General features: G+C 71.7%; 95 protein-coding genes, 3 tRNA genes and 1 pseudogene (1 of these 99 running past the window's edge). 48 read left to right on the top strand and 51 right to left on the bottom strand.

Annotated elements, in window-relative coordinates; genetic code table 11:
• From ABD437_RS22680 to ABD437_RS22670, 3 genes and pseudogenes are all read right to left on the bottom strand, one after another.
• Positions 1 to 251: pseudogene (locus ABD437_RS22680) on the bottom strand (hypothetical protein); the annotation flags it as partial.
• The gene (locus ABD437_RS22675) at positions 248 to 2221 is read right to left on the bottom strand and encodes a sensor histidine kinase (RefSeq protein ID WP_344650911.1); all 1974 of its coding nucleotides are present in this window, start codon (positions 2219 to 2221) and stop codon (positions 248 to 250) included. The gene ABD437_RS22675 and the pseudogene ABD437_RS22680, both read right to left, overlap by 4 nt.
• A gap of 44 nt (positions 2222 to 2265) precedes the next feature.
• Positions 2266 to 2952, bottom strand: coding sequence for a hypothetical protein (locus tag ABD437_RS22670; protein WP_344650910.1), 687 nt, complete (start codon positions 2950 to 2952; stop codon positions 2266 to 2268).
• Positions 2953 to 3061: 109 nt separating this feature from the next.
• Between ABD437_RS22670 and ABD437_RS22665 the strand changes: the two genes are divergently transcribed.
• Genes ABD437_RS22665 through ABD437_RS22655 form a run of 3 tightly spaced genes read left to right on the top strand, consistent with a single transcriptional unit; the run spans position 3062 to position 5621 of the window.
• Positions 3062 to 4030, top strand: a complete 969-nt coding sequence (locus ABD437_RS22665) for an alpha/beta hydrolase (protein WP_344650909.1) — start codon at positions 3062 to 3064, stop codon at positions 4028 to 4030.
• A 19-nt stretch (positions 4031 to 4049) separates the two neighbouring features.
• Positions 4050 to 4826 (top strand): SURF1 family cytochrome oxidase biogenesis protein, encoded by a 777-nt coding sequence (locus ABD437_RS22660; protein WP_344650908.1) that lies wholly within the window; start codon positions 4050 to 4052, stop codon positions 4824 to 4826.
• Between the two features lie 9 nt (positions 4827 to 4835).
• Entirely contained in the window at positions 4836 to 5621 is a 786-nt protein-coding gene (locus ABD437_RS22655) for a dienelactone hydrolase family protein (RefSeq protein WP_344650907.1), read from the top strand.
• Positions 5622 to 11631: 6010 nt separating this feature from the next.
• Here the strand turns inward: ABD437_RS22655 and ABD437_RS22650 are convergent.
• Positions 11632 to 13170: a cobyric acid synthase gene (locus tag ABD437_RS22650; protein ID WP_344650906.1), complete on the bottom strand. Its 1539-nt coding sequence runs from the start codon at positions 13168 to 13170 to the stop codon at positions 11632 to 11634.
• Entirely contained in the window at positions 13167 to 14156 is a 990-nt protein-coding gene (locus ABD437_RS22645; RefSeq protein ID WP_425558207.1) for a cobalamin biosynthesis protein, read from the bottom strand. Before ABD437_RS22645 ends, ABD437_RS22650 begins: the two co-directional genes overlap by 4 nt.
• Positions 14157 to 14339: 183 nt before the next feature.
• On the opposite strand from ABD437_RS22645, the gene ABD437_RS22640 reads away from it, so the two are divergent.
• Positions 14340 to 15104: a single-stranded DNA-binding protein gene (locus ABD437_RS22640; protein ID WP_344650905.1), complete on the top strand. Its 765-nt coding sequence runs from the start codon at positions 14340 to 14342 to the stop codon at positions 15102 to 15104.
• A 132-nt stretch (positions 15105 to 15236) separates the two neighbouring features.
• Here the strand turns inward: ABD437_RS22640 and ABD437_RS22635 are convergent, their stop codons facing one another.
• The 3 genes from ABD437_RS22635 to ABD437_RS22625 all read right to left on the bottom strand — a co-directional run bounded on the left by ABD437_RS22635 (position 15237) and on the right by ABD437_RS22625 (position 18385).
• A complete protein-coding gene (locus ABD437_RS22635; RefSeq protein WP_344650904.1) occupies positions 15237 to 15860 on the bottom strand; it encodes a GNAT family N-acetyltransferase in 624 nt (207 codons plus the stop codon).
• Between the two features lie 285 nt (positions 15861 to 16145).
• Positions 16146 to 17807 (bottom strand): acyl-CoA dehydrogenase family protein, encoded by a 1662-nt coding sequence (locus tag ABD437_RS22630; protein ID WP_344650903.1) that lies wholly within the window; start codon positions 17805 to 17807, stop codon positions 16146 to 16148.
• Positions 17792 to 18385, bottom strand: a complete 594-nt coding sequence (locus ABD437_RS22625; protein ID WP_344650902.1) for a TetR/AcrR family transcriptional regulator — start codon at positions 18383 to 18385, stop codon at positions 17792 to 17794. Before ABD437_RS22625 ends, ABD437_RS22630 begins: the two co-directional genes overlap by 16 nt.
• Before the next feature lie 254 nt (positions 18386 to 18639).
• Between ABD437_RS22625 and ABD437_RS22620 the strand changes: the two genes are divergently transcribed.
• The gene (locus ABD437_RS22620) at positions 18640 to 18813 is read left to right on the top strand and encodes a hypothetical protein (protein ID WP_344650901.1); all 174 of its coding nucleotides are present in this window, start codon (positions 18640 to 18642) and stop codon (positions 18811 to 18813) included.
• A gap of 1333 nt (positions 18814 to 20146) precedes the next feature.
• Here the strand turns inward: ABD437_RS22620 and ABD437_RS22615 are convergent.
• Positions 20147 to 20722 carry an ATP-dependent Clp protease proteolytic subunit gene (locus tag ABD437_RS22615; protein ID WP_344650900.1) on the bottom strand — a complete coding sequence of 192 codons (576 nt, stop codon included), beginning with the start codon at positions 20720 to 20722 and terminating at the stop codon, positions 20147 to 20149.
• Between the two features lie 442 nt (positions 20723 to 21164).
• Between ABD437_RS22615 and pta the strand changes: the two genes are divergently transcribed.
• Both pta and ABD437_RS22605 read left to right on the top strand, forming a co-directional pair.
• Positions 21165 to 23234 (top strand): phosphate acetyltransferase, encoded by a 2070-nt coding sequence (pta, locus tag ABD437_RS22610; RefSeq protein ID WP_344650899.1) that lies wholly within the window; start codon positions 21165 to 21167, stop codon positions 23232 to 23234.
• Complete coding sequence (locus tag ABD437_RS22605; RefSeq protein ID WP_344650898.1) at positions 23231 to 24346, top strand: acetate/propionate family kinase; 1116 nt, start codon at positions 23231 to 23233, stop codon at positions 24344 to 24346. Before pta ends, ABD437_RS22605 begins: the two co-directional genes overlap by 4 nt.
• A 3-nt stretch (positions 24347 to 24349) precedes the next feature.
• Here ABD437_RS22605 and ABD437_RS22600 read toward each other — a convergent pair whose 3' ends face one another.
• Positions 24350 to 25225, bottom strand: a complete 876-nt coding sequence (locus ABD437_RS22600; protein ID WP_344650897.1) for a hypothetical protein — start codon at positions 25223 to 25225, stop codon at positions 24350 to 24352.
• Between the two features lie 46 nt (positions 25226 to 25271).
• On the opposite strand from ABD437_RS22600, the gene ABD437_RS22595 reads away from it, so the two are divergent.
• The 3 genes from ABD437_RS22595 (at position 25272) to ABD437_RS22585 (ending at position 28260) form a co-directional block, all read left to right on the top strand.
• Entirely contained in the window at positions 25272 to 26702 is a 1431-nt protein-coding gene (locus tag ABD437_RS22595; RefSeq protein ID WP_344650896.1) for a GGDEF domain-containing protein, read from the top strand.
• Positions 26703 to 27348: 646 nt separating this feature from the next.
• Positions 27349 to 27421: transfer RNA gene (locus tag ABD437_RS22590), tRNA-Arg, on the top strand.
• Positions 27422 to 27519: 98 nt separating this feature from the next.
• Positions 27520 to 28260, top strand: a complete 741-nt coding sequence (locus ABD437_RS22585; protein WP_344650895.1) for a DUF429 domain-containing protein — start codon at positions 27520 to 27522, stop codon at positions 28258 to 28260.
• On the opposite strand, the gene ABD437_RS22580 is transcribed toward ABD437_RS22585, so the two are convergent.
• The 4 genes from ABD437_RS22580 to ABD437_RS22565 form a co-directional block, all read right to left on the bottom strand.
• Positions 28250 to 30283, bottom strand: a complete 2034-nt coding sequence (locus tag ABD437_RS22580; RefSeq protein WP_344650894.1) for a SpoIIE family protein phosphatase — start codon at positions 30281 to 30283, stop codon at positions 28250 to 28252. The genes ABD437_RS22585 and ABD437_RS22580 overlap by 11 nt on opposite strands.
• 112 nt (positions 30284 to 30395) lie before the next feature.
• Positions 30396 to 31421, bottom strand: a complete 1026-nt coding sequence (locus ABD437_RS22575; RefSeq protein ID WP_344650893.1) for a glycerophosphodiester phosphodiesterase — start codon at positions 31419 to 31421, stop codon at positions 30396 to 30398.
• Between the two features lie 105 nt (positions 31422 to 31526).
• Entirely contained in the window at positions 31527 to 31775 is a 249-nt protein-coding gene (locus tag ABD437_RS22570) for a DUF2630 family protein (RefSeq protein ID WP_344650892.1), read from the bottom strand.
• An 89-nt stretch (positions 31776 to 31864) separates the two neighbouring features.
• Positions 31865 to 32827 (bottom strand): sigma-70 family RNA polymerase sigma factor, encoded by a 963-nt coding sequence (locus tag ABD437_RS22565; protein WP_344650891.1) that lies wholly within the window; start codon positions 32825 to 32827, stop codon positions 31865 to 31867.
• A gap of 177 nt (positions 32828 to 33004) precedes the next feature.
• On the opposite strand from ABD437_RS22565, the gene ABD437_RS22560 reads away from it, so the two are divergent.
• Positions 33005 to 33580 carry a flavin reductase family protein gene (locus ABD437_RS22560; protein WP_344650890.1) on the top strand — a complete coding sequence of 192 codons (576 nt, stop codon included), beginning with the start codon at positions 33005 to 33007 and terminating at the stop codon, positions 33578 to 33580.
• A gap of 29 nt (positions 33581 to 33609) precedes the next feature.
• Positions 33610 to 34017 (top strand): DUF2795 domain-containing protein, encoded by a 408-nt coding sequence (locus tag ABD437_RS22555; RefSeq protein ID WP_344650889.1) that lies wholly within the window; start codon positions 33610 to 33612, stop codon positions 34015 to 34017.
• Here the strand turns inward: ABD437_RS22555 and ABD437_RS22550 are convergent.
• Positions 34014 to 35789, bottom strand: a complete 1776-nt coding sequence (locus tag ABD437_RS22550; RefSeq protein ID WP_425558206.1) for a glycoside hydrolase family 15 protein — start codon at positions 35787 to 35789, stop codon at positions 34014 to 34016. The genes ABD437_RS22555 and ABD437_RS22550 overlap by 4 nt on opposite strands.
• Before the next feature lie 40 nt (positions 35790 to 35829).
• Here ABD437_RS22550 and ABD437_RS22545 point away from each other — a divergent pair, with 40 nt between their 5' ends.
• The 3 genes from ABD437_RS22545 (at position 35830) to ABD437_RS22535 (ending at position 37263) form a co-directional block, all read left to right on the top strand.
• Entirely contained in the window at positions 35830 to 36456 is a 627-nt protein-coding gene (locus ABD437_RS22545) for a LysE family translocator (RefSeq protein ID WP_344650888.1), read from the top strand.
• A gap of 46 nt (positions 36457 to 36502) precedes the next feature.
• Positions 36503 to 37105, top strand: a complete 603-nt coding sequence (orn, locus tag ABD437_RS22540; RefSeq protein WP_425558205.1) for an oligoribonuclease — start codon at positions 36503 to 36505, stop codon at positions 37103 to 37105.
• A gap of 82 nt (positions 37106 to 37187) precedes the next feature.
• A tRNA-His gene (locus ABD437_RS22535) sits at positions 37188 to 37263 on the top strand.
• Between the two features lie 42 nt (positions 37264 to 37305).
• Here ABD437_RS22535 and ABD437_RS22530 read toward each other — a convergent pair.
• On the bottom strand, positions 37306 to 38535 hold the full coding sequence (locus ABD437_RS22530; RefSeq protein ID WP_344650887.1) for a L,D-transpeptidase: 1230 nt from the start codon (positions 38533 to 38535) through the stop codon (positions 37306 to 37308).
• 169 nt (positions 38536 to 38704) lie between these two features.
• On the opposite strand from ABD437_RS22530, the gene ABD437_RS22525 reads away from it, so the two are divergent.
• Positions 38705 to 38777: transfer RNA gene (locus ABD437_RS22525), tRNA-Lys, on the top strand.
• A 30-nt stretch (positions 38778 to 38807) separates the two neighbouring features.
• On the opposite strand, the gene ABD437_RS22520 is transcribed toward ABD437_RS22525, so the two are convergent.
• A complete protein-coding gene (locus tag ABD437_RS22520) occupies positions 38808 to 39578 on the bottom strand; it encodes a hypothetical protein (RefSeq protein ID WP_344650886.1) in 771 nt (256 codons plus the stop codon).
• Between the two features lie 107 nt (positions 39579 to 39685).
• Between ABD437_RS22520 and ABD437_RS22515 the strand changes: the two genes are divergently transcribed.
• Positions 39686 to 40066 (top strand): DMT family transporter, encoded by a 381-nt coding sequence (locus ABD437_RS22515; protein WP_344650885.1) that lies wholly within the window; start codon positions 39686 to 39688, stop codon positions 40064 to 40066.
• A 3-nt stretch (positions 40067 to 40069) separates the two neighbouring features.
• Positions 40070 to 40393 (top strand): DMT family transporter, encoded by a 324-nt coding sequence (locus ABD437_RS22510; RefSeq protein ID WP_344650884.1) that lies wholly within the window; start codon positions 40070 to 40072, stop codon positions 40391 to 40393.
• A gap of 766 nt (positions 40394 to 41159) precedes the next feature.
• Here the strand turns inward: ABD437_RS22510 and ABD437_RS22505 are convergent.
• Positions 41160 to 42392: a hypothetical protein gene (locus tag ABD437_RS22505; RefSeq protein ID WP_344650883.1), complete on the bottom strand. Its 1233-nt coding sequence runs from the start codon at positions 42390 to 42392 to the stop codon at positions 41160 to 41162.
• A gap of 354 nt (positions 42393 to 42746) precedes the next feature.
• On the bottom strand, positions 42747 to 43580 hold the full coding sequence (locus ABD437_RS22500) for a hypothetical protein (protein ID WP_344650882.1): 834 nt from the start codon (positions 43578 to 43580) through the stop codon (positions 42747 to 42749).
• Between the two features lie 140 nt (positions 43581 to 43720).
• On the opposite strand from ABD437_RS22500, the gene ABD437_RS22495 reads away from it, so the two are divergent.
• Together ABD437_RS22495 and ABD437_RS22490 are read left to right on the top strand one after the other, a co-directional pair.
• Positions 43721 to 44818, top strand: coding sequence for a hypothetical protein (locus tag ABD437_RS22495; RefSeq protein ID WP_344650881.1), 1098 nt, complete (start codon positions 43721 to 43723; stop codon positions 44816 to 44818).
• A 59-nt stretch (positions 44819 to 44877) separates the two neighbouring features.
• Positions 44878 to 46743: a diguanylate cyclase domain-containing protein gene (locus ABD437_RS22490; RefSeq protein ID WP_344650880.1), complete on the top strand. Its 1866-nt coding sequence runs from the start codon at positions 44878 to 44880 to the stop codon at positions 46741 to 46743.
• Here the strand turns inward: ABD437_RS22490 and ABD437_RS22485 are convergent.
• Both ABD437_RS22485 and ABD437_RS22480 read right to left on the bottom strand, forming a co-directional pair.
• Positions 46729 to 47760 (bottom strand): S-adenosylmethionine:tRNA ribosyltransferase-isomerase, encoded by a 1032-nt coding sequence (locus ABD437_RS22485; RefSeq protein ID WP_344650879.1) that lies wholly within the window; start codon positions 47758 to 47760, stop codon positions 46729 to 46731. The two genes, ABD437_RS22490 and ABD437_RS22485, sit on opposite strands and share 15 nt — an antisense overlap.
• Positions 47757 to 48446, bottom strand: coding sequence for an SDR family NAD(P)-dependent oxidoreductase (locus ABD437_RS22480; protein WP_344650878.1), 690 nt, complete (start codon positions 48444 to 48446; stop codon positions 47757 to 47759). The genes ABD437_RS22485 and ABD437_RS22480 overlap by 4 nt, the downstream gene beginning before the upstream one ends.
• 77 nt (positions 48447 to 48523) lie before the next feature.
• Here ABD437_RS22480 and soxR point away from each other — a divergent pair, with 77 nt between their 5' ends.
• Together soxR and ABD437_RS22470 are read left to right on the top strand one after the other, a co-directional pair.
• On the top strand, positions 48524 to 48988 hold the full coding sequence (gene soxR / locus ABD437_RS22475; RefSeq protein WP_344650877.1) for a redox-sensitive transcriptional activator SoxR: 465 nt from the start codon (positions 48524 to 48526) through the stop codon (positions 48986 to 48988).
• Between the two features lie 205 nt (positions 48989 to 49193).
• Positions 49194 to 49988, top strand: a complete 795-nt coding sequence (locus ABD437_RS22470; protein ID WP_344650876.1) for an SAM hydrolase/SAM-dependent halogenase family protein — start codon at positions 49194 to 49196, stop codon at positions 49986 to 49988.
• Here the strand turns inward: ABD437_RS22470 and ABD437_RS22465 are convergent.
• From ABD437_RS22465 to ABD437_RS22450, 4 genes are read right to left on the bottom strand one after another with little or no spacing between them, the layout of a single operon-like run.
• Positions 49954 to 52878, bottom strand: a complete 2925-nt coding sequence (locus ABD437_RS22465) for a PAS domain S-box protein (protein ID WP_344650875.1) — start codon at positions 52876 to 52878, stop codon at positions 49954 to 49956. The genes ABD437_RS22470 and ABD437_RS22465 overlap by 35 nt on opposite strands.
• 25 nt (positions 52879 to 52903) lie before the next feature.
• Complete coding sequence (locus tag ABD437_RS22460; protein WP_344650874.1) at positions 52904 to 53929, bottom strand: ABC transporter permease; 1026 nt, start codon at positions 53927 to 53929, stop codon at positions 52904 to 52906.
• Positions 53922 to 55685, bottom strand: a complete 1764-nt coding sequence (locus ABD437_RS22455; protein WP_344650873.1) for a sugar ABC transporter ATP-binding protein — start codon at positions 55683 to 55685, stop codon at positions 53922 to 53924. The genes ABD437_RS22460 and ABD437_RS22455 overlap by 8 nt, the downstream gene beginning before the upstream one ends.
• Positions 55682 to 56722 carry an ABC transporter substrate-binding protein gene (locus tag ABD437_RS22450; protein ID WP_344650872.1) on the bottom strand — a complete coding sequence of 347 codons (1041 nt, stop codon included), beginning with the start codon at positions 56720 to 56722 and terminating at the stop codon, positions 55682 to 55684. The genes ABD437_RS22455 and ABD437_RS22450 overlap by 4 nt, the downstream gene beginning before the upstream one ends.
• Before the next feature lie 176 nt (positions 56723 to 56898).
• Between ABD437_RS22450 and ABD437_RS22445 the strand changes: the two genes are divergently transcribed.
• Complete coding sequence (locus ABD437_RS22445; RefSeq protein WP_344650871.1) at positions 56899 to 57333, top strand: CBS domain-containing protein; 435 nt, start codon at positions 56899 to 56901, stop codon at positions 57331 to 57333.
• 46 nt (positions 57334 to 57379) lie between these two features.
• Here the strand turns inward: ABD437_RS22445 and ABD437_RS22440 are convergent, their stop codons facing one another.
• On the bottom strand, positions 57380 to 57892 hold the full coding sequence (locus ABD437_RS22440) for a YbhB/YbcL family Raf kinase inhibitor-like protein (protein WP_344650870.1): 513 nt from the start codon (positions 57890 to 57892) through the stop codon (positions 57380 to 57382).
• A gap of 57 nt (positions 57893 to 57949) precedes the next feature.
• Here ABD437_RS22440 and ABD437_RS22435 point away from each other — a divergent pair, with 57 nt between their 5' ends.
• The 5 genes from ABD437_RS22435 (at position 57950) to ABD437_RS22415 (ending at position 63779) form a co-directional block, all read left to right on the top strand.
• Positions 57950 to 58594, top strand: a complete 645-nt coding sequence (locus ABD437_RS22435) for a GntR family transcriptional regulator (protein WP_344650869.1) — start codon at positions 57950 to 57952, stop codon at positions 58592 to 58594.
• Positions 58595 to 58715: 121 nt separating this feature from the next.
• A complete protein-coding gene (locus tag ABD437_RS22430) occupies positions 58716 to 60317 on the top strand; it encodes an ABC transporter substrate-binding protein (protein ID WP_344650868.1) in 1602 nt (533 codons plus the stop codon).
• The gene (locus ABD437_RS22425) at positions 60314 to 61273 is read left to right on the top strand and encodes an ABC transporter permease (RefSeq protein ID WP_344650867.1); all 960 of its coding nucleotides are present in this window, start codon (positions 60314 to 60316) and stop codon (positions 61271 to 61273) included. The genes ABD437_RS22430 and ABD437_RS22425 overlap by 4 nt, the downstream gene beginning before the upstream one ends.
• Complete coding sequence (locus ABD437_RS22420; RefSeq protein WP_344650866.1) at positions 61270 to 62160, top strand: ABC transporter permease; 891 nt, start codon at positions 61270 to 61272, stop codon at positions 62158 to 62160. Before ABD437_RS22425 ends, ABD437_RS22420 begins: the two co-directional genes overlap by 4 nt.
• Complete coding sequence (locus ABD437_RS22415) at positions 62157 to 63779, top strand: dipeptide ABC transporter ATP-binding protein (protein ID WP_344650865.1); 1623 nt, start codon at positions 62157 to 62159, stop codon at positions 63777 to 63779. The genes ABD437_RS22420 and ABD437_RS22415 overlap by 4 nt, the downstream gene beginning before the upstream one ends.
• Before the next feature lie 55 nt (positions 63780 to 63834).
• Here the strand turns inward: ABD437_RS22415 and ABD437_RS22410 are convergent, their stop codons facing one another.
• Positions 63835 to 64470: a hypothetical protein gene (locus ABD437_RS22410; protein WP_344650864.1), complete on the bottom strand. Its 636-nt coding sequence runs from the start codon at positions 64468 to 64470 to the stop codon at positions 63835 to 63837.
• Between the two features lie 90 nt (positions 64471 to 64560).
• The gene (locus ABD437_RS22405; protein ID WP_344650863.1) at positions 64561 to 65304 is read right to left on the bottom strand and encodes a M50 family metallopeptidase; all 744 of its coding nucleotides are present in this window, start codon (positions 65302 to 65304) and stop codon (positions 64561 to 64563) included.
• Positions 65305 to 65505: 201 nt separating this feature from the next.
• Here ABD437_RS22405 and ABD437_RS22400 point away from each other — a divergent pair, with 201 nt between their 5' ends.
• Complete coding sequence (locus tag ABD437_RS22400) at positions 65506 to 65997, top strand: Rieske (2Fe-2S) protein (protein ID WP_344650862.1); 492 nt, start codon at positions 65506 to 65508, stop codon at positions 65995 to 65997.
• Between the two features lie 88 nt (positions 65998 to 66085).
• On the opposite strand, the gene ABD437_RS22395 is transcribed toward ABD437_RS22400, so the two are convergent.
• Complete coding sequence (locus ABD437_RS22395; RefSeq protein WP_344650861.1) at positions 66086 to 66844, bottom strand: SDR family oxidoreductase; 759 nt, start codon at positions 66842 to 66844, stop codon at positions 66086 to 66088.
• 242 nt (positions 66845 to 67086) lie between these two features.
• Here ABD437_RS22395 and ABD437_RS22390 point away from each other — a divergent pair, with 242 nt between their 5' ends.
• Positions 67087 to 68235 carry a xylose isomerase gene (locus ABD437_RS22390; protein WP_344650860.1) on the top strand — a complete coding sequence of 383 codons (1149 nt, stop codon included), beginning with the start codon at positions 67087 to 67089 and terminating at the stop codon, positions 68233 to 68235.
• Here the strand turns inward: ABD437_RS22390 and ABD437_RS22385 are convergent.
• Positions 68228 to 69760, bottom strand: coding sequence for a class I adenylate-forming enzyme family protein (locus ABD437_RS22385; protein ID WP_344650859.1), 1533 nt, complete (start codon positions 69758 to 69760; stop codon positions 68228 to 68230). The two genes, ABD437_RS22390 and ABD437_RS22385, sit on opposite strands and share 8 nt — an antisense overlap.
• Before the next feature lie 43 nt (positions 69761 to 69803).
• Positions 69804 to 70166: a DUF3224 domain-containing protein gene (locus ABD437_RS22380; protein ID WP_344650858.1), complete on the bottom strand. Its 363-nt coding sequence runs from the start codon at positions 70164 to 70166 to the stop codon at positions 69804 to 69806.
• A gap of 77 nt (positions 70167 to 70243) precedes the next feature.
• Here ABD437_RS22380 and ABD437_RS22375 point away from each other — a divergent pair, with 77 nt between their 5' ends.
• Positions 70244 to 70723, top strand: a complete 480-nt coding sequence (locus tag ABD437_RS22375; protein ID WP_344650857.1) for a nucleoside deaminase — start codon at positions 70244 to 70246, stop codon at positions 70721 to 70723.
• Here the strand turns inward: ABD437_RS22375 and ABD437_RS22370 are convergent.
• Positions 70720 to 71700: a helix-turn-helix transcriptional regulator gene (locus ABD437_RS22370; RefSeq protein ID WP_344650856.1), complete on the bottom strand. Its 981-nt coding sequence runs from the start codon at positions 71698 to 71700 to the stop codon at positions 70720 to 70722. The genes ABD437_RS22375 and ABD437_RS22370 overlap by 4 nt on opposite strands.
• A 61-nt stretch (positions 71701 to 71761) precedes the next feature.
• Between ABD437_RS22370 and ABD437_RS22365 the strand changes: the two genes are divergently transcribed.
• A complete protein-coding gene (locus ABD437_RS22365; RefSeq protein ID WP_344650855.1) occupies positions 71762 to 73171 on the top strand; it encodes an MFS transporter in 1410 nt (469 codons plus the stop codon).
• A gap of 162 nt (positions 73172 to 73333) precedes the next feature.
• Here ABD437_RS22365 and ABD437_RS22360 read toward each other — a convergent pair whose 3' ends face one another.
• Positions 73334 to 74812: a CocE/NonD family hydrolase gene (locus tag ABD437_RS22360; RefSeq protein WP_344650854.1), complete on the bottom strand. Its 1479-nt coding sequence runs from the start codon at positions 74810 to 74812 to the stop codon at positions 73334 to 73336.
• A gap of 167 nt (positions 74813 to 74979) precedes the next feature.
• Between ABD437_RS22360 and ABD437_RS22355 the strand changes: the two genes are divergently transcribed.
• On the top strand, positions 74980 to 75330 hold the full coding sequence (locus ABD437_RS22355) for a hypothetical protein (RefSeq protein ID WP_344650853.1): 351 nt from the start codon (positions 74980 to 74982) through the stop codon (positions 75328 to 75330).
• On the opposite strand, the gene ABD437_RS22350 is transcribed toward ABD437_RS22355, so the two are convergent.
• Both ABD437_RS22350 and ABD437_RS22345 read right to left on the bottom strand, forming a co-directional pair.
• A complete protein-coding gene (locus ABD437_RS22350) occupies positions 75327 to 76898 on the bottom strand; it encodes a hypothetical protein (protein ID WP_344650852.1) in 1572 nt (523 codons plus the stop codon). The genes ABD437_RS22355 and ABD437_RS22350 overlap by 4 nt on opposite strands.
• Positions 76899 to 76940: 42 nt before the next feature.
• On the bottom strand, positions 76941 to 77654 hold the full coding sequence (locus ABD437_RS22345; RefSeq protein WP_344650851.1) for a phospholipase A2: 714 nt from the start codon (positions 77652 to 77654) through the stop codon (positions 76941 to 76943).
• Between the two features lie 297 nt (positions 77655 to 77951).
• Between ABD437_RS22345 and ABD437_RS22340 the strand changes: the two genes are divergently transcribed.
• The 3 genes from ABD437_RS22340 to ABD437_RS22330 all read left to right on the top strand — a co-directional run bounded on the left by ABD437_RS22340 (position 77952) and on the right by ABD437_RS22330 (position 81490).
• Positions 77952 to 79106 (top strand): sensor histidine kinase, encoded by a 1155-nt coding sequence (locus ABD437_RS22340; RefSeq protein ID WP_344650850.1) that lies wholly within the window; start codon positions 77952 to 77954, stop codon positions 79104 to 79106.
• Positions 79103 to 79768 carry a response regulator gene (locus ABD437_RS22335; RefSeq protein WP_344650849.1) on the top strand — a complete coding sequence of 222 codons (666 nt, stop codon included), beginning with the start codon at positions 79103 to 79105 and terminating at the stop codon, positions 79766 to 79768. The genes ABD437_RS22340 and ABD437_RS22335 overlap by 4 nt, the downstream gene beginning before the upstream one ends.
• 84 nt (positions 79769 to 79852) lie before the next feature.
• Positions 79853 to 81490: a diguanylate cyclase domain-containing protein gene (locus tag ABD437_RS22330; RefSeq protein ID WP_344650848.1), complete on the top strand. Its 1638-nt coding sequence runs from the start codon at positions 79853 to 79855 to the stop codon at positions 81488 to 81490.
• On the opposite strand, the gene ABD437_RS22325 is transcribed toward ABD437_RS22330, so the two are convergent.
• From ABD437_RS22325 to ABD437_RS22290, 8 genes are all read right to left on the bottom strand, one after another.
• Positions 81385 to 81903, bottom strand: a complete 519-nt coding sequence (locus ABD437_RS22325) for a DM13 domain-containing protein (protein WP_344650847.1) — start codon at positions 81901 to 81903, stop codon at positions 81385 to 81387. The genes ABD437_RS22330 and ABD437_RS22325 overlap by 106 nt on opposite strands.
• A 100-nt stretch (positions 81904 to 82003) precedes the next feature.
• Complete coding sequence (locus ABD437_RS22320; protein ID WP_344650846.1) at positions 82004 to 82696, bottom strand: 4'-phosphopantetheinyl transferase family protein; 693 nt, start codon at positions 82694 to 82696, stop codon at positions 82004 to 82006.
• 11 nt (positions 82697 to 82707) lie between these two features.
• On the bottom strand, positions 82708 to 83604 hold the full coding sequence (locus ABD437_RS22315; protein WP_344650845.1) for an expansin EXLX1 family cellulose-binding protein: 897 nt from the start codon (positions 83602 to 83604) through the stop codon (positions 82708 to 82710).
• A 159-nt stretch (positions 83605 to 83763) separates the two neighbouring features.
• Positions 83764 to 84411, bottom strand: coding sequence for a histidine phosphatase family protein (locus ABD437_RS22310; RefSeq protein WP_344650844.1), 648 nt, complete (start codon positions 84409 to 84411; stop codon positions 83764 to 83766).
• A complete protein-coding gene (locus ABD437_RS22305) occupies positions 84411 to 85454 on the bottom strand; it encodes a phosphotransferase family protein (protein WP_344650843.1) in 1044 nt (347 codons plus the stop codon). The genes ABD437_RS22310 and ABD437_RS22305 overlap by 1 nt, the downstream gene beginning before the upstream one ends.
• Before the next feature lie 15 nt (positions 85455 to 85469).
• Positions 85470 to 86336: a carbohydrate ABC transporter permease gene (locus ABD437_RS22300; RefSeq protein ID WP_344650842.1), complete on the bottom strand. Its 867-nt coding sequence runs from the start codon at positions 86334 to 86336 to the stop codon at positions 85470 to 85472.
• The gene (locus tag ABD437_RS22295) at positions 86333 to 87244 is read right to left on the bottom strand and encodes a carbohydrate ABC transporter permease (RefSeq protein ID WP_344650841.1); all 912 of its coding nucleotides are present in this window, start codon (positions 87242 to 87244) and stop codon (positions 86333 to 86335) included. The genes ABD437_RS22300 and ABD437_RS22295 overlap by 4 nt, the downstream gene beginning before the upstream one ends.
• The gene (locus ABD437_RS22290; protein WP_344650840.1) at positions 87241 to 88629 is read right to left on the bottom strand and encodes an ABC transporter substrate-binding protein; all 1389 of its coding nucleotides are present in this window, start codon (positions 88627 to 88629) and stop codon (positions 87241 to 87243) included. The genes ABD437_RS22295 and ABD437_RS22290 overlap by 4 nt, the downstream gene beginning before the upstream one ends.
• Before the next feature lie 190 nt (positions 88630 to 88819).
• Here ABD437_RS22290 and ABD437_RS22285 point away from each other — a divergent pair, with 190 nt between their 5' ends.
• From ABD437_RS22285 to ABD437_RS22270, 4 genes are read left to right on the top strand one after another with little or no spacing between them, the layout of a single operon-like run.
• A complete protein-coding gene (locus ABD437_RS22285; RefSeq protein ID WP_344650839.1) occupies positions 88820 to 91885 on the top strand; it encodes a sensor histidine kinase in 3066 nt (1021 codons plus the stop codon).
• Positions 91882 to 92316 (top strand): roadblock/LC7 domain-containing protein, encoded by a 435-nt coding sequence (locus ABD437_RS22280; protein ID WP_344650838.1) that lies wholly within the window; start codon positions 91882 to 91884, stop codon positions 92314 to 92316. Before ABD437_RS22285 ends, ABD437_RS22280 begins: the two co-directional genes overlap by 4 nt.
• A 57-nt stretch (positions 92317 to 92373) precedes the next feature.
• Positions 92374 to 92739, top strand: a complete 366-nt coding sequence (locus ABD437_RS22275) for a DUF742 domain-containing protein (protein WP_344650837.1) — start codon at positions 92374 to 92376, stop codon at positions 92737 to 92739.
• Positions 92720 to 93325, top strand: coding sequence for a GTP-binding protein (locus ABD437_RS22270; protein WP_344650836.1), 606 nt, complete (start codon positions 92720 to 92722; stop codon positions 93323 to 93325). Before ABD437_RS22275 ends, ABD437_RS22270 begins: the two co-directional genes overlap by 20 nt.
• A 30-nt stretch (positions 93326 to 93355) precedes the next feature.
• Here the strand turns inward: ABD437_RS22270 and ABD437_RS22265 are convergent, their stop codons facing one another.
• Positions 93356 to 94174: a class I SAM-dependent methyltransferase gene (locus ABD437_RS22265; protein WP_344650835.1), complete on the bottom strand. Its 819-nt coding sequence runs from the start codon at positions 94172 to 94174 to the stop codon at positions 93356 to 93358.
• A 78-nt stretch (positions 94175 to 94252) separates the two neighbouring features.
• Between ABD437_RS22265 and ABD437_RS22260 the strand changes: the two genes are divergently transcribed.
• Positions 94253 to 94690 (top strand): helix-turn-helix domain-containing protein, encoded by a 438-nt coding sequence (locus ABD437_RS22260; protein ID WP_344650834.1) that lies wholly within the window; start codon positions 94253 to 94255, stop codon positions 94688 to 94690.
• 1 nt (position 94691) lies between these two features.
• Here ABD437_RS22260 and ABD437_RS22255 read toward each other — a convergent pair whose 3' ends face one another.
• The gene (locus tag ABD437_RS22255; protein ID WP_344650833.1) at positions 94692 to 95846 is read right to left on the bottom strand and encodes a geranylgeranyl reductase family protein; all 1155 of its coding nucleotides are present in this window, start codon (positions 95844 to 95846) and stop codon (positions 94692 to 94694) included.
• Between the two features lie 165 nt (positions 95847 to 96011).
• Between ABD437_RS22255 and ABD437_RS22250 the strand changes: the two genes are divergently transcribed.
• Both ABD437_RS22250 and ABD437_RS22245 read left to right on the top strand, forming a co-directional pair.
• A complete protein-coding gene (locus ABD437_RS22250) occupies positions 96012 to 96335 on the top strand; it encodes a DUF3040 domain-containing protein (protein WP_344650832.1) in 324 nt (107 codons plus the stop codon).
• A 343-nt stretch (positions 96336 to 96678) separates the two neighbouring features.
• On the top strand, positions 96679 to 97620 hold the full coding sequence (locus ABD437_RS22245; protein WP_344650831.1) for a coiled-coil domain-containing protein: 942 nt from the start codon (positions 96679 to 96681) through the stop codon (positions 97618 to 97620).
• Here the strand turns inward: ABD437_RS22245 and ABD437_RS22240 are convergent.
• The 5 genes from ABD437_RS22240 to ABD437_RS22220 form a co-directional block, all read right to left on the bottom strand.
• Positions 97609 to 99711 (bottom strand): putative bifunctional diguanylate cyclase/phosphodiesterase, encoded by a 2103-nt coding sequence (locus ABD437_RS22240; RefSeq protein WP_344650830.1) that lies wholly within the window; start codon positions 99709 to 99711, stop codon positions 97609 to 97611. The genes ABD437_RS22245 and ABD437_RS22240 overlap by 12 nt on opposite strands.
• Positions 99708 to 100505, bottom strand: a complete 798-nt coding sequence (locus ABD437_RS22235; RefSeq protein WP_344650829.1) for an SAM-dependent methyltransferase — start codon at positions 100503 to 100505, stop codon at positions 99708 to 99710. Before ABD437_RS22235 ends, ABD437_RS22240 begins: the two co-directional genes overlap by 4 nt.
• Positions 100506 to 100575: 70 nt before the next feature.
• Positions 100576 to 101754: a carboxylate-amine ligase gene (locus ABD437_RS22230; RefSeq protein ID WP_344650828.1), complete on the bottom strand. Its 1179-nt coding sequence runs from the start codon at positions 101752 to 101754 to the stop codon at positions 100576 to 100578.
• Positions 101751 to 103430 (bottom strand): alpha-amylase family protein, encoded by a 1680-nt coding sequence (locus ABD437_RS22225; protein ID WP_344650827.1) that lies wholly within the window; start codon positions 103428 to 103430, stop codon positions 101751 to 101753. Before ABD437_RS22225 ends, ABD437_RS22230 begins: the two co-directional genes overlap by 4 nt.
• Positions 103431 to 103467: 37 nt before the next feature.
• On the bottom strand, positions 103468 to 104727 hold the full coding sequence (locus ABD437_RS22220) for an acetyl-CoA C-acetyltransferase (RefSeq protein WP_344650826.1): 1260 nt from the start codon (positions 104725 to 104727) through the stop codon (positions 103468 to 103470).
• 85 nt (positions 104728 to 104812) lie between these two features.
• Here ABD437_RS22220 and ABD437_RS22215 point away from each other — a divergent pair, with 85 nt between their 5' ends.
• Positions 104813 to 106159, top strand: a complete 1347-nt coding sequence (locus tag ABD437_RS22215) for a 3-oxoacyl-ACP reductase (protein WP_344650825.1) — start codon at positions 104813 to 104815, stop codon at positions 106157 to 106159.
• On the top strand, positions 106156 to 107004 hold the full coding sequence (locus ABD437_RS22210; protein WP_344650824.1) for a MaoC family dehydratase: 849 nt from the start codon (positions 106156 to 106158) through the stop codon (positions 107002 to 107004). The genes ABD437_RS22215 and ABD437_RS22210 overlap by 4 nt, the downstream gene beginning before the upstream one ends.
• Here the strand turns inward: ABD437_RS22210 and ABD437_RS22205 are convergent.
• Positions 106946 to 107554 carry a TetR/AcrR family transcriptional regulator gene (locus ABD437_RS22205; protein ID WP_425558215.1) on the bottom strand — a complete coding sequence of 203 codons (609 nt, stop codon included), beginning with the start codon at positions 107552 to 107554 and terminating at the stop codon, positions 106946 to 106948. The genes ABD437_RS22210 and ABD437_RS22205 overlap by 59 nt on opposite strands.
• Before the next feature lie 133 nt (positions 107555 to 107687).
• Here ABD437_RS22205 and ABD437_RS22200 point away from each other — a divergent pair, with 133 nt between their 5' ends.
• The 3 genes from ABD437_RS22200 to aceB all read left to right on the top strand — a co-directional run.
• Entirely contained in the window at positions 107688 to 108896 is a 1209-nt protein-coding gene (locus tag ABD437_RS22200) for an acyl-CoA dehydrogenase family protein (protein ID WP_344650822.1), read from the top strand.
• A 17-nt stretch (positions 108897 to 108913) separates the two neighbouring features.
• Entirely contained in the window at positions 108914 to 109459 is a 546-nt protein-coding gene (locus ABD437_RS22195; protein WP_344650821.1) for a TetR/AcrR family transcriptional regulator, read from the top strand.
• Between the two features lie 127 nt (positions 109460 to 109586).
• On the top strand, positions 109587 to 109597 hold the 5' portion of the coding sequence (gene aceB / locus ABD437_RS22190; protein WP_425558214.1) for a malate synthase A. 1537 nt of this gene lie beyond the right edge of the window; only the first 11 of its 1548 coding nucleotides appear in the window; it begins with the start codon at positions 109587 to 109589; the stop codon falls past the right edge of the window.

Genomic DNA, 109597 nt, shown 5'->3' with positions numbered 1-109597 from the left:
GGCCGGATCGCCGCCGGTGACCCCATCGCCGCCGGTGGCCCCATCGCCGCCGGTGGCCCCATCGCCGCCGGTGGCCCCATCGCCGCCGGTGGCCCCATCGCCGCGGGTGCCTCGATCGCCGCCAGGGCCTCGGCCCGGGACGCTGCCTGGGCCACCACCTCGATGCCGTCCAGGCTGCTCAGCAGGGCCGCCATCCCGAGCCGGAACACCGGGTGGTCGTCGACCACCACCACCCGGATGGTCGCGCTCATGACGCGACCAGCGGCAGCACCGCGGCGACCCGGGTGCCGCCGGCCGCAGCGGGGCCGAGCTCGAACGTGCCGCCCTGTTCCTCGGCACGCTCACGCATCGAGCGGGTGCCGACACCCCCCACCGCGCCGGCACGCACGCCGGTGCCGTCGTCCTCGACCTCGATCCGGAGTTCGACCGCGTCGGCCACCACCTCGATCGAGCAGGCGGACGCGTCGGCGTGCCGCGCCACGTTCATCACCGCCTCCACGACGATGCCGTACGCGGCCCCGGCCAGCGGCGCGTCGAGCGCTTCGGTGCCCACGCACCGCACCCGCACGTCGAGCCCGCCCTCCGCGTGCCGGGAGGCGAGCTCGGCCAGCGCCGGTTGGAGCCCCAGCTCGTCGAGGATCGGGGGCAGCAGGTTGCGGGAGAGCGCGCGCACGTCGTCGACGCGGCCGTCGAGCTCGTCCTGGAGTGCGGCGAGCAGCGTGCCGGCCGCCGTCGGGTCGCTCCCGATCAGGTTGCGTGCTCCCTGCAGGCCGAGCCGGATGCCGGCCAGCGACGGCCCGAGACCGTCGTGCAGCTCGCGCCGGATCACCCGCCGCTCCTCCAGCCGCACGGACGTCAGCCGCTGCCTGGCGTCGGCCAGATCCTGGGACGCGCGGGCGAGCACGACGCCGGCCGCCACCACCGAGACGAGCTCGTCGAGCGAGCGCAGCGCGCGAGCATCGAGCGCCTCACCGGGTGGTGCGGTGAGGCGCAGCACGCCGACCTCGGAGCCGCGGTGGCGCAGCGGCACCACCATCGGCGACGCCGTCGGCGAACCCCAGGACGCCGCGGGCACGCCCTCGACCGCCAGCGCCACCGACTCCAGGCGCAGCGCGTGCCCGACGCTCTCGACCAACCCGTCGAGCAGCTCTTCGGGGCTCTGGGCGCCGCCGAGGTGCCGGCCGAGGCGGCGAACGGCCCGTTCGGGCTCGGCCGCGTCGCCGTAGACCAGGCGCCGGACCCGGCCCTGCAGCCAGAGCCGGGACGGCTGCACCGCGACCGCGACGGCCGCGGCCGCCACGACCTGCGCGATGCCCTCGCCCGGGAGCAGCCGGGTCAGCACCGCGGTGACCGCGACGTAGAGGATCACCAGACCGGCGGTGAGCAGCCCGCCGAGCACGGCCCGGCTGATCGCCAGATCGAGCCCCCACATCCGCTGACGCAGCACCGCGACCAGGATCGCCGCCGGGAACACCGCCTGGGCGGCGAGGTGCAGCACCGGGGTGAACCAGATCGGGACCGCGACGACGTCGAACAACGCCAGCGGTAGGAACGAGAGCGCCATGACCGCGGTGCCCGCGGCGAGCCACCCCAGGCCGATGCGCTCGTCGGCCGGGCCGACGAACCGGCGCCGGGTGACGTCGGCCGCGGCCAGCAGCCCGACGGCGACGGACGCGGCGGCCAGCACGACGGTCGGGGCCGGGTCTTCCGGCTGGGTCAGGTTCACGCCGAGGAACGCGAGGCTCACCGCGCTGCCCAGCGTGACGCCGACCAGGCCGACGCGATCGAGCGGATGATCACGCACGAGCCAGGGCACGACCAGGAAGATCGCCAGCGTGCCGGGCACCCAGCCGATGCTGATCAGGTTCGCGGCCAGCTCGGCGCCGGGCAGTGGCCGCCGCGCCCCGAGCGAGGACCAGGCCATCGCGAACGCCGAGACGCCGCAGCCGATCGCCATCAGCGCGACCAGCCACGGCACCGGGTGCCTCCGGCGGGAGAGCGTCAGCCCGGCGACCGTGCCGTAGACGGCGGCCACCGTGGCGTCGACAGTGAAGAACCAGAGCAACTCGGTGACCGGTGGCCGGGCCGCGAGCAGCAGCACCGCCGAGCCGACCGCCAACAGCCACGCCGACGCGGTGACCGTGGCCGCCGCCCGGGGCGTGCCGTCAGCGCCCCGGCCGGCGTTGCCGCTGGCCAGGGCGCTGAGAGTGGCAGTGGTCACGGTCGATGACCGTACAAGTGACGTACGACAATTCCAGTCGGGTATCAGACGCGACGTCGATCGGCGAACAAGAACCCCAGCGCGGTGACGAGCAGCCAGACCGGGCCGGTGAACCCGGCCATGTACTGCAGCGGCGAGATGCCGGCCACCAGGGTCAGGCCGCCGAGGACGACGCCCACCCAGCCGATCCAGCGCGGCGCGGCCGAGTGCTTCAGCGCGGCCGCCGCCACCGCGACCCCGGCGAGCCCGGCGCCCACCCACAGCCACGGGATCGTCGCGATCCAGTGCGCGTAGAAGTCGCCGGACTCGGGCACCAGCTCCCCCTCGGGCGCGTTGGCCCCGAACACGAACTCGGTGGTCAGGCCACTGCCGAGCAGGGCGGCCACCGACACGAGGCCGAGGCCGGACGCGGCGACCGACGGCAGCAGGCTGCCCACCGGGGCCTGCGCCTCGAGGCGGCGCTTGAGGCCGGCGGCGAACACCACCAGCAGCAGCGCGGTGAGGATCGTCAGCGTGTGGGTGACGAGGATCGTGACCGTCTGGTCGGCCAGCCGCTCGACGACCTTCTCCGGCTTGCCGATCGTGTCGGGCGCGTAGCCGGCGTCGATGGTCAGGCTGGTCTGGATGCTCGCGATGCCGGTGACGCCGGCGGCGACGCCGATCGCGGCCCAGGTGCGGGTGGCGGACTTGTTCTGCTCGCGGACGGGGGCGGAGGTATACGTGGTGGTCATCGGGGGTTCTCCTTCGGTCGGAGAACACAGTGCGGCGCCCGGCGTCCCGGTTTCGAGGGCGCCGAGCCCGACTTCCCGGGCTCCCCTACTGGCCGGTTAACCTTTGTTCATGGCGATCTCCACGGAGGCGCAAGCCTGGACCACCGACGTGCTCGGTGAGCCGTACGAGCAGCGCACGATCCCGCTCGGTCGCGACGATCAGGGCGAGGTCGTCGCGACGCTGATCCGCCGCCGCGCGGAGCAGCCCACCGGACGGGCGGTGCTGCACGTCCACGGGTTCGTCGACTACTTCTTCCAGACCCACCTCGCCGACCGCCTGGTCGAGAACGGCTTCGATTTTTACGCCATCGACCTGCGTAAATACGGCCGGAGCCTGCGTCCCCACCAGACGCCGTACTTCTGCCGCAGCCTCACCGAGTACTTCGCCGACCTCGACGCGGCGGTGGAGATCATCCGCGGTGAGGACGAGCACGGGACGGTACTGGTCCACGCCCACTCCACCGGCGGCCTGATCGCGCCGCTGTGGGCGCACCGGCACCGCACCGAGTCGCTCGTCGACGGCATCGCGTTGAACAGCCCGTTCTTCGACATGAACCAGCCGCGGATGCTGCGCAACGCGATCGACTACTTCGCCGCGCCCCTCGGCACGTTCCGCCCGTACCAGGTGATGCCGGCGCCCTCGTCGAACTTCTACGGCCGCAGCCTGCACCGCGACCACAACGGCGAGTGGGACTACGACCTCGCCTGGAAGCCGATGTCCGGCGTGCAGATCCACGCCGGATGGCTGCGCGCGATCCGCAACGGACACCGACGCATCGAGGCCGGCCTGGCGATCGAGGTGCCGGTCTTCGTGGCGTGCTCGACGGCCACGTTCCGCTCGTCACGCTGGGACGAATCCGTGCTGCGCACCGACGCCGTGCTCGACGTCGAACACATCGCGAGCCGCGCGCACCAACTGGGCCGCCAGGTCACGCTGGTACGCATCGAGAACGGTGTGCACGACCTCGCGCTCTCCGCCGCTCCGGTGCGCGAACGCTATCTCGAGGAACTTCTACGCTGGGTAGAGGCTTACGTTTGAGCGGGAGTAGCGTCGGGCCGTGTACCGCTTCCTGCTGAGCCCGAAGTGGGTGGCCTCGTTCCTGCTGTGCGTGCTGGCCGCACTGGTCTGCGTGCGGCTGGCGCACTGGCAGCTCGACCGGCTCGATCAGAAGCGCGCGATAAACGCCTCGATCACCGCGGCGCGCAACGCGTCACCGGCGCCGCCCGACCAGGTGCTCAGCACGTCGTCGGCGCCGGGGAAGCAGCAGGAGTACAGCCGGGTGCGGGTCTCCGGGCAGTACGACGCCGCTCGTGAGGTGCTGGTCCGCAACCGCACCCTGAGCGCCACCCTCGGCTACTACGTCCTGACGCCGCTGCGCACCACCGACGGCCCGGTGCTGTGGGTGGTGCGGGGCTGGGTCGAGGCCGGTTCCGGCGGCGCGACCCAGATCCCGACGATCGCCCCGGCGCCCGGCGGAACCGTGACGATCGTCGGGCGGGTCCGCAAGCCGGAGAGCGGGTCCACCGGTGCGGTGCAGGTCAGCGGCCGGAACCTGATCACCCGCATCACCCCGGACGCGTTGGCGGCCGACGGCGGCCCCGCGTACGACGCGTTCGTCGAGCTGGTGTCGCCCGCCGACCCGTCGTTGGAGGCGCTCCCGGCACCGGACGATCTCGACGAAGGCCCCCACCTGGCCTACGCCGTCCAGTGGTACCTGTTCGCGGCCATGTTCATCGTCGGGTACGGCATTTTCGCGCGGAACTACGCCCATCGCGACGACGCCCCGCGCGCCGCCGTGGCGGAGCCGGAGACCGTGGCGGCCGACGCCCCCTAGAGTGCCTGCATGGCGCCGACGCTCGAAGGCTTCGACCGTTTCGACTTCACGCACCACGGGGTGACGCACCCGGTGTACCGGGCCGGCAGCGGCCCAGCGGTCATCGTGATCGCGGAGATCCCCGGCATCACACCGCGCGTGATCGAGTTCGCCCAGCGGGTCGCCGCGCTCGGGCTCACCGTCTACCTGCCGTCCCTGTTCGGCGTCCCCGGCCGCGCACCGAGTGGCACGGCCATAGCGACAACGGCTATCCGCGCCATCTGCGTCTCCCGGGAGTTCACCCGGTTCGCGCTCCGCAAGGCCTCGCCGGTGACGGTGTGGCTGCGCGCGCTGGCCAAGCAGGCCCACGAGGAGTCCGGCGGCCCGGGCGTCGGCGCCGTCGGCATGTGCTTCACCGGCGGCTTCGCGCTGGCCATGGCGGTGGACCGGCGGATGCTCGCGCCGGTGCTCTCCCAGCCGTCGCTCCCGCTCCCGGTGGGCGCGGCCCGCAAGTCCGACGTCGGCCTGGACACCGCGTCACTGGCCCGGGTGAAGGAACGCTGCGCCGACGAGGGTCTGTGCGTGCTCGGGTTGCGTTTCACCGAGGACGGACTCTCGCCTCCTGAGCGGTTCGACCGGCTGCGGCGGGAACTGGGCGAGGGCTTCGTCAGCGTGGAGATCCCGTCGTCGACGGTGCCGGCCGGACCGAAGGCGCATTCGGTGCTGACTGAAGATCTGGTGGACGAGCCCGGCCACCCGACGCGCGAGGCCCTGGACCAGGTCCTCCAGTTGTTCCGCGACCGCTTGCTGTCGTAACGGTTGTTGTCGTCGCGCTGGTGGGTGGTGCCGTTCGTGCGCCGTGACGTTCGCACGGCGTGACGTTCGCACGGCGTGACGCTCGTGCAGCCTGACGTTCGCGGCGTGACTTCTGCGCGGCGTGACTTCTGCGCGGCGTGACTTCTGCGCGGCGTGACTTCTGCGCGGCGTGACTTCCGCGCGGCGTGACGTAGGTGCCTGATGGCGCTCGCGCGTCGTGGCGCTCATCGTTTGGCGCTCGCTGTTGCGGCGCTTGGTGTTGTGACGGCAAAGGGGCGCCCACCGTTGTCGCGGTGGGCGCCCCTTCGAGGCGGGGTATCAGCGGCCGCCGTTGCCGTTTTCGTGCATCATCTCGCCTTGGGTGCGGGCGTCCCAGACGAGCGTCGGACCGCTGCGAAGCGGCCTCGGCTGATCATCGCCGTCCCAGCGGTCACGCGGATTCTGGGGGCTTTGATCACGGGGCCCTTGGTCGCGGGGATCCCGGTCACGACCATTCTGATCACGGGGATCCCGGTCACGACCGTTTTGGTCGCGGGGGCCTTGATCACGAGGGCCTTGATCGCGGGGGTCGCGATCCCGGGGTGCGCGGGGGTCTCGCGGGTCACGGTCGCGGAAGTCGCGGCTGTCACCGTTGGGCGCAGCCGGCCATTCCGGAGTACCCGGCCACCCACCAGCCGACGGAGGCCCGAACGGTTCGCCGTACTGACCGGGCCCGTTACTCGACGGCCCACCGAACACCGGACCGTCTGCTCCCGGACCATTGCTCGGCGGTCCACCGAACACCGGACCATCCCCTCCGGGGCCACTGCCGGACGGGCCGCCGAACGCCGGACGGTCCGCTCCTGGCCCATTGTTCGGCGGTCCACCGAACACGGGACTGTCTGCTCCCGGTCCACCGACCGGAGAGCCGCCGAACACGGAACCTCCCGGAGGCGGCCCCCCGAAAGCGGGGTTACCAGGGGGCGGCCCACCGAACGCACTCTCGCCTCGGGGCGCTCCGGACACAGGTCGCCCAGGCTGCGGTCCCCCGAACGAACTCTCCGGCGGGCCGCCAAACGCAGGACTCCCCTGCGGGCCCCCAAACGCGGGGCCTCCTTGCGGACCACCGAACCGTCCGTCCGGCCCACCAGGGGGCCCACCGAACGGGCCATCGGGCCCACCAGCAGCCGAACCACCGGACACCGGCCGAGCCGGCGGCCCTCCAAAGGCACCTTCCGGCCCACCGAACGCACCGTCGGGCCGAGCCCCACCGAACACGGACCCGTCAGGGCCACCCGCCTGCGGCCCACCGAACACTGGCCCGCCGGCCTGCGGACCACCGAACGCGGGCCCGTCCGGCCCCGGACCAGCGGCGCGCGGACCACCGAACGCGACTCCGTCCGGCCCCGGACCGGCAGCCGGCGGACCGCCGAACACAGGCCCGTCGGGGCCAGGACCACCGGCCGGCGGACCACCGAACGCGGGCCCCTCGGGACCAGGGCCACCGAACGCGGGCCCCTCGGGACCGGGACCACCGAACGCCGGACCTCCGGACGTCGGCCCACCCGGTCGCCGATCATCGAACCCGCGGCGACGATCACCACGGTCCCAATCACTGGGCGGAGGCGGCGGAACCTCCCACTCGCTACCCCCGAAGCCATCCGGACGACGGAACGGCGCATCCCCCGGCTCCGGCGGACCACCCATCTCGCTCGGCCGAGGCGGCGGCGCTCCCATCCCGTTGGGCCCACCGAAGTCAGCCGGACGCGGAATCGGACCACTGGACCGGTTGGGACCACCGAACTCCGGCTGCCGCGGCAGAGGCCCACCCGAGTCGGGCACAACACCGAGAGGCCCAGCTCCAGGCGGCCCGAACCCGTTCGGGTCCTCCCCTGGCCCACCCCGCCCGAACGCGGGCTCCGGACCATCACCGCCGGGCCTCCGCCCGAACACCGAACCATCCGGCCCGTCACCACCCGGCCCGCGCCCGAAGAACGAGCCATCAGGTCCATCCGGGCCAGGCCTCCCGAACCCGTTCGAACCAGGTCCATCGGGTCCACCACGACCGAACGCGGGTCCATCCGGCCCCTCGGAACCGGGACGCCCAAACACGGAACCATTGGGCCCATCAGGACCCGGACGGCCAAACACCGGCCCATCCGGCCCGTCAGGACCCGGACGACCGAACGCTGGTCCCTCCGGACCCTCGGTGCCCGGACCAGACCGTCCGAACCCGGGACCCCCTGGCCCTTCCGGGCCGGGACCAGGACGACCGAAGCCAGGACCACCTGAACCGTCGGGACCGGGGCCGGGGCGCCCGAACCCCGGACCGTCCGCACCGGGACGACCGAACTGGTTCGGACCAGATCCGTCCGGACCAGGAGCACCCGGACCACCGAACGGCGCACCCGGCGGGAACGACGGCACCGGGTGCGTACCCGTCACGCTGACCCGCCCAGAACCGGCCGGACGCCCGGCCCGCGGCGGTCGGGCCACCGGAATCTCGCTCGTGTCGTCGTCGGCATCGTCGTACGGCGGCCGCGGGGAAGGCGGACCGGAGCGCGGGCTCACCGGCGGAGCACTGACCGGCCCACCCAATCCCGGCAATTCTCCGGTCGGACGCTCGAACGACAGCACGTCACGATCCCGACCGAACCGCGGATCCGGAACCGGCGGTTGATCGCCTCGCTCGCGGGGATCGCCCGGATCGCGGGGATCGCGCCGACCGGCCCGGCCACCGTCCGAGAACTCGTCCGGGAAGCCACGGAACTGATCGGGCCGAGCCCCGGGCTCAACGCCGCCCCCACGAGGCCCAGCGCCGTCCCGCCCGACCTCCCGAAGGCCCGGCTCCCGCGCCCCCGCATCACGACCACCCGCATCACGACCACCCGCATCGCGACCGACCGGCTCACGCCGCCCCTGGTCACGGCCGTCGCGGCCTACCTCACGCAGCCCAGGCTCACGCGCCCCACCGTCGCGCGGGAAACCTTCGAGCGGACCACGCTCGCGCGGACTCCCGTCACTCGGGAAGCCCTCCAACGGACGACGCTCACGCGGACCGCCGTCGCCAGGGAACCCCTCCAGCGGGCCACGCTGACGCGGACCACCCTCGCCGGGGAAACCCTCCAACGAGCCACGATCGCGAGGATCACCGTCATTCGGGAAGCCGTCCAGCGGACCACCCTCGCTGGGGAGACCCTCCAGCGGACCACGAGGATCCCTGTCACTCCGGAAACCTTCCAACGGGCCACGCTCACGCGGAGCGCCCTCGCCCGGGAGACCACCACGCGGACCCCCGTCACGGGGACCGGGCTCGCGGAGCCCAGGCGCACGATCGCCGGCTTCCCTAAGCCTGGGGTCGCGCGGACCAGGTCCCGACTCGCGGCCGATCGATTCGCGCAGCGCAGGCTCACGCCCCACGACCTCGCGACCATCCCGGCCGCCCACTTCGCGCAGCCCGGGCTCACGCGGCCCACCGTCACGGGGCCGACCAGCCTGCGGCCCGGCATCGCGAGGCCCACCCGGCGACGGGGCAGCATCCCGAAGCCCAGCCGCACGCGGACCACCGTCGCGCGGGCCACCAAGCGGCGGAGCACCATCACTGGGCCCGCCGATCGGCGAGCCACCCTCACGGAGCCCACCACCGCGGGGGCCACCCTCGCGCGGCCCACCAGCTGCCGGAGCACCTTCGCGCGGTCCACCAGTCGGCAAAGCACCATCGCGCGGCCCAACCGGCGGAGCACCATCACGCGAACCACCAATGGGCGGAACATCATCGCGCGGTCCAGCCGGCGGAGCGCCCTCGCGGAAACCACCCGCGCGCGGGCCACCGTCGCGAACACCACCGGCCTGCGGGCCGGGTTCGCGGGGGCCACCGTCACGCGGGTCGGGCACGCGAGCTCCCGGCGGCGGGCCGAACTCCGGGGGCGCACCGAGCACCGTGGTCGGGGGCGTACCACCCACCACAGGAGACTCACCGAGCCCCGGCCCGGCGTCACCGCTCAGACGTGCGGCGGCCGCATCCGGCTCGGATCGACCCGGCCCGGCGTTCGACGGTCCACTCGGCGGAATCGGACCACTCACCGGGTAAGGACCACGCCGCGGCCTCTCCGGAGCCGGACGTCCGCCCCGGTCACCCGACGGCATCGGGCGCCGCGGCTGATTGAGGCGCACGCCGGCCTCGCTGGGCGCATCCGGCGTCGGCGGCTGTCCGTGTCGACCCCCCGACGGCGCCGACGAGAACGGGTCCTCGTCCAGGCCACCGGTGAGCGTCGCGATCGGGTCGTTCAACGGGTCGATAGGACGGATCTCCGCCGTCCGGTCGGTCGGCTCGTCCACGGCCGCGTGTGAGGTCGGCGACCCGAGCCGTCGCACGGGCGGAGAGTCCGCGGCACCGTGCCGCCCGGATTCCGTCGCCGAACCGACCCCTTCCGGACGTCCGGCGTCGTCGAAACGCGCCACCGCACCCGGCTCCTCCGGTCGGGTGGCGCCACCTGCACGCCCCGGCTCCGGACGGCGATCGCCCCCACCGGGTACGACACTCAACCCGCCCGCAGGCGACACCGGCCGGTCAGCACGATCCGGCCCATCACTCCGGCCCACTCGATCATGGCCCTCTGGGCGAACCGAACCGTCACCAACCGCGTCACCACGACCCGGTCCGTCCGTGCGGTCCGCAGTGCTTTCTCCGGTCGGCGCCTCGGAACGGCTCGGCGCGCTACCGCTACCCACCACGGTCAGACCAGGCCCGCGAGCCGGGCTCACCGGCTCCGCACCGATCCGACGTGCCGCGCGACCTCCGCGCACCGGCGTGGACCGGTCCGGCTCGTCAGCGGAAGGTCCGTCATCAGGCGACGCAGCAGGTGGACGAGGTTCCGCCGGTCCACCGGTCGCAAAAGGCGATACCCCGGGCCCCGTCGGAGCGGTACCCGCGCCCAACCCACCGGCCTCGGAAGACGCCCCGGGCCCGTCAGACTTGCCCCGCGCGCTCAGCTCGGAAATGAGCTCCGAAAGCGGGCTAGGCTTTCCCGCCACGGACCGGTCAGGCGAGTCCGGCGCATCGGGCGAAGCCAGTCCAGCTCCACCGTCCGGCGAACCGGGAGCCGGCGCCGAGACGGACGTAGCCGCGGTCACCGGCGGCTTCGGCCCAGGTCGTGAGTCCACACCCGACCCGTTCAACCCACTCGGGAACGGCACCGAGGAGTACGGCCGGCTCTGAGCGGCTTCGCTCTGCTCGACGTCGGCATCAATTCGACCGAAACCGGACGGACGACCGAAACCGTGGCCTTGGTCGCCGATGTCCAACAGCAGCGTGCCCACCGACGAACGCCAGACGCCGAGCGTGGAAACGGTCAGCGGAAGACCGTTCTCCACCAGCAGCTGGAACGTGGCGGTGGTGCGATCGGCCAGTTCTCCGGCGACCAGCACCAGCTTGGGGTTGCCCGCGAGCTTGCTGATTCCTTCTTCGTCGGAGAACCGCTTCCAGTCATTCCAGAAAATGTCCTCGCCGCGCCAGTACAGCGACGCGAGCTCCTCCAGGCTGGCCGCGCGCGCCCAACCGAAATACTCGAGACACTCCGCTAACTCGTTGCGGTCGATGCGCTGCCGTGCGTGTATAACAACGAGGCGGCCCTCGCTGTCCACAGCGACCAGCGTCGGGTTGCCGCCCGCACTGAGCGTCGGGCGCTGCTGGATGCGAAGTAATCGGCTGCCGTAGACGGGATCAGGGTCACGCCATAACGCGTCCTCGATCTGCCGGTCGAAGTCTCCGACCGCTTGGTCCAGTCGCTGAAGCGGGACCAGGCCGTCAGGCCCGACCTCGAAGAGCGGCATGAAGTCCTAACCTCCTACATCGGTTCGACACCGACGATCCGCCCGGTTCAGTCGTCGCGCCGCACCGCGTCCGGGTCGTGAGTCTCCCGACGAGGTACGCCGGAAGACCGCTGGTAGCCCCGGACATCTGTGTTCGGGTCGTTACCCGACGACCTGCTCCGCTAAAGGCCGCTTTCGCAGCCTGCCACACTCGCGATGCTCATGGTGCTCCCGGCAAAATGAATGGCTGCCCGGCTGGGGCGCCCTCGGCAATCAGTCTGATCAGTGCGTTCGTGTTCAGGTGTCGCTCGACGAGGTTAGCCAGAGCGTCCAAAGCCTCGGCTCTGACCTGCTGATATGCAGTATCGGGCGGAACCACGAATCCGACCAACGACCGTTGGTCGGCTACCTCGGCCAGCAGGTTCCGACGGAAGCCGTCGGACTCCAGCGCTCCGTGCCAGTGCGTGCCGTACACCACCCCGGGACCCTCGGAGTACCGGACCCCCTCGGCACCTCCCGAATCGGTCGTGATCCAGGGCGGCACGTCCGGCGCGCGCCCGGTCACCTGACCGTGGTGGATCTCATACCCGGTCACGGCCTCACCCGAGCTGTTTCCGGTCGGCCGACCGAGCGTTTTCTCCTCTGCAAAGGTTATTTCGACCGGTGCGAGCGCCAGCCCGTCGACTGTCCCTTTTTTACTTTCGACGCGATCCGCGATCGTCCGGGCGAGCATCTGAAATCCACCGCAGATACCGACGATCGGGCGGCCGGCGCCGTGGTGAGCGACGATCGCGTCGGCGAGCCCGGTGCGGCGCAGCCAGGCCAGGTCGTCAACGGTCTCGCGGGTGCCGGGGATGACCACCAGGTCGGCGTCGGCCAGTGCGGCCGGATGCCGCACGAGGCGCACCTGAACGCCCGGCTCAGCCGCGAGCGCGTCGAGGTCCGTGACGTTGGACATCCGGGGCAGGCGGGGCACGGCAATACGCAGCCAGGTGTCACCGATCGGTGGCGCTCCGCGCCCGATGATCCCGTCGGGGCTGTACGACAACGAGTCCTCGGCGTCGAGCCAGAGCCCGTCCATCCACGGAAGCGTGCCGAGAACCGGGCGTCCGGTGAGCGCGGTGAGCTGGTCGATCCCCGGTTCGAGCAGGCGCGCGTCCCCCCGGAACTTGTTGATGACGAAGCCGCTGACGAGCGCCTGGTCCTCTTCACTCAGCAGAGCCAGCGTGCCGAACAAAGCAGCGAAAACCCCACCGCGGTCGATGTCGCCCACGACGATCGTCGGCAGCTTCGCCGGGCGGGCCAGGCCCATGTTGGCGATGTCGGTCGCGCGAAGGTTGATCTCGGTCGGGCTGCCCGCTCCTTCGCAGATGACGACGTCGAAGTCACGCCGAAGGTCGTCGAGGGCACCGAGCACGAGCTCGAGGAGCCGCGGCTTGACGTCGCGATAGGACATTGCGCTGACCTCGCCGGCGGCGCGTCCCTGCACGACCAGGTGCGACTTGCGGTCACTGCCCGGTTTGAGGAGCACCGGGTTGAACCGGACGCTCGGAGCGAGCCCGCACGCCTCGGCTTGCAGGGCTTGCGCCCGACCGATTTCGCCGCCGTCGGGCGTCACGACTGCGTTGTTGCTCATGTTCTGCGCTTTGAACGGCGCTACGCGGACGCCCTGGCGAGCGAGCCATCGGCAGATGCCGGCGGTGAGCAAGCTCTTACCCGCATCGGAGGTGGCCCCGGCCACCAGCAGCGCGCCCTTCACGCCGTGCTCCGCACGCGGCGCGTTGTCATCACGGCACGGAGGGACAGTGCGGTCGCACCGAGAGCAGCGGCGACGGCACCGACGAGGAAGGAGAGGCGGGCCGCCGGGGTGATGTCGGACGGTTCCGCGGCCCGGCCGTCACCGAGCACCGGACGCTCGTCCACAGTTCCGCCGTAGGTATTGCGCCCGCCGAGCCGGATGCCCAAGGCGCCCGCGGTGGCGGCCTCGCACTGGCCGGCGTTGGGGCTGGGGTGCGCGTTGCCGTCCCGGCGCCAGGTGCGCCAGGCGTCGGCAGCGGATCCGCGCCGGACGGCCGGGGCCGCTCCGATCGTGAGCAGGGCGGTCAGCCGGGACGGCGCGAGGTTGAGCAGGTCGTCGAGCCGGGCGGACGCCCAGCCGAACTCGGCGTAACGCGGCGAACGATGCCCGACCATCGCATCGAGCGTGTTGGCTGCCCGATACCCCACCAAGCCGGGCAGACCTGCCACCGCACCCCAGAGATACGGAGCCACGACCGCGTCCGCGGTGTTCTCCGCCACCGATTCGACGACGGCGCGGGCCAGCGCCGGTGGCTCGAGACCGGACGGATCGCGCCCGCACAGGTGGGAGAGGCGCGCGCGGGCGCCGGGCAGGTCGTCGTCCGCGAGGAGGCGATCCATCGCGGCCGCCTCGCGCCGGAGCGACGTGCCGCCGACCACCGCCCAGGTGGTGACCGCCGTCGCCGCGACACGGAGAACGGGGCGTCGGCGGGTGAGCCGGTCGACCGCGACGCCCGCGATCACCGGAACCCCGACGGCCAGCGCCGCAAAGAGGGCGCCCCGCGGTCGGGTGGGCGCGTAGACGCGCTGTTCGAGCGCACCGGCGAGGCGGCCGTAGGCGGCGACCGGATGGCCACGACGCGGGTCGGGAACGACGTGGTCGAGCAGGGCTCCCAGGGCTAGGCCGGTGGCCGTGGCGAGCAGATTGGAGGGGGTCGGGGCAGGCACCGTTCGAGCTTACGTTCGCTGGTGGCGGCCATATCACGGCAGATTTTTTTGAACCGGTTTCCACAGGCGGGCCGGTTTTCCACAGGACGCGGGGACGGCACTGACGAAGGGCGGGTGACACCTGGACCGTGGGATCGCGCCCGGGTGTCCGGGCAGACCATTCGCGGAAGCAGGGAACTTCAGATGAACGAGACGATCACCACCATCGTGGGGAACGTCGTCGACGCTCCGAACAAACGGACCCTCGAATCCGGCGTCAGCGTCACGTCGTTCCGGGTGGCCTCCACCGCTCGGCGCTTCGACCGGGTGACCAACCAATGGACCGACGGCGACTCGCTCTTTCTCAAGGTGACGTGCTGGCGCACGCTCTCCGAGAACACCTCAGCCTGCGTGGTCAAGGGCGATCCGGTCATCGTCACCGGGCGGCTGTTCAGCCGCACGTACGAGGTGGTCGACGGGAAGCGGGCCTCCTACGAACTCGAAGCCACCGCGATCGGCTTCGACCTCAACCGCGGCCGGGGCGACTTCAAGCGGGTGTCCGCCGGGCGTGCGGTCACCGTCGACGACGTGGGCCCCGACCGTATGCCGACCGGCAGTTCGATCGACGCGCACATCCAGAGCGGTGGGGCTCCGGCGGATACGCCCGACGACGCCTTCGACGAAACGAACGTCGACGCCGGTGAGGCATTCGAGAACGCCTCGCCCGTTCGCCCCGCCGGTGACGAGGCCACGAACGGCGAGGACACCGGGGAACCGGCCGGCTCCTCCGCCGCGAGGGCGGCGGAGGCCGACTCGGGTGACGGGGCGGGCGGTGGCGGTGCGGGCGCCGCTGGGGCGCCGGCGTCGGAAGTGGGGGAGGCGCGGAACAACGAGTCGGCGTCGAGCCGGCCGGTGCCGACTCCGCGGCCCCCGGCGCGTCGTCGGGGAGCCTCTCCGGTTCCGGCCTGAGAGCGGTCGGCCCGGCTCGAAGCTGGCCCCGGAGGGGCCGGGCCGACCGGCCCGGCCGACGCGCGTTGCCGTCGGCCGGGCTCCGGCCCGTCGGCGTCACCGCCCGGCGTGTGACTGCGGCGGTGTCAGTCGTCAGGCGGTCGCGATCGGGCGGCGGTTGATCACCGGATAGGGCATACGGACGGCCGGCTCCGTGCGATCGGGGGCCTCGGGGCCCAGCGGTGACGGTTCAGGTTCGTACGGCAGAGAAATTCGGGTAACGAGGAGGTCCCCGGTGTACCGCGTCCGTCCCTCGAGGCCGAGTCGGTGCAGCATCGCTCGGAGCGCACGGTTCTCCGGGCCACCGAACGACACCGCCTCACGGTGTCCCAACTCGTATGCGACGTGCAGCGCGTGCTTGGCGAGAATGGCGCCGAGCCCACGGCGTCGGTGGTCTTCGCGCACGAGAACGCCGAAGTCGGCGACCGGAACGTGCCCGGTGATCTGGGCGATCCCGACGAGCCGGAACCCGTTGAACGCCACCAGCGTGCAGCTGCCCGGCACCGCCGCGAGGCACTGGTCCGGATCCGTCAGTGCCGGGGGTGGCGTGCCCGGGTACCGGTCGCGCAAGGACGATGGCGCCGAACGTCGATGCAGCTCGGCAATCGCCACGGCGTCACGCGGACGAGCCGGGCGGATCGCGACCACGGTTCCGCCGACCAACGCGGCGTGCACCACCGCGGGCGTCAGGAGCTGGATCGCCGACGGTTCGGCCACCGACGCCTGCGCGGGCGAGGTGAGTGGCCCGACCACTTCTGACCCGAGCCCCGTCGATGCGGTGACAGGCGTGGGCGGAAGCCCGTGCGCTGTCGCGGGCGTGGCGCCGTGCGTTGCCACGAGCCTGCCTCCCGGCGGCCGTTCGGCCCCGCTGTTCCCCACCCGCTCCACCTCCGCGCTGCTTGCGGTTGCGACAAGCCTGCGGGGCCACTGTTTCCGGGGCGTCACATGAGGGTGATAAGTCTGATTCGGCGCATCCGTCCGCACCGCCAACCAGTCGGCCGGCTACTGCGGCGGCGCCGCGCGCTCCAGCAGGGCATCGATCGCGGTGCCGCGGGGCAGGGTCCCGAACGCGTAGCCGCTCTCGCCCCCGAGCCGCGAACCGCAGAACGCGCTCGCCACCTCCTCCGGTGCGTGCCGCACCAGCAACGCGCCCTGCAGCACGAGAGCGAACCGCTCGATCAGCCGGCGTGCCCGGTACTCCCACTCGTGGGTGTCGGCCAGCTCCCGCTGGAGCGCCACCCACGCCGCGTCGAGTCGGCTGTCGGCTCCGAGCGACTGCTCGACCTCCGCCGAGTACGCCGCGAACGCCTCGGGCGAACGGCCCAGCGCCCGCAGCACGTCGAGCGCGTTGACGTTGCCCGAGCCTTCCCAGATGCCGTTGAGCGGCGCCTCTCGGTAGAGCCGGGGCATTCCGCTCTCCTCGACGTACCCGTTACCCCCCAGGCACTCCAGCGCCTCCGCCACGAACGCCGGCTGACGCTTGCACACCCAGTACTTGCCGATCGCGGTGGCCAGCCGCCCGAATGCTTTCTCCTGGTCGTTCCCGAGCTGGGCGCGATCCACCGCTCCAGCCAGACGCAGCGCCAGCGTGGTCGCGGCCTCCGACTCCAGCGCGAGGTCGGCGAGCACGTTGCCCATCAGCGGCTGGTCGATCAGCAGCCGCCCGAACGCCGCCCGGTGCCGTGTGTGGTGCACGGCCTGCACGAGCGCCGCACGCATCCCGGCCGCCGAGCCGATGACGTTGTCCAACCGCGTCAACGACACCATCTCGATGATCGTCCGGACGCCGCGCCCCTCCGGCCCGACCAGCCAGGCGACCGTGTCGTCGAACTCCGGCTCGGAGCTGGCGTTGCTGCGGTTACCGAGCTTGTCCTTCAGCCGTTGGATGCGGAAGGTGTTGCGCGTCCCGTCCGGCAACACCCGTGGCACGAGGAAGCACGACAATCCGCCCGGAGCCTGCGCCAGTACCAGGAAGACGTCGTTCATCGGGGCGCTGGTGAACCACTTGTGTCCGCGCAGGCGCCACGTCCCGTCGCCGGCGTCCCGGGCCACCGTCGCGTTCGATCGGACGTCGGAACCGCCCTGTTTCTCGGTCATGCCCATGCCGGCCAACAACCCGCGCTTGGTCGTCGGCACGCGCAGCCCGAAGTCGTAGACCCGGCTCGCCAGCAGCGGCTCGTACACGTCGGCCAGGTCCGGCGCGGCTCGCAGCGCCGGCACAGCCGCGTACGTCATCACCAGCGGACAGAGGTGCCCCGCCTCCACCTGGCCGGCGACGAACACTCCCGCGGCGCGTGCGACGTGTGCGCCGACCCGATCGTCGACCCACGGTGCCGCGCCGAGCCCGGCGCCGACCGACACCTCCATCAGCCGGTGCCAGGACGGGTGGAACTCCACCTCGTCGACGCGGTGGCCGTACCGGTCGTGGGTGTGCAGCACCGGCTCGTACCGGTTGGCCTCGTCCGCCCAGGTCTGGGCTTCCGCGCTACCCGCCCAGGCCCCGAGCTGGTGCAGTTCCGGGAGGAACCAGGACGCACCTTCGCGCACCACGCCGGCGAGCAACGCCGCGTCGTCCGCGACGTCGTGACCGACCAGCGGCGGCGGCTGGTTCGTGACGTCGTGCGTGGCGGTGGAGACCGAAGAATCCGTCACAGCCTCGGACATGTCGCCTCCCGGACGTGCACGCCGGCGCAGCGGAGCGCCAACGCGGTGAGCTCCGACACCAGCGAACGGGCATCCGGCCCGTCCACCGGCTCGGAGAGCTGGCCGATCAGTACTTCCGCGACGCCACCGGTGAGCGCTGCCGCCGTGACCGTGGCGTCCTGCGGCACCATCTCGCCCTTGCCGACGCCCTCGGCGATGAGCGCCGCGAACACGTCGTTGTACCGGCGCCGGTACGTCAGCCGCTCGATGAGCACCGGCGGATCGGCGGGTTCGGCGATGAGCGCGTACGCCAGCTGCCGACCGAGGATGGCCCGCTGCGCGAACAGCCCGACGCCCTGCGCGAGCCGCTCGGCCGTGGGCACCGGCTCCGACGCGGTGAGCACGGTGGCGAGCACTTCGAGCTCCCGCCGGGTGGCCCGCCGGAACACCTCGGCGGCCAGCGCGCCCTTGTTCGGAAAATGCTGGTACACGGCGCCGGTCGAGATACCGGTCGCGGTGGCCACCGCGGCCACTGTGGCGCCGGACCATCCCTGCGACGCGATGATGGTCGTCGCCTCGGCCACGAGCCGTTCTCGCACCGCCGCTCGACGATGCGCGACCCGCGGAGGTTGGCGGTACGGCACGGAAGCAGTGAACCAGAGTTCACTGCTTCCGTATAGACCTGCGCGATGTCCGGAAATACGACCGGGTGGGAACGTTCACACGATTCACTTTGCGAGAAAACTGCCTCGTGTCATTGCTACTGACGCATGGAGTAACGAGACTTCTCAGGAAGCACTGGCCCCCCAGCCAGTGCGTGGATTTTATCGTCTACAGGACGTAGAATTTGCCCATGATTCCGCCCCTGTCCGGCGAGACCGGCGACGCGGTCGGCCGCGCGCTCGATCTGCTCCGGATCCGCCTGCTGGCCGACGCCGCGTCTCACCAGCAGGCCGCGAATCACCCACCCGTTGCGCCGCGCTGCCACACCGCCGGCACCTCCCCCCGCCGAGGCACCGCCGCGTAGGTCCCGCCGGGAAGGCCCCGCCGCGTAGGCCCCGCCGCGTAGGCCCCGCCGCGTAGGCCCCGCCGGAAACGCGCGGTCGCGTGGTCCCGCCGGGAACGCGTGGTCGCGTACGGCCCGTCAGTACGGCGCGCTGCCAAAGCGCCGCTGGAAAGATCTCGCCGGGTGGCCCTGTCACATAGATCTCTCGCCTGGGCCCCGCACGTGAATCCCTGCACAGGTCCTGCCACACCACTACCAGCTAGGTGGTACCGCTGCGCCTCGCGTGGAGCGGCCAAGGCGGCAAGCAGCACCGCAACCCGAGTGGCGCCTCACGCCACCGTGCCGCACTGCCACCGAGTTCACCATCGCCGAGATGCACTCTCCGTGCCACCGCTGTTGCCAGGCCGCACCGAGGCCGGGCGCACCCATGTCGGACCACCCCGAGACCAGACCGCCCTGAGACCGAGCTGCGCTATTGCCAGGCTGCGCCCTGCCCCTCTGCCGGGCCGCGTCGTTGCCGGGCCACGCCGTTGCCGGGCTGCCCCTCTGCCGGGCCGCACCGTTGCCAGATCGCACCGTTGCTGGGCCGCACCGCTGCCGGGCCGCACCGCTGCCGGGCCGCACCGCTGCCAAGCCGCACCGCTGCCAGGCCGCACCGCTGCCGAGGTGATGTGCGGCCGAGTTGCACCACTACTGAGAAGCCGTGCGGCCGAGCGACACCGCTACCTAGAGGCCGTGCGGCACCGCCGCCGGCCGCACCGCCGCGGTGCCTCGCCGCCGAGCAGGATGACCGCCGCGCGGCCGTACTGCGGAGTTGCACCATCGCCCAGAAGCGCCCGCCGTTGAGATACGCCGGCACACTGCCGCATTGCGCTCGCCGCACCGCCACCATGCGGCGCTGTGGAGATACGCCGCTGAACTGTCGCGCTGCGAAATACCGTGCCGTCGTGCAGTAGGGGCCCCTGAGCCACCGCACAGTCGGGCAGTACTGCCTCCGAGCTGCCGCGCCGCCGGGTAGAGGCACGGCACCGCATGGAGCAGAGGTGCGGCACGGCGCTGGGCACTGCAGGGCACAACGCGATGCGGCGTGACGCCGTGCGGTACCCAGCGCCGTTCGGTGTCCAGCGCCGTTCGGTGTCCAGCGCCGTTCGGTGTCCAGCGCCGTTCGGTGTCCAGCGCCGTTCGGTGTCCAGCGCCGCACGGTGCCGTGCGGTGGCACGGTGCGGCTCAGCACAGCGCGGTGCGGCGTGGCCCCGTGCGCGTCAGCACAGCGCGGTGCCGTGCGGGTCAGCACAGCGCGGCGCGGTGCGGTGCGGGTCAGCACAGCGCGGTGCTTACACGCCCAAAAACCGAGTCAGCTGGGTACGCCCGCTGGGGTCAGGGTGCGGACCACCTGGTCCACGAAGCCGTACTCCTGGGCCTCGGACGCGGTGAACCAGCGGTCTCGGTCCGAGTCCTCCTCGATCCGCTCCAAAGGCTGCCCCGTGTGCTGTGCGATCAGCTCCGCCATCGTCTTCTTGGTGTGGAGCATCTGCTCGGCTTGGATTCGGATCTCGGTCTCGGTGCCGCCGAAACCGCCGTGGGGCTGGTGCATCACGATGCGTGAGTGGGGTAGGGCGTAGCGCTTGCCTGGTGTGCCTGCGCAGAGGAGGAACTGGCCCATCGAGGCGGCGAAGCCCAGGGCCACGGTGCAGACGTCGTTGCTGACCCATTGCATCGTGTCGTAAATGCCCATTCCGGCGGTTACCGAGCCGCCGGGGGAATTGATGTACAGCCAGATGTCCCGGTCCGGGTCTTCGGCATTGAGCAACAGGAGTTGGGCGCAGATCGCGTTCGCTACCGCGTCGTTCACCTCGCTGCCCAGGAAAACGATGCGGTCGCGCAGCAGCCGTGAATAGACCTGCTCGTCCAATCCTCCACCACCCGACACGGGCGCCGACGAAAACGGCCCGGACCCCGGCGAAAACGGTCCGGCCGCCCGCGCAACCGGTCCAGACGAGAACGACCCCACCCCGCACAAAACCGGTCCAGGAACCACCGAAACCGGCCCCGCACCCGACCCCGACGGCCGCCCAGACACCACCCCCGAAGAAAGCACCGATGCACGCACCACCGGCAGTGACGACCAATACGGAACGGTGTCCGCCGCTCGCTCGGAAACCCTCGAACCCGACGTCGAAACAAAAGAATTACGCATGCGAAAACGCTAAGCGCCAACCCCCGCCCAAACCCCACCTGTTCGCTCTCAGCAATTTCGCTGAAAGCAGTTACGCCGACAGAAATACCGCTTGACCCAAGTGTTCACCAACCCGACTCGGCCCCACCCCGCCCCGAAACGTAAGCTGCGATCAGACCGACCGGGAAGGACCGTGATGTCCGATATCCTCTATCTCACGTCGATGGAGCCGCGCTCGGGTAAGTCAGCGGTGGCCCTCGGCCTGCTCGACCTCCTGGCCGCCGACGTGGAGAAGATTGCGGTCTTCCGCCCCGTGGTGCCCGACAGCAATCAACCCGACAGCAATCAACCCGATCCGATCGTCGAGCTGGCCCGCCAGCGCTACGACCTCGAGATCCCCGAGCACGACGCGGTGGCGTTCACGTACTCGACCGCGGCGGAGCTGATGGAGACCAGCGGGCCGCAGAAGCTGATCGAGGCGATCGTCGACCACGCCGCCCGGCTGCGTGAGCGCTACGACTTCGTGTTGTGCGTCGGCACCGACTTCACCGGGCCCTCGCCGGCCGTGGAGCTCGACCTCAACGCCGACCTGGCCGCGAACCTCGGCGCGCCGGTCATCCAGGTGCTCTCCGGGCACAGCCGCACCGCCGAGGCGGTCAGCACGGCGCTCCGTGAGGGCGCGGCCGTGCTCAAGACGCACGGCTGCGAGGTGCTGGCCACGATCGTCAACCGCGCCGGCCCCGAGCACGAAGGCCTCGCGGCGCCGCCGGTCTACGTCATTCCCGACCTGCCGGTGCTGGCCGCGCTCACGGTCGCCGAGGTGGTCGCCGCGCTCGACGGAACGCTGCTCAGCGGCGACGGGCCGGCGCTGCAGCGGGAGGTCGACTCGTACCTGGCCGGCTCGGCCTACCTGCAGACCGTCCTGCCGCTGCTCAAGGACGGCATGCTGCTCGTCTCGTCGGGTGACCGCATCGACCTGGCCGTGGGGGTCGCCGCCGCCGCGGTCAGCCCCGACCTGCCGACGCCGGCCGGCATCGTGCTCACGGTGGGGCACGTTCCGGACGAGCGCGGCCTGAAGCTGCTCGAGCCCTCGGGGGTGCCGGTCATCGCGGTCAAGGCCGACACCTACACCACGCTGCACCGTCTCGAAGGCCTCACCGGCCAGTTGCGTGCCGAGAGCGCACGCAAGGTCGCGGCCGCGCTGGGAGCGTTCGCCGACCACGTCGACACCGAGGCCCTGCGCAAGCGGATCCAGCTGGCGAAGCCCGACGTCGTCACGCCGCACATGTTCTCGGCCCAGCTGATCGCCCGCGCCCGCGCCGACAAGCGGACGATCGTGCTCCCCGAGGGCGACGACGACCGGATCCTGCTCGCCGCCGAGGAACTCACCCAGCGCGGCGTGGCCGACCTCGTCCTGCTCGGCAACGTCGAGCAGATCACCGCGAAAGCCACCCAGCTCGGCACCGACGTCACGAACGTCCGGATCATCGATCCGCTGACGTCACCGTGGCGCGACACGTTCGCGAAGACCTACGCCGAGCTGCGGGCACACCGAGGCGTCACGCCGGAGATGGCGTACGACGTGGTGGGCGACGTCTCGTACTTCGGCACGATGCTCGTGCACGCGGGCGAGGTCGACGGCATGGTCTCCGGCGCCGCGCACACCACCGCGCACACGATCCGGCCGGCGCTCGAGGTGATCCGGACGCTGCCCGACGTCTCGCTGGTCTCCAGCGCGTTCCTGATGTGCCTGCCGACGAAGGTGCTGGTCTTCGCCGACTGCGCGGTCGTTCCGGACCCGGACGCCGCCCAGCTGGCCGACATCGCGGTCTGCGCGGCCGAGACGGCGGTGAAGTTCGGGGTGGAGCCGAGGATCGCGATGGTGTCGTACTCGACCGGCCAGTCCGGTTCCGGGGTCGACGTCGACAAGGTGCGTGCCGCGACCGAGATCGTGGGCGCCAGACACCCCGAACTTCCGCTCGCCGGGCCGATCCAGTACGACGCCGCCGTCGACCCGACCGTCGGCGCCGCGAAGCTGCCCGGCAACCCGGTCGCCGGGCACGCGACCGTGCTGATCTTCCCGGACCTGAACACCGGGAACACCACGTACAAGGCCGTGCAGCGCGCCGCGTCGGCGATCGCGGTGGGCCCGGTGCTGCAGGGGCTGCGCCGTCCGGTGAACGACCTGTCCCGTGGGTGCACGGTCGCCGACATCGTTAACACGGTCGCCATCACGGCCGTCCAGGCGCAGGGAGCTACGCGGTGAAGCCGGTACTCGTCGTCAACTCGGGCTCGTCGTCGCTGAAGTACCAGTTGATCTCGGAGAACGGGACGGTCAAGGGCCTGATCGAGGAGATCGGGTCCGATCGCGCCCGGCTCCGGCACGACGGGCACGAGGAGACCCGCCCGGCGAAGGACCACGACGACGCCCTCGCCTGGATGCTCGAGAAACTCCGGTTCGACGAGTTGCTGGCGGTCGGGCACCGCGTCGTGCACGGCGGCACCAGGTACACCGAGCCGACGATCGTCGACGACGACGTGGAAGCCGGTATCGAGGAGCTCTCGCCGCTCGCGCCGCTGCACAACCCGGTGAACCTGGCCGGTATCCGCGCGCTGCGCAAGCTGCTGCCGGACGTCCCGCAGGTGGCGGTGTTCGACACCGCGTTCCACGCGACGATCCCGGCGGTCGCGGCGACGTACGCGTTGCCGCTCGACGTCGCGGAGGCGCACGGGATCCGCCGGTACGGGTTCCACGGCACCAGCTGCCAGTACGTGGTCCGCCGCGCGAACCTCGACAACCTCGTCATCTGCCACCTCGGAAACGGCGCGTCGGCCACCGCGGTACGCGACGGCCGCAGCGTCGACACGTCGATGGGGCTCTCCCCGCTCGAAGGCCTGGTGATGGGCACACGCAGCGGGGATCTCGACCCGGCGGTGCCGTTCCACCTGATCCGGGCCGGTTTCGACCCGGCGGCGATCGAGGAGATCCTCACGAAGAAGAGCGGGCTGCGAGGGCTCGCCGGCGTGTCCGACATGCGTGAAGTACGAAAAAACGCCACCAACGGCGACGAAAAGGCTAAACGAGCCCTCGACGTCTACGCGTACCGGATCCGGAAGTACATCGGCTCGTTCCTCGCGGTCGTGCCCGGTGTGCAGGCGCTGGTGTTCACCGCCGGGGTCGGTGAGAACGACTGGCGGTTGCGCGCCGACGTCTGCGGGCCGCTCTCCCACCTGGGGATCGAGCTCGACGACGACGCCAACCGGGCCGCGGTGGGGGTCAGCGAGCCGACGACCATCGGCACCGGCCCGATCCAGGTGCTGGTGATCCCCACCGACGAGGAGTCCGAGATCGCGTCCCAGGCGGCCGCGGCGGTCTAGGACCTAGGACTCCCCCAGCTGGCCCAGGCGATGTTCGGCGCCGGTGACGCGCTGGGCGGCCAGCTGTGCCGCCTTCCGGGCGTGCTCGGCGGTCCGGCGCGCGGCCTTCAGCTCGTGGTCGGCCGCGTTCGCGGCCTCCTCGGCGTCGTCCAGGTCGAGCTTGAGCTGATCCACGCGGTCACGGGCCTCGGTGAACCGTTCCTCGGCCTCCGCCGCGGCGGAGGCGGCCTCGTCCCGGGACGCCTCCGCGTCCACGAGTGAGGCGCGGGCCCGGTCGAGCACCTCCTGCGCCTCGGCCCGCGCCTTCTGCAGCTGCTCGGCGCGCTCCTTGCGTTTCTCGGCGAGGTCGTCCTTGGGAGCCGGCTTCTGCGCCCGGGCGGCCGAACCCGCCGGAGCGGCCGGCCCCACCGGGCCGAACCCCGCGTACTGCAACCCGCTGACCAGCCGCCCGCTGCGTACCGCCTCGGCCGCGGCCGGGTCCCCCAACGCCGCGTGCAGCGTCTGCTCCAGCTCCCGCGCGACCGCGTCGGTGATCTGCTGGCCGCGCTCGTGCCCGAGCGCCCGCGCCTCCTGGGCCACCGCGTACACCAACCGGTGCCGCTGCTGGGTCAACGCGCGCAACTGCTCGGCGCTCACCGACGCCTGCAGCTCACGCAGCTGCTCCCCCAGAGCCAGCAGCGGCTCGATCTGCTCCCGCCGCTCACGCACCAGCTGGTTGGTCAGCCAGGCCGACATCGACGGCTTCCGCAGGGCTTTGATCTGCGCCGCGAGGTCACGGTCGCCGGCCGCCCTCGCCTCCTTCTCCCGGGCGAGCCGAGCGGCCGTGAACGAACCGGGGTCGAGCGCGTACAACTCGTCGGCGATGTCATCCAAAGACACGCCAAGAACAATGCCACCCGGGGCCACGCCCGCCGACGAATAGAGCATGTGGGTCATCGCGCTTCTCGTCGGCGCCGCCGTCATCGGCGTCTACGCGTTCGCCCTGCCCGACGTGGTCCACGCCGCCCTGTACACCGGCGTGAGCGCGGTAGCGGCAGTGACGGTCTTCGTCGCCGTGCGCCTCCACCGGCCACGCGTCCGCCTCGGCTGGTGGCTGCTCGGCGCCGGTCAGGCCGCCGCGACGATCGCGGACGCCATCTTCTTCGGCTGGCCGGCGCTGGTGGCCCCGCTCCCGTTCCCCAGCGTCGCCGACGCGTTCTACCTGGCGCAGTATCCGCTCTCCGCGGCCGGGCTGCTCCTGCTCGTGCGCTCACGCACCCCCGGCTGGGACGTCCCGAGCATCGTCGACGCGGCGATCGTGACCGCCTCCGCGGCGCTGCTGTCGTGGGTGTTCCTGATCACACCGGCGGCCGCTTCGGGCACGACGCTCGCCGGGTCCGTGGTCGCCGCGAGCTACCCGGCGAGCGACCTGCTGATGCTGGTCGTCGCCGCCCGGCTCCTGCTCGGCGCGGGTGACCGGCCGGTCGCTCTGCGCCTGCTCGCCGGCTACCTGGCCGCGCTGTTCACGGCCGACGCCGTCTACGCGCTCCAGGTCAACGCGGGCACCTACCAGGCGGGCGGCTGGCTCGACCTGATCTGGATCGCGTCCTCCACGCTGCTGGCCGCGGCCGCGCTCCACCCGTCGATGCGTACCGTCGACGTCCAGGCGCCGGCCGCTCCCCCGCTGGTCAGCAGCCACCGGCTGGCTCTGCTCGCGGCGGCGTCCGTCCTGGCGCCGGCCACGCTCGTCGTTCAGCACATCCGCGACGCCCCGCTGCACGTCTACCTCGTCGCCACCATCTGTGCGGCGCTGTTCCTGCTGGTCGTGGCCCGGCTCGGGCACCAGGTGGACATCCAGCGGCAGTTGGCGATCACCGACGGGCTCACCCGGCTACGCACCCGCCGCTTCTTCGACGAGACGCTCGAGACCGAGGTGGGCCGAGCGGAGCGGGACACCCGGCCGGTCGCGCTCCTGCTGCTCGACGTCGACCACTTCAAGCGGATCAACGACCGGTACGGCCACAGCATCGGCGACCTGGTGCTGGTGGAGATCGCCGAACGGCTCCGCAACTGTGTCCGTACCGGCGACGTGGTGGCCCGCTACGGCGGCGAGGAGTTCGCGGTGCTGCTGCCCGGCGCCTCCCCGGTCGACGCGTCGATGATCGCCGAGCGGATCCGGGCCGCGGTGGAGGCCACCCCGATCCCGGTCTCGGCCGACACGTCGATCACCACCACGGTCTCGGTGGGTGTCGCGACGCTGCCGACGAACGTCAGCACGTCGTCGGATCTGGTCCTGCTGGCCGACAGACTTCTCTACACCAGCAAGGAAGCGGGCCGGAACCGGGTCGCGACGCCCGCCGGTCTCGTCACCCGCTGACCACGGGTGGTTCCCCCATCCGGCCGAGGGGTCACTCGTACTATCCACAAAGGACTTCGTAGCGCCGGTCACACGCTACTGACCAGCACCGATGTGCGCTCCGAGGGCAAAGCGTGTAGCCTTCGCCGCGGGTCAAACGCCGAGGTCGAGGAGGTGGTCGTCGTGTCATCGAACGATCCCTCCAGTAGTTCCACCCGGCACGCGATCCGCGGCTGAGGTGTTGACTTCCCTCCCTGACTTCGAACGTCAGTGCCGCAGTGCGCAGTGCCGGGTCGACGAGCCATCGTTCGTTCTCGATCCGCGCAGGGGGTTCCCCATGAGCAAGGTCACTGTTCCGTTCGCCGCCGTCCTCATGCTGGCCTGGATCCTGACCATCACCGTTATCAACGCTTCCGCACACTGACAGTAGTCACGTGTCAAAAAGCGCGGGGATCGTCGCCTGGGACAAATGGGTTAGTAACCTGATGGACAAGCATGACCCGGGCTGTCCGTCAGTATCAACTGACGCGGATGGCAGGAGACGCGTCGGGTGTGTCCCTCCAGATCCCCGAGCACTGCTCTGACCTGCGGGTTACTCTGCTCTCCGAGATAGCGGGGACCGGTGGGGCACGGCGGGGGCCGTCGACTGATCCTGCTCCCGCGCCATGCCCTCGTAGCTCAGTGGATAGAGCAGGTGCCTTCTAAGCACTTGGTCGCAGGTTCGAGTCCTGCCGAGGGCACCGCGCCCGAGCGAACAGCTTAGCGCGCAGAAGGCACGATCCGAACACTCTCCGTAGCAGCCCTGCTGCACCCGCACCGCCGTCCGTACGGTGGTGCGGTGCGGACTCTCGGGGTGGATCTGGCGGCGGAAGCCGCCAACACGGCGCTCGCCGCGATCGACTGGTCGCCCGCCGGCGCGCTGGTGCGTCACGTTCAGGTCTCGATCACCGACGACGTCCTGGTGGACGCCGTGCCCGACGCCGCCCGAACCGGCATCGACTGCCCGCTGGGCTGGCCGACGGAGTTCGTGCGGTTCCTGGGCGCCTGGTCGGCCGGAACGTTCGAGCCGCCGGTGCACACCGACAAGGCCTGGCGACGACGGCTCGCGTACCGCCGGACCGACGAGGTGGTGCGTGAACGCCTGGGCCTGGTGCCGCTGAGCGTCGCGGCCGACCGCATCGCTCACCCGGCGATGCGCTGCGCCGGGATCCTGGCGCGGCTCGCCGCGGACGGGGTCCGGGTGGACCGGGCCGTGGTCGAGGCCTACCCGGCCGGTTCGCTGAAGTGCTGGGGCCTGCCGCACCGCCGCTACAAGGGCACCGCGAACGCCCCGGCCCGGCACGCCCTGGTCGACGAACTCCTGACGCGGGCGCCCTGGCTGGACCTGGGACCGTTCGAGCCCCTGTGCCGAGCCTCCGACCACGCCCTGGACGCCGTCCTGGCCGGTCTCACGGCCCGCGCGGCCGCCCTGGGCCGCACCTACCCGCCGACCCCGGAGGACGCCGGGGCCGCGGCGACAGAGGGCTGGATCGCCCTGCCCACCGGCCCGCTCGACGAGCTGGCCCCGGTCACTTCGTGAACTCGGCCCACACGATCTTGCCGGTGCCGCGCGCCTCCGAGCCCCAGGCCACCGAGAGACGGGCCACGACGTCGAGCCCGCGGCCGCCGGTGCTGGTCGCCGGCACCTTGACGACCCGAGGCGGCCGCGGCGAGTCGTCCTCGACCACTAGGCGGACGCGGTCGGGGTAGCGGATCAGCGCGAGCTCCACCAGCCCTTCGCCGTGCCGGATCGCGTTCGTGACCAGCTCGGAGGCGCACAGCACCGCCTGCTCGACGACGGTCTCGCCGAAGCCCCACTTGGTGAGCGTCCTGGCGACGAACGCGCGGGACCGGCCGATCGCGCCCTGCGCACCGCGGGCGATCGCGTGCCGCGCCTCGTCGATGCGGCTCTCGTCCCCCAGGTCGCGCCGGGCGACGACCACCGCGACGTCGTCGAAGCGGTGCCCGGCCGGCCCCACCGGCGCGACGATGCGATCGGCGAGGTGCTCGGCGCTCTCTCCCGCCCCGGCCGCGGCCAGCTCCGCGAGCGCACGGAGCCCGGCGTCGATGGTGTGCCCCGGTGACTCGATCAGGCCGTCCGTGACGAGCACCAACGCGTCGCCCGGCCCGATGTGGACCGGCATCGGGCGGTACTCGGCGTCCTGCACCCCGAGGATCAGGCCGCCGGCCACCTCGACCAGCTCCACCCCGCCGTTCGCGCGGACGACGAGCGGCGGCGGATGCCCGGCCCGCACGACGACGCCGTCACCGGTGGCCGGGTCGAGGGTGACGTAACAGCACGTCGCGAGCAGGCGGGTCTCCAGGTCGACCAGGAGCCGGTTGGTGCGCGCCATCACCTCCTCGGGACGGTGTCCCTCGGCGGCGTACGCCCGGACGCCGATCCGGAGCTGACCCATCACCGCCGCGGCGTGCGCGGTGTGCCCCTCGACGTCGCCGACCACCAGCCCGATGTGCCCGGACGGCAGCGCGATCACGTCGTACCAGTCGCCGCCGACCTGCAGGCCGTCGGTGCTGGGCAGGTAGCGGCAGGCGGTGGAGACGCCACGGATGCCGTCGGTGCGGCGGGGCAGCATCACGCGCTGCAGGCCGGCGGCGAGCTCGTGCTCGGCGTCGTAGAGGCGGGCGCGCTCGAACGACTGCGCGGCCAGGCCGCCGAGCGCGACGAGCAGCGTCCGGTCGTCGGACGTGAACGGCTGTGGCTCGTCCCAGCGCACCGCGAAACCGCCGACCGGGCGGCCACCGGCGATCATCGGCAGATAAGCCCAGGCCGAACCGCCCACCTCGGCCGCGCCCGGCCAGCGGGCGGCGAATTCGTCGGCGTCGCCGGCGAAGAGGGGCGCGCGGGTGCGTACCGCCTCGGCGAGCGGGCGGGGGTCGGTCAGCGTGACGCCGTCGAAGTCCGCGACCACCAGCGGGTCGTACCCGACGGCGTCGATCACACGCAGGCGGTCGGCCTCCATCAGCACGACGCCGAGCGCGGACGCCCCGATCGCGTTGCGCAGCGTCCCGGTGAGGACCTGGGTGACGTCCTTGAGCGTGAGCGCCTCGGCCAGCGCGCGGGTCACCGCGGTGATCAGCGCGGCGCGTTCCCACTCGGCCCTGGCGGCGTCCTGCTGGCGCTGCCAGGTCCGGTGGCGGTCGGTGAAGTCGGCGGCGACACCGATCAGGCGCTCGGCGTGGCCGTCGGCGTCGGCGAAGACCCGGCCGCGGGCTTCCACCCAGCGGGTCTCGCCGTCCGGGCGGACCACCCGGTACTCGGCCTGGTACTCGCCGACCTCGTCGATCGCGTGCTCGATCAGCGACCGGACGCGGTCCCGGTCGGCCGGGTGCAGCCCGTCGTAGAAGGACGCGATGCGACGGCCGAACGTGTCCGGGTCGACGCCGAACAGACGGCACAGCCGGTCGTCCCAGATCAGTTCGTCGGTGGCGAGGTGCCAGTCGAAGGAGCCGATGCCGGACGCGTCGAGGGCGAGCTCCAGCCGACCGAGCAGGATGTCCCGGGAGTGCTCCACCGGAAGCCCCGCCGACTCCGGGGATTCCATCGGCGCGTTCTCTCCTGACCGTCGAGCGGGTGACGTCCTACCTGGTATCCCCAGTATGCGGTCGTCACACCCGATCCGCCTGGTGAGGCGGTCGTCACCCACTCGTCCCCGGTCAGACCGCAGCGCGACCGAGGTCGGGGAAGTCGGTGAAGAAACCGTCGATGCGCTGGGCCAGCAGCAGCTCGATCCACCCCTTCACGTCACCGTGGGCGTTCGGGTCGGTGCCGTCGCGGAACGCGGGCGGAAGGAACTGGTTCTCGGCCCGGACGGTCCAGACGTGGACGATCAGACCCCTGCGGTGCGCGTCGGCGACGACCGTGGTGGGTTTTCCGTCCGCGGTGATCACCCGGGCGGTGTTCAGTCCGACGCCGTCCGCGTACCGGGCGATCCGCGCGAGGCCCGCGGGGGTCACCAGGTCGTCGTAGCCGCGTGGTTCGCCGAACGGGCCACCGGTGGCGTCGACGAGCTGGACCAGCGGCACGTCGATCAGCCGGTCGAGGCGACGGAGGTTGCCGGTCTCGAACGACTGGATGATCACCTTGCGCGGGTGCGTCCGCTTCAGGATCCGCACCAGCGGCTCCTCGAGCGGCTTGCCGATCGACCGGAAGTACGTCGGGTGCTTGGTCTCGGGATAGATGCCGATCGTGCGGTGCTGCCGCTTCACCAGGTCGATGACCTCCTGGAGCGTCGGCACCTCGAATTTGCCGTCGTAGGCGGTGTTGGCCGGGCGGACGGCGGGGAGGCGTTCGATCGCGCGGAGCGTCTTCAGCTCACGCAGCGTGAAGTCCTCGGTGAACCAGCCGGTGACGGCCTTGCCGTCGATCGTCTTGGTGGTCCGGCGGCCGGCGAACTCGGGGTGGGCGGCCACGTCGGTGGTGCCGCCGATCTCGTTCTCGTGCCGGGCCACGAGCACCCCGTCCCTGGTGATCACCAGGTCGGGTTCGACGTAGTCCGCGCCCTGCTCGATCGCGAGTTGGTACGCCGCGAGCGTGTGCTCGGGCCGGTACCCGCTGGCGCCCCGGTGCGCGATCACCTCGACCGCCGAGTGCTCCGCGGGCCGGGCGACGGCGGTGGCCGGGATCGCGACGACGAAGGTAGTGGCCAGGGTCAGGGCGAGACCTAACCGGAAACTCCGCATGGCTCCTCCTCGAGGCGCGGCGACGGGGAATGTCGCCTCGCCTCGAGCAGCCCAGCGGAGCCAGTCAGATTACCGGTGAAACCAGACTGAATAGGGCGTGAAGCGTTACTGCAGGTATCCTTCGACCTCGCTGACCGGGCGTGCGGCCGCGTCGTCCGGGTTCTGTCCGGCCTCACGCCGGGCCCGGCGCTGGCGCAGCAGGTCCCAGCACTGGTCGAGCTCTTCCTCGACCTGCTTGAGCCGCTCGTGCTCCTCGGCCGCGGTGAGCTCGCCGGCACTCAGCTTCTGGCGCAGCGAGTGCTCCTCGGCGACCAGCTCGTCGACCCGCCCGATGATCTGCTTTTCCGACGACACGTGATTCCTCCTCGAAAGCGTCGGCCCCGACCGTACCCGCGCCGGACACGACGAAGCCCCCGACCGTACGGCCGGGGGCTTCGGGGTGCTCAGGCGGCGACCACGCCTTCCGACGCGGCGAGCTCGCGGAGCTGGTGCAGTGCGGCGTTCTCCAGCTGGCGCACCCGCTCGCGGGAGAGGCCGAGCGTGCCGGCGATCTCGGTGAGCGACTGCTGCCTGCCGTCCTCGAGCCCGTACCGGGCCCGGACGATACGCGCCGACCGCGGGTCGAGCCGCTCGATCATCTGACCCAGCCCGTCACGCTGGATCGCCGCGATCACGACGTCCTCCGGCGACGGCTCGTCACCATCGGCCACCAGGTCGGACAGCGAGGTCTCGCCGTCCTCGCCGACCGGGGTGTCGAGCGACACGGTCTCGCGGGCCCAGCGGATGAGCTCCTCGACCCGGCTGGGCTCGATGTCCAGCGACTTGGCGAGCTCCGGGATCTCGGGCTCGCGCCCCAGCTCACGGGTCAGATCACGCCGGACGTTACGCATCCGGTTGATCTCCTCCACCAGGTGGACGGGAAGTCGGACCGTCCGGGCCTGCTGCGCGATGGCCCGGCTGATCGCCTGCCGGATCCACCAGGTCGCGTACGTGGAGAACTTGTATCCACGCTGGTAGTCGAACTTCTCCACCGCGCGGACCAGGCCGGAGTTACCCTCCTGCACCAGGTCCAGCAGCGGCATCGCGGAGCGGGTGTAGCGCCGCGCGATCGAAACCACCAGCCGGAGGTTGGCCAGAATGAAGGCGTCCTTCGCCCGGCGGCCTTCGGCGACCAGCCGGGTAAGCTCAGAACGCGTGATGTATTCGGGGAAGGTTCCTTCGTCGAGCCAGTGCTCGGCGAGGAGGCCGGCCTCGACCTGCTTCGCCAGCTCCACCTCCTGCTCGGCGTTCAGCAGCGGGGTGCGGCTGATCTCGTGCAGGTATGTGCCGACGAGGTCGCGGTCCGGCACCGCGGTGTCGTCCGACTCGACGACCCTGGTACTCGGCTCCACAACGTCCGTCGTCATCGTCTCCCCAATCCCTCTTTGCGCCTCACACGTACGTAACCCTCAACGGCGTTCACCCGACGGAGATTCCGGTTTTGTTGGGTGATCCGCGCAACGTCGCGTCCCAGCGGCTATCCGTCAGGGATTGCCCCCGGGATCGGCCGGGTAACCTGATCCGGTGAGCTTCTGGACGGCTCTGTGACGAACGCCTCGCCCCAAATCACGCCTGACCAGGTCAAATCTGCACTTGGCCGGTTCGCGACCGGTGTCGTGGTGCTCAGCATCCGGGACGGGAAACCTCCGGAGGGGGCACCGCCCGGCGCCTTCGACGCTGACCCCGACGAGGACTTCGACGACCCCGCCGACGACATCGCCGCCACTCTGACAGCGTTCATGCCGGTCTCTTTGTTCCCGCCGATCGTCGCGATCTCGGTAGATCTTTCCGGTTACCTGGCCGAGGTTCTGCAGCGGCGGGCGCATTGGGGGCTGTCCGTGCTCGGGGCGTCGCAGGGCGCGCTGGCCGGGCGCTTCTCCGCCGCCGGGCGGCCCAGCGCGCGTCTGCTGCTGGCGGCCGAGGAGCACCACCGTGGTGCGCTCACCGGAGCGCTTCTGCTGGACCGGGCCGGCGCCACGCTCGAGTGCGTCACGGACTCCCACCGAGAGGTCGGTGATCACCTGCTGGTGACCGCCTCGGTGGTGAGCGCGTCCACCGGCGGCAAGGATCCGCTGGTCCGGTACGACCGCGCGTACCGTCAGCTCACTCGGCGTGATTGAGTCTCCGGCCGTCGGGTAACTGCAGGCGCATGGAACGCAGCGACAAACACGGCCCACGGCAGGACGAGGCGATGGCCCGCGAGACGCGCGGGCTCGTTCAAGGGGGACGCTCGGGACGCGCCGAGGAGTGGCTGGACCCGGAAGCGCCCGGCGAGGACCAGCCCGAGGCCGACTTCGCGCCCGACGCCACCCTCACCGGTGGCATCCCCGAAGGGCTCACGCCGGAGGGCGTCGCCGAGCGCTCGGAACTCGCGTCGTACCTCGGCCGCGCCGTCTACCCGGCGTACCGCGACCAGATCATCGACCGGCTGGTCGAGAACAACGCTCCGACACGCCTGGTGACGGTCGTGCGTGACCTCCCCGCCGAAGAGCAGTACGAGAACGCGGGCGCGATCGCGCAAGCCCTGGGTCTGGGCCACGAAGAGCAGCGGTTCTAACCACCGCCGAGGAGTACGGCCGAGTTGACCAGGGCCACGTGGCTGAACGCCTGGGGCGTGTTGCCCAGGTGGCGCCGGGCGACCGGGTCGTACTCCTCGGCCAGCAGACCGGTGTCGCTGGCCAGGCCCACCAGCCGGTCGACGAGCGCCACCGCCTCGTCCTTGCGCCCGATCAGGTAGAGCGCGTCGGCGAGCCAGAAACTGCAGGCCAGGAACGCTCCCTCTTCGCCCGGTAGCCCGTCGACGGCCTCCTTCTGCGGGCGGTAACGCAGCACGAACCCGTCGGCCACCAGCTCGCGCTGGACGGCCTCGACAGTGCCGATCACCCGGGGGTCGTCGGGCGGCAGGAAGCCCAGGCGCGGGATGAGCAGCAGCGAGGCGTCGAGGCCGGTGGAGCCGTAGTACTGCGTGAACGAGTTCCGGGTGCGGTCGAAGCCGCGTGCGCACACCTCGGCGTGGATCGTGTCCCGGATCGAACGCCAGCGATCGGCGTCACCGTCCTGGCCGAACTTCTCGGCGCCCTTCACCATCCGGTCGAACGCCACCCAGCACAGCACTTTCGAGTGCACGAAGTGCTGCCGATCGCCGCGGACCTCCCAGAGCCCGTTGTCCGGCTCCCGCCACGTCGTCTCCAGGTGCTGGATCAGCCGTTTCTGCAGGCTCCAGGCGTCTTCGTTGCTACTGATCCCGGACTCACGGGCGAAGTGCAGAGAATCCAAGACCTCACCGATGACGTCCAGCTGCAACTGCTCGCTCGCGGCGTTCCCGATCCGCACCGGCGCCGACCCCTCGTACCCCCGCAGCCAGGGCACCTGCCACTCGTCGATGCGGCGGCGGCCTTTGATCGAGTACATGATCTGCAGATCGGCGGGGTCGCCGGCGACCGCGCGCAGCAGCCAGTCGCGCCAGGCGATCGCCTCCTGGTCGTAACCGTTGGACACCAGCGCCTGGAGCGTGAACGACGCGTCACGCAGCCAGCAGTAGCGGTAGTCCCAGTTGCGGGGGCCGCCGATCTGCTCCGGGAGCGACGTGGTGGCCGCCGCGACGATGCCGCCGGTCGGGTCGTAGGTCAGCGCTTTGAGCGTGATCAGCGACCGCTTGACCGCGTCCGCCCAGCGCCCCTCGTAGCGGCACTGCTGCACCCACCCGCGCCAGTATGCCTCGGTGTTGTTCACCTGCTCGATCGCGTCGACGTCGCGGTCGTTCTCCTGCCAGGATTCGCGCCAGGTGAGCACGAACGGGACGTACTCCCCCGGGCTGACCGTGAACTCCCCCACCGTGGAGAGGTTCTCGCCGTGCAGCGGCACGCTGCTGCGCAGCCAGACCGCGTCCGGGCCGGCGACCGCGGCGAACTCGCCGTTGACGTGACGCACCCAGGGCACGATCTGCCCGTAGTCGAACCGGAGCCGCAGGACACTGCGCATCGCGACGTGCCCTTCGAGCCCTTCGACGACCCGGACGACGTCGACCGCGTCGTCACGTGGCGGCATGAGGTCGATGACGCGGACCTTGCCCTCCGGCGTCTCCCAGATCGTCTCCAGAATCAGGGTGTCGTCGCGGTACTTGCGGCTGGTGCAGGTGGCCTCGCCGGCCGGGGAGATCTGCCAGTGGCCGTTCTCCTCGTCGCCGAGCAGTTTCGCGAAGCAGGCCGCGGAGTCGAAGCGGGGCAGGCAGAGCCAGTCGATCGAGCCGTCGCGGCCGACGAGCGCCGCGGTGTGCAGGTCGCCGATGACGGCGTAGTCCTCAATTCTCCCGGTCACGTTGCTTCTCATGCCCAGAAAATTAGTTGGTCCACCGTGCTCGAATCACGGCATGTTCACCGCTGCGCTGGCCGGACTGGGTCTCGGCCTGTTCGTCGCGGCCCAGGTGGGGCCGGTGTCCCTGTTGTGCGTGCGGACCGTGCTGCGGTACGGGCTGGCTCCCGGCCTGGCCGTGGGGCTCGGCGCCGCGCTGATCGACGTCTCCTACGCGTTTCTGGGGATGCTCGGGGTGGCCCAGCTGATCCGGTCGGACGTGGTGCGATGGTCCCTGGGGTTCGTGGGGGCGGTGGTGCTGGTGTGGATGGGCGCCCGGACGCTGTGGACCGCGCATCGGGTGCGGCTGGGGTTGGAGACCGCGGACGAAGTCACCTCGGTCGCGGCGGCGCTGCGCACGTCCGTGCTCGCCACCGCGTCGAACCCGCTGACGATCGTGTCCTGGGCGTCGATCTTCGCGGCGGCGTCGACGGCGGCCCTGATGTCCTCGTCCGGGGCCGCGGCCGCGCTGCTCGCCGGCGTCGGCCTGGGGAGCGTCGGCTGGTTCGCGGTTCTGGCTTTCGTGGTGTTCCTGGCCCGGCAGCGGGTCGGCACCCGGCTCCTGCAGGCCGTGGACTCGATCGCGGGCGCCGGTCTGGTGGCCTTCGGGGGCCTGCTCGCATTTCGGACTGTGCGGGATAGTTAGGCAGCGCTCGACACGGTTGACCAGCGAGGTGGATAGGCTGCCGTTCGTGACTGAGCGTTTGGTGTGGGTCGACTGCGAGATGACCGGGCTGGAACTGGGCCACGACGCCCTGATCGAAGTGGCCGCGCTCGTCACCGATTCCGACTTGAACATCCTGGGTGACGGCGTCGACGTGGTGATCAACGCGCCCGACGCGACGCTGGACGGCATGCTCGACGTCGTCCGCGAGATGCACGCGAAGTCGGGGCTGACCACCGAGGTCCGCGAGTCGACAGTGACCCTGGCCGAGGCCGAGGAGATGGTGCTCGCGTACGTGCGCGAGCACGTGAAGGACCCGAAGTCGGCGCCGCTGTGCGGGAACTCGATCGCGACCGACCGGGGCTTCCTCGCGCGTGACATGCCGACGCTCGACAACTACCTGCACTACCGGATGGTCGACGTCTCCTCGATCAAGGAGCTGTGCCGGCGCTGGTACCCGCGGGTGTACTTCGGGCAGCCGGCGAAAGGGCTCGCGCACCGGGCGCTGGCCGACATCAAAGAGAGCATCCGGGAGCTCCAGTACTACCGGCAGGCGATCTTCGTCCCCCCGCCCGGGCCGGACGTCGAGCAGGCCAGAGCCATCGCGGCGGCGCTGCCCGACCTGAAGTGACGTACATCCGATCCCGAGGTCGAAGGCGTCCGCACGGGACCGCTATGATGGGTGAGCCGCGCGGGTAGTCGCCGCGCGCATGGTGGCTGTAGCTCAGTTGGCAGAGCACCGGGTTGTGGTCCCGGGTGTCGTGGGTTCAAATCCCATCAGTCACCCCAGCGCAAAAGGGCCGGTCCATTCGGACCGGCCCTTTTGCCGTGTTACTTGATCGCGCTCCCGGCTTTGTACTGCTCCCAGGTCATCTCCCAGTCGGTCCAGCCGTTGCCCTTCTGGACGTGGGCCTCGGTGCCGACGATCTCGATCGGGTCGCCCTTGAGCGTCAGCTCGTAGAACCAGCTCGCGTTGGCCGTCGACGCGTTGACACACCCGTGCGAGACGTTGGTGCTGCCCTGCGAACCGGTCGACCACGGAGCGGCGTGCACGAACTCACCGCGCCAGGTGAACCGGACGTCGTAGTAGACCTTCTGGCGGTAGCCGCCGGGCGAATCCGCCGGGAGGCCGAACGTGCCGGAGTCGAACGTCTTCTCGTACGCCTTCTCCATCGCGACCATCTTGCCGGACGACGTCGGCGTGCTCCGCTTGCCGAGGCTGATCGGGAACTTCCGGAGCAGCTTGCCGTCCCGGTAGACGTACATCGTCTTGTCTTTGTTGACGACCTTGCTGGTGATCGCGCGCCCCACGGTGAACGTGGCGAACCGGTCACGCTTGCCGTAGTTGCCGTTGCCCATCGGGAGCCCGCCGATCGCCAGCCGGACGCTCACCTTGGTGCCGGTGGGCCAGTACTCGCGCGGGCGGTAGTGGATCTCGCTGGGGCCGAACCAGTGCCAGGACCCTTCGACGGCCGGGGTGCTGGTGACGAACAAGCGCTTCTCGACGGCGGCCCGCTGCGCCTTCGGGATGTTGTTCGTGAACTCGACGACGATCGGCAGGCCGACGCCCACCGTGTCGCCGTCGCTGACGTAGAGGTCCGCGCCGGTGATCGAACCCGGCTTGGCCATCGTCGAGAAGGTGGACTTCGTCGTGGCCTGCTGGCCGTTCTGGGACGCCGTGGCCGTGACGGTGTACGTCGTGCTGTACGCCAGCTGCCGCGCCGGTACCCAGGACTTCTTGTCGCTCGCGACGTTGCCGGCGACCGGCTTGCCGTCCGGACCGGCGAGCGTGACCGTGTCGAGGGCACCGTTGGTGGCGAAGGTGAGCACCGAGCTGGTGAGCACCTTCTTGGCCTGGTTGGCCGGCTTCGAGAGGGCCAGCGTCGTCGGCGACGGCGCCGGGCTCTTCACCGCGTTCGCCGCCGGGCTGAACTTGCCGGTGGCCACTTCCTGCCCGCTGCTGCACGACGCCAGTAACCCGAGCGCGAGGGCGGCAACCCCGACCCGCGTCACCCGGTGCTGCCAAGAGGTGCGGACCGCCCGCATCGTCACCCCGCTCATTCGCCTGCCGTATACCTACACAACACTGTGAATCACCTGTACATGACGTTGTCAACCCCTACGCGTGAACAAGGGGGTCGGTTCAGCTGGAGGCGATTTCAGCGTGGGGAAGCGGGCTGCTATCGTTGGTTCTCGTCACCGGGGCGGTCGAACGGTCCGGGGATGACTAGCGCCAATAGCTCAATAGGCAGAGCAGCTGACTCTTAATCAGCGGGTTCGGGGTTCAAGTCCCTGTTGGCGCACTTTTCTTTTTCATTCCGCAGTTCGGGGGCCTACGGCCCCACTGCCATCCGCAGCGTGTGACGCTGGTCCACGCCCCAGGCTTTGGCCGTGGCGGGCAGGAACGTTTCTATCGAGGCCTCGGTCGGGGTCAGCCAGGTCAGGGTTCTGGCGTGGCGGTGCCAGCGGTAGGGCTTCAGGTCGCTGTCCCAGGGGCCGCCCTCGGCGACCACGGTGCCGGACCGGTCGGTGATCACCAGACGCAGCCAGGCGTCGCCCTCGGCGTCGATGGCGTAGTGGGGGACGGCTCGGTGGCGGCGGTCGGGGGTGCTTCGACCGGGGCCGATCCACGTCATCAGGCAACCGGCGGCCATCGTCGCGTCGAACGCCTCCTCGAAACCGGCCGGGGAGACGCCTCGTGCGGCGGCCAGGCCCAGCAGGACGGGCTGGAGCCAGTTCAGGTACGCGATCGGGCGGGCCGCCGGCGGCAGGTCCAGCAGCGCCGGGTCGAGCCGGGCCGTCGCGAGGTCGGCGGTGCGGGGAGCCGGCACCGAATAGCCCGGCTCGACGTCTTCGTCCACCGCTCGGAGTGCGATCGTGCCGTGCTCGGCCGGCACGGGTGTCGCGCGGGCCAGGCACGCGCTGTAGAGCTCGCAGACGCCCGCGGCTCGTTTCGCGAAGTGGTCGGCCCGCACCGGGTCCCGGCGATCGACCCAGGAGGCCGGTGCCTCCCAGGCGTCGGCGGGCAGCGGACGGCTCCAGAGCCGGCTCGGCAGCACGACCGGGTTCAGGTCCACCGACTTGTACCGCGTTCGTCCGGCCATCGCACCTCACCTGTGGAAACTCGTTCACCCGACGCTAGGGTGGGTATGGTTGCGCAGGTGAACAGGCCCTCGCCGCGCCTGGGCGGCGTGGTGTCGCTCGAGGTCCGATGAACAAGTGGTTGTTGCTCGGCGGTGCCATCGCCAGTGAGGTCACCGCCACGATGGCTCTCAAAGGTGCGCTCGAGCAGCCGGCGCTCTACGTGGTGGTCGCCACCGGGTACGTGGCCTCGTTCGTGCTCCTCGCCGCGGTGCTGAAGCGCGGAATGGGGCTCGGGGTCGCGTACGGCATCTGGGGCGCGCTCGGGGTCGTCTGCACGGCGGTGCTCTCCGCGGTCATCTACGACGAGCCGCTCACGCTGCTGATGGGGCTCGGTATCGCGGTGATCATCGCGGGTGTACTGCTGGTCGAGATCGGCTCCCAGGCCGCCCAGGCCGAGCGTGAGGGCCGGCTCGTGGTCCCGGCCGCCCGCACCGAGCGCGAAGGCTGACGCATGGCGTACGTCTTCCTGGCCGCCGCGATCCTGCTGGAACTCGGGGGCACGCTGGCGCTACGCATGGCGTCCGTGGGCCGCGGTGTCTGGTACGTCGCCGTCGTGGCCGGATACGTCGGCGCGTTCGTCGGGCTCTCGCTCGCGCTCGATCGTGGGCTGCATCTCGGTGTCGGCTACGGCATCTGGACGGCGAGCGGGGTGGCGTTGGCCGCTGTTGCCTCGAGGGTGCTGTTCGAGGAGCCGCTGACGAAGGTGATGCTCGGCGGTATCGCGCTGATCGCCACCGGGGTACTCCTGGTGGAACTCGGCGCCAGCCACGCCTGACGCGCTCCGAGCGGACCACACCCTGGGCGGTGACGCACTCAGAGCGGTGACGCACTCAGAGCGGACTACACCCGGAGCCGTGGCGCGCTCGGAGCCCCGGGGCACGCTCGGGGCGGAGCCACCCGCCGCGGTGAAGGGCTGACCGCACCGCGGTGACCGCCGGCAGGCAGGGACCCCTCCGCCCACCCTGCCGGCGCCCCAGGTGCAGGTGCCCCAGCGTGGGACCGGCTCGGAACAACGCCCGGGTTGACGGTAGGGGGCAACTGCCGTCACAGCAGCCCCACGGATCCGGTTTGCGTGGCACGAGGAGATGATCCGTCCGACGGTGCCGGGCCATCCCACCCGAACGGTGGAACATCCGAGCGATTCATCCACATGCGACTCCACGCACACGGTGGGAATCCCCGAGACGCCACCGCGAGTGAGTCTTACTCCGCCAGGTATGAGAACCGGGGGTCCCGGCGGGCCACTATTCATTCGCGCGGCCCCGTCCGCCCGGAACCGGCGGGGTCGCGCCTCACACCACGAAGAAGCGGGGACGGAGTAGACACTCCGTCCCCGCTTCTTCACGTGCACAAAGGAATGGGGCGCACCGCCGGCTTCCCCGGCCGGCGGTGCGCCCCAGGCGACCTGAGTGATTACCGGGATCGGTAACGCGCGGGCCGCCACAGACCGCGCGTTCCGATCGCCTCCCCGGCGGCTCCGGGAATCCCTACCCGACGTTGCCCATCCGACTCGGGCAGGGATCCGGGGAGCACGATCTCACTCAGGCAATGGTGCAACCGGCGGCGGCGATGATCAGCTCCAGCGCGTCCTCGAGCGCCTGGTTCGCAGCGTCATCGTCGGCCGCGGCGTCGTCAGCGGCGGCGTCGTCACCCGCAGCGTCATCGGCCGCAGCGTCGTCGGCCGCAGCGTCGGCAGCGGCGGCGTCGTCACCCGCAGCGTCATCGGCCGCAGCGTCGTCGGCCGCAGCGTCGGCAGCGGCGTCCTCGGCAGCGGCCTCGTCCGCAGCGGCGGCGTCGTCGGCCGCAGCAGCGTCGTCGGCCGCAGCAGCGTGGTCAGCAGCCGCCGGGTCGGCAGCGGCGCCTTCCTTCACCGCGGCGTCGTTGTACTTGTCGACGGCGAGACCCATCCGGGCGAGCACACCCACGCGCTGGACCTCCAGCGGGTTGAGGATGTTCTCCTGGACGTACTTCCGGCCGGCGCGCTTGGACTTCGCGAGTTCCTTCTCGGCCGCCGCTTCCTTCGCGGCGATCTCCTCGAGGCCCTCGTCGACGACGTCGGCGGCCTCGTCCGGAACGTCGGCCGCATCGATCTCGGCCGCATCCACGTAGTCCGCGGTCGCCCCGCACTGAATGGCGCCACCATCGCCCGCAGCCGCATCATCCGCAGCAGCAGCCTCATCAGCGGCAGCAGCATCGTCAGCCGCCGCAGCATCGTCAGCCGCAGCCGCGTCATCCGCCGCAGCCGCGTCATCCGCCGCAGCCGCGTCGTCCGCAGCGGCAGCGTCGTCAGCGGCGTTGTCCTTGCCGTGCTTGCCCTTCTTACCGTGCTTCTCCCCCGCCGCCGCGCCATCCTCCGCGCCCGCCGCTGAGTCCTCCGCGCCCGCCGCCGAATCCTCCGCGGCCGGGTCGTTCGCGGGGTCGGCCGACGGGGCCTCGGCCGCGTCCGCCGCCTCCACCGCGCACGTGGCCAGTTCCTCCGCGTTCAGGTCCGGCTTGTCGGCCCGCCGACCGATCGCCGTCTCGATCCGGTTGATCGTCGCCGTGCGCTTGTCCGCCAGCGGCCCGAGGATCGCGTTCTGGACGAAGTTCGCCCCACCCTCACCGTTCGACGACTCGAGTCGCGTCTGCGCCTCGGAGATCTGCATCTCCAGCAGCACGACGTTCTGAGCCACTTCGGCCTGCGCGGCCGACGGGACCACGGTCAGCTGGTTCGCGACGTCAGGACAGACGATCTTGCCGGCGCTGGCGGCCGCGGGATCCGCATTCGAATCCATACTCGCCGAAGAAACCCCGACCATCGCCGCTGCGGTCAGTGCGACCGCGGTTCCTCCGACAGCGGCGCCGATAGCCCACCGCGACCGTCCTGCTCGTTTTCGCATTCCGCTCTCCCTATAGATTCACCCGGAAGGGCCTCTTGCGCCCACGAGACTGAAGAACGCCGCTGTTCCGCCGCGGGTTCAGCGATAAAAATTAACAGTTCGTGGGTCGTCAGAACCACGAAAATGGGCACAAAAATAGGGAGCACCGCCGGCGGGGTGACCAGCGGTGCTCCCTGCAAAGCCTGAATCCGGTGACCGGGATTCGGTATTACGCGGACCGCCACAGACCGCGTAACCGCACTTCCAGATTCAGGCGAGTGAACAGACCGACAACGATTCGACGTCCAGGTTCGGACGCGGCGCGTTCCGGCCGATAGCGGTTTGCATACGGTTGATGGTGGCTACTCGCTTGTCCGCGAGCGGGCCGAGGATCGCGTTCTGAACGAAGTTCGGGCCTCCTTCGCCTTCGGACGTGACAAGTCGGTTTTCGGCTTCATTGATCTGCGTATCGAGCAACGCCAGATTGCGTTCCACCTCCGCCTGTGCCTGTGCCGGGATCGCCGGCAGCTGACTTTCCACATCCGGGCAGGAGATCTGCTGACCAGCAGGATCCTCCCCGTTGTCCCCACCGTCTGCCGGCGGTGCGGACGTCTCGGGCGCCTCGGGCGCTTCGGCCGGCGGAGCCTCGTTCGCGGGATCGGCGGTCGGGGCGCCACCGTTCTGCACGGAGCACACCGACAATTGCTCGGCGCCCAGGTTCGGCCGGGCCGCGGTGCGCCCGATCGAGATCTCGATCCGATCGATCGTCGCTTTCCGCTTGTCGGCCAACGGGCCGAGGATCGCGTTCTGAACGAAGTTCTTACCGCCCTGACCGACGGTGCTTTCGAGCCTGTTCTGGGCCTCCGAGATCTGCGTCTGCAACAGTTGCAGATTGCGCTCGACTTCGGCCTTGGCCGACGCCGGAACAGCAGGCAGCTTACCGGAGACGTCGGGGCAGGAGATCGTGCCGACGCTAGCCGACGAACCCGATGACGCCTCCTCGCTGGCGGATGACGTACCCACCAAAGCCGCTCCGGTCAGCGCGAGCGCGGTTCCACCGATCGCCACGCCCAGAACCCAACCTGACCGACCTTTTCCTCGCATTGCTTCTCCTGTGTCCGGCGCACCCGGATGAGCTTCGGAGTTTGCCCACGCCCAACAACACGGAAATGCCGCGCGAGTGGTTCACGGCCTTTCCGGAAATCGCGGAAGAGGCCGCTGAACAGGGCGGATATGCTGGGGCCATGCCGCGCGCCGTCGTCACCCTGCTCTCGGTCGTGGTCCTGCTCCTCCTGGGCACCGCCGCGCCGGCCCGGGCCCACGGCGCCGACGCGAAGCCCGAGGCGACCGACTACCGCACCGCGATCACCGCGGTCACCCCGTCCACCGACGACGTCACGGTGCGCGTGATCGAGAACGGCGCGCGCCTCGAACTACGCAGCAACACCGACCGGGACGTCGAGGTCCGGGGTTACTCCGGCGAGCCGTACCTGAGGATCTCGGCCGACGGTCTCTGGACGAACACCCGCTCGCCCGCCACCTGGATCAACGCCACCGCCGACGGCAAGAGCCCGGTGCCGGCCAGCGCCCGGGTCGACACCGCGGCCGCGCCGGAGTGGCAGAAGGTCAGCTCGGAGCGGGTCGTGCGCTGGCACGACCATCGTTCGCACTGGATGAGCACCAGCCCGCCGCCGGCCGTCACCGCCGACCCGTCCTCGTCCCATCGCATCGCGTCCTGGGCCGTCGCGCTCGTGGTGGCCGGTGGGCCCACCACGGTCAGCGGCACCCTCGACTACGAACCACCGCCGACGCCGACGCTGTGGTGGGCGGCGGTCGCGCTGGCGGCGGCCGCGCTGTTCGCGGTCACGTACTTCTGGGGACGACGTCCGGCCGCGCGCCGTCTCGTCGCCGGCGCACTCGCGGTGGCCGCGCTGGCCGAGCTGGCCGACGCGGTGGGGCGCACGATCGTCGCGGGCTCCACCGGGTTCGGTGTGGTCACCGGGGTGCTCACCGGGCAGGGCGTGGGCCTGCTGGTGTCGTTGGCCGCGCTCGCGGCGGCGGTGGTCACGGTGCGGGGTGCGGAGGCGGGGCCGTTCGCGCTCGCGTTCGCCGGGGTGTGCCTCGCGCTGCTGGGCGGGCTGCCGGATTACGAGACATTCGCACACGCTGTCCCAGCGGTGCCGTGGTCCGGTCCCGTCGCCCGTCTCCTCACCGTCGCGCTGCTGGGCTTCAGCCTCGGCGCCGCGCTCAGCGGCTGGTGGTGGCTGCTCCAGGCCCGCCGCGCGGCCCAGTCCTCCCCGGCGGCGGCGGGCGAGCCCGCGGACGTACCCGGGGCGCACTGAACCGACGCTCGTTCGCGTCAACCGAACGCCGGTCCGACCGATGTACAGATGTGCCGGGTGTGAGGCGATTCGAGCTCCGAGGAGCGCTGTTCCGCGATCCGGTGCTGCTCGTGTACGTCGCCGGCGCGCTCGTCGTGGCCGGCTGGCTGCTCGCCGCCCGCGCCGAACTGGTCCATGAGCTCCGGGTCAGCTGGCTCACCCAGCTCGTGCTGGACACGAGCCTGGCCGTGTTCGCGTTCCGGATCGCCCGCCGAGCCGACCTCCCCCGCCAGATGCGCCCGTTCTACCGCGCGATCACGTTCACCGGGGTGTGCTTCGCGGTCGGCGACGTCAGCCAGATCGTCGTCGTGTTCTCCCGTGCGGGCCCGGACGCCGCCACCGCCGGCCCGATCCAGACCGTGTCGTTCCTGGTGGGTGTGACCGCGGCGGTCGCGGGCGTGCTGCTCTACCCCACGGCGGTGCGCACCGTCCGGGAACGGCTGCGGTTCTGGCTGGACGCCGCGACCGTCCTGCTCGGCGGCGCGGCGCTGGCCTGGGCGCTGGCCGCCCAACCCGGGGTCGACCGGGTGTCGGGCCTGGTCGCGGCCGGGCTGGTGCTGGTGGCCACGTTCGCCGCGACGAAACTGCTCTACGCCGACACGGCGCCGATGACCAGGGTCGCCGTGCTCCCGTGCATCGCGTCCACGGTCACCCAGGGGTTCGGGATCTTCGCGAGCAGCGCGCTCGGCACGAACGAACACGCCGGTGCCGCCCAGGCGCTGCAGGTGCTCGCGGCCATGCTGATCGGCACCGGCTTCCGGATCCAGGAACTCGAGTTCGCGGCCGGCCTGCCCCCGCGCCGGCGGAAGATCCAGCGCTCGCACAACAAGCTGCCGTACGTCGCGACGATCGCCGCCGCCGGGACGCTCGTCGCCGTGCTGCCGCCCAGTGCCGGGCCGAAGGCCTGGGGTGTGCTGCTGGCCGTGGTGGTGATCAGCGTGCTGGTCTCGATCCGGCAGATCGACGCGTTCGCCGACAACCAGGCCCTGATCCAGCGTCTGGACAAGAGCCTGGCGGCGCTGGGCGAGAACGAGCGGTGGTACCGGTCGCTGCTCCAGCACTCCACCGACATCACGCTGGTGGTGGACGCCGAGGGGGTGCTGACGTTCACCAGCCCGGCGGTGAAGAAGGTGCTCGGCCTCTCGCCCGACGAGGCCGTCGGCCTGCGCCTGACCGACCTGCTGCACCCCGACGACCGGGAGGCCACCGCCGCCGCGTTCCGCAAGCTGCGTGCCCGCCAGGGCGGCACGATGACGATCTCCGCGCGGTACCGGCACGCCGACGGCAGTTGGCGCTGGCTGGACGGCGCGAGCACGAACCTGCTGGAGGTGGCCGGTGTCGGCGGGGTCGTCTGCAACGCGAGGGACGTCACCGAGGCCCGGCGTTTCCGCGACCGGCTGCAGCACGAGGCCACGCACGACCCGCTCACCGGGTTGCCGAACCGGGCCCTGTTCAACGAGCGGTTGGCGGCCGGCGCGGCCGGGCCCTGCGCGCTGCTGCTCGTGGACCTCGACGACTTCAAGCTCATCAACGACGTGCACGGGCACCCGGCCGGCGACGCCGTGCTGGTGGCGGTGGCGGAGCGGCTGCGTGAGTGCGCACGGCCCGGGGACACCCCGGCGCGCCTGGGCGGGGACGAGTTCGCGGTCGTGCTGCCGGAGACGGCCGAGGCCGAGGCCGAGGCGGTCGCGGAGCACTTCCGCGCGCTCCTGCGTGCGCCGATCGAGGCCGACGGCGACGAGCTCGCGGTCGGGGCGAGCGTCGGCGTCGGGGTGGGCACGGCGCTGGGGTCCGAGGCGCTGCTCAGCGTCGCCGACCAGGCCATGTACCGGGTGAAGCGGGCCCGGCGGGCGGACGAGCCGATGGTGCACTCAGGGGAGCAGTAGGCAACTGTCGCCGAACTCGTGCCAGCGGTACCGCTCGGCGACGGCGGCGCGGTACGCGGCCTGCACCAGGGCCGGTCCGGCGACGGCCTCGAGGAGCAGCAGGTGGGACGCCTCGGGTGCGTGCCAGCCGGTGACCAGCCCGTTCACCACTCGGGGCGGGTGGTCCGGGCCGATCACCAGGTCGGTCCAGCCCTCGGTCGCGCCGACCCGCCCGGTCTCGTCGACCGCGCTCTCCAACGCCCTGGTGACGGTGGTTCCCACCGCGACCACCCGCCCTCCGGCGGCGCGGGTCGAGCGCACCAGGCGTGCGGTGGCGGCCGGCACACGGAACCGCTCGGTCTGCGGGCCCTCGCCGACCTCCGGCGACGACACCCCGGTGTGCAGGAGCACCGGCGCCACCGCGACGCCCCGGGTGACCAGGTCGGTGACCAGGCGGTCGGTGAACGGACGGCCGGCGCTGGCCATCTCGGCGCTGCCCGGCTCGCGGGCGAACACCGGCTGGTAGTCCGGAAGCGGCCAGCGTCCGCGCAGGTAGCTGTAGGTGATCGGGCGGCCGTGGCGGTGCAGCCAGGTCTCGACCGGTCCTTCGAGCGCGACGTCGGCGGCCCAGAGCCGCACGCCGTGCGCACGCCGGTCCGCCGGTTCGCGCAGCGTCAGGCCGGCTCCGCCCGGAACCGCGATCCGCTCGCCGCTCACCCCGTCGAGCACCGGCCCGGTCCCGTCCGGAATCCGCAGTTCGACGACCCATCCGGCCCCGCGGGGCGCCGAGAAGTGGACCACCACCGCGGTGCCGTCGGGGCGGTGGCCGTCGATGGCGGCCGGGAGCGTCGCCGAGGTGTTGACGACCACCAGGTCGCCCGGCTCGAGGTAGGCGGGCAGCCGGTCGAACCGGGTGGACGTCAGACCGGACGGCGCCGCGACCAGCAGCCGGACCTCGTCCCGGGCCGATCCCCGCGCCTCCGGTGGTTCGTGGGCGTCGGCGTCGGCGGGCAGCGTGAACACCGTGCGTGGCTTCACGCGGTCACCCCCGCCAGCAGGTCGGACGCCCGGTACCGCCCGCTCGGCGGCCGCTCGGCCACCAGCCGGAGCAGCGCGGGCACGACCGTCTCCGGCTCCGGCCGGTCCGAGATGTCCTCGCCGGGGAACGCTTCCTGGTGCATCGCGGTCCGCATGTCACCCGGGTCGAACGCGTACACCCGGAGCTCGGCCCGCTCCACCGCGAGCACGGCCGACAGATGGTCGAGCGCGGCCTTGCTGGCCCCGTAGCCGCCCCAGTTCGGGTAGGCCTCGACGGCGGCGTCCGAGCTGACGTTGATCACGGTGTCGACGGCGTCGAGCAGCTGGATCAGGCCGAGCGGCGCGAGCACGTTCACCGCGAGCACCGACGCCAGCCGGTGCAGTGGATAGTCCGCGAGCGGCGGCATCGGGCCGAGCGCGCTCGCGTTGTTGACCAGCAGATCCACCGGCCCGAGGGTGCGGGCGACGCGGGCCAGCGTCGCGCGGTGCGACGGTTCGCCGACGTCGCCGGGCACCGCCAGCACCTGCGTCCCCGGTCCACCGCGGCTGCGGAACTCCGCGACCGCGCGGTCGAGCGCGGTCGCCTCCCGCGCGTCCACGACGAGATCCCAACCGCGGGACGCGAGCGCGAGCGCCGTAGCCCGGCCCAGTCCGCGCGACGCTCCGGTGATCACTCCGACAGGCATGAGAATCCTCCGTTCGACGGTGCGTGCCGGTACGGTAAAAAGTGAAGTTGACTTCAGGTCAAGCTTCGGAGGCCGGGATGAACGATCTGCTCACGATGGGCGACGTCTCGCACCGCAGTGGGCACGCGCCATCGGCTCTGCGTTACTACGAGCGGGTGGGGCTGATCGAGGCCACCCGCACCAGCGGCAACCAGCGCCGGTACCACCGGTCGGTGCTGCGCCGGCTGGCGTTCATCCGGGCCGCGCGCCACGTCGGGCTGAGCCTGGAGGACATTCGCGACGCGCTCGCGACGCTGCCGGCCGGGCGCACCCCCACGCGCCAGGACTGGACGCGGCTCTCACGCAGCTGGCGCTCGCGTCTGGACGAGCAGATCGCCGCGCTGATGGCCCTGCGTGACGGGCTCGACTCCTGCATCGGCTGCGGATGTCTCTCGCTGCAGCGCTGCCGGCTCTCCAACCCCGGCGACCGCGCGGCCGGCGCCGGCCCCGGCGCGGTCTACCTCCCCCGCCTGCTCCGCGACCCGGTCGGCGAGGAGCTCTGACGACGCGAAGGGCGGCCCGGCTGTCTGCCGGGCCGCCCTTCCCCCTCCTGCCCACGACGCACCCGAGCGGGGCCACAACCCCAACCGCCCCCTCGGACGCGCCGCGGGCGCGCTCACCTGGCCAGGAACGCGGTAGTCGCCTCAGCCATGCGAAAGTGCTACCCAACCGAGCGGTGAACATCCGACTGCTGAATGGGGGCGATCGGTGCGGGCCATCTCCTTCACGACGGACTACGGGCTGTCGGACGCGTTCGTCGCGATCTGTCACGGCGTGGCGCTGAGCGCGGCGCCCGGCGTCCGCATCGTCGACGTCACCCATCTCGTGCCGCTCGCCGACGTGCGCCGCGGCGCGGCGGTGCTCGCCGACGCCGTTCCCTGGCTGCCGCCGGACACCGTGCACGTGGCCGTGGTCGACCCCGGCGTGGGCACGGCCCGGCGGGCGATCGCCGTCGAGACACCGCGCGGGCACCTGGTGGGGCCGGACAACGGGCTGCTGCTCCCGGCCGCCGAGGCGCTCGGCGGGGTGGTGGCCGCGGTCGAGCTGACCGAGGTCGCGCCGGCCCGGACGTTCCACGGGCGGGACGTGTTCATGCCGGCGGCGGCGCGGCTGGTCACCGGGGCGACGTTGGCCTCGCTCGGCCCGGCGGTCGCCCCGGACACGTTGGTCGCGCTGCCCGGCACGGTCACCCGCACCGGGCCGGGGTGGCTGGAGGCCGAGGTCCGTGCGGTCGACGGCTTCGGCACGCTGCAACTCGCCGCCACCGCGGCCGAACTGGATCCGCTCGGCACGCCGGTGCACGTTCTGCTTCCGGACGCCGGGACGCACGTGGTCACCCGCGGCGAGACGTTCGGCGACGTGCCGCCCGGCGAGCTCGTCGTCCTGCTCGACTCGACCGGCCGGGCCGCGATCGCGGTGAACCAGGGCAGCGCGGCCGAGCGCCTCGCGGTGGACGCCGGCGCGGTGCTCAGACTCGAACGGCGGCGTGCAGCGGAAGCGTGAGCGTGAACGTCGTGCCGGTGCCGAGCTCCGACTCCGCGGTGATCCGGCCCCCGTGGTGCTCCACGATCGTCTTCACGATCGAGAGCCCCAGCCCGGTGCCCTGGATCGCCTCGTCCATCGCGTTGGACGAGCGGAAGAACCGGTCGAAGAGGCGGCTCTGCTCGTCGGCCGGGATGCCGATCCCGGTGTCGCGGACCGTGATCACCACCTCGTCGCCCACGCGCCGGCCGACGAGCCTCACCGCACCGCCGCCCGGGGTGAACTTCACCGCGTTGGACAGCAGGTTGAGCAGCACCCGGTCGAGGTGGGCGGCGTCACCGCGCACCACGCCGACGTCGGCCGGGACGTCGGACGTCAGCGTGAGGCCTTTGCTCAGGGCCATCGGCGTGACCGCACCGACGGCCGCGGCCAGCAGCGGGGAGAGGTCGACCTCGTCCTGGCGCACCCGGAACACGCCGGCGTCGATCCGGGAGAGCGTCAGCAGGTCCTCGACGAGCAGCAGCAGGCGCTGCGAGCTGCGGTGCGCCACCTGCACCATCTGCGCCTGCGCCGGGGCGAGCGGACCGACGTCGCCGTCGAGCAGCAGCTCCAGGTAGCCGGAGATGCTGGTCAGCGGCGTCCGCAGTTCGTGCGAGACGGTCGAGACGAGGTCGGTGCGCACCTGGTCGATCTCGCGGAGGGTCGCGACCGCGTCCTTGAGCGCCTGCTCGGTGCGTTTGCGGTCGGTGATGTCGGCGAACGTGATCACCGCGCCCTCGATCTGTCCGTCGCGACGCAGCGGGGCGGCGACGTACTCGACGGCCAGCGGGGTGCCGTCGCGGCGCCAGAACACCTCGGTGTCGACCCGGTTCGTGCTGCCGTGGGCGATCGTGCGGGCGATCGGGCAGTCCTCGGCCGGGTAGGGCGAGCCGTCCGGGAGGTGGTGGTGGAGCACTTCGTGGGCGACCCGCCCGAGCAGCTCGTCGACGTCCCAGCCGAGCGACCGGGCGGCCTGCCGGTTGACGAACGTGATCCGGTCGTCCGAATCGAGCCCGTAGATGCCCTCACCGGAGCAGTCGACGAGTTGCTCGAACCGGTTCGCGAGCCGCGCCCGCTCGCGTTCGAGCCGGTGGGCCTCGGTGAGGTCGAACGCGATGCCGATGTGCCCCTGGACGGTGCCGTCGGCGGCACGCAGCGAGGTGACCGTGAGCAGGACCGGGAGCTTGTACCCGTCCGAGCGGACGAAGGTCCACTCGCGGGTGCTCGGCAGGCCGTCCCGCAGCAGGACCGGGAAGATGTCCGCCGCCGAGTCGACGCCCAGCTCGTCCGCGACCGCGGCCATCTCGGCGGGGTCGTGCAGGACGTCGAGCACGGACCGTCCGACGACCTCGTCGGTGCGGTAGCCGAGCATGCGGTGGGCGCCCTCGTTGAAGACCGTGATCCGCCCGGTCGCGTCGCAGCCGACGATCGCGCACTCGGTGGCGCCCCGCAGGACGCCTTCGAGCAGGTCGTTGGTCTGCCGGATCTCGGCCTCGGCGCGACGGCGCTCGGTGACGTCGCGGAGGATCGCGGTCGCGAACACACCGCGCGGGCTGTTCCAGGTGGAGACCGAGGCCTCGAGGTGCAGCTCGGAGCCGTCGGCGCGTGCGGCGTCCAGCTCGACGGTCGGGTCCGGGTGCGGGGTCGGCGTCTCCGGTGAGTCGGTGAGCGCGGGAAGGCCACCGGGGATGACGCGGTCGACCGGTGCGCCGAGGATCCCGGCCGGCTCGATGCCGAACAACCGCGCGGCACCCCGGTTCCACGCGGTGACGCTGCCGGTGTGGTCGACGGTGACGATCGCGTCGGTGGCGGTGTCGGTGACCGAGTGCAGTTCGGCGGTCATCGAGACCGCGAGGACACGCGCGCGGCTGCGTGCCGAGGTCAACGCGAGCAGCAGCGCGCCGGCCAGCACGGCCACCGCGGCGCCCCCGATCGCCAGCGCGAGCGGGCCGTACCGGGTGAGCGGCCCGAGGTCGGGAGCGGCGTCGAACCGCACCAGCCACCGCCGCCCCTCCATCGACAGCTCGATCTGCTCGGGCACCCCGTCGGCCCGGGTGGCCGGGGCGTACAGGGGGTCGGAGCCGGTCGCCGGGGCCGCGGTCGAGCCGACGTCGTCGAGCCGGAGCCGGTCGGCGTCGGCGCCGAGCGCGCCCTCGGCCAGGTCACCCATCCGGAACGCGGCGTAGACGACGCCGGTGAACGCCTCGCGCCGGGCCGCCGCGGTGGCCGGGATCGTCGTCGTGCGGTACACCGGCACCATCACCAGCGCGCCGTGCTGTCTCCCGGTCTCCTGCACGAGCGTGGTGGGCGCGGTGAGCCGCGGTACACCCAGGTCGCGGGCGGCCAAGGCGGCCGCGCGGCGCCGGGGCTCGCTCAGGAAGTCGAAGCCGACCGCGGGCTCGTTGCCCCCGACCGGGTCGACGTAGGTGATCGCCAGCGCCGGCCCGGTGCCGCCGGGCCGGATCCGGAACTCCGGATAGCCCTGCTCGGCCCGGGCCAGGTCGGCCGCGGTCCGCCGGCTGAACTCCGCCCGGGCGGACCCGTCCACGAACTGCGCCGCCCCGATCACCTGGATCCCCGGGTAGCGCGGTCGCACCGCGAGCGCGTCGGCGTAGCGCCGGTACTCCGCGTGGCTGGGCCAGCCCTCGGTCCGCAGCCAGGCGGCGACCCCGCGGAGCGCCTCGACGTAGTGGTCCACCTGCCGCTCCAGGCGGCTGGCCGCGGCGGCGGTCTGCGCCTTCGCCTCCTGCTCCCGGGTGCGGTCGCTCACGTGCGCGGCGAACAGCGACGCGACGACCGCGACGGCGATCACCGTCGCGGTGGTGATCACGGCCGCGCCCCAGCGGACGACGCCGGCGCGACGCTCCCCCATCCCTAGAGAATAGCGACAAAAGGTATTATTGACGTACTCGGCTGTTCCATTGGTCGAAGCCGACAGCCACCAGGATCAGAACGCCGATCGCGATCTGCAGGTAGAACGCGTTGATCGCGAGCAGGTTGCCGCCGTTGTTCAGTACACCCATGATCAGCGCGCCGGTCGCCGCGCCCAACGCTCCCCCTTTGGCGCCGAACAGGCTCGCGCCGCCGATCACGCAGGCCGCGATCGCGTTGAGTTCGAACCCGGTGCCCGCGGTGGGGATGCCCGCGCCCAACCGGGACGTGAGCAGGACACCGCCGAGGCCGGCCAGCAGCCCGGAGATCGTGTAGACCGCGATCGTCACCGCGGTGACCGGTACGCCGGCCAGGCGGGCGGACTCCGGGTTCGATCCGACCGCGTAGACGTACCGCCCGAACACCGTGCGGGTGAGCACGAACCAGACGATCAGCACGACCGCCGCCGCGATCAGCAACAGGTTCGGGACGCCGAGGACGGTGCCGTTCGCGATCTGCTGGAACCCCTCCGGCAGGCCCTGCACGGTCTTGGCGTCGGTGATCACCAGCACGACGCCCCGGGCGATGCCGAGCATGCCCAGCGTCGCGATGAACGGGGGCAGTTTGGCCCGGGTGACGAGCAGGCCGTTGGCCACGCCCAGCGCGGCGCCGATCGCGACGCCGACGGCGATCGCCACCACGACCGGCCAGCCCGCGACGAGCAGTTGGGCGGTGACCGCTCCGGCGAGGCCGAGCACCGATCCGACCGAGAGGTCGATCCCGGCGGTCAGGATGACGAGCAGCTGGCCGACCGCGATGATGCCGAAGATCGCGACCTGCCGGGCCAGGTTCGCCAGGTTGCCGCCGGTGAGGAACGTGTCGCTGGCCAGCGTCAGCGCGCCGACGGCGACCAGCAGCACGACGAGCCCGCCGCTCTCCCGCCCGGCGATGTCGCCCAGGGTCAGCACCCGGTGCGACGCGGGCTTCTCCGCGACCGCGTCACTGGTGATCGTCGTGGTCGGCACTTCCTCCCGCCACAGCAACCTAGGCACCACGGCGTCCCTCCTCCACGTCGGTGTCGCGGCCCCCGGCGGCCGGGCCGCCGCCGGGGGCAGTTCCGGTCGGTGAGCCGCCCGAGGCCAGGCGGAGGACGTCCTCCTCGGACGCGCCGGCCGGGAGTTCCCCGGCGATCGCGCCGTCGCGGAGCACGACGATCCGGTCCGCGAGCCCGATCAGTTCCGGCAGGTACGACGACACGACGACGATGCCGAGCCCGCGGCGGGCCAGGTCGCCGATGACGTCGTACAGCTCACCCTTCGCGCCGACGTCGATGCCCTTCGTCGGCTCGTCGAACACCAGCACCTTCGGCTCGGTCAGCAACCAGCGCGCGAGCAGCACCTTCTGCTGGTTCCCGCCGGAGAGCGTGGAGACCGGCTGGTCGTACGAGCCGGCACGCAGCCGCAGCGAGTCGAGCAGCCGATCGGCCTCCGCCGCCTGGGCCTTCCCGGGCAGCAGCCCTCCCCGCGACGCGCGCCGCAGGCTCGCGATCGTGACGTTCTCCCGGATCGAGAGCTCGGGGAGCAGCCCGAGCACTTTCCGGTCCTCGGTGAGCAACCCCAGCCCCGCGTTCATCATCGCCCGCGGCCCGGTCGGGCGCACGGTCCGCCCGTCGATCTGGATCTCCCCCGCGACGATGCGCTCGGCCCCGAAGATCGCCAGCAGCAGCTCGCTGCGCCCCGACCCCAGCAACCCGCCGACGCCGACGATCTCGCCCGCGCGGACGTCGAGGTCCACCGCGGGCCCGTCGGCCGTCCGGCGCAGCCCGCGCACCCGGAGCAGCGGTGTGCCCGCGTCCCGGGTCTCCTCCGGGTACAGCGACGTCACCTCGCGCCCCACCATCGCGGCGATCAGACGGTTCTCGTCGTAGTCGCGCATCGGCCCGGTCTCGGAGAGCCCGCCGTCACGCAGGACGGTGACCTGGTCGCCGATTTCGAACATCTCCTCCAGGCGGTGGGTGACGTAGAGCATCGCGACGCCCTGCTCGCGGAGACGCCGGACGTGGTCGAGCAGGCGCGCCGACTCGCTCTCGGTGAGCGCGGTGGTGGGCTCGTCGAAGACGATCACCTTCACTTCGTCGGCGGTGAGGACCTTGGCGATCTCGACGAGTTGTTTCGTGGCCGCGGAGAGGCGCTCGACCGGGGTGTCCGGGTCGAGGTCGGTGAGGCCCACCTCGGCCAGCGCGTGCCGGGCGGAACGGCGCAGGCGGCGGGTGTCCAGCAGCGCGCGGCGCGACGGCAGGCGTCCCATGTAGAGGTTCTCGGCCACCGAGAGGTGCGGGAGCAGGCTCAGCTCCTGGTAGACGGCCTGCACACCGGCCGCGCGCAGTGCGGCCGGGGTCGCGGACGTCACGTCGGCGCCGTCGATGCGGTACTCACCGCGGTCGCGCCGGATCGCGCCGGTCAGTACGCGGATCACTGTCGACTTCCCGGCGCCGTTCTCGCCGGCCAGGCAGTGCACCTGCCCCGGCAGCAGCCGCAGCGAGACGTCGCTCAACGCCTGCACCGGCCCGAACGCCTTCGACACCCCCACCAGCTCGAGCACGGCCGGACCGGGGCCGGGTGGGTCGATCGGCGCGGGCGCGTCGGGCGCGGGTGGACGGCCGGCCGTCGGGTCGTCGACCGGGACCGGCCCACCGTCGGCGGCCGGCTCCTCCGCGGGCACCGGCTCACCGGTCACCCGGTCGATCGGCGCGGGGTCACCGGCCGGGTCGGACGGCGCCGGCGGGTCGCGGTCGGGCGGGCGGGTCATGACCCGGGCTCGGCGGTGGGCGGTTCGAGCAGCGACTTCACCTCGGGGGTGGTGCGGTTCTTCTGGTCGGCGATCACCGCGCCGGGGTCGATCTCGCGCGGTGGCGTGCGACCGGTCGCCGCCATCGCCGACGCGAGCACACCCTGGTACCCGAAGAAGTACGGGTTCTGCACGACGAGCGCGTCGATCGTTCCGTTCGCGAGCGCCGCGTTCTCCTGGGGATCGGAGTCGAACGCGACGACCGGGATCCGGTCGGCGGCCTTGTTGTCGGCCACCGCACGCGCGGCGCCCACCCCGGACGTGTTGTTGTCCGCGAACACGCCGAGCAGGTTCCGGTTGGCCGTCAGCGCGTCGTTCACCTGCGAGGCCGCGGTGTTGATGTCGTTGTTGTTGTACCGCTGCAGCGTCGAGTCGACGCCGGGGCACTTCTCCGCGAGCCCCTGCCGGAAACCGCGGTCCCGGTCGACGAGCGATTGGATCCCCGCCACCGAGGACTCGACCAGGATCGCGCCGGACGTCCGCCCCTGCGCTTTCAGCAGGTCGCACATCCGCCGCCCGGCCTGCTGCCCGGCCTTCACGTTGTCGGTGCCGATGAAGCCCTCGGTCGGCGTGGTGACCCGGGTGTCCACCGTGACGACCTTGATGCCGGCCTCCCGGGCGCGCTCGAGCACCGAGTTCAGCGCGCTGGACGAGTTCGGCGCGATCACGATGCCGTCCACACCGCGTGAGATCGAGTTCTCGACCAGCTGGACCTGCTCGTCGATGTTCGTCTCCGAGGTGGGGCCGAACGTGTTGACCTCGACGCCGAAGTCGTCGGCCGCCTGCTCGGCGCCGGCCAGCATCACCTGCCAGAACGACGAGTCGCTGGCCTTGATGACGACGTCGATCCGGGCGCCGCTGGCGGCACCGCCGTCGCCGCTCCCCCCGCCGCCCGATCCGCTTCCGGTGGCGCGGCCGACCACCACCCCTGCGACCACGGCCACCAACGCGATGATCGCGACGAAGGAGAGGGAGAAAACCGTTCGGGTGCGCGCCATGTCGACCTCCCGCGGCTCACGTCGTTGTGATCCAGGTCTCACCAGAGTGCGCCTCCGGAACGGTCGATGTCCGGCAATCACCAGAAGTCGCCAGGAGTCCGGACCCTTGACGCGAGACGGACCGAACCGGTACCCAGAACGAAACACTCCCCGACCTGCGTTGGGAGCGATGTCCGATGCTGATCAGCGATGTCCTACGCAGCAAGTCCAGCGGTACCGAGGTGGCGACCGTCCGGCCCGACGAATCCGTCCGCGCACTCCTGGCCCGGTTGGCCGAACATAATTTCGGGGCACTCATCGTGTCGAACGACGGCGAGACGATCGCCGGGATCGTGTCCGAACGCGACATCGTGCGCCGTCTGCACGAGCACGGTGCGCGCCTGCTCGACGAGAGCGTGTCGTCGATCATGACCGTCGACGTGCACACCTGCCGGAGCACCGACGACGTCGCGCACATCCGCGGGACGATGACCGACCGCCGGATCCGGCACCTGCCGGTGGTGGACGAGGGCCGCCTCGTCGGCCTGGTGAGCATCGGCGACGTCGTGAAGAGCACGATCTCCGAACTGGAGAGCGAGAAGGAACAACTGGTCGGCTACATCACGAGCTGACCGGCGGAGCGCCGCACGGCCCGTGCGGCGCTCCGCGTCGAGCCGCTCAGGCGGGGGTCTCCGCGGTGGCGGTCAGCACCGCGCGGCCGAGGACGTGGCCGGCGATCGTGAAGCCGAGCAGCGCCGGGGTGGCGTCGGCCGGAACACCGATCGTCTCGACGTCGAGCGCGTGCACGACGATCACGTAGCGGTGCTCGCCGTGCCCGGCGGGCGGGGCGGCACCGATGAAACGCGCGAGACGCGCGTCGTTGGGCAGCTGGTACGCGCCGGCCGGCAGCCCGGAGCCGGTGTCGTCACCCGCGCCCTCGGGCAACGAGGTGACCGTCGCCGGCAGGTCGGCCACGGCCCAGTGCCAGAACCCGGAACCGGTCGGGGCGTCGGGGTCGTAGACGGTGACCGCGTAACTCCTGGTGCCCTCGGGTGCGCCGCTCCACGTCAGCTGCGGTGACAGGTCTTTCCCGGCGCGCTGCTCGGCGGCGAACGGCGCCCCGTCGGCGACGGACGAACTGGTGACGGTGAAGGTGGCCGCCTCGGGGAGGCGGGCGAAGGGATCGTTCATGTAATCGACAGTAACACCAAAAATCGATTATCTGCCAGATGGTCTACGATCAGCGCCATGGTCGACGCCAAGCAGATGCTGTCCGGGCGCGTGTACGACGAGGTGCGCGACGCGATCCTGCGGGGCGACTTCGCGCCCGGCGACGCGCTCAAGCCGCAGGAGCTGGCCGGTGCGCACGGCGTCAGCCTGGCCGTGGTGCGTGAGGCCCTGGTGCGGCTGGTCGGCGACGGCCTGGCCGACCGCCGGACCAACCGTGGGTTCGCGGTTCCGCTCCAGTCCGACCGGCGCTGGCAGGACCTGGCCGAGGCGCGGTGCGTAGTCGAGGTGGCCGCGCTGCGGCTGGCCGTCGAACGGGGCGACCTGGAGTGGGAGGCCCGCGTGCGGGCGTCGCACCACCGGCTGGCCGGCACCCCCGCGTTCGAGGGCACCAGGGTGACGGCCGAGTGGTCACGCGCCCACCGCGATTTCCACCGCGCGCTGCTCGAGGGGAGCGGCAACACGGTGCTGCTGGAGACGTTCGATCGCATGTGGCTGGCCGGCGAACTGGCGCGGCGCTGGTCGGCCGACCGCACACCCGGCCGGGACTACCTCGGCGAGCACCGCGGGCTCGAGGAAGCCGCACTGGCTCGCGACGCCGACACCGCGGCCACGCTGCTGGCCCGGCACCTGACCCGCACCGCCGACGCGCTCGGCGACGACTGACGAGTCTTCACAAGAGCACGGGACACAACTACAGTCGTATTCATAGTTTGCAGGTAGGGGATGCATGCTAACTGTGTTATCCCTGGGACTCCCGTGCTTTTCGTGCCGCCAGGAGATGCTCGTGCCCGTACGTTCTCCGTTCTTAGTTCTGGCCACGGCCACGGCTCTGGTACTCGCCGGCTGCTCGTCGGCGGGCGACGGCGCGGCCGAGGCCGGTCCCCCGCAGTCCGGGGGCACCCTGAAATTCGCGCTGGCCGTCGACCCGACCTGCCTCGACCCGCAGCAGTTCGGCCTCAACGCCAGCCTCAACGTGGGCAGGCAGATCGTCGACTCGCTCACCGACCAGGACCCGAAGACCGGCGAGATCAAGCCCTGGCTCGCCGAGTCGTGGACGGTCGACGACGCGGCGACCAGCTTCACGTTCACGCTCCGCGACGGGGCCACGTTCAGCGACGGCACCCCGGTGGACGCCGCCGCCGTCAAGACGAACTTCGACGCGATCGTGAAGCTCGGCGCGAAGGCGCAGCTCGCCGGGACGTACCTGGCGGGCTACCGGAGCGCGACGGTCGTCGACCCGAAGACGGTCCGCGTCGACTTCGCCGCCCCCAGCGCCCAGTTCCTGCAGGCGACGTCCACGATGTCGCTCGGGCTGCTCTCGGCGTCGACCGCGGCGAAGACCGCGGAGCAGCGCTGCCAGGGCGACCTGGTCGGCTCCGGGCCGTTCGTCCTGAAGAAGTACACGCCGAACCAGGGCGTGACGCTGGCGCGCCGCACCGGTTACGCCTGGCCGTCGTCGCTGGCCGAACACAAGGGTGAGGCCTACCTCGACGGCATCGAGTACAAGATCGTCCCCGAGTCCGGCGTCCGCACCGGCACCCTCCAGTCCGGACAGATCGACGGCGCCACCGACATCCCCCCGCAGGACGAGGCCCGGTTCGACGGCAACGGATTCCAGCTGCTCGTGCGCGGCAACCCGGGCATCCCGTTCAACCTCGCGGCGAACACGTCCAAGCCGATCCTCGCCGACGAGCAGGTGCGCCTGGCCGTCCAGAAGGCGCTCAACCGCACCGAGATCGTGCAGACCGCGCTCTCCGACAAGTACCGGTCGGCCACCAGCGCACTGGCGAAGTCGACGCCGGGCTGGAACGACCAGAGCGCCGCGCTGAAATTCGACCAGGACGGCGCGAAGAAGCTTCTCGACGCCGACGGCTGGGCGCCCGGCCCCGGCGGCATCCGGCAGAAGGCCGGCCGGAAGCTCTCCGTCGACGTGATCTACAACCTGGCGTTCCCGCCCAGCCAGACGATCCTCGAACTCGCTCAGCAGCAGCTCAAGGCCGTCGGCATCGAGCTGCGGCTGCGCCAGCTCACGACCGGCGAGCTGACCGCGGCCCAGGCCACGGGCGACTTCGACTTCCTCTGGTTCAACGTCACCCGCGCCGACCCGGACATCCTCCGCACGATCTTCTCGACGAAGTACGCGAACCGTTCGCAGCTGAAGCCTGGCCCGCTCGACACCGCGCTCGACCAGCAGGTCGCCACCCTGGACGACGCGAAGCGCACGCAGTCCGTCGCCGAGGCGCAGAAGCTGATCGTCACCGACCACGCGTACCAGATCCCGATCGTCGAGCTCTCGCAGGTGATCGGGCTCTCCGAGAAGGTGCGCGGGCTGCGGTTCGAGGCGTCGTCGCGGTTGTCGTTCTACGACACCTGGCTCGGCAAATGACGCTCCTGTACCTCGGCCGGCGGCTGGCCCAGGCGGTCTTCGTGCTCTGGGCGGCGTTCACGCTGGGCTACGGGGTGCTGTACCTGCTTCCCAGCGACCCGGTCGAGATCATGCTGGCCGGCGGGACGTCCGGCGAGAGCTCGGCGACCCCGGAGCAGGTCGCCGCGCTGAAAGCGGAGTTCGGTCTCGACCAGCCGCTGCCCGTGCAGTACGCGAAGGCACTCTGGAGCGCCGCGCACGGCGACTTCGGCCACTCCGTGCAGACCGGCGCGAGCGTCAGCGACAGCATCCTCGAGGCGCTTCCGGAGACGCTGAAGCTGACCGGGCTGGCGTTCGTGTTCTCGCTGGCGTTCGGGCTGCTCGTCGCGTTCGGCGGCACCTACCCGAGGTGGCCGGCCGTCCGGCAGGCGGTGCTGGCGATCCCGCCGCTGGCGGTGTCGCTGCCGACGTTCTGGGTGGGGCTCATGCTGGTGCAGGTCGTCTCGTTCCAGTGGAGGCTGCTGCCGGCGATCGGCAACGAGGGCTTCGAGAGCCTCGTGCTGCCGTCGCTGACGCTGGCGATCCCGATCGGTGCGCTGATCGGCCAGGTGCTGGCACGCAGCATCCTCACCGCGCTCGAAGAGCCCTACGTCGAGACCGCACGGGCGAAAGGCGCCGGGCGGGCCCGGATCCACCTGCGTCACGTCCTGCGCAACGCGTCGATTCCCGCGATGACGGTGGCGGCCGCCTGGGCCGGGCAGCTGCTCGCGGGCTCGGTGGTGGTCGAGACCGTGTACTCGCGCTCGGGCATCGGCCGCCTCGTCGTCGACGCGGTCGGCACCCAGGACATCCCGCTGGTGCAGGGCCTGGTGGTGCTCAGCGCGGTCGCGTTCGTCTCGGTGAACCTGCTCGTCGATCTGCTGTACCCGCTGGTCGACCCCCGGGTGACCACCAGCAGGGCGGGGGTGGCGGCATGACGGCGCTGGAGACCCGCGCACCGGTGGAGGCGCCGGCAGCGGCCCCGGCGGCACGCGGTCGGGTCCGGCGGGCCGCGCTGTTCCTGGCCCGTCGCCCCGGCCTGGTCCTCTCGATCCTGTTCCTCGCCGCGGTGCTGCTGGCCGCGTTCTTCCCGTCGCTGTTCACCGCGCGCGACCCGCTGGTCGGCGTACCGGCCGACAAGCTCCAGGCGCCGAGCGCCGAGCACCTGTTCGGCACCGACCAGACCGGCCGGGACCTGTTCGCCCGGGTGATCCACGGCGCGAACCTGTCGCTGCGCGCCACCGTGATCGCGGTGGCGGTCGCGCTGGTGGTCGGCTCGCTCGTCGGGCTGCTGGCCGGCTACGTCGGCGGCTGGCTCGACGACGTCGCCATGCGTCTCGTCGACGTGCTGCTGGCGATTCCGCAGTTGCTGTTGACGCTGGCGATCGTGACCGTGCTCGGGTTCGGCACGACGAAGGTGGCGATCGCGGTCGGGTTGTCGACGGTGGCGAACTTCGCCCGGCTGATGCGCGCGGAAGTGCTGCGGGTGCGTACCGCGGTGTACGTGGAGGCCGCGCGGGCGACCGGGGCCCGCTGGTACAGCATCCTGCGCCGGCACGTGCTGCCGAACGCGCTCGGTCCGATCGGCGCGTACGCGGCGCTCGACTTCGGGCTGGCGATCCTGGCCGTGTCGACGCTCAGCTTCCTCGGGTTCGGCGCGGAACCGCCGACACCGGAGTGGGGTTCGCTGGTGTCGACCGGGCGGGACTACCTGGCCACCGCGTGGTGGCTGACGACGTTGCCCGGGCTCACGGTGGCCGCGACCGTGCTCGCGACCAACCGGGTGTCGCGTGCGCTCGGCGGCGGAGGAGAGGAGCACCGGTGAGCCTGCTGGAGATCAGGGACCTGCGGGTCGCGTACGGCGATCGTCCGCCCGCGGTGGACGGGGTCTCGCTGACCGTCTCGGCCGGCGAGGTCGTGGCGCTCGTCGGCGAGTCGGGGTCGGGGAAGTCGACGACCGCGCACGCGATCGCGGGGTTGCTGCCCCGGGGCGGCCGCGTGACCGGGGGTTCGATCACGTTCAACGGTCGTGACCTGGTGCGGGCCGGTGACCGGGAGCTTCGTTCGCTGCGGGGCCGGGAGATCGGGCTGGTGCCGCAGGACCCGATGATCGCGCTGAACCCGGTGCAGCGGGTCGGGCGGCAGGTCGCGGAGGTGCTGAAGATCCACGGGCAGGCGCGCGGGCGGGCGGCCGACGCGCGTGCGGTGGAGTTGCTCGCGGACGCCGGGCTGGACTCACCGGAGTCGCGAGCCCGGCAGTACCCGCACCAGCTGTCGGGTGGGATGCGCCAGCGCGCGTTGATCGCGCTGGCCCTGGCGTGCGGGCCGAAGCTGGTGATCGCCGACGAACCGACGAGCGCGTTGGACGTCACCGTGCAGCGGCGCATCCTCGACCACCTGGAGACGCTGATCGCGCGGACCGGCACGGCGGTGTTGCTGATCACCCACGATCTGGGCGTGGCGGCCGACCGGGCGCAGCGGGTGGTGGTCGCGGCGGACGGCCGGGTGGTGGAGGCCGGGCCCACCGCGGAGGTGCTCGGCGCACCGAAGGAGCCGTACACCCGGGCGCTGCTGAACGCCGCTCCCAGCCTCGCGACCGGCCGTCTCCGTGCGCGCACCCCGTCCGCGCCCGCGGGCCGTCCGGACCCGTCGGGAGACGCCCTGGTCTCGGTGGACGGGCTCACCAAGGACTACCGGCTGCCGTGGACACGCGGAGGCGCGCGGGTGCTGCGTGCGGTGGACGACGTGAGCTTCGCGATCCCGCGGGGGGAGACGTTCGCGCTGGTCGGCGAATCCGGGTCGGGGAAGTCCACGGTCGCCCGGCTGGTGCTGCGGCTGACCTCGCCCACCGCGGGCTCGGTCACGTTCGACGGTGCCGACAGCACGCGGCTGCGTGGCGAGGCACTCCGGCGGCTCCGCCGTCGGATGCAGCCGGTGTACCAGAACCCGTACGCGTCGCTGAGCCCGCGGCTCTCGGTGCAGGAGGCGATCGCGGAGCCACTGCACGTGTTCCGGGTCGGCGACGCGGCCTCCCGGCGCGCGCGTGCCGCCGCGCTCGTCGACCAGGTGGCGCTACCCGCGTCCATGCTGGACCGTAGGCCGTCGGAGCTCTCCGGAGGGCAGCGCCAGCGCGTGGCGATCGCGCGGGCCCTCGCGCTCGAACCGGAACTCGTCGTGTGCGACGAACCGGTGTCGGCGCTCGACGTCTCGGTGCAGCGTCAGATCCTGGATCTGCTGGTGCGTCTGCAGGGCGAGCTGGGGCTCAGCTACCTGTTCATCTCCCACGACCTGGCCGTCGTGAGCCAGATCGCCGACCGGGTGGGCGTGATGCGCGGCGGGCGCCTGGTCGAGACCGGCCGGGCCGAGGATCTCCTCACCGCGCCCCGGCACGACTACACGAAGGAGCTCCTGGCCGCCATCCCCGGCACGAGAACGCCGGCGTAGCGCAGACGACGACGGGGCGCGCCGAGTGGCGCGCCCCGTGGTCGGTCGGTCCGGGTCAGGCGATCGTGACCTTGCCGCGCAGGTCGGGGCAGAGGTTCTTGGTCGCGGCGTTGAGAACGCTCAGCGCGGCCTTGCGCGGGTTCGCCGGGGCCTGCTCGGCGACCAGCCACTGGGTGACGTCCATGACCACGCGGGTCTGGTCGTACGTCTTCAGCTCGCCGCAGGTCTCCACGCCCAGCTGCACCATCTTCGGCTGGTAGCCGACCACCTTGTAGACCTCGCTCGACAGCGTGACCAGGTACTTGTTGTAGCGCAGGTCGGGGTCGGCGCAGTTCTGGCCGGCGTAGTAGGTCTTCGGCAGCGACGCGTCCGGCACGCACTTGTTGGTCAGCGTGGCCATGAACGGCGCGGGAGCCGCGGCCGTGGCCGTCGTCGCGGTGGCCCCCGCGGTCGACGCCGCGGTGGATGTCGTCGCCGCGGTGGACGCGGCCGGTGCGGCGGTGGGGGCCGCGGTCGGCGTGGTGCTGGGCGTGGCGGCCTTGGCGGCGGCCGGCCCGCTGGTCAGCGCGCTGAACGCGGTCTTGAGACCCTTGGGCGCTGCGACCTCGGCCACGTTCGCCGCCCAGACCACCAGGCCCACGATGGCGGCGACGCCCAGCAGCCGCAGCCCGAAACTGACTCGGTACCCCATGACGTTCCATCCCCTCCGGTATCGGTAACTCACCGGAACAGACCGCCGAGGTCGCGCCCTGATACGCCTGTGACCGGCGCCACACCCGGTTCAGGCGACGAGCAGCAGCCAGGCCCCGAACGCCAGCGCCACCCAGCACAGCACGAGGTGCACCAGCACCCACACGATCTGCGGCACGTAGGTCATCTCGCGGAGCTGGAGGTACTCGGACTTCGTCTTCGCCTTGGGGTCGATCTTCCGCGCGGCCGCGGCCAGCGACGGGGCGACGTCACGCGAGCCGAACAGCAGGAGCGACCACACCAGGAAGTAGGCGACGGCCGTCTGCGCGAGGACGTTCGCGTTCCAGGCGATCAGGAGCAGCGCGCCCCCGAAGGCCACGGCGAGGAGCCCGCCGTAGAAGTTCTGCATGAGCCAGAACAGGACGCCGAACGACACGATCGCCAGCCACAGCACGGCGACGGGATGGTCCCGGGAGAGGAGCCAGGCGCCCAGCAGCCCGAAGAACGACGGGCCCAGGTACCCCACGAACGTGGCGGTGAACTTCGACGGACCCTTCGCCTGGACCGTGGTCCCCGAAGGACCTTTCCGGGGAATGCGCACCCCGTCGACCTTGCCGACGAGGCCACCGGTGAAGGCGTGCATGCCCTCGTGACTGCTCGCGCCCAGGCGGGCGGCCAGGGCCGTGCCGGCGAAGAGCAGCGCCACCAGGCCGGTGAGCAGCGCGAGCCAGGTCGGCGTCGGCTGGCGGGTGGCTATCTGCTCGGTGATCTGTTCGATCCGCCCCGGAGCGGACGGACCCGGCGACGGCGTGACCGCGACAACGGATAACAGCATGATTGCCCCCCGACAATCGGCGGGCCCCACCCCTGGTCCCCGCCTCGACGCGACCCAGCCCACTGGCTGCGTTTCCCCCGCGTCGGGCCCCGACGTTCCCACCGGCGGATGGTATGCGTGACCCCCGAACAACCCGCATCACTATTCGGGGTTAACTAATCACTCCCCGTACGCCAGACTGACTCGGACGAGGGGGGACAGATGAGCCAGAACAGGGCGGTTCCGCGACGAAGTGTGGTCGCGGGCGCGGGGGCGTTGGGGGTGGCGGCGACGCTCGCCGCCTGCAGTTCGTACGGCGACGACGGGTCGGACAGCGCGACCACCACCGCGTCCACGGCGGCCGCCACCAGCGCCGCGGCCACCGCGTCGGCGTCCGCGGAGGCGACCGCGGGAGCGACGCCGGCCGGCACCGAGCTCGGCCCCACCAGCGACGTCCCGGTGGGCGGCGGGAAGATCTTCACCGCCGAGAAGGTCGTGGTGACCCAGCCGACCGCCGGCACCTACCAGGGGTTCAGCGCGGTGTGCACGCACCAGGGGTGCACGGTCTCCTCGGTGACGGGCGGCGAGATCGTCTGCAACTGCCACCAGAGCCACTTCTCCGCGACCGACGGGTCGGTGGTGTCCGGCCCGGCGAAGACCGCGCTGCCGAGCAAGACCGTGACGGTCTCCGGCGACGCGATCTATCTGGCCTGAGCCCACCACCGGCCGGGGGACGCGAGGCACGCGCCGGGCACCACCGCTGGAGGAGCGGAGCTGCGTGCGGTGGTTCGCCGGGCGGCGTCTAGATGATTTTGCGGAGAACCGACGCGGGGGCGATCCGGTAGAGGGGCGCGACCAGGCGCCAGGGCCAGCCGGGAACGTACGCAGAGGCGGGCTCGCGCTCGACCGCACGCGCGAGCGCCCGGCACCCGGTGGCGGCGTCGACCGCGAACGGCAGTCTCGCGGCTCCGGCGTTGAGGTCGGTGCGGATGTAGCCGGGTTCGATCGTGGTGACGCGGATCGGGGTGCCGGCGACGTCCATCCGGATGCCCTCGGCGAGGGTGGAGAGGCCGGCCTTGGTGGCCGCGTAGACGCCGGCGCCCCGCCGTCCGCCACGCAGGCCCGCGATCGACGAGATCACGACGAGGTGGCCGGAGTTCTGCTCCCGGAACAGCTCCATCGCGGCCTCGCACTGGGCCAGCGCGGCGACGAAGTTGGTCTCGGCGGTCTCCCGGTTGGCGGCGAAGCCCCCGGTTCCGATCGGCGCGCCCCGGCCCGAGCCGGCGTTGACGACGACCCGGTCGATCTGGCCGAGGCCGCTGGCGAACGAGCGGAACGTCCGGAAGATCGCGTCGTGGTCGGTGACATCGAGGCTGTGGATCGCCACCCGGACACCCGGGTTGGCGCTCACCAGTTCCTCACGGAGAGTCTCCAGGCGGTCGAGCCGACGGGCACAGAGCGCGAGGTTGCGTCCCCGCGCGGCGAACTCGCGCGCCAGGCCGGCGCCGAGCCCCGAACTGGCTCCAGTGATCAAAATGTTGTCGCGGACGGTTCGTGGCATCAGAAAGCCCCCGGTCCTGCGGTGACGGCGGACCACGATTCTGACTCCTGTCACACCGGCCCCACTAGGCACCCTCCCGGTGACTGATCGATCACCGAGTCTGGATACCGCCCACGCGGATCCGATATGGTGCTGCTCCCAGGTGACGAAAGATCCTTTATTCACTCTTTGTAAAGGACATCGATGACGTCGTGGTTAGGCGGCGCACCGTTGAGTAACGGCGCCGGTCGATCGGACGGCTGATGAGCGACGGGCCGCTCTCGTACTGTGCCGATGTCCACCCGGCCGCCGACCTCGGTGACGTCGTGGCGCAGCTCGACCGTTACGCCGAGCCGATCCGGCGTTCGGTGCCGATGGACCGGCTCGGGCTCGGGCTGCGGCTGCCGACGTTCGTCGCCGCGGGCCTCGCGTCGGACCGGGCGGCGCGCCGCCGGCTCCGGCTCGAGCTGGACGCGCGGGGCCTGGAAGTCGTCACGCTGAACACCGGGAGCGAAGCGCCGCGCTGGAACGACCCGGCCCGGCTCCGGTACTCGATCGACTGCGCGATCGTCCTGGCCGACCTGCTGCCCGACCGGTTCTCCTACGGCACGCTCGGCACGGTGCCGCTCGGGTGGCGGACGCCGTGGTCGGTCGCCGACGACGCGACCGCGGTCGCGTACCTGGGGTTGCTCGTCGAGCGGTTACGGGCCCTCGACGGGGAGAACGGGCGGCCGGTGACGCTGGCGTTCGAACCGGCGCCGGGCTTCCGCTTCGACACGGTGCTCGACGCCGTCCGCTGGCTGGCCGGGCGGGCCGACCCGGAGTACGTCGGCGTGTGCGTGGACACGTGCGCGCTGGCGGTCTCGTTCGTGGATCCGGCGGCGGCGATCTCCGCGGTCTACCGGGCGGGTTACGCCGTGCAGAAGGTGCAGGCGGCGACCGCGGTGCAGGTGGACGATCCGCGTGATCCGGCCACCCGCCGTGCGCTCACCGCGCTGAGTTCGGACGTGGCTCAACCGGTGCGTGAACGCGGCGCGGACGGGCTGACCCGCGCCGCCGACGACCTGCCGTACGCGCTCACCTGGTTGCCCGGCGCCGGTCCGTGGCGCATCAGCAGGCACCTGCCGCTGCACGCCCGGCCCGATTCGCCGCTGCGCCCCACCAGCGGGGTGCTGCGCGCCACCGTGGACGCGGTGCTGGCCGAGACCGGCTTCGCCGACTTCCCGCACGTCGAGATCGACGTGTGCCCGCGCGCCGCCGGCATGGACGACGTGGCGTCCCTGGTGGCCGGGGTGGCCGCGGACGTGGCGTGTGTGACCGAGCTGCTCGACGAGGTCGGCATCAGCAGCGAGCCGGCGGCGCGGAGCCTCGCCGGCCCGATGCTCCGCGTCGGCAGCGCCTGGGTCAGCTGACGTTCCTCCGCAGCGCCTTGCGGTCGAGTTTGCCGACGCTGGTCAGCGGGATCTGCTCGACGATCCGGACGTCACGCGGGTACTTCACGGCGGCGAGCCGCGCTTTCCCGTGCTCGATCAGCTCCTCGGGCGTGGCCGTCGCGCCCGGGCTGAGCTGCACGAACGCCACCACTTCCTCGCCGCGGCGCTGGTCGGGCCGGCCGACCACCGCGCACAGCGCCACGTCGGGGTGCGTCAGCATGGCCTCCTCGACGTCACGCGGGTAGACGTTGAAGCCGTCCCGGATGATCAGGTCCTTGATCCGGTCGACGACGAACAGGTTGCCCTCGGCGTCCTGGTGGCCGATGTCGCCGGTGTGGAACCAGCCGTCCTGGATCGCGTGCGCGGTCTCGTCGGTGGCGTTCCAGTACGCGGACATCATCATCGGGCCGCGGGCGCAGATCTCGCCGTCCTCGCCCGGTTCGACGGGGGTGCCGTCCGGGCGCACGATCTTCATCTCGATGTTCGGCATCGGGACGCCGACGCTGCCCACCGGGATCTTCCGGCCGGGCTTGCCGGCCGTGATGCCACCGGCGAGCTCCGAGCAGCCGTAGCCCTCGTACACCTCCACCTGCGGCAGCCGCGCGACGAAGTCCGCCGCGACCTGGGCGGGCAGCGGCGCGCCACCGCTGGCGATGCGGCGCAGCGACGAGAGGTCGTAGTCCTCCATCGGCTGAGCCATGACCAGCTGCAACATGCTCGGGACGACCGCGCCGAGCTGGGCGCGGTGCTGCTCGGCGAGCTGCAGCCAGCCGACCGGATCGAACCACCGCATCAGCACACTGGTGCGCGGGGTGGTGGCGTGCACCGCGGTGACGCTGACCGTGAGGCCGTAGATGTGCGAGAGCGGCAGCGGGAGGAGCGCCACCCGCAGGTCGTCGTCCTCGTCGGAGTTGTGCACCATCGCCCACGCGGCGGCCGACATCGCGTCGTGCGTGAGCATGACGCCCTTCGACCGGCCGGTGGTGCCGCCGGTGTAGAGCAGGCCGGCGAGATCGCTGGGGACGCGGGACACCTGGGGCGCCTCGTCGCCGGCCTCCATCTCCGCGAAGCCCAGCACTCCCGGCGCGGCCGGGCCGGCGACGACGATGCCGCGCACGGTGGGGACACCCGCCGCCGCGTTCCGGATCTTGGGCAGGAACTCCGGCGTCGTGATGACGAACGCCGCCTCGCTGTCACGCAGGATGTGCGCGATCTCGGCGTCGCTGAGCAGGAAGAGCACCGGCGTCGTGACGCCACCCGCCCACCAGATGCCGTGGTAGGCGACGCCCACCTCGGGGCAGTTGGCCATGCACACGACCACCCGGTCGCCCGGGCGCAGACCGGCGGCGAGCAGCCCGGCCGCGAATCGGCGGGAGCGGGCGCCGAGCTCGGCGCCCGTCCAGGTACGGCCCTCGAAGATCTGGACGCTCTCCTGGCCGAGCCGCTCCCAGGAGCGTTCGGCCAGCTGCGGGAGAGTACTTCCGGTGGCGGCGGTGACGGTCATCATCGACCTCCTCGTCGGCGGCATCACCACCGTAAACCCGCGCTCACTTCGGGAGGTCGTAATCCACAGTGAACGTGTGGGAACCGTCCTCGTGGCGCACGAGCACGGCGGTGCCGGACAGGCCGGTCAGCTCGTCGGTGCCGGAGCCGGCGACGATCTCCCAGCGCGTGTCCTCCTGGGTGGCCGCGTGCAGCAGCACGAAGCTTCCCTTCCGGCCGTGCACGCTGCCGGTGATCAGCTCCATCGCGACGTAGGCGGTCTGGGCGGCGGTGGTCATCCGGACCGTGCTCGTCGCCTCCACCTCGCCGGTGAACGTCTTGGTGAGGACGGCCGAGGCGACGATGCCGTCCGGCTCGCCGACGGGCTCGAACGTGTCGACGGTGAACGACGCGGTGGCGCGGGTCATGAGTGGCTCCCTAGAACTGGTTGAACCCGAGCCTGGCGGTAATTCCTGACACCTAGTGGCAGGAGGACAATGACGCCATGACGATCACCGACGTCGACACCGACCACTTGCGCACCGCGATCTCGGTGGCGCGCAACGCGCGGGTGAACGGCAACCACCCGTTCGGAGCCACGCTCGTCGACTCGACCGGCACCCAGGTGCTGGCGGCGGAGAACAGCGTGGTGACCGGCCGGGACGTGACCGGGCACGCCGAGACGAACCTGGTGCGCCAGGCGAGCGGGCGGTTCGCGCCGTCGGAACTGGCCGGGTTCACGCTCTACACCAGCACCGAGCCGTGTGCGATGTGCGCCGGAGCGATCTACTGGGCCGGCGTCGGCCGGGTGGTGTACGCGCTGGGCGAGGACGCGCTCGGGGAGATGACCGGCGCGAACCCGGAGAACCCGACGCTGTCGCTGCCGTGCCGCGAGGTGTTCGCTCGCGGACAGCGGGAGATCACCGTCGACGGCCCGGTGGACCTCCCCGAGGCCCGCGCGGTGCACGCGGGGTTCTGGGGCTAGGCGAGCCGCTGGGCGATCCGGGTCAGGGTGGCGGCCAGTTCGGGTGGTCGTACCTCGCTCAGATCGGTGTCGAACGTGATGAACAGACCGGCGACTCCGGCCCAGGACCAGCCGCCGATCGTCAGCCGGCAGTGCGCGTCGTCGACCGGTTCGACGACCGAGCCGCCGGGCGCCCACCGGGCGACGAGGTCGGCGGGCAACTCGAGGAGCGCGGATCCGACGCACTGCCACCGCCCCGGGGTGTCGCCGCGATCGGGGTTCTGCACGACGAGCCGCGTGAGGTCGTCGGCCGTCAGCGGGTGCGGGGTGAAGGCCGGGCCGCCCGGCTCGCGGGGGTGGATCCGGTCGACCCGGAACGTGTGCCAGGTCCGGTTCCGATGGTCGCGTGCGACCAGGTACCACCGGCCGGCCCAGACGACCAGGTGATGGGGTTCGACCTCCCGGGGCGGACGGAAACCGGGCTCGCCGGGCGCGGCGACGGTGCCGTCGGGGTCGCGGTAGTCGAAGCGCAGCACCCGGCCGGTGCGGATCGCGGCGCCGACGATCCGCAGCACGTCGACGTCGACCGGCGGGGCGGAGAACTCCCAGTAGTTGCGCAGGCTGGTGACGTCGAACGCCTCGCTGGCCGCCCGGAGCCGGGCCGGCATGACCTGGCGCACCGTGGTCAGCGCACGGGCGACCGCGTCGTCGATCCCGGTCACGGTCGCCGGCGCGGTCTGCAGGGCCAGCGCGATGGCGATGGCCTGGTCGTCGTCGAGCACGAGCGGGGGCAGTTTGCCTCCACGGCCGAGCCGGTAGCCGCCGGTGCGCCCCTTGACCCCGTCCACCGGGTAGCCGAGTTCACGCAGGACGTCGACGTCACGCCGCAGGGTGCGGGCCGAAACCGCGAGCCGCTCGGCGAGCTCCGCACCCGACCACTCCACGCGGGCTTCGAGCAGGGAGAGCAGGCGCAGAATCCGCGCGGAGGTGTCGGCCACGAATTCACCCTGGCAGGAAAGGCGGCCATCCGGTGGCCGCTGGGGGTGCCACGGTGCCGCCATGACCACCCTCACTCCCCCAGCAACGGTCGCCGGGCGACGCGCGTCGCTGGCGTTGCTCGTCGTCCTGTTCGCATCGTTCATGGACCTTCTCGACGTCACGATCGTCACCGTCGCCGCCCCCGACATCGCGGCCGACCTGAACGCCTCCGAGGCGCAGCTGCAGTGGATGCTGGCCGCCTACACGCTGGCCCTGGGGTCCGGGCTGATCACCGGCGGCCGGATCGGCGACGACCACGGCCGGCGGCGGGTCTTCCTCGTCTCGCTGACGGTGTTCGCGGTCGCGTCCGCGGCGTGCGCGCTCGCCCCGTCGGCCGAGGCGCTGATCGGCGTCCGGATCGTGCAGGGCCTGGCGGGCGGGTTCATGGTTCCGCAGGTCTTCGGGATCATCCGGTCGTCGTTCGCGCCGGCCGCGATGGCGAAAGCGTTCGGCGCGTACGGAGCAGTGCAGGGCCTGGCCTCGGTGGCCGGGCCGCTGCTCGGCGGTGCGCTCGTCGACGCGGACCTGGGGGGTCTGGGCTGGCGCACGATCTTCTGGATCAACGTCCCGGTCGCGATCGCCGCCGTCGTGATCGGGTTGCGGGTGCTTCCGGAGTCCACCGCCGCGGCGCGGACCCGTCCGGACGTCGTCGGCGCCCTCCTGGTCGCCGCCGCGGTCGTGCTGGTCCTGCTGCCGTTGGTGCAGGGCCGGGACTGGGGCTGGCCGTGGTGGGGGTGGGCCGTTCTCGCCGCGGGTGCGGCGCTGCTCGTCGTGTTCGTGCGCTACGAACGGAGGGTCGCGGCCGGCGGCGGGCAACCGGTGCTGGAGCCCGCGCTGCTGGCCGTCGGCCCGTTCGCGGCCGGGCTCTCGGCCGCGGCGCTGTTCTTCGGTGCGCTCGCGCCGTTCTTCCTGGTCCTGTCGATCTACCTGCAGGCGGGCACCGGGCGCTCACCGTGGGCGACCGGCCTGGTGATCCTGCCGTACGCGATCGGCTCGATGATCACCTCGGGCGCGGGGGTCGCGCTCGCCGGGAAGGCCGGCCGGGCACTGCTCGTCGCCGGGTCGTTGACGCTCGCGGCGTCGCAGGGGTTGCTGTGGCTGCTCGTGCGCGACGGCGGCGCTCCCGGCTACTGGTCGCTGGCCGGGGCGATGTTCCTCGGCGGCCTCGGGTTGGGGCTCGGCGCCCCGATCCTGGTCAACGTCGTGCTCGCCGGGGTGCCCGGTCGGCACGCCGGCGCGGCCGGTGGGGTGCTGTCCACGGTGACGCAGTTCGGTGGAGCGGTCGGCGTCGCGGTTCTGGGCACGGTGTTCTTCTCCGCTGTCGGCTCGTCGGGAGAGTTCGGGCCCGCCCTCGCCCACGTGCTTCCGTGGCTGGGCGGCGTGTACGTGCTGGCCGCCGGCGCGATGCTCGCACTCCCGAAGACGGCTTAGGCCGTGTCCTGTGAATCTCGCTCGCAGCGAGGCACCGCTCAGGCGTCGTCAGGCAAGGCGGAGGAATATCCGGATACCGCTGTTGTATCCGGATATTCCGACAACGCGGCCTGGCGGCGGCTGAGCGGAGCCGCAGCCGAGCATGGATTCGCAGGACACGGCCTAGTGGACGGGAAGGGTCAGTGAGCCGCCGAGGGTTTCGCGGCGGGCCTTGACCATGCGGGTGGCGGTGGCCGCCGGTTCGCCCGTGCCGAGGTTGCGGGCGAACCGCGGATACGCGCCGCCCGCGACCGACAGCCGCAACCGGTGCCCGCGCCGGACCCGGTACGCGGTGGGCCGCAGGGGCACCGGCACGTCCAGCGGCGTTCCGGGGCGCAGCCGCACGAACCCGTCGGAGATCGACATCGACCGGCCCGACGGTTCGACGTCGCAGAGCCGGACGAACACGTCGGCGTGGCCCGGTTCGCTCCGCACCCGCACCACCGCGCTCAGCTCGCCGACCAGGTCCAGATCGGACTCCAGCGGCGCGCTGGTGTACGTGAGCACGTCGGCGCGGGCCTCGACCGCCCGGTTGTCGGCCGCGCCGGCGTCCCGGCCGATCACCGGGCCGCCGACCGTCGGCGTCGGGTCGGCCGGGTCGTAGAAGGTGACCGCAGGCTCCTGGTCCACCGGCTCCCGAGCGAGCTCGCCGGAGCCGAAGTACCAGGTCACCGGCGTGCTCGGCGGTGGCCAGCGCTCGGCGTCGAGCCAGCGGTCGGCGTTCTGCAGCCAGAGCCGCACCGGCGCGCGCTCCGATGCGGACGCGGGCGCGGGCTCCGATGGGGACGCGGGCGCCCCCAGGAGATGCCTCGACAGGTGCTCGAAGGCGTCCCGGCTCGCGGCCAGCGCGCCCCGGAGCTCGGCGTGGCCTCCGGGGCCGATCGTGAGCCGCGGCCGGCGACCGGCCTCCTGCAGGGCGACGACGTCGCGCAGCTGGTTGAGCAGGAAAATGTCCCACCAGACCGTGTACATCGAGACCGGCGCCGTCACCGAGGCCACCCCGGCCGAGTGGTCGACCGGAGCCCAGAAGTCGTCGCCGGGATCGTCGTGCGCGACGACCTCCTGCCAGTAGGAACTGGCCGTGCCGATGCTCGCCAGCGGCAGCCCCGCCATCGCCCGCCGGTGCCGCCGCTTCCGGAACCGGCCCGGCTCCGCCATCGTCATGCCCCACTCGTAGGCGCCACGCAGACCCACCCCGCCCCCGAGGTACGTCGAGCTGGTGAACTCCGACGCGGTGATCGCCGGGCACAGCGCGGCCAGCGGTGGGTCGGCGTACGGCGCCACCGCCCACTGCGCGAAGCCCAGGTAACTGGACCCCATCATCGCGATCCGTCCATCGCACCACGGCTGGTCGCGCAACCAGCTCAGCGTCGCCAGCCCGTCGGCCTTCTCGTGGTGGAAGGGCTCGAAGAGCCCGCCGGAACCGTGCGTGCCCCGGACGCTCTGCAGCACCACCTGGAGACCGCGGGCGGCGAACGGCGCGCCGTAGAGCAGCGCGAGCTGCCGATCGCGGCCGTAGGGCGTCCGGACCAGCACCACCGGCCCGGCAACGGCGCCCGACGGCGCGTACCGGTCGGCGAGGAGTTCGACTCCGTCGGACATCGGCACACGCAGGTTTGTTCCACCCGATAGCGGCCAGTTTTCCCGGGTAGCCGCAGCAGCCGATCGATCAACACGTTCCGCACCGGGCCACCGTAACGACGGGGTCTCACAGAAACCGCACATGTTCTGTTCAGCGCAGCCTCAGGCTCCGGTCCGAAAAAGGAATCATGACACTCACGAGCATCGAGACCGCGGTCCTCGTAACCGTCGTCGACGCCCCGGGCACCCTCACCTCACTGGCCGATCAGCTGCCGCCGCACTGGCGCGTCGAGAGCGCTGAGCTCGCCGACGTCGACCACACCGACCTGCTGGTGATCGGAGGTGCCAACGGTGCACGCATCCGCGCCGCGGTCCGGCAGCATCCCGGCACACCGGTCGTCGGCGTCGTCGACCCGTACGCCACCGCCGAGCACGTGGTGGAGGTGCTCGAAGCCGGCGCCGACGCCTGCGTGCGATCCGGCCTCCCGGCGCTGGTGGGCAGCCACCTGCGGGCCTGCCACCGACGTCGGGCGGCTTAGCGGTCGTGCACGTGGTCCTGGACCAGGTCCAGGCCGACGTCCTGGGGTTCGGGTTCGGGGCGGCGGCGCACGAGCAGGAAACGCCGGTCGAAGTAGACCAGCACCAAGTAGAGGAACAGCAGCGCGACGCCGATCTGCAGCCCCACCGGTAGACGCTGGCTGACCGGTGTCACCGGGGTGGCGACCGGGGTCGGGTCGGGTGCGGCCGGGAAGAGGTTCTCGGCCACCGGGCCGCCGGGGTACTCCGGCCGCCCGGCGGTGTCTTCGTCCGACGCCAGGGGGCGCGCGGTTTCGGCCTGCGGCTGAGGTTCGGGGGCGGCCGGGGCGATGCCTTGCTGGTCCTGAGGTTGGACTGCTTGGCCGGCGGGGGGCGCTATTTCCGCGCGTTGCGCGGCGGCGCGTTGTTGGGCCACGAGGGCGGCTGCTGCGCGTTGCTCGGCGGTGAGTCCGTCTGCGGTTTGGCCTTGCGCGGCCTGGTCTTGGGCGCGCTGTTGGGCCACGCGTTGTTCGGCCGCCCGTTGTTCGGCCGCGCGTTGATCGGCGGCGCGTTGTTCGGCCGCGCGTTGTTCGGCGGATCGTTGGGCGGCGGCGCGTTCGACGGCGGCGCGTTCGGCGGCCTGGCGGAGACGGGCCGCGGTGTCGGCGGCGGGGATGTCCTCGTCGGTGCGCATCTCGGCGGCTCGTTGCTCGGCCACCCGCCGCGCGGCCGCCGCACGCTGCTGCTCGGCTGCCACTCGCTGAGCCTCGGCCCGACGCGCGGCCGAGCGCTGGGCCTGCGCGCGCTGCGCCTCGACCCGCTGGGCCTCGGCCCGCCGGGCCTCCGCTTCTGCCCGCTGAGCCGCCGAACGCTGAGCCTCTGAACGCTGGGCTGCGGTGCGCTCGGCTGCGGCCCGCTGAGCTGCGGTGCGCTGCTGCGACGCGCCCTGCTGATCCGCGTGCCACTGCCCGGGCTGCTGACCGGCTCGCTCCCCCGCGGCCCGTGCCTGCCGCTCGGCCGCGGCCCGTTCTCCGGCCTCCTGCTGCCTCGCACGTGCGGCGGCCTGACGCTGAGCCTCAGCCGCCTGCTGCTGGGCCGCAGCACGAGCAGCCGCCCGACGCTGGGCCACCCGCTCCTGCTGGGCCTCCGATTGAGCGGCGGCCTGACGCTGAGCCGCGGCTCGAGCGGCGGCCCGGCGCTGAGCCGCGCTTCGGGCAACGGCGCGGCGTTGGGCGGTGCGGCGCTGGGCCGCGGTGCGGGCGGCGGCCTCGCGTTGGGCGGCTTGTTGTGGCCGGGTGCGATCGGTGGACTGCTGGGTGGTGCCGCGCTGACCGGACTGACCACTCTGCGCACCCGGAGCCCGGCCCCAGTTCTGCTGCGGCTGCGGCGCCTCGCCCCAGGGCCCGGACCAATCGCCCGGCCAGCCCTGGTCGTAGGGCCACGAGTCGGTGCCGTACCGGGGCACCTCCCAGTCGCTCGGGGCGTCCCACCGAGGCCCCCACCCGTCGTCGGCCATCGCGGGCACCGACGGTCCACACAGCAACACCGTGGCGATGCCGGCGCTCACGCACGCCGCTCCGAGCCTCCTCATCCTCCCAACGGTACTGCACAAATAGTCACAAAACGTACTCAACTATCCGTCGCGTCGTCGCGACCCGCGGTCCCGACGAGCGATCACCGCGTTCACCCCGACCGGTGCGAGCGTCACCACCGCGGCGACCAGGACCCAGGGCAACCACGGCTCCGGGCGGGGGTCACGCCAATCCTGTCGCCAGGAGTTGGCCACGACCACCCCGTGGTACATCGCCGCCGTGGCCCGACACGCCGCCGACCCACCCACGGCGCGGCATCGAGCCGCCAACGCGCGCCCGAACGCCGCGTCGATCGCCTCGCGCGCCCAGGGGCCGAGCGGCTCGCCGACCCGCGCCGCGTAGCGCAATAAGTCGTAGCCCAGGTCGTGGGCCTTGCACGGCCCGGAGAAGTCGTAGCGAGTCGCCCCGGTCGGTGCCGAACAAGCCCCCTTCGGGGCCACCCATCTCCCGTGCTCCCGCACCGGCGAGTACCCCATCACCGCCTCGAAGTCCCCCGGCGTGCGAGCACTGGACGCACGAGCACCTGGTGCGAGGTCAGCTGGCGCCGTATCGGCCGGCGTGGAAACGCCCGACGCGGAGGCACCCGGCGCGGGCACGGACGGCGCGGGCACGGACGGCGCGGGGGCGGTCAGGGCCTGGATGGCGGTGGCGGCTGGGGAGTTCCGGTGATCGGGTGGGGTCGCTGGGGCGGTGTCGCCGCCGAGGACGGTGGTCAGGGCGGTCGTCAGCAGAACCATCCACAGTCGCCGTTGCATGTCGCCCTTCCGCTCCGGGAACAGGGCGTTCCCGCTGGTCAGGACGCTAGGTGCGGGAGTTGGAACGGTCGTCCGGCCGAGGCGTGATCTCGCGCGTAGTCCGCTGGAGCGACATCACGCGAACATCACCCGCTGGTACGCCCCGCGCATCGCGCCGAGCCCGGCGCAACGAACGCGCCGCACCGCGCAGCCGCGCACGACACGGCGCAGGACCCCGCGGCGTCATACCCGGGTACCCCTCCGATCCACGTCAGCGGTATGACGACCCGACCATCCCCACCCGCCTAGGCTCGCCCCGTGCGCATACCGAGAGCCGCCCGGCCACCCCGCTGGGCTTTCGGGCCGCTCTGGGCGCTGGTCACGCTCGGGGCGTACCTGCCGCTGGCCGTGGCCGGCGCGCCGGCGGTGCTCGAGATCGACCCGGCGTGGCTCATCTGGGTCGCCGCCGCCATGACGCTCGCCTTCTGGCTGCTGCGGTCCTACCCGGTCGCGGCCTGGTACGTCACGGCGGCGCTGGCGCTGGTTCTGCCGAACATGTTCACGGTGCTCGACGACGACCCCTGGAGGTGGCCGCCGCTGCTGGGGTTCACGCTGATCGCCGCGTACGCGAACATCAGCGCCCGGGCCCCGCGCCGGGTCGCGGTCGGGGCGTGGCTCACCGCGCCGGGGCTGTTCTGGGCCTACGCGAACCCGGACGCGCGCGCGGGCTGGATCATTCTGCTGGTCGCCGTCCCGATCGTGGCCGACGTCGGCCGGACGCTCCGGCGCACCCGCACGGCGCTCGGCCGCGAGCGGGAACTCACCGAGGCCGAGAAGGCACGCACCGCCGTGCTGGAGGAGCGCGCACGCATCGCCCGGGATCTGCACGACGTCGTCGCGCACCATATGTCGATGGTGGTGGTGCAGGCCGAGACCGCCCCGTACCGGCTCGCCGGGCTCTCCCCGGAGGCCACCGCGGACTTCACCGCGATCAGCTCCACCGCCCGGGAGGCGCTCAACGAGGTCCGCGGGCTGCTCGGGGTGCTGCGTAGCGACGACATCTCCGCCGATCTCCGTCCGCAGCCCGGGTGCGACGATCTGCCCGACCTGATCGCGGGCGCGGTCCGGGCCGGCGCCGACGTCGAGTTCACCCGGGCCGGTGAGCCACGCAAGCCGCGCCCCGGCGTCGACGTGGGGGCTTACCGGATCGTGCAGGAGTCGCTGGCCAACGCCGCCCGGCACGCGCCCGGCGCCCCGGTGCGGGTCACGCTCACCTACGCTTCGAATTCCCTGGAGATCACCGTGGTGAACGGGAAGAGCGCCGAGCAGGCCGCGCTCAACTCGGCGGGGCACGGCCTCGTCGGCATGACCGAGCGCGCCACCGTCGTCGGCGGCGAACTCCGCGCGGCCCCCACCCCCGACGGCGGCTTCTCGGTCCGCGCCCGCCTACCTCTGGAGCCGTCCGACACATGAGTAATTCCGTGCGCTTGGTGATCGTCGACGACCAGGCCATGGTCCGGCAGGGGTTCGCGGCCCTCCTCGACGCGCAACCCGACTTCACCGTCGTCGGGCAGGCCGCCAACGGCGCCGAAGCGGTGTCCCTCGCCGGTCGTGTCCGCCCCGACGTGATGCTCATGGACGTGCGCATGCCGGTCATGGACGGCCTGGAAGCCACCCGCCGGATCCTGGGAGCCGACGACACCCCGCGTGTCCTCATGCTCACCACCTTCGACCTCGACGACTACGTCTACGCCGCGCTGCGTGCCGGTGCGAGCGGCTTCCTGCTCAAGGACGCGCCGGTGGCCGACCTCGTCCAGGCGGTGCGGGTGGTCGCGGCCGGTGACGCGCTGCTCGCGCCGAGCGTCACCCGGCGCCTGATCGCCGACTTCGCGCGCCGCCCGGCCACCCATCGCGCCCGCCCCGACCGTCTGCGCGTGCTCACCCCGCGGGAGACCGAGGTGCTCACGCTGATCGCCCGCGGCCTCTCGAACGGCGAGATCTCCGCGGCTCTGGTCGTCGCCGAACAGACCGTGAAAACCCACGTCGGCCGCATCCTCGCCAAACTCGACCTCCGCGACCGCGCCCAGGCCGTCGTACTCGCGTACGAGACCGGCCTGGTCGAGCCAGGCACTTAGACCGCGTTCCCCACCGCCGATAGGAGAGCAGTCAGAACTCCTGGAGGCCGAGTGGAACGTCGTCGCCGATTCGCGGTGACCGCCGTGGCGTTCGCCACGGCGTACTACGCGATCGCCTTGTTCCTGGCCACCGACAGCGAGGTGTTCACCGCGGTCGCCGCGGTCGGCGGCGCGCTGGCCTGTTTCGCCGCCGCCGGGGCCGCCGCCTGGGCCGCCCGGCGCACCCGGTCCACGTCCCGGCGGGGCTGGATCGCGGTCGCCACCGGCCTCGCGATGTGGGCGACCGGCAACACGTCGAGCTTCCTCTGGCACCTGAGCGGCATCGATCACTACTCACGCACGACCGACGCGATCTACCTCACCGCGATCCCGATCCTGCTGTTCGGCCTGACCTCACTGCTGGCCGCGCAGCTGCCCGCGGTGTCGCTGCGGCTGATCCTCGACGGCGTGATCATCGCCGGTTCGCTGTTCCTGGTCAGCTGGGGCACGGTGCTGGGGCCGATCGCCGCCGAGCAGCAGTCGCCGATCAACTGGGCGATCTCGATCGCCTACCCGGTGACCGACGTCATGATGGCCACCGTCGTGCTGCTCGTGCTGAGCGCCGGCGCTCCCGGCACGCGCACACCGCTCTCGCTGCTCAGCGCCGGTTTCCTGCTCACCGCGATCGGCGACGTGGCGTACGCCCTCTTCGACCATCTCGGCAACTACAGCAGCAACGGCCTCATCAACCTGATCTGGTTCTTCTCGTACCTGTTGATGCTGCTGGGCGGGGTGTGGGTCGCCACCGATCCCCGCACCGAGCCGCAGCAGGTCACGGTTCCGCCGTACACGCTGCTGCCCTACGTCCCGTTCAGCCTGGCGATCGTCACCACGCAGGCGGTCTACTTCGTCACCGGCGGGGTCAACGCGGTGTTGGTGGTCGGCTGCGCCGCGCTGGTCATGCTCGTGCTCGGCCGCCAGCTGACCACCGTGCGCGAGAACGTCACGCTCAACGCGCGGCTCGCCTCGACCGTGGCCGAGCTGCGCCAGCGCGAGGAGGAGCTCCGGCACCGCGCTTTCCACGACGGGCTGACCGAGCTACCGAACCGGGTGCTGTTCCACACCCGCGTGGAGGAGGCGATCGCCGCGCACGACGACGAGGTCACCGTGCTCTACGTCGACCTCGACGGGTTCAAGGCGGTCAACGACCAGTACGGGCACGACGTCGGCGACGCGCTGTTGATCAAGGTCGCCGACCGGCTGCGTGAGTGTCTCGACGACCATCTCGTCGCCCGGCTCGGCGGTGACGAGTTCGGTGTCCTGCTCCCGGGCACGACCTCGCCGTCGGTCAGCACCGAGCTGGCCGAGCGGATCGTGTCGTCGATCGCCGGGATCACGACGGTGGAGGGGCGCCGCGTGCGGGTCGGGGCCAGCGTCGGCATCGCGGTGAACCAGACCGACGGCGGCGTCGGGGAACTCCTCCGCGCCGCGGACCTCGCGATGTACGCCGCGAAGGTCGAAGGCAAAGGCCGCTACGCCCTGGTCGGTTCCGCGATCACCGCGGCCGCGGGCACGTCTCCGCCTGCGGCGCGCGATGATCACGCCCGGCACGGACCGTCCACGGGTGGGGCACCCGGTCAGGCGGCGGCCAGTTCGGCGGCACCGAACGAGACGTGGAAGCGGGCACACCAGATCGAGACGCTGGTGAGCGTCTCCAAGTCGACGTCGGCGGGGATCGAGTAGTTCTGGCTGCCCTTGTTGCCTTTGAGCTCGCCGAGCTCGACGTGTTTGCCGTCGTCGAAGACGGTCCAGCCCGCGGTGCCCTCGAGGACCGGCTGGTCGGTGAGCCAGACGCGGAGGTCGGGGCCGTCGGACGTGTTCAGGTCCTCGAAGCGGAGGATCCGCGTGCCGTCGGGCAGGCGCAGGATCGCGACCGTACCGGTGGTGTCGTGCTCGTGCGTGATGAGCGTGCCGCGGGCCAGCACGGTCGTCCCGGCGTTCTTCCCGGCCGGGGCGGCGGTGCCGGCCGGAACGGAGGGGATCGTCTCCTCGACGGTGGTGCTGGTGAAGATCCGCCAGGGTTCGAACAGCGCCAACCCCGCGCCGATGCTCAGACCGACGATCGCGACGAACGTGAACAGCAGTGGGCGACGCACCGAGCCTCTTTCCGGACGAGCAGCGCACCACCGGCGCCGACCTGGCCGACCGTAGCCGCCGCTCGCCGCCCGGGGAGTCACCCAGCCGACGCCCCCACTGTCACCCCGCCGACGCAGCCTCGGCCAGCAGGGCCGTCGCGTCGAGCTCGGTGACGGTGACCGACGGGGTGTCGAGGGCGGCCAGGCAGGCGCGGTAGCCGTCGCCGGGCGTGAGCGAACGGAGGGTGGTGCGTGCCGGCAGGTCGGCCCGGTGGGCACCGAGCAGGGCGGGCGGCGCGTCGGGCGCGGTGACGACGACCTCGGTCAGGGCCACCCTCAGCCCCTCGCCGGTGGCCTTGAGCACGGCTTCCTTGCGCACCCAGTACGTGACGAAGTCGTCGCCGCGCTCGTCGGCGGCCAGCACGATCTCACGCAGCCCGGCGTTCTCCCGCGCCGAGGCTTCCTCGACGTCGACCCCGAGCGGGCCGGTGCGACCGATCGCCACCGCCACCCGGTCCCCGGAGTGCGACACCGAGCACTCCCACCCGGCGACCGGGAGCGCCGGTCGTCCGTGCGGGCGGTCGCAGTCCGGGCACCACCGGGTGATCGCCACCCGCGTCGGCGCGATCCCCAGGTGAGCGCCGCTGAGCACGCGGAGCAGACCCGCCGCGACCGTGAACCGGGCCCGGTCGGCGTCGCGCCGGTAGGCGGCGCGACGGCCCTGCTCGAGCGGGTCGAGCAGGGCCGCGAGACCGTCCGGATCGGCGGCGGTGAGCGGCCGGGCCCACCACACCTGGCACTGCCCCGGCGCCAAGGCCGGGACGGTCAGCACTGCTTGGGGTCGGCCAGGTTCGTGGTGTCGGGACGCCCGACCGCCGGCTCCGACGGCGTCGGCGCGTCGGTGGCGCCGATCGCCGGGGGCAGCGTGATCGTGTGCGACGGCTTCGGCGAGGCACTGGCCGACGGGGACTTCGTCGACTTCTTCGTCGTCGTGGTCTGGCGTCCGCCGCCGGAGCCCGAGTACATCGAGACGCCGGTGCTGGTGGTCGAGCCGCCGGACAGGTCGACGCCGCTGACCGTCGTCGTGTGGCCCTGGATGTCGGTCAGCCGGATCTGGAACGGCCCGCTGCCCGCGTTGTCGGCGGTGTAGTAACCGTCGCCGCGGCGGGTGCCGGTCTGCCAGCCGTTGCCGCCGTTGATCTCGACCCGGGTGAGTTGGTTGCCGTGGTTGATCGGCAGCACCGCGACGTAGTACTCGCTGACTTCCTGCGCCTTGAACTTCAGCGACCCGGGCAGCGACGGGTTGGCCACGGCGCGGTAGGTGACCTGGATGTCTCCGGCCTCGGGGTCGGCGAGCTGCGAGAACGCCTTCTCGCTCATGTCGATGTGGCCGGGCGCGCACGGGGCGCACGAGTCGACGACCTGCACCCGGACCGTGTTGCCGTTCGGGCCGGTGACGTTGAAGTAGGTGCCGCACGCGGCGCCGTTCGCGAACTCGTCGAAACCGAGCGCGAGGTACATGCCGTCGGCGGGCGGCCCGTCGTAGGAGCAGCCGGAGCCGCCGGAGGCGGCGAGGTCGAAGAACGTGGTGTGGCCGGAGCGGCTGTCACCGGGTTGGGGCACGGCGGCCGGAACGGCCAGCGCCTTCGGTAAGACCGCCGCGCAGGCAGCGTCGGACAGGCCCTTGAGCCCGAGCACCAGCGCGGTCACCGAGATGAGCACCGCAGCACCGATGAGCGTCGGTAAGCCCCAAGCGAGCCAACCGCGCCCTTTGCGCCGTTTTCCCTTGTGCGTGGTTTCCACTGCCAGCCAACCCTCTTCTCCCCCGGCGGACATCCTGCCCCACACGAGCAACACTAGCTAGCGTTGCCCCCTGCAACTTCACCGATAGGTGACCTGCGTCGCGGGCAGGTGGGAGTGCTCGTTGAAGGAGATCAGCGCGGTGCCGCCCCGGCCGGCGACGACCTTGGTGATGCCGCCGTTGATCACCACGCGGTGGAGTGCGACGCACCCGGCGGGCGACAGCCCGAGCAGGCGCGCTCCGATCGCCGCGATGATGCCACCGGACGTGAACACCGCCCCCGAACCACCCTTCCCGAGCGCGGCGACGAACTCCTCCAGCCCGGCCCACGCCCGCGCCGAGAACTCGGTCCAGGTCGGCATGCCCGCCGGGGTGAGCGCCCCGGAGATCCATTGCTCGAGCGCGGCGTCGAGCACCACCTGGAAGTCGCGGGACGACGTCGGCACCGGGCCGTCGTGCAGCTGGGCCGCGAGGCCCAGATGGTCGTACTCGTCGAAACGGTCGTCGACGTCGAGCGCGCCGGTGAAGCCGGCCGCCTCCAGGCACAACGCCGCCGTGTCACGCTGCCGGCGCAACCCACCGGAGATCGCGCGGTCGATCCGGACGTCCTGCGCCGCCAGCGCCGCGCCGACCGTCCGGGACTGCTCCCGGCCCAGCTCCGACAGCTCGTCGTACTCCGCCGCCCCGAACGACGCCTGACCGTGCCGGACCAGCATCACGGCCGGCATCAGCGCATCGCCTTGTGCGCACGCCACACCAGGTAGTTGACGTTGAGCCAGAACTGCCGGAACGCCGGGTTCCGCGTCTGCTTGTGGTGGTAGCGGTAGTAGATCTGCTGGGCGATCGCGGCCAGCCGGAACAGGCCGAAGACCTCGTAGAACGCCCAGTTCTCCGCGCTCAGCCCGGCGCGGTCGCAGTAGTACTCGACGACCTCGCGCCGGGTCGGCATCCCGGGCAGGTGCGTGGGCTGCCGACGGGCCCGCTGGGACAGGTACGGGTCGTCGGACTGGATCCAGTAGGCCAGCGCTCCGCCGAGGTCCATCAGCGGATCCCCGATCGTGGCCATCTCCCAGTCGAGGACGCCGACCACACGCAGTGGGTCGTCCGGCGCCAGCACGACGTTGTCCAGGCGGTAGTCGTTGTGGATGAGGCACGACTTGACGTCGCCGGGCCGGTGGTCGGCGAGCCACGCCATCACGCCCTCGGCCTTCGGCACGTTCCAGGTGCGTGCCTTGCGGTACCGGTCGGACCAGCCCCGCACCTGACGCTCGACGTAACCGGCGCCGCGCCCCAGGTCGGCCAGGCCCGCCGCGACCGGGTCGACGTCGTGGAGTTCGACGAGCGTGTCGACGACCGTGAACGCCAGCGTGCGTGCCTGCACCGGGTCCAGCTGGACCTCCGGCGGGAAGTCCTGGCGCGGGATCGTGCCGACGATCCGCTCCATCACGTAGAAGTCGGCGCCGAGCACGTCGTGGTCGTCGCAGAACGCCACCATCTCCGGCACGTACCGGAACACCGGCTTCAGGTGTTTCTGTACCCGGTATTCGCGGTTCATGTCGTGCGCCGAGGACGCTTTCCGGCCCGCCGGCGGGCGGCGCAGGATCAGTTCCCGGTCGGGATACCGCAGCAGGTACGTGAGGTTCGAGGCCCCGCCGGAGAACTGCCGCACCTCCGGCGGTGCCTCGAGGCCGTCGACGCGTTCGGCGAGCCACGTGTGCACGGTGGCCACGTCGAACGCGTCTTCGCTGCGTACCGCTCTGTCGTCTGCCACGGTACGGGACAGTACCTAGCCCTTCTCGGCTCCGCCGGTGAGCCCCTCGACGAGCAGCCGCTCCCCGGCGAAGAACAGCGCCACGATCGGCGCGGTGAGCAACACCGAGCCGGCCATCAGCACGGTGGTGGGGATCTCGATCGTCCCGGCCAGCTGCGACAGGCCCAGCGACACCGTCCACCGGTCGCGCCGCTCGACCAGGAACAACAGCGCGAACAGGTACTCGTTCCAGGCGATCATGAACACGTAGAGCGCGGTCGCGGCCAGCGCCGGCCGGGACAGCGGGAGGCTCACCCGCCAGATCACGCCCAGCCGGCCGCAGCCGTCGAGCTGGGCCGCCTCCTCCAGGCTCACCGGGATCGTCTCGAAGTAACCACGCAGCATGTACAGCGTCACCGGCACGGTCTGGGCGACGTAGACCAGCACCAACGCGACCAGCGAGCCGCGCAGCCCGAGCCGGCTGAGCACCACGTAGAGCGGAATCGCCAGCACGATCGCCGGGAACAGGTAGATCGCCAGGAACAACGCGTCCACCTGACGACGCCCGGCGAACCGCAGCCGGGTGACCGCGTAGGCACCCGGCACCGACACCGCGAGCGTCACGATCACGGTGGCGATCGAGACCGCGGCGCTCACCCCGATCAGCCGCACGAACCCCTGGCCGCCGTCCTCGACCGACGTCAGCACCTCCCGGTAGGTGTCGACCACGATCTCGCCGGGGCGGATCAGGATCGAGCCGGGCGAGAGCTGCACGTCCTGGATGAGCCGCACGGACAGCAGCACCATGTAATAGAACGGGAACAGGCTCACGACGGTGAGCACGACGATCGTCACCCAGCGCGCGACGCCGAGCACGACGTTCTCGATCCGGTCCCTGGTCATGACCGCCTCACCAACCGCAGGTAGACGCCGACGAAGAGCGCCAGCGCGACGGCGAGCACCAGCGCCTCGGCCGACGCGGCACCGATGTCGCCGCGGCTGGTCAGGAAGTCGTACACGCGCACGCTGACGACCTCGGTGCCCGATCCGCCGCCGGTCAGCAGGTACACGTCGTCGAACTTGGTGAACGTCAGCACGAAGCGCAGCACGGTGAGCACCGCGATCACCGGCAGCAGCTGCGGAAGCACGACGTGCCGGAACCGCTGGGTGGGGGTCGCCCCGTCGACGAGCGCGGCCTCCTCGAGATCGCTCGGCAGCGCCTGCATCCGGGCGAGCAGGAACAGGAACGCGAACGGGAAGTACCGCCAGCCCTCGAACAGGATCACGGTGACCAGCGCGGTCGGCACCGGTATTCCGAACAACGACCCGGACACCTCGTTGAGGAAGTCGACCGGTCGGTCCCAGCCGAGGAACCGGGTGCCCCAGGCGTTGAGGACGCCGTACTCGGGGTTGAGCATCGTCTGCCAGACGAACGTGGCCCCGACGACCGGCGCGATGTAGGGCAGCAGGAACGAGGCGCGGACGAACGTCCGGCCCCGGAACGGGCGGCGTACCGCCAGCGCCGCGGCGAGCCCGAGCCCGATCGAGAGCGCGACACCGAACACGGTGTAGGCCACCGTCGTCCAGAGCGTGTCCCAGAACCCCGGGCTGCCGAAGACCCGCTCGAGGTTCTGGAACGTGAACTCGCCGATGAGTCCGCGGCGGCGCAGATCGATGACCCGCACCCGCTGGAAGGCCAGCAGGACCGTCCAGAGGATCGGCGCCACGACCACGATCAGCACGATGATCAGCGTCGGTGTCAGCAGGGCCCACCCCGTGCGGGCCTCACCGCGCTGCCTGCTACCGCTCACTCCAGGCTCTTCTTGATGTCGTCGACCTGTTCCTGGCACTGCTCCGCGGCGGCCGACGGGTCGAGCTGGCCGCCGGTCATCGCGTTGACCGCCTTGGCGATCGGCAGCTCACCGAGCGTGGCGCCGACCAGCCGGCCCTCACCCTGCTCGATGCCCCAGCGCCCGAACGTGTCGACCGAGGAGACGAGCTGGTCGACGAGGGTCGCCGGGTAGACGGTGTCCAGCGGCGCCTTCTTGTCGACGCCGGCCGGCAACTTGCGCCAGGCGTCCACATAGGCGGTTTTGTTCGACGCGTCGCCGGTGCGGACCGGCACCTTGCCCTCGGGGGCCTGCCCGAGCCAGCGGGTGTAGCCGTCGCCCATCATGAACTCGACGAACTTCTTCGCGTTCGCGGTCTGCGCGGTGGCGCTGACCGCCCAGGACACGACCTCGCCGAACTGCGCCGGCCGCGACCCGTCCGGGCCCTTGATCGCGGTGACGACGCCGGTGTTCTTCGCGAGGTAGGTCGGGTCGGCCTGGCACTCCGGGCAGTTCGGCAGCGCGTCGGCACGCAGGCCGGCCAGTTCGTCGAGCAGGAACGACGACCAGATGACCATCGCGGCGCGGCCGGAGAAGTAGGTGGCGCGGGTCGAGTCGACGCTCTGCGCGCCCTTCACCGAGGCGTCGCTGATCAGGTCGTCGTAGAACTCGAACGCACCGACGCACTCGTCGCTGCCGACGGTGATCTTGCCGCCGTCGTCGACCAGTTCGCAGCCGTTGCCCAGCGCGAGGTGCTCGAACGTCTGGGCGGTGAAACCGTCGTTGGCGACCGTGGCCGCGGTGATGCCGACCTGGCCGCCGGTGGTGAGCTTCTTCGCGGCGGCGGAGATGGCGTCGTAGGTGGTGGGCGCGGCCAGGCCCGCTTCGGTGAACAGGTCGGTGCGGTAGAAGAGCAACTGCGCCCAGGCGTCGCTGGGGACGCCGAGCACCTCGTCGCCGTTCTTGGTCAGCGAGAGCGCCCGCTGGTTGAACGTGCCGGCGTCGAGCGATTTGAGGATCTCGCCGGCCGACCCGGTGTCGAGCAGTTCGTTCGCGTCCAACGACCAGAGCGCCGCGAGCGGGAGCGCACCCATGACGTCGGGCAGGTCACCGCCGGCGGCCGCGGCGGTGACGAGCTTGCTGAACTGGTTCTCGTCGACGCCGACGTACTTCACCTCGATGCCGGTGCTCCGGGTGAACTCGGCGATCACTTTCTGGGTGGCGGCCACGCGGTCGGCCTGGTTCTCGAGGCTCCACACGGTCAGCGTGCCGTCGTCGTCGGAGGAACCATCGCCGGAACACCCGGCCAGGACGGTAGTGGTGAGCAAGAGCGCGAGTAGTGCGGCGATCAAACCGGGACGGGTCATCAAAGACTCCTTCCGGGAGCGATTAACCCCAGAATCCCACCGATCGATTGGTTACTGGGGGATATTCGCCGTTCCGCCCCAGGGGTCTTGACGATCCTGATAGGAGAGATCCTTGTCGCCCCAACCGTCACTTTGCTAGCGTCCGCCCGCTGGACCATTCCGGGTAAGTCCTGCAACGACGCGAGGTGCGATGAAGTCACGCAGCCGGTCTGTTCTGGCGAAACTCATCACGCTGCTCGCGTTGCCGTTCGTCTCGCTCGTGGTGCTCTGGGCCATCGCGGCGAGCGCGACCCTGGGTCAGGGCATCGACCTGCTGAAGATCAACGACGAGGTCTCCGACGTCGTCAACCCGCTGCAGGAACTGGGCCGGGAACTGCGGGCCGAGCGGCTGGAATCGGTGATCGCGGTGGCCGCGCCGGAACGCAACGCCGAGGCTCTGCGCGAGCAGCGCGCACGGACCGACCGCGCGCTCACCCGGTTCCGCGACCGGGCGGTGGACGGCGCCAACACCGACGCCGTACGCGACCGGATCGACACGTTCCTCGACGTACTCGACGACCTCGACGACCGGCGCTCGGCGATCGACCGGCGCACGCTCTCCCGGCCGGCCGTCGTGGACTACTTCACCAGCGCACTCGACCTCACGCTCCCGATCGTCACCACGATTCCGCACCTCCCGGTCCCCGACTTCGCGCTCCGGGCGAACGCCACCCTGGAGCTGGCCAGCGCGATCGAGACCCAGAGCGAGGAGATGGCGGTGCTGGCCGGCGCGGTGGCCGGCGGCCGCTTCGAGGGTGACGAGTACACCCGGGCGGTCCAGCTCATCGGCGCCCAACGCCACTTCTACACCGACGTTCTGCCCCAGCTCGAACCCGTCGACCAACAGGCCTACCGCGACGTCACCGGAGGGTCGGCCGCGCGGGCGATCACCGCGGCGGAGGACTCGGTCGTGCGGTCGGGAGCCGGGGACGCGCCGCCGCCGATCGACGCCGACGACTGGATCGACAACTCGCGCGCGCTCTCCGGCCAGATGGTCGACTACAGCCTCGACGTCAGCGATCGGCTCTTCGACGACTTCATCCCCACCGCCGCCTGGGTGCTGGTCCGGATCGTCGTCGGCGGCGTGCTGGGCCTCGTGGCGGTGATCGTGTCGATCGTCGTCGCGCTGCGGATCGGGCGCTCGCTGGTGCGCGAACTGGTCGGCGTCCAACGGTCGGCGCAGAGCCTCGCGACCTACGAGCTCCCCGCGGTCGTCCGGCGGCTGCGTGCCGGCGAGAGCGTCGACGTCGACGCCGAAGTGCAGCCGATGACCGGCTTCACGATCAAGGAGATCGAGGGGGTGGCGTCCGCGATGGACGCGGCCCGCTCCACCGCGGTCGAGGTCGCGATCGAGGAGGCCCAGCTCCGGCGCGGTGTCCGCGAGGTGTTCCTGAACCTGGCCCGCCGCAGCCAGGCGCTCATCCACCGCCAGCTGACGCTGCTGGACGCGATGGAGCGCCGGGAGAAGGACCCCGACGAGCTCGAGGACCTGTTCACGCTCGACCACCTCGCGACACGCATGCGGCGGCACGCCGAGGACCTCATCGTGCTGTCCGGCTCCACGCCGGGCCGCGGCTGGCGCAATCCGGTGCCGCTGATCGACGTCATGCGCGGTGCGATCGCCGAGGTCGAGGACTACGCGCGGGTGCGTGTCGTGGGGGCGCCGCGGGCGTCGCTGGCCGGGCGGGGCGTCAGCGACGTCATCCACCTGCTGGCCGAGCTGATCGAGAACGCGACGTCGTTCTCGCCGCCGCACACCACCGTGCACGTGACCGGTGAGCTGGTGCCGGCCGGGTTCGCGATCGAGATCGAGGACCGTGGGCTGGGCATGCCGGCCGAGCAGCTGGAGGCGGTGAACCAGCGGCTGGCCGAGCCGCCGGAGTTCGACCTGCTGCAGAGCGAACGGCTCGGGCTCTTTGTCGTCGGGCAGCTGGCGCGGCGGCACGACATCCGGGTGGTGCTGCGTGGGTCGCCGTTCGGCGGTACGACCGCGATCGTGCTGCTGCCGGGCTCGATGATCGTCGCGCCGGAGGGGGCGATCCCGTCGCAGCGGCGCGAGTCGTCGCGGGTCGAGGTGGCGGGGGCACCGCCGGTGCTCACGGTCGCGGCGGAGCCGAGGGGTGCGCATCGGGCGCCGGAGGAGGCGCCGGACGTGGACGCCGCGGTGGAACCGCCGCCGGTGTTCGACGCGAGCGTGTGGTCCGGGGGCACGGACTGGAGCGTGCTGTCCGACGCCACCGTGCTGCGCCCCGCCGACGAACTACGCGCCCCGACCGGCTTCGCCCCTTCCGCCACCGAACCGGCTGGTCCCGAGACCGCTGGCGTCGAGACCGCTGGCTCCGAGACCGCTGGCTCCGAGACCGCTGGCTCCGAGACCGCTGGCTCCGAGACCGCTGGCTCCGAGACGGCTGGCTCCGAGACCGCTGGTTCGGCGCCGGTCGGACCGGCCCGCGCCGAACCCGGTCCGGGCGAGGCGACTCCCGCTCAGGCGGGGCCGGGTGGACTGCCGCCGCTGAGCCGGCGTGACCCGGGCGCGGGCTGGGAGCACCTCACGACCCAGGACCCGCTCCCCCGCCGCGAACGCCGCCGCCCCGGGCTCCCGGCCGGAAACGCGCCGACCACCGGCCCGGACAACACCGAGCCCGACAGCGCTCAGGCCGACAGCCTTCAGCCCGACAGCGCTCGGCCCGACAGCGCTGAGGCCGAGAGCGGCGCGCCCGGCAACGGCGCGCCCGGCAACGGCGCGCCCGGCAACGGCGCGCCCGGCAACGTGGCAGCCGGCCCCGGGGTGCCCGACCTCGGGGCGCCCGGGCACGAGCTGGGTGACACCCGGCCCCGGGGAGTGGCGCGGGCACCGATGGCCAGTCGCGCCGAGCCGGCGGACACTTCGGACCCGGCGAGCCCGGAACCCGCCACCACGACCCCCGGCGGCCTCCCCCGCCGCGTCCGTCAAGCAAGTCTGGCGGCTCCGCTGCGGGCCGGGTCCGGGATTCCGCAGGCTCCGGTCGAGCCCACGACGATGCGCTCGCCCGAGGAGATCCGCGCGGTGATGGGGTCCTACCAGCGCGGCTCCGTCCAGGGACGGTCGGACGCCGCGCGTACGATCGCCCCCGAGTCCGACCGGCCCGGGCCGGCGGCGCAAGACAGTGCATCCGAGCCGGACGGGGTACCAGCCGGTCAAGGGTCGAACACCGGCGCGTTGGAGGGTGAACGATGACGCAGACGGCGAGAGCCACCGGCGAACTGAACTGGCTCCTGGACGACCTCGTCGACCGGGTTCCGCACGCCCAGCAGGCGGTCCTGCTGTCGTCCGACGGTCTGATGATCGGCGGGTCGCGCGGGCTGAGCCGCGAGGACGGCGAACACCTCGCGGCCGTCGCGTCGGGGTTCCAGAGCCTCGCCCGCGGCGCCGGGCGTTACTTCGGCGGCGGCGCGGTCCGCCAGACGATCATCGAGATGGAGCAGGCGTTCCTGTTCGTCACCGCGGCCGGGCGCGGCGCCTGCCTCGCGGTGCTCGGTGACGCCGACGCCGACGTGGGCCTCATCGCGTACGAGATGGCCATGCTCGTCACCCGGGTGGGCACCTACCTGACCACGTCACCGCGCAACGCGGCGACGCCGAGGCCGGACGACCGGGCCCCGATGTGAGGGCCCCGATGTGAGGAGCCCGATGTGAGGGACCGGACGTGAGGCGGTGGTCGGGCGATGCCTAATCGGACGTGGTACGACGACGAGGCCGGCCCGGTCGTCCGCCCCTACGCGATGACGCGTGGCCGCACGCGCCCGGCGCAGGAGCTGGACGTCGTCGCCCTCGTTCTGAGCGTGCGGGACACCGTGCCGGTGGGGGCCGGCTTCGAACCGGAGCACCTGCACATCCTCGATTCCGCCCGGCGTCCGATCTCGATCGCCGAGCTGGCCGCCCACCTCGACCTTCCGCTGGGCGTGGTCCGCGTTCTCATCGACGACCTGGTGGGGGCGGGCTGCGTGGTCGTCAGACCGGCACCGACGACGGCCGAGCTGCAGAGCCGCCGGCTACTGGAGGCAGTGATCGATGGACTTCGCGCGATCTGACGCGCCCGGGGGGATCGAAGTTCCGCTCGCCCTCAAGATCCTGGTCGCCGGCGGGTTCGGCGCCGGGAAGACCACGATGGTGGGGTCGCTGAGCGAGATCCCGACGCTCTCCACCGAGGAGGTGCTCAGCGACGTCGGGATCGGCATCGACGACGTCACCTCCACCGACCGCAAAGAGACCACGACCGTCGCGATGGACTTCGGGCGGATCACGCTCAAGGACGATCTGGTCGTCTACCTGTTCGGGACGCCCGGCCAGGACCGGTTCTGGTTCCTGTGGGACGAGTTGGCCAGCGGGGCGCTCGGGGCCGTGGTGCTCGCCGACACGCGCCGGCTCACCGACTGCTTCCCGTCGATCGACTACTTCGAGCGGCAGGGCACGCCGTTCATCGTCGCGGTCAACTGCTTCCACAACGAGCAGTCGCACGGCGTCGGCGACATCGCGGCCGCGCTCGACCTCGACCCCGGCGTGCCGGTCGTGCTCGTCGACGCCCGCGACCGCCGCTCCAGTCGCGACGCGCTCATCCGCCTCGTGCAGCACGTCCTCCGCCTCGCGGCGCCGGAGTTCGCCGCGCGCCACGCCTGACTCCGCGCGGCACGTTTCGCGGGGCCGGTCCTAGGCGCGGGCGCTGATCAGCCAGCAGGCCGCGTTCCAGCGGACGCGGTCGCCGTCGACGAACGGCTGGTAGGCGGCGCGCACCGCGGTCACCGCCCGTTCCCTGGTCGCCGGATCCAGGTCGGCGTACACGAGGCCGAGGGGGCCGAACTTCGTGAAGTAGCCGATCAGCTCCGGCTCGGGCATCCAGCACTCGACGTCGACCGGCTCCAGCGCGACGTCGTGCCAGCTCGGGTCCAGCGCCCGGTGCACCACGCCCGGTTCGGCGAACGCGAACCGTCCCGGTGCCTCCGGTGGGCTCACCGGGAGGTTCGGCACCAACGGGCCGGCCGCCGTCTCGGTCACGGTCATGAACGGGTTGTCGGCCGGGCCCCGCCAGACCAGACACCGCAGGGCCCCGCCCGGACGCACGGCCCGGCGCAGGTTCGCGAACGCCGCCACCGCGTCCGGGAAGAACATGACCCCGAACCGGGACACCACCGTGTCGAACTCCCCCGGCGCGAATTCGTGCTCCTGCGCGTCGGCACGGAGGAACGTCGCCGTCGACCCCTCCTCGGCCGCTCGGACCCGGGCCGCCGCGATCATCGGTTCCGCCAGGTCCACGCCGACGCACTCGTCGACCTGCCGGGCGATCGCGACCGTCGTCGACCCGGTGCCACAGCCGACGTCGAGCACCCGGCGACCGCCCGCAGCCGTCACCGCGTCCACGAGCGTGGTCTCCAGCGGCCGCATCACGTCGTCGAGCAGCGCGCGGTTCTCCACCCAGGATCGGCCACGCGGTCCGTTCCAGCGGCTGGTCTGCGTTTCGTCTGCGGGCATCGGTGCGCTCCTCTTGTGTCCGTCCGGCTCGGGTGCCACCGTTCCACTTCAAGACGACTTGAGGTCAAGGAGTGGGTCGTGGACATCGCCGACGTGGCGCAGCGAGCCGGGCTGCCGGCGTCCACGCTGCGTTACTACGAGGAGAAAGGCCTGATCGCACCGACCGGCCGGCACGGTCTGCGCCGCCAGTACGACGAGGCCGTGCTGGAGCGGCTCGCGCTGATCGGCGTCGTCCGCTCGGCGGGCTTCAGCCTCGACGAGATCGGCCGCCTGCTCGGCGAGCGGGGCCTGGACCGGGAGATGCTCACCGCCCGCGCCGAGGAACTCGACCGGACCATCACCGAGCTCGCGGCGCTGCGCGACTCGTTGCGGCACGCGGCGGCGTGCCCGGCGCCGACGCATCGGGAATGTCCGTCGTTCCAGCAGCTCCTCCGGGCCGAGCTGGACCATCCGGTCCGCACCCGGACCTTCCCGCGGCCCGCGGGGATCGCGCGGAGTGGCGAGCGTCGATCCTGAGTCAGCGGGACAGTCCGCGCAGGGCCAGGTCCACGGACCGGCGGCGGAGAAGTCGCTCGAGGGTCGTCTCGCCGCTGACCAGGCGGCGGAACAGGCGCCAGGCCGGCGGGGCGCTCGCGATCGCCGCGTGGAACAACCCGGGCCGGCGGCTGAACGCGGTGTGGAACCGCCGCCCGGCGCGCATCTCCGCCCCGAACTCCGCCTCCACCGCGGCCGCGTACCCGGCGGTGGCCGCCGGTAAGGCGTCGCCCTCGGAGCGGGCCACCGCGACGGCCGCCGCACCGGCCAACCGACCGGAACGCAGCGCGTACGAGATGCCCTCGCGGGTCCACGGCTCCAGCAGGCCGGCCGCGTCGCCGGCCACCAGCACCCGGTCGCGGAACAGCGGCGAGTCGTCGGCGCGGCACCGGGTCAGGTGGCCGGACGAGCGGATCTCGGGCGCGTCGCCGAGGCCGAGGCGGTCGACGAACGCCGCCAGGTACTCCTTCGTGTCCGCGCCCCGGCCGCGTTCGGCGATCACGCCGACCGTGAGCGCGTCGCCCTTGGGGAACACCCACCCGTAGGAACCGGGCAGCGGGCCCCAGTCGATCAGCACCCGGCCGGCCCAGTCGCCGACGGAGGCGTCCGGCCAGGCGAACTCGGTCTCCAGACCGAGGTCGACCTGCGCGAGCCGCACGCCGACGAACGTGCCGGTGCGGCCCGACGTGCCGTCGGCGCCGACCACCGCACCGGCCGTGACCTCGCCCTCCGCGGTACGGATCCGGACCAGCCCGGCCGCCGACTCCAGGCCGGTGACGGTGACGCCCTCGCGCAGCTTCGCCCCGGCGTCGACCGCGGCCGCGGTGAGCGCGGCGTCGAGTTCGTCGCGGTAGACCAGGTCGATGAACGGCGCGTCGGCCTGCCAGGTGCGGCTGAGCTTGCCGCGGAGCGTGAACGTCAGCCGGTCGATCCGATCGCGGACCGGCGGGGCGAAGCCGACCGGGAGCGCGGCCCGGGACAGGCCGATCAGGCCGCCACCGCACGTTTTGTACCGGGGCAGCACCCCGCGCTCGAGCAGCACCACGCGGCAGCCGGCGTCGGCGGCGACCCGCGCGGCCGACGCACCGGCCGGCCCGGCGCCGATCACCGCGACGTCGTAGTCGGCACTCGCTGTCATGGCGCCACCGTAGTGGTTGGGCCTTTTCCCGAATGCGGCCCTAAGAAGATGTGAGGGCAGTCGTAATTACGCGTGTGCGCGGCGCTACAGCGGGGAAGATCTCAAAGCGGTCACGGCGGGGCAGCCACCCTCGCCGGCCGCTTGCGGTCTGGAAGGAGCGCCACGGTGCTGAGCAGTGAGGAGCGTCGACAGCTGTCGGCGATCGAAGCGTGGATCTCGGCCGACGACCCGGCCTTCGCCGCCGGTCTCGCGAAGGGGCGGCCACGCGCACCACGGCGCGATCGGCGCTGGCCGTTGCAGTTGGTGGTCGCGCTGGCGACCGGGTTCGCCCTGTTCTCGCTCGTGGCCGGGAAACCGATCGGTCTGGTGATCGGGGCGGTGATCGCGTGTGCCGCCGCGGTCGCGGACCAGCTGCGGGCGCGACGGCGGCACGGCTCGACGTCAGCGGTGGGGCGGCCGAACCGGCGGGACGGCTTCCAACCGTTCTGAGCGAGCGGGGTTAACCGGGTCGGCTGCGTAGCTTAAGAGTCGTTCAACTCACTCTCCGTAATAACCGACACACCTGGCGCAGCCGAACGCCGCCGCACGCGGGGGGTACCGCTCCGACCTGCGTAGTTAGCCCGATTCCCGGGTTCCGTCGAGCCGTCTTCGCTATCCACAGCTTCGTGACCGCCGCTCCGAACTCCCAGGTTCCTTCGGTACAGTTCCGGCGGACTACGGCCACGGACGCCGACGGCTCGATCTCGGGAGGATACGCACAGTGACGCTCGCGCCTCGGCGGCGATTCCTTCTGACGGCCGTCTCGGTCTTCGCTGTGCTCTGCGCCCTTCTGGTGGGATTACCGCACTCGGCCTCCGCCGCGGAGGACGACGAGGGCGGCACGGCCGCGCTCCGCAAGAAGCTCGACCAGGCGGCCAGCGGCTACAACAACGCCAAAGCGAAGGTCGCCTCCTCGCAGAAGCGCCAGAAGACGCTCGTGAGCCAGATCGCCGACACCGAGAAGAAGCTGACCGCGCTCACCGGTGAGGCCCAGCTGCTCGGCGCCGAGGCGTACAAGGGCGGTATGCCCGATCCGCTCACCGTGCTGGCGAACTCCGGCTCGGCCAGCGAGCTGGTGGAGCGCGCCGGCTACATGGACACGATCGCGCGGACCACCAACGGCACCCTCACCGAGCTGCGCAGCACCCAGAAGAAGCTCAAGTCGCAGCGCGAGCAGGTCGACAAGGAGCTCAAGCTCCAGCGTCAGCAGGAAAAGACGATGGCCAAGCGCCGCGCCGACGCCGAGCAGGCGCTCGTCGAGGCCGGCGGCGGCGACTCGTCGGCCGGCTTCCTGAGCGGCACGTCCGCGGCCGCCAAGCCCGCGGCGCGCAACTCCGACGGCAGCTGGCCGAACGAGAGCTGCAGCATCGACGACCCGACGTCCGGCGGGTGCCTCACGCCCCGGATGCTGCACACGTACAACGAGGCCCGGTCCGACGGGTTCACCCACTACACGCACTGCTACCGGCAGGCGTCGTTCGGCGAGCACCCGAAGGGGCGGGCATGTGACTTCGCCGCCGACACCGGTGGCTTCGGCGGCATCGCGTCGGGCGACTCGAAGGCCTACGGCGACCGGTTGGCGGCCTGGGGTGTCGACAACGCCGACCGGCTGGGCGTCCTGTACGTGATCTGGTTCCGGCAGATCTGGCTACCGGGCAGCGGCTGGAAGTCCTACAGCGGTGACGGGACGCCGTCCGGCGACCACACGAACCACGTCCACATCTCAGTGCAGTAGTTTGCGCACCTCGTCGGCGGCCATCGGGGTGCCGAAGAGGTAACCCTGGCCGAGGTGGCAGCCCAGCGCGCGGAGCCGCTCGACCTGCGTCGGCGTCTCGACGCCCTCGGCGGTGACGGTCAGGCGCAGGGTGCGGGCCAGCGAGACGAGCGTGGCGACGATCTCGGCGTCGACGTCGCCGTCGAGCCCCGGTACCGGCTGCAGGCCGGCCACGAACAGCGACGCGAGCTTCAGGCTGCTCACCGGCAGCGAGCGCAGGTAGGCGAGGTTGGAGTAGCCGGTGCCGAAGTCGTCGATCGCGATCCGGCACCCGAGCTCGGAGAGCGCGTGCAGCGTGTCGATCGGCGCCGGGCCCATCGCGGCGCTCTCGGTGAGCTCGAGCTGCAACCGCTCCGGCGGCAGGCCGGTCTGTTCGAGCACCGCGCGCACCTCGTCGACCAGGGCCGGGTCGGCGGCCTGACGCGCGGCGACGTTGACGCTCACGAACGGCGGGTCGGGCATCAGGTCGGCCCAGGAACGCGCCTCCCGGCAGGCCTCCTCGAGCACCCAGCGCCCGAGCGGCACGATCAACCCGGTGTCCTCGGCGATGCCGATGAAGTCGTCGGGACGCATCGCGCCGAAGTACGGGTGGCGCCAGCGGACCAGGGCCTCCAGCCCGCACAGCCGGCCGTCGTCGAGGTCGGTGATCGGCTGGTACTCCAGGTAGAACTCGCGCCGCTGCAGGCCGGCGGGCATCGACGCGGAGACCGTGTAGCGCATCGCCTCGGCCTCGCTGCGGGCGCTGTCGAAGAGCGACCACTGGTTCCGGCCGTCGGCCTTCGCCCAGTACAGCGCGGCGTCGACGTGGCGCATCAGCTCGCTGCGGTCGGTGGCGGAGATCGGCCGCTCGACCACGCCGATGCTCGCCGAGACCGTGAGCAGGTGCTCGTCGATCTGGCACGGACGGCACAGCTCGGCCAGCAGTTTCTCGGCCAGCGCGGTGACCTCGCCCTCGCCGCCGGACTGCTCGACGAGCACGACGAACTCGTCGCCACCCATCCGGGCCACCAGGTGACCGCTGCTGCTCACCCCGCGGTCCAGCCGCTCGGCCGCCATGACCAGCAGCCGGTCGCCGATGTCGTGGCCGAGCGTGTCGTTGATGATCTTGAAGCCGTCGAGGTCGATGAACAGGACGCCGAGCCGGGCGTCGTCGGCGGCGGTCTCGAACGCCTCGTCCATGCGCTCGGAGAACATCACCCGGTTCGGCAGGCCGGTCAGCGGGTCGTGCATCGCCTGGTAGCGCAGCGTCGTCTGGAGGCGGTGCAGGTCGGTGACGTCCTCGCCGACCGCGACGACGTACCCGGGTTCGCCGTCCTCGCCGGGTACCAGCGAGACCGTGAGCAGGCCCCAGATCGCTTCGCCGTCGCGGCGCACGAAACGCTTCTCGACCCGGACGTGCTCCCGGCCGCCTTCGGCGAGCGCGCGGTACACCTCGGCGGCGACGTCGGCCACGTCGTCGGGGTGGACGAGGCTCAGCACCGAACGGCCGCGCAACTCGTCCGCGGAGTAACCGAGCATCTCCGAGAGCGCCGGGTTGACGTCGAGCAGCGCGCCCTGGACGTCGCCGATGCCGATCGCGACCGCGGCGCCGGAGAACACCGCCCGGAACCGCGCGTCGCTGGCGCGGAGGGCTTGTTCGGTGCGGGTGCGGGCGATCAGGTCGGCCCGGCGGATCGACTCCTGCTCGGTGAGCGTCATGTCGCGCAGCGCCCGGGTGTACCCGGCCGCGAACGCGCCGATGACCGTCCAGGTGGCGGTGCGTGGACGCGGTTCGCGGTCGAGCTCGGCGGCGAGCATCGCGATCGAGCGCTGCAGTGCGTCGACGCCGGTGAAGTGCGCACCGACGAGCGCGGCGCCGGCCTCCTCGGCGACGGCCGTGTCGGGGGGCTCGGCGCGCACCGCGGTGCGGAGCCGGTCGACGAGGTCCTGGAGGAGCTGGGCCAGCTGGGCGTCGCTGACGGTGACGTAGGAGGTGTCACCGATGGCGGCGGCCCAGCGGCGGCCGAGTAGGGATCCGGAGTCGGGTTGCCCCGGATCCCGCAGCGCGGTCACCGCAGGCGCCCCACGCCGGCGTACGTGGCGGTGCGCTCGGGCGGTGTCGCCGAGGGCAGTGCACCCGGCTCGGGACGCCAGAGCGGCACGAAGACGACACCGGGGTCGACCAGGTCGTACCCGTCGAAGAAGCGTTCGATCGTCGCTTTGTCCCGCGAGACCAGCGGGTTCGCGCTCCGCGAGTAGAGGGCCTCCATCGCGGGCCCGCGGTCGCCCTGCTGGTCGGCCGTGCCGTGCGAGATCGCGAGCAGGCTCCCCGGCACGACGGCGTCGCGGTACCGCGCGATCAGCGACGCCGGGGCGGCCGACTCGGGCACGAAGTGCAGCAGCGCGACCATCAGCACCCCGACCGGCCGGTCGAGGTCGAGGTGGCGCCGGGCCTGCCCGAGGACGGTGTCCGGGTCGGTGACGTCGGCCTGCACGACGGTCGCCCGGGGCACGTCCTCCAGAATGGACTGACTGTGTGCGACGGCGACCGGGTCGTTGTCGACGTACACCACCCGGGCGTCCGGAGCCTCGTCGAGCGCCACCTCGTGGACGTTGCCCACGGTGGGGATGCCCGACCCGAGGTCGAGGAATTGACGTACGCCCTGCGCGATCATGTAGCGGACCGCGCGACGCAGAAAGGCTCGATTGGCACGCATGTTCCCCGGTAATTCCGGGAGAATGCGAATGGCCTGTTCCGCCATCGCGCGGTCGACCGCGAAATTGTGCGATCCGCCCAGGTAGTAGTCGTAGACCCGCGCCGCGCTGGGCCGTTCCGGCTCGACGTCCGACGCGGGGTGCTGTTCCACGCGGCCTACCTTACCGACCACTTCGGTCAGTTGACCTCGGAAATGATCAGGCGACGCACAAGCCTCGCCGCTACGATTCGTCCACTCCGCCGCGGGTTTCTTCGATCAGCAGGGACGCGACGTCGCTGAACGTGCCCCGACGCCCCAACGCCTCGCGCTGCCGATCGGCCGAGGTGCCCCGGGCCAGCAGGTCCGCGAGCAGGATCCGCACCTCGTCGGTGTCACCGTTCGCGTCCAGCGCCGGGCCGACGTACTCGACCAGGGCGCGGACCGCGTCCGAGGCCGGCACCGCAGCGCCCACGACCGGGTCGAACAGGTCACCGTGCAGACCGGACCGCGCGGCCCGCCAGTCGGCGGCACGCAGCAGCTCCGGTCGCGCCGAGATCGGTGCGACGCCCCGCTCGATCTCGCCGGCCGCGGTGACCACCAGCGCCCGGCCGAGGCCGGTGAGCAGCACCACGTCGTCCACCCGCGGGCAGCCGTCGGTGATCCGCAGCTCGACGGTCGGGTACCGCGCCGAAGGGCGGGCGTCGAAGTAGACCATTCCGGGGTCGGAGATGATCCCGGAGCCGACGAGCGTGTCGATCGTCCGGTCGTACTCGGCGGCCGAACGGAAGCCGTGCACCGGGCCCGCGGTGGGCCAGCGCGACCACACGATCGTCCGGTAGGACGCGTAGCCGGTGTCGGTGTTGGCGAAGAAGGGCGAGCTGGCCGAGAGCGCGAGCAGCACCGGCAGCCAGGGCTGGATCTGCGAGACCACGGCCACCGCGAGATCGCGGTTGGGCACGCCGACCTGCACCTGGAACGCGCAGACGGCCTGTTCCCGGACGAGCTGCTGGTACTCGGCGGCCATCTGCCGGTACCGCTCCTTGGGGAAGACGCCCATCGGCCGGGAACCGGAGTCCGGGACCGTGCCGGCGGTGGCCACCGCGACGTCGTGCTCGGCGGCGGCCTTGATCAGCGCGCGGCGGGCGGCCACGACCTCGCTGCGCACCTCGGTGAGGCTGCGGCAGACCGGGGTCGCGGTCTCGATCGCCGAGCGCAGCAGCTCGGCCTCCGGCTCGTGCTCACCCGGGGTGGGGTTGGCCAGCAGCGTGAGCGCCTCGGGGACGAGTTCGCCGGTCGTCGGGTCGAGGACGTGGAACTCCTCCTCGACGCCGATCGTCGCCCCGACCTTGGTGTCGTCGGCCGGGTCGCGGTACTCGTCGGGCGACGCCGATCGGGTGACCTTCGCGGTGTCGCCGATCATGCGATGCCTCCGCGGGTGATGACCTGGCCGCCGGTGTGCCGGCCCCGGCTGTCCCGGAGCCGGATCCAGCGGTAGCCGTAGCCGGCGAGCGGAATCTTGCTCAGTGTGTGGTCCACCGACGGGTAGTCCCTGTCTGCGAGAAGTTCGTACGGTTGCTCCGCGGAATTCCCCAATGCCGACAGATCAACCGTCACATCCTCATCAGCGAGGTTGTGGAGGAACACCATCGCGCCCCGTTCGGGCTGGTCGGCCTGGTGCGCGAGCACGTGGCGGGGCATCGGGACGTCGACCACGCTGCACGCGCCGAGGCCCACCTCGGGGCACTGACGCAGCGTGCGGATCATGCGCTCGAACCAGCTCAGCAACGAGGTCGGGTTCTGCTGCTGGGTGACGACGTTGATCTTCTCGAGGCCGTACTCGCCCTCGGTGATCACCGGGCGGACGAGCTCCGTCCCGGACGAGAAGCCGCCGTTGACGCTCGGCGACCACTGCATCGGGGTGCGGATCGCGTCGCGGCCGTTGAGGCTGAGGTCCTCGCCCATGCCGAGTTCCTCGCCGTAGCGGATCACCGGCGTACCGCGGAGCGAGAACTGCATCGCGTAGGCCAGCTCGATCCGACGGCGGTCGTTGCCGAGCATCGGCGCCATCCGGCGGCGGATGCCCCGGTCGTAGAGCTGCATGTCCTTCTCGGGGCCGAACTCGGCGAAGACGTCGTTGCGCTGCTCGGCGGTGAGCTTGGAGAGGTCGACCTCGTCGTGGTTGCGCAGGAACGTGGCCCACTGCGCCGACTCGGGGAGCTTCGGCGTGTCGCGCAGGGCGTCGATCACCGGTTCGGCGTCGCCCCGGGCCAGCGCCAGCATCAGGCGGGCGTTGAGCGCGAAGTCGAACAGCATGTGCAGCCGGTTGGCCGAGCCGCCCGAGTCACCGAAGTACTCCCCGACCTCGTCGGGGCCGACGTTGGCCTCGGCCAGGATCACCGCGTCACCACGACGCCACTGCAGGTGGGCACGCAGGTCGGTGAGGAACGCGAAGTCCTTCGGGGCATCCGGGGTGGACTCGATGACGAACGGCGCGGCGTCCATCCGGAACCCCGCGACGCCGAGCTGGACCCAGAACGCCGCTATCCGCTTGATCTCGGCCCTGACCTCGGGATTCGCCGTGTTGAGGTCGGGCATGAAGTCGTAGAAACGGTGGTAGAACCACGACTTCGCGGTGCGGTCGTAGGTCCAGGTCTCTTTCTGCTCGCCCGGGAAGACCATGCCTTCGCGACGGTCCTCGGGCTCGGTGTCGGACCAGATGTACCAGTCGCGGTAGGGCGAGTCCTTGTCCTGCCTGGCCGCCTGGAACCACGGGTGCTGGTTCGAGGTGTGGTTCACGACCAGGTCGATGATGACCCGGATGCCACGGTTGCCCGCCTCGTGGATGAGCTCGGCGAAGTCGCCGAGCGTGCCGAGGCGGGGATCGACCGTGTAGAAGTCCGCGACGTCGTACCCGTCGTCCCGGTTGGGCGTGGGGTGGATCGGGTTGAGCCACAGGCACGTGATGCCGAGACGGGCTAAGTAGTCCAGCCGACTGATCAGCCCGGGGAAGTCGCCGACTCCGTCCCCGTTCGAGTCTTGAAAGGTCTCAACGTCACAGCAGTAAACGACCGCCTCGCGGTACCAGTGCTCGGGCATGCAGCATTACTGCCCCGAGCCTCGCTGAGCCAACCGCTCAGCGTTCGAGGACGGCGGTGACGCCCAGGCCGCCGGCGGCGCAGATGCTGATCAGCGCCCGGCCGCTGCCCTTCTCGGCCAGGAGCTTCGCGGCGGTGGCGACGATGCGCCCGCCGGTGGCCGCGAACGGGTGGCCGGCCGCCAGCGAGGATCCATTGACGTTCAGCTTGGCGCGGTCGACGGCGCCCAGCGGGGCGTCGAACTGCTTGCCGAAGATCGGGTCCTCCCAGGCCTTCAGCGTGGCCAGCACCTGGGACGCGAACGCCTCGTGGATCTCGTAGAAGTCGAAGTCCGACAGCGCGAGCCCGGCGCGGGCCAGCATCCGCGGCACCGCGTAGGCCGGCGCCATCAGCAGCCCCTCGTCGCCGTGGACGAAGTCGACCGCCGCGGTCTCGCAGTGCGTGAGCCAGGCCCGCACCTCCAAGCCGCGCTCGGCGGCCTTCTCCTCGGAGGCCAGCAGGACCGTGGACGCCCCGTCGGTCAGCGGCGTCGAGTTCCCGGCGGTCATCGTGTCGCCGAACACCGGCTTCAGCGTCGCGAGCTTCTCGACCGTCGAGTCCGGCCGCAGGTTCTGGTCGCACTCCAGGCCCAGGTACGGGGTGACGAGGTCGTCGAGGAAACCGCGCTCGTAGGCCGCGGCCAGGTTGCGGTGGCTCGCCGCCGCCAATTCGTCCTGGTCACCGCGGGCGATCTCCCAGGCCGCGGCGGTGAGCGCGGCGTGCTCACCCATCGACAGGCCGGTGCGCGGCTCGGCGTTGCGCGGGATCTCCGGCACGAGGAAACCGGGGCGCGGCCGGGACAGCAGCGCGAGCCGCTCCGGAACCGACCGGGCCCGGTTGAACGCCAGCAGCACCTGCCGGAACTTCTCGTTGAGCACGAGCGGGGCGTCGCTCGCGGTGTCGACGCCACCGGCGACGCCCCAGTCGATCTGGCCCAGCGCGATCTTGTTCGCGACCAGGATCGCCGCCTCCAGGCCGGTGCCGCAGGCCTGCTGGACGTCGTACGCGGGCGTGCGCGGGTCGAGCGCGCTGCCCAGCACCGTCTCGCGGGTCAGGTTGAAGTCACGGCTGTGCTTGATCACCGCGCCGGCGACCACCTCGCCGAGCACCTCACCGGCCAGGTCGTAGCGGGTGACCAGCCCGTCCAGGGCGGCGCCGAGCATGTCCCGGTTGGATGCCCGCGCGTACGGCCCGAACTGGCGCGCGAACGGGATCCGGTTCCCGCCGACGACACCGACCCGCCGAGGTGCTCCGAACATCGGAGGCTCCTTCCGATCTGTTGGCCTCTACCTTACTGATGAGTAGTCTTACCTTCCAGTAAGATCCGGCACTGCGAGGGACTCCATGCGCGATCGCTACCAGCAGCTCGTCACCACCGCTCCCGGCCGTTTCCTGGCCCGCCGCGTAGGCCTGCCCGAGCCGCCGCACCTCCGCCGCCACACGCCCGGCGACCCGCTGATCCCCGGCCCGGTGATCCTCGGCGGCGCCCCCGCCGGGCGCCTGGTGAAGGTCGTCGGGCCGATGCTGGCGGCCGCCGGGGTGGCGGTACGTGAGCTCGGGCCGCGCGCCGAGGAACGCCCCGGCGGCGCCCGGCCGCACGCGCTGGTCTTCGACGCCACCGGCATCACGCGCAGCGAGCAGCTCGTCGCGCTGCACGACTTCTTCGCTCCGCAGGTGCGTGCCGTCGCCCCGAGCGGCCGGATCGTCGTGCTCGGTACCCCGCCGGAGCACTGCGCCGACACCCGCGAGGCCACCGCTCAGCGTGCACTGGAGGGCTTCACCCGCTCGACCGGCAAGGAGGTCAGGCGCGGCGTCACGTCCCAGCTCGTCTACGTGACACCGGGCGCGGAGGAGGGCGTCGAGTCGACGGTGCGCTTCCTGCTCTCCGGGCGGTCGGCGTACGTCTCCGGCCAGGTGATCCGCGTCGGCTCGGCCGAAGTACCGCCGCCCGACGACTGGGAGCGCCCGCTCGCCGGGAAGGTCGCGGTGGTCACCGGCGCCGCACGGGGCATCGGCGAGGCGATCGTCGGTGTGCTCGCCCGCGACGGCGCGCACGTGGTCTGCGTCGACGTGCCGTCGGCGGCGTCCGAGCTGGCCGAGGTGGCGGCGGCGCACGGCGGCGAGGCGTACCCGCTCGACGTCACCGCGGCCGACGCCCCGGCCGCGCTCGCCGGGCACCTGCGTTCCGGCGTCGACGTGTTCGTGCACAACGCCGGCGTCACCCGCGACCGGACGCTCGCCAAGATGGACGCCGCCCGCTGGGAGATCGTGCTGAACGTCAACCTCACCAGCGAGGAGCGCATCAACGACGTGCTGCTCGGCGAGAACGTGCTCCGTCCCGGCGGGCGGATCGTCGCCACGTCCTCGATGGCGGGGATCGCCGGGAACCCGGGTCAGACCAACTACGCCACCAGCAAAGCGGGGGTGATCGGGATGGTGCGGTCGCTGGCGCCGACGCTGGCCTCCCGGGGCAGCACGATCAACGCGGTCGCGCCGGGATTCGTCGAGACCCGGATGACCGCGGCGATCCCGCTGGTGATCCGGGAGGCCGGCCGGCGCATGAACAGCATGACGCAGGGCGGGCGGCCGATCGACGTCGCCGAGACCGTCGCCTGGTTCGCGTCCCCCGGTTCGGCCGGCATCAACGGCGAAGTGGTCCGCGTCTGCGGCCAGTCCCTGCTCGGCGCATGAGCGTCCGGACGCTCGAACACGCACCGAACCTCGCGGTGCTGTACCCGACAGCGCTGCTCAAGCGGGGAGGTGGGACGGAGCTGCCGACCACGGGGCTCGCGCTGCGTCACGTCGCGGTGGAGCGGGAACGGCTCACCGGCTACGCCCGCGTGTGCGGTTTCGGGCTCAGCGACACGCTGCCCGGCACCTACCCCCAGGTGCTGGCGTTTCCGCTGGCGATCGCGCTGATGTCCGAGCGGGGATTCCCGTTCCCGCTGCCGGGCATCGTCCACATCGGCAACACGATCACCCAGCGGCGGCCGATCGCGGTCACCGAGCGGCTCACGTTCGAGGTGCGCGCCGCGAACCTCCGCCCGCACCGCCGCGGCCGCCAGTTCGACGTCCTCACCGCGGCCCGGGTCGGCGACGAGCCGGTCTGGAGCAGCACCGCCACCTACCTCCGCCGGGGCGGCGGCTCCGGAGCGGCGGCCACCGAGCCGGGAGAGGTGCTGCCCACGACCGCGGTGTGGCGGGTGCCGGGGAACATCGGGCGGGAGTACGCCGGCGCGTCCGGTGACCGCAACCCGATCCATCTGCACCCGCTCACCGCGAAGCTCTTCGGGTTCCCGCGCGCGATCGCGCACGGCATGTGGGTGAAGGCCCGCTGCCTGGCCGCGCTCGGCACGCGCCTGCCCGACGCCTACACGGTCGAGGTGCGGTTCGCGAAGCCGGTGTTCCTGCCGTCGACAGTGGACTTCGGGGTCGGCGGCGCGGACTTCTCGGTGGCGTCGGAAGGACGCCCGCACCTCACTGGCCGGGTGGCAGCGGCACCGGCACCGGGGAGCGCCACACCTCACCCCGGATGAGGCTCCCCAGCCCCATCCAGAGCATGTTCATCAGCCGGGTGGCCGCGGTCTCGGGCCTCTCGTCCGGGTGATCGAGCAGCCACTCCGCCATCGACTCACCAGTGCCGACGAGCGCGTGGGCCAGCGCACGAAGCTCGTCGGGGCCGGGGTCGAGCGCACCGGCCGAGTGGATCGCGCGCGCGAACAGGTCGGCGACGTTGTCGACGACGAGCCGGCGGATGCCGGCCACCTCACCGGCGAACTCGCCCTCACCCCGGGCCTGGCGGAACATCACCGCCCAGGCGTCACGGTGCTCGCCGACGAACTCGAAGAACGCCTGCACGGCGGCCCACAGCTGCTGCTCGGCCGGAAGCTCGGGCGCGGCCGCCGCGCTGATCGCCTCGGTGAGCTGACCCCCGGCCCGCCGGATGCACGCGCTGAACAGCTCGCCCTTCGACCCGAGGTAGAGGTAGACCATCGGCTTGGAGATACCGGCTCGCTCGGCGATCTCGTCCATCGACGCCGCGTGGAAGCCACGCTCGGAGAACACGGCCGTGGCCGCGTCCAGCATCTGTTGCTCACGCACCCGTCGGGGAAGACGTCTGGAGGGGCCGGTCACGGTTGCAGCCTACCTATCGGATCAGTAATCTACTCGCGAGTAAGTTTACTACTGAGTAATCCTTCCCGGTCAGAACGAGGACGCGATGTTCAGCCTTGACCTCTCTGAAGAGCAAGACGATCTCCGTGAGTGGGTGCACGGGTTCGCGAAAGACGTCGTCCGCCCGGCCGGGCACGAGTGGGACGAGCGGGAAGAGACTCCCTGGCCGGTGATCCAGGAGGCCGCGAAGATCGGCCTCTACGGCTTCGAGTCGCTGGCCACCTGGTGGGGCGACGAGAGCGGGCTGTCGCTGCCGATCGTCAACGAGGAGCTGTTCTGGGGCGACGCCGGGATCGCGATGTCGATCTTCGGCACGACGCTGGCGGTGGCCGGCATCTTCGCGTCCGGAACGCCGGACCAGCTGGCCGAATGGGTGCCGCAGTGCTTCGGCGACGAGGCCGACCCGAAGCTCGGCGCGTTCGCGGTGTCCGAGGCCGAGGCCGGCTCCGACGTGTCGGGCATGAAGACGCGCGCCCGGTACGACGAGGCCACCGACGAGTGGGTGCTCAACGGCGCGAAGGCCTGGATCACCAACGGCGGCATCGCGAACGTGCACGTCGTCATCGCCTCGGTCGACCCGTCCCTCGGCTCGCGGGGCCAGGCCGGTTTTGTCATCCCGCCCGGCACGAAAGGGCTCAGCACTGCCCGAAAGGTCAAGAAGCTGGGCCTGAAGGCCTCGCACACCGCCGACCTGTTCCTCGACGACGTCCGCATCCCGGGCAGCTGCCTGCTCGGGCCGAAGGAGAAGCTCGACGAGAAGCTGGCCCGGGCCCGCGAGGGCGTGGGCAGCAAGGGGCAGGCCGCGCTGCGGACGTTCGAGGTGAGCCGGCCCACCGTGGGTGCGCAGGCGATCGGCATCGCCAGGGCCGCGTACGAGTACGCGCTCGAGTACGCGAAGGGCCGGGAGACCTGGGGCCGCCCGATCATCGAGAACCAGGCCGTCGCGTTCGCGCTGGCCGACATGAAGATGGAGATCGACGCCGCCCGGCTGCTGGTGTGGCGGGCCGCGTGGATGGGGCGCACCGGCAAGGAATTCGGCGCCGGTGAGGGCTCGATGTCCAAGCTCAAGGCGGGCGAGGTCGCGGTGTGGGCCACCGAGCGGGCGGTGCAGCTGCTCGGCGGCGCCGGGTACAGCCGGGAGCACCCGGTGGAGCGCATGTACCGCGACTCGAAGATCTACACGATCTTCGAGGGCACGAGCGAGATCCAGCGCCTGGTCATCGCGCGGGCGATTTCCGGAGCACGCATTCGATAGTGTGGTTAACTACTCACATGGCACGCACCCTGTCGACGGCCGAGGATCGGCGTGAGACGGTCCTCGGCACCGCGATCGGTGCGTTCGCGGCCAAGGGCTACTTCGGCACGACCACCGTCGAGGTCGCGAAAGCCGCGGGCATCTCGCAGGCCTACCTCTACCGCCTGTTCCCCGACAAGCAGACGCTGTTCGCGGCCGTGGTCGGGCGGGGGTTCCAGCGCATCCTCGAGAGCTTCCAGGACGGCGCCACCGGCGACTCCCCCGACGCGATCCTCTACTCGATGGGCGGCTCCTACGCGGAGCTGATCGCCGACCAGGACCTCCTGCTGCTCCAGATGCACGCCCAGTGCGCGGCGGTCTCGGTGCCCGAGATCAAACGAGCGGTGCGCGAGGGCTACGCGATGCTCGTCGAGTACGCGTGCCGCGCGTCCGGCGCCGACGCGAAAGCCGTGCAGACGTTCTTCGCCAACGGCGCGCTCTGCTCGATCGTCGTCACGATGGACGCCGCCGAGGTCGATGCCCCCTGGGCGCGCGTGCTCGACGACGGCCTGCGCCACCCCTAGAGGAACCTCCAACACCCACCGGCACGCAGCCCGGTGGATATATCTGCTTCGCACCTTGTCCTTCCGGGGTAGACCCCGCTTACGGTGTTACCGACGGCGAAACCCTAGGAGGCTCAGCGTGAGCGGCGTGGAAACCAC

The sequence above is a fragment of the Cryptosporangium japonicum genome (assembly GCF_039524755.1).
GTDB lineage: Bacteria > Actinomycetota > Actinomycetes > Mycobacteriales > Cryptosporangiaceae > Cryptosporangium > Cryptosporangium japonicum.
The sequence above is the reverse complement of the archived record's forward strand: the minus strand, read 5'-3'. Positions and strand labels throughout refer to the sequence as shown.

What these genes read in the sequence shown, in the direction of transcription:
- ABD437_RS22285 (WP_344650839.1), top strand. Translation starts at nt 88,820, where the DNA reads ATGAAGTCACGCAGCCGGTCTGTTCTGGCGAAACTCATCACGCTGCTC.
- ABD437_RS22375 (WP_344650857.1), top strand. Translation starts at nt 70,244, where the DNA reads ATGACGATCACCGACGTCGACACCGACCACTTGCGCACCGCGATCTCG.
- ABD437_RS22495 (WP_344650881.1), top strand. Translation starts at nt 43,721, where the DNA reads ATGCCGCGCGCCGTCGTCACCCTGCTCTCGGTCGTGGTCCTGCTCCTC.
- ABD437_RS22510 (WP_344650884.1), top strand. Translation starts at nt 40,070, where the DNA reads ATGGCGTACGTCTTCCTGGCCGCCGCGATCCTGCTGGAACTCGGGGGC.
- ABD437_RS22410 (WP_344650864.1), bottom strand. Translation starts at nt 64,470, where the DNA reads ATGGGGTACCGAGTCAGTTTCGGGCTGCGGCTGCTGGGCGTCGCCGCC.
- ABD437_RS22480 (WP_344650878.1), bottom strand. Translation starts at nt 48,446, where the DNA reads ATGCCTGTCGGAGTGATCACCGGAGCGTCGCGCGGACTGGGCCGGGCT.
- ABD437_RS22265 (WP_344650835.1), bottom strand. Translation starts at nt 94,174, where the DNA reads ATGCCCGCAGACGAAACGCAGACCAGCCGCTGGAACGGACCGCGTGGC.
- ABD437_RS22355 (WP_344650853.1), top strand. Translation starts at nt 74,980, where the DNA reads ATGACACTCACGAGCATCGAGACCGCGGTCCTCGTAACCGTCGTCGAC.
- ABD437_RS22440 (WP_344650870.1), bottom strand. Translation starts at nt 57,892, where the DNA reads ATGAACGATCCCTTCGCCCGCCTCCCCGAGGCGGCCACCTTCACCGTC.
- ABD437_RS22290 (WP_344650840.1), bottom strand. Translation starts at nt 88,629, where the DNA reads ATGACCCGTCCCGGTTTGATCGCCGCACTACTCGCGCTCTTGCTCACC.
- ABD437_RS22520 (WP_344650886.1), bottom strand. Translation starts at nt 39,578, where the DNA reads ATGGCCGGACGAACGCGGTACAAGTCGGTGGACCTGAACCCGGTCGTG.
- ABD437_RS22300 (WP_344650842.1), bottom strand. Translation starts at nt 86,336, where the DNA reads ATGACCAGGGACCGGATCGAGAACGTCGTGCTCGGCGTCGCGCGCTGG.
- ABD437_RS22630 (WP_344650903.1), bottom strand. Translation starts at nt 17,807, where the DNA reads ATGTCCGAGGCTGTGACGGATTCTTCGGTCTCCACCGCCACGCACGAC.
- ABD437_RS22380 (WP_344650858.1), bottom strand. Translation starts at nt 70,166, where the DNA reads ATGACCCGCGCCACCGCGTCGTTCACCGTCGACACGTTCGAGCCCGTC.
- pta (WP_344650899.1), top strand. Translation starts at nt 21,165, where the DNA reads ATGTCCGATATCCTCTATCTCACGTCGATGGAGCCGCGCTCGGGTAAG.
- ABD437_RS22505 (WP_344650883.1), bottom strand. Translation starts at nt 42,392, where the DNA reads ATGGATTCGAATGCGGATCCCGCGGCCGCCAGCGCCGGCAAGATCGTC.
- ABD437_RS22210 (WP_344650824.1), top strand. Translation starts at nt 106,156, where the DNA reads ATGAGCGTCCGGACGCTCGAACACGCACCGAACCTCGCGGTGCTGTAC.
- ABD437_RS22215 (WP_344650825.1), top strand. Translation starts at nt 104,813, where the DNA reads ATGCGCGATCGCTACCAGCAGCTCGTCACCACCGCTCCCGGCCGTTTC.
- ABD437_RS22225 (WP_344650827.1), bottom strand. Translation starts at nt 103,430, where the DNA reads ATGCCCGAGCACTGGTACCGCGAGGCGGTCGTTTACTGCTGTGACGTT.
- ABD437_RS22335 (WP_344650849.1), top strand. Translation starts at nt 79,103, where the DNA reads ATGAGTAATTCCGTGCGCTTGGTGATCGTCGACGACCAGGCCATGGTC.
- ABD437_RS22275 (WP_344650837.1), top strand. Translation starts at nt 92,374, where the DNA reads ATGCCTAATCGGACGTGGTACGACGACGAGGCCGGCCCGGTCGTCCGC.
- ABD437_RS22445 (WP_344650871.1), top strand. Translation starts at nt 56,899, where the DNA reads ATGCTGATCAGCGATGTCCTACGCAGCAAGTCCAGCGGTACCGAGGTG.
- ABD437_RS22205 (WP_425558215.1), bottom strand. Translation starts at nt 107,554, where the DNA reads ATGCTGGACGCGGCCACGGCCGTGTTCTCCGAGCGTGGCTTCCACGCG.
- ABD437_RS22405 (WP_344650863.1), bottom strand. Translation starts at nt 65,304, where the DNA reads ATGCTGTTATCCGTTGTCGCGGTCACGCCGTCGCCGGGTCCGTCCGCT.
- ABD437_RS22575 (WP_344650893.1), bottom strand. Translation starts at nt 31,421, where the DNA reads ATGCGGAGTTTCCGGTTAGGTCTCGCCCTGACCCTGGCCACTACCTTC.
- ABD437_RS22450 (WP_344650872.1), bottom strand. Translation starts at nt 56,722, where the DNA reads ATGGCGCGCACCCGAACGGTTTTCTCCCTCTCCTTCGTCGCGATCATC.
- ABD437_RS22400 (WP_344650862.1), top strand. Translation starts at nt 65,506, where the DNA reads ATGAGCCAGAACAGGGCGGTTCCGCGACGAAGTGTGGTCGCGGGCGCG.
- ABD437_RS22345 (WP_344650851.1), bottom strand. Translation starts at nt 77,654, where the DNA reads ATGCAACGGCGACTGTGGATGGTTCTGCTGACGACCGCCCTGACCACC.
- ABD437_RS22465 (WP_344650875.1), bottom strand. Translation starts at nt 52,878, where the DNA reads ATGGGGGAGCGTCGCGCCGGCGTCGTCCGCTGGGGCGCGGCCGTGATC.
- ABD437_RS22425 (WP_344650867.1), top strand. Translation starts at nt 60,314, where the DNA reads ATGACGCTCCTGTACCTCGGCCGGCGGCTGGCCCAGGCGGTCTTCGTG.
- ABD437_RS22220 (WP_344650826.1), bottom strand. Translation starts at nt 104,727, where the DNA reads ATGTTCGGAGCACCTCGGCGGGTCGGTGTCGTCGGCGGGAACCGGATC.
- ABD437_RS22640 (WP_344650905.1), top strand. Translation starts at nt 14,340, where the DNA reads ATGAACGAGACGATCACCACCATCGTGGGGAACGTCGTCGACGCTCCG.
- ABD437_RS22565 (WP_344650891.1), bottom strand. Translation starts at nt 32,827, where the DNA reads ATGACGACGGACGTTGTGGAGCCGAGTACCAGGGTCGTCGAGTCGGAC.
- ABD437_RS22280 (WP_344650838.1), top strand. Translation starts at nt 91,882, where the DNA reads ATGACGCAGACGGCGAGAGCCACCGGCGAACTGAACTGGCTCCTGGAC.
- ABD437_RS22530 (WP_344650887.1), bottom strand. Translation starts at nt 38,535, where the DNA reads ATGAGCGGGGTGACGATGCGGGCGGTCCGCACCTCTTGGCAGCACCGG.
- ABD437_RS22595 (WP_344650896.1), top strand. Translation starts at nt 25,272, where the DNA reads ATGTGGGTCATCGCGCTTCTCGTCGGCGCCGCCGTCATCGGCGTCTAC.
- ABD437_RS22620 (WP_344650901.1), top strand. Translation starts at nt 18,640, where the DNA reads ATGATTCCGCCCCTGTCCGGCGAGACCGGCGACGCGGTCGGCCGCGCG.
- ABD437_RS22500 (WP_344650882.1), bottom strand. Translation starts at nt 43,580, where the DNA reads ATGCGAGGAAAAGGTCGGTCAGGTTGGGTTCTGGGCGTGGCGATCGGT.
- ABD437_RS22420 (WP_344650866.1), top strand. Translation starts at nt 61,270, where the DNA reads ATGACGGCGCTGGAGACCCGCGCACCGGTGGAGGCGCCGGCAGCGGCC.
- soxR (WP_344650877.1), top strand. Translation starts at nt 48,524, where the DNA reads ATGAACGATCTGCTCACGATGGGCGACGTCTCGCACCGCAGTGGGCAC.
- ABD437_RS22360 (WP_344650854.1), bottom strand. Translation starts at nt 74,812, where the DNA reads ATGTCCGACGGAGTCGAACTCCTCGCCGACCGGTACGCGCCGTCGGGC.
- ABD437_RS22255 (WP_344650833.1), bottom strand. Translation starts at nt 95,846, where the DNA reads ATGACAGCGAGTGCCGACTACGACGTCGCGGTGATCGGCGCCGGGCCG.
- ABD437_RS22550 (WP_425558206.1), bottom strand. Translation starts at nt 35,789, where the DNA reads ATGAGAAGCAACGTGACCGGGAGAATTGAGGACTACGCCGTCATCGGC.
- ABD437_RS22310 (WP_344650844.1), bottom strand. Translation starts at nt 84,411, where the DNA reads ATGCCGGCCGTGATGCTGGTCCGGCACGGTCAGGCGTCGTTCGGGGCG.
- ABD437_RS22555 (WP_344650889.1), top strand. Translation starts at nt 33,610, where the DNA reads ATGGAACGCAGCGACAAACACGGCCCACGGCAGGACGAGGCGATGGCC.
- ABD437_RS22665 (WP_344650909.1), top strand. Translation starts at nt 3,062, where the DNA reads ATGGCGATCTCCACGGAGGCGCAAGCCTGGACCACCGACGTGCTCGGT.
- ABD437_RS22435 (WP_344650869.1), top strand. Translation starts at nt 57,950, where the DNA reads ATGGTCGACGCCAAGCAGATGCTGTCCGGGCGCGTGTACGACGAGGTG.
- ABD437_RS22230 (WP_344650828.1), bottom strand. Translation starts at nt 101,754, where the DNA reads ATGATCGGCGACACCGCGAAGGTCACCCGATCGGCGTCGCCCGACGAG.
- ABD437_RS22365 (WP_344650855.1), top strand. Translation starts at nt 71,762, where the DNA reads ATGACCACCCTCACTCCCCCAGCAACGGTCGCCGGGCGACGCGCGTCG.
- ABD437_RS22580 (WP_344650894.1), bottom strand. Translation starts at nt 30,283, where the DNA reads ATGGAATCCCCGGAGTCGGCGGGGCTTCCGGTGGAGCACTCCCGGGAC.
- ABD437_RS22655 (WP_344650907.1), top strand. Translation starts at nt 4,836, where the DNA reads ATGGCGCCGACGCTCGAAGGCTTCGACCGTTTCGACTTCACGCACCAC.
- ABD437_RS22195 (WP_344650821.1), top strand. Translation starts at nt 108,914, where the DNA reads ATGGCACGCACCCTGTCGACGGCCGAGGATCGGCGTGAGACGGTCCTC.
- ABD437_RS22670 (WP_344650910.1), bottom strand. Translation starts at nt 2,952, where the DNA reads ATGACCACCACGTATACCTCCGCCCCCGTCCGCGAGCAGAACAAGTCC.
- ABD437_RS22515 (WP_344650885.1), top strand. Translation starts at nt 39,686, where the DNA reads ATGAACAAGTGGTTGTTGCTCGGCGGTGCCATCGCCAGTGAGGTCACC.
- ABD437_RS22350 (WP_344650852.1), bottom strand. Translation starts at nt 76,898, where the DNA reads ATGAGGAGGCTCGGAGCGGCGTGCGTGAGCGCCGGCATCGCCACGGTG.
- ABD437_RS22395 (WP_344650861.1), bottom strand. Translation starts at nt 66,844, where the DNA reads ATGCCACGAACCGTCCGCGACAACATTTTGATCACTGGAGCCAGTTCG.
- ABD437_RS22545 (WP_344650888.1), top strand. Translation starts at nt 35,830, where the DNA reads ATGTTCACCGCTGCGCTGGCCGGACTGGGTCTCGGCCTGTTCGTCGCG.
- ABD437_RS22200 (WP_344650822.1), top strand. Translation starts at nt 107,688, where the DNA reads ATGTTCAGCCTTGACCTCTCTGAAGAGCAAGACGATCTCCGTGAGTGG.
- ABD437_RS22385 (WP_344650859.1), bottom strand. Translation starts at nt 69,760, where the DNA reads ATGACCGTCACCGCCGCCACCGGAAGTACTCTCCCGCAGCTGGCCGAA.
- ABD437_RS22390 (WP_344650860.1), top strand. Translation starts at nt 67,087, where the DNA reads ATGAGCGACGGGCCGCTCTCGTACTGTGCCGATGTCCACCCGGCCGCC.
- ABD437_RS22455 (WP_344650873.1), bottom strand. Translation starts at nt 55,685, where the DNA reads ATGACCCGCCCGCCCGACCGCGACCCGCCGGCGCCGTCCGACCCGGCC.
- ABD437_RS22270 (WP_344650836.1), top strand. Translation starts at nt 92,720, where the DNA reads ATGGACTTCGCGCGATCTGACGCGCCCGGGGGGATCGAAGTTCCGCTC.